The sequence below is a fragment of the Asticcacaulis sp. AC466 genome (assembly GCF_000495815.1).
GTDB lineage: Bacteria > Pseudomonadota > Alphaproteobacteria > Caulobacterales > Caulobacteraceae > Asticcacaulis.
On sequence record NZ_AWGE01000009.1, the window covers coordinates 57,672 to 144,254 of the forward strand.

84 protein-coding genes and 1 tRNA gene (1 of these 85 cut by a window edge) are annotated in these 86,583 nt (G+C 58.8%); 38 read left to right on the plus strand and 47 right to left on the minus strand.

Features of this window, described 5'->3' with window-relative positions; translation table 11 throughout:
* The 9 genes from AEAC466_RS33540 to purC form a co-directional block, all read right to left on the minus strand.
* Positions 1–1,576: the 5' portion of a hypothetical protein gene (locus AEAC466_RS33540; protein WP_023458219.1), read on the minus strand. It extends 59 nt beyond the left edge of the window; the window shows 1,576 of its 1,635 coding nt (coding positions 1–1,576); its start codon is at positions 1,574–1,576; the stop codon falls past the left edge of the window.
* Positions 1,577–1,646: 70 nt separating this feature from the next.
* Positions 1,647–1,982, minus strand: coding sequence for a Grx4 family monothiol glutaredoxin (grxD, locus tag AEAC466_RS33545; RefSeq protein WP_023458220.1), 336 nt, complete (start codon positions 1,980–1,982; stop codon positions 1,647–1,649).
* A 136-nt stretch (positions 1,983–2,118) separates the two neighbouring features.
* Positions 2,119–3,024: an aldo/keto reductase gene (locus AEAC466_RS33550; RefSeq protein ID WP_023458221.1), complete on the minus strand. Its 906-nt coding sequence runs from the start codon at positions 3,022–3,024 to the stop codon at positions 2,119–2,121.
* A gap of 266 nt (positions 3,025–3,290) precedes the next feature.
* Positions 3,291–5,510, minus strand: coding sequence for a phosphoribosylformylglycinamidine synthase subunit PurL (gene purL, locus AEAC466_RS33555; protein ID WP_031238756.1), 2,220 nt, complete (start codon positions 5,508–5,510; stop codon positions 3,291–3,293).
* A 47-nt stretch (positions 5,511–5,557) separates the two neighbouring features.
* The gene (locus AEAC466_RS33560) at positions 5,558–6,979 is read right to left on the minus strand and encodes an alpha/beta fold hydrolase (RefSeq protein WP_023458223.1); all 1,422 of its coding nucleotides are present in this window, start codon (positions 6,977–6,979) and stop codon (positions 5,558–5,560) included.
* A 63-nt stretch (positions 6,980–7,042) separates the two neighbouring features.
* Positions 7,043–8,116, minus strand: coding sequence for an alpha/beta fold hydrolase (locus tag AEAC466_RS33565; protein ID WP_023458224.1), 1,074 nt, complete (start codon positions 8,114–8,116; stop codon positions 7,043–7,045).
* Between the two features lie 70 nt (positions 8,117–8,186).
* Positions 8,187–8,864, minus strand: coding sequence for a phosphoribosylformylglycinamidine synthase subunit PurQ (gene purQ, locus AEAC466_RS33570; protein ID WP_023458225.1), 678 nt, complete (start codon positions 8,862–8,864; stop codon positions 8,187–8,189).
* Between the two features lies 1 nt (position 8,865).
* Complete coding sequence (purS, locus tag AEAC466_RS33575) at positions 8,866–9,105, minus strand: phosphoribosylformylglycinamidine synthase subunit PurS (RefSeq protein ID WP_023458226.1); 240 nt, start codon at positions 9,103–9,105, stop codon at positions 8,866–8,868.
* On the minus strand, positions 9,105–9,866 hold the full coding sequence (purC, locus tag AEAC466_RS33580) for a phosphoribosylaminoimidazolesuccinocarboxamide synthase (protein WP_023458227.1): 762 nt from the start codon (positions 9,864–9,866) through the stop codon (positions 9,105–9,107). Before purC ends, purS begins: the two co-directional genes overlap by 1 nt.
* A 341-nt stretch (positions 9,867–10,207) precedes the next feature.
* On the opposite strand from purC, the gene AEAC466_RS33585 reads away from it, so the two are divergent.
* From AEAC466_RS33585 to AEAC466_RS44455, 3 genes are read left to right on the plus strand one after another with little or no spacing between them, the layout of a single operon-like run.
* Positions 10,208–10,525 (plus strand): DUF1476 domain-containing protein, encoded by a 318-nt coding sequence (locus tag AEAC466_RS33585; protein WP_023458228.1) that lies wholly within the window; start codon positions 10,208–10,210, stop codon positions 10,523–10,525.
* Between the two features lie 30 nt (positions 10,526–10,555).
* Positions 10,556–10,930, plus strand: a complete 375-nt coding sequence (locus AEAC466_RS33590; protein WP_023458229.1) for a hypothetical protein — start codon at positions 10,556–10,558, stop codon at positions 10,928–10,930.
* A 10-nt stretch (positions 10,931–10,940) separates the two neighbouring features.
* Positions 10,941–11,132 carry a hypothetical protein gene (locus tag AEAC466_RS44455; RefSeq protein ID WP_155913614.1) on the plus strand — a complete coding sequence of 64 codons (192 nt, stop codon included), beginning with the start codon at positions 10,941–10,943 and terminating at the stop codon, positions 11,130–11,132.
* A 14-nt stretch (positions 11,133–11,146) separates the two neighbouring features.
* On the opposite strand, the gene AEAC466_RS33595 is transcribed toward AEAC466_RS44455, so the two are convergent.
* On the minus strand, positions 11,147–11,827 hold the full coding sequence (locus AEAC466_RS33595; protein WP_023458231.1) for a 2OG-Fe(II) oxygenase family protein: 681 nt from the start codon (positions 11,825–11,827) through the stop codon (positions 11,147–11,149).
* Positions 11,828–11,831: 4 nt separating this feature from the next.
* Entirely contained in the window at positions 11,832–13,133 is a 1,302-nt protein-coding gene (gene purB / locus AEAC466_RS33600) for an adenylosuccinate lyase (RefSeq protein ID WP_023458232.1), read from the minus strand.
* Between the two features lie 205 nt (positions 13,134–13,338).
* On the opposite strand from purB, the gene AEAC466_RS33605 reads away from it, so the two are divergent.
* Both AEAC466_RS33605 and galA read left to right on the plus strand, forming a co-directional pair.
* Complete coding sequence (locus tag AEAC466_RS33605; protein WP_023458233.1) at positions 13,339–14,670, plus strand: peptidoglycan-binding domain-containing protein; 1,332 nt, start codon at positions 13,339–13,341, stop codon at positions 14,668–14,670.
* Positions 14,671–14,775: 105 nt separating this feature from the next.
* A complete protein-coding gene (gene galA / locus AEAC466_RS33610) occupies positions 14,776–17,247 on the plus strand; it encodes a beta-galactosidase GalA (RefSeq protein WP_023458234.1) in 2,472 nt (823 codons plus the stop codon).
* A gap of 210 nt (positions 17,248–17,457) precedes the next feature.
* Here galA and AEAC466_RS33615 read toward each other — a convergent pair whose 3' ends face one another.
* From AEAC466_RS33615 to map, 3 genes are all read right to left on the minus strand, one after another.
* Positions 17,458–17,703 (minus strand): DUF2798 domain-containing protein, encoded by a 246-nt coding sequence (locus AEAC466_RS33615; RefSeq protein WP_031238758.1) that lies wholly within the window; start codon positions 17,701–17,703, stop codon positions 17,458–17,460.
* A 217-nt stretch (positions 17,704–17,920) separates the two neighbouring features.
* Complete coding sequence (gene radC, locus AEAC466_RS33620; RefSeq protein WP_023458236.1) at positions 17,921–18,652, minus strand: RadC family protein; 732 nt, start codon at positions 18,650–18,652, stop codon at positions 17,921–17,923.
* A gap of 1 nt (position 18,653) precedes the next feature.
* Complete coding sequence (gene map, locus AEAC466_RS33625) at positions 18,654–19,472, minus strand: type I methionyl aminopeptidase (RefSeq protein WP_031238759.1); 819 nt, start codon at positions 19,470–19,472, stop codon at positions 18,654–18,656.
* A 163-nt stretch (positions 19,473–19,635) separates the two neighbouring features.
* On the opposite strand from map, the gene AEAC466_RS33630 reads away from it, so the two are divergent.
* Both AEAC466_RS33630 and AEAC466_RS33635 read left to right on the plus strand, forming a co-directional pair.
* Positions 19,636–20,496, plus strand: coding sequence for a division plane positioning ATPase MipZ (locus tag AEAC466_RS33630; RefSeq protein WP_023458238.1), 861 nt, complete (start codon positions 19,636–19,638; stop codon positions 20,494–20,496).
* Positions 20,496–20,945, plus strand: a complete 450-nt coding sequence (locus AEAC466_RS33635; RefSeq protein ID WP_023458239.1) for a J domain-containing protein — start codon at positions 20,496–20,498, stop codon at positions 20,943–20,945. The genes AEAC466_RS33630 and AEAC466_RS33635 overlap by 1 nt, the downstream gene beginning before the upstream one ends.
* A 77-nt stretch (positions 20,946–21,022) precedes the next feature.
* Here AEAC466_RS33635 and AEAC466_RS33640 read toward each other — a convergent pair whose 3' ends face one another.
* Positions 21,023–22,576: a D-alanyl-D-alanine carboxypeptidase gene (locus tag AEAC466_RS33640; RefSeq protein WP_023458240.1), complete on the minus strand. Its 1,554-nt coding sequence runs from the start codon at positions 22,574–22,576 to the stop codon at positions 21,023–21,025.
* Positions 22,577–23,023: 447 nt separating this feature from the next.
* On the opposite strand from AEAC466_RS33640, the gene AEAC466_RS33645 reads away from it, so the two are divergent.
* The 4 genes from AEAC466_RS33645 (at position 23,024) to AEAC466_RS33660 (ending at position 27,755) form a co-directional block, all read left to right on the plus strand.
* On the plus strand, positions 23,024–23,461 hold the full coding sequence (locus tag AEAC466_RS33645) for a phasin family protein (protein ID WP_023458241.1): 438 nt from the start codon (positions 23,024–23,026) through the stop codon (positions 23,459–23,461).
* Positions 23,462–23,764: 303 nt separating this feature from the next.
* Positions 23,765–24,094, plus strand: a complete 330-nt coding sequence (clpS, locus tag AEAC466_RS33650) for an ATP-dependent Clp protease adapter ClpS (RefSeq protein WP_031238760.1) — start codon at positions 23,765–23,767, stop codon at positions 24,092–24,094.
* 205 nt (positions 24,095–24,299) lie between these two features.
* Complete coding sequence (gene clpA, locus AEAC466_RS33655; protein WP_023458243.1) at positions 24,300–26,615, plus strand: ATP-dependent Clp protease ATP-binding subunit ClpA; 2,316 nt, start codon at positions 24,300–24,302, stop codon at positions 26,613–26,615.
* A 141-nt stretch (positions 26,616–26,756) separates the two neighbouring features.
* Positions 26,757–27,755: an LLM class flavin-dependent oxidoreductase gene (locus AEAC466_RS33660; protein WP_023458244.1), complete on the plus strand. Its 999-nt coding sequence runs from the start codon at positions 26,757–26,759 to the stop codon at positions 27,753–27,755.
* Here AEAC466_RS33660 and AEAC466_RS33665 read toward each other — a convergent pair.
* The 3 genes from AEAC466_RS33665 to AEAC466_RS33675 all read right to left on the minus strand — a co-directional run bounded on the left by AEAC466_RS33665 (position 27,749) and on the right by AEAC466_RS33675 (position 30,647).
* Positions 27,749–29,509 (minus strand): DUF4153 domain-containing protein, encoded by a 1,761-nt coding sequence (locus tag AEAC466_RS33665; protein ID WP_023458245.1) that lies wholly within the window; start codon positions 29,507–29,509, stop codon positions 27,749–27,751. The genes AEAC466_RS33660 and AEAC466_RS33665 overlap by 7 nt on opposite strands.
* 68 nt (positions 29,510–29,577) lie before the next feature.
* Entirely contained in the window at positions 29,578–30,216 is a 639-nt protein-coding gene (locus AEAC466_RS33670; protein ID WP_023458246.1) for a histidine phosphatase family protein, read from the minus strand.
* Positions 30,213–30,647, minus strand: coding sequence for an HIT family protein (locus AEAC466_RS33675; protein WP_023458247.1), 435 nt, complete (start codon positions 30,645–30,647; stop codon positions 30,213–30,215). Before AEAC466_RS33675 ends, AEAC466_RS33670 begins: the two co-directional genes overlap by 4 nt.
* An 81-nt stretch (positions 30,648–30,728) precedes the next feature.
* On the opposite strand from AEAC466_RS33675, the gene AEAC466_RS33680 reads away from it, so the two are divergent.
* The 4 genes from AEAC466_RS33680 to AEAC466_RS33695 are packed head-to-tail and all read left to right on the plus strand — an operon-like array spanning position 30,729 to position 33,620.
* Positions 30,729–31,133, plus strand: coding sequence for a fluoride efflux transporter FluC (locus AEAC466_RS33680; RefSeq protein ID WP_023458248.1), 405 nt, complete (start codon positions 30,729–30,731; stop codon positions 31,131–31,133).
* The gene (locus AEAC466_RS33685; RefSeq protein WP_023458249.1) at positions 31,133–32,137 is read left to right on the plus strand and encodes an RluA family pseudouridine synthase; all 1,005 of its coding nucleotides are present in this window, start codon (positions 31,133–31,135) and stop codon (positions 32,135–32,137) included. Before AEAC466_RS33680 ends, AEAC466_RS33685 begins: the two co-directional genes overlap by 1 nt.
* Before the next feature lie 15 nt (positions 32,138–32,152).
* Positions 32,153–32,860, plus strand: a complete 708-nt coding sequence (locus tag AEAC466_RS33690; RefSeq protein ID WP_023458250.1) for an HAD-IA family hydrolase — start codon at positions 32,153–32,155, stop codon at positions 32,858–32,860.
* Position 32,861: 1 nt separating this feature from the next.
* Positions 32,862–33,620: an ATP12 family chaperone protein gene (locus tag AEAC466_RS33695; protein WP_023458251.1), complete on the plus strand. Its 759-nt coding sequence runs from the start codon at positions 32,862–32,864 to the stop codon at positions 33,618–33,620.
* A 15-nt stretch (positions 33,621–33,635) separates the two neighbouring features.
* On the opposite strand, the gene AEAC466_RS33700 is transcribed toward AEAC466_RS33695, so the two are convergent.
* The 4 genes from AEAC466_RS33700 to AEAC466_RS33715 all read right to left on the minus strand — a co-directional run bounded on the left by AEAC466_RS33700 (position 33,636) and on the right by AEAC466_RS33715 (position 37,187).
* Positions 33,636–33,968, minus strand: a complete 333-nt coding sequence (locus tag AEAC466_RS33700; RefSeq protein WP_023458252.1) for a DUF962 domain-containing protein — start codon at positions 33,966–33,968, stop codon at positions 33,636–33,638.
* A gap of 60 nt (positions 33,969–34,028) precedes the next feature.
* Complete coding sequence (locus tag AEAC466_RS33705; protein ID WP_023458253.1) at positions 34,029–35,177, minus strand: GNAT family N-acetyltransferase; 1,149 nt, start codon at positions 35,175–35,177, stop codon at positions 34,029–34,031.
* Between the two features lie 18 nt (positions 35,178–35,195).
* Positions 35,196–36,614 carry a M20/M25/M40 family metallo-hydrolase gene (locus AEAC466_RS33710; RefSeq protein WP_023458254.1) on the minus strand — a complete coding sequence of 473 codons (1,419 nt, stop codon included), beginning with the start codon at positions 36,612–36,614 and terminating at the stop codon, positions 35,196–35,198.
* A 102-nt stretch (positions 36,615–36,716) separates the two neighbouring features.
* Positions 36,717–37,187, minus strand: coding sequence for a RidA family protein (locus tag AEAC466_RS33715; RefSeq protein ID WP_023458255.1), 471 nt, complete (start codon positions 37,185–37,187; stop codon positions 36,717–36,719).
* Between the two features lie 243 nt (positions 37,188–37,430).
* Between AEAC466_RS33715 and AEAC466_RS33720 the strand changes: the two genes are divergently transcribed.
* Positions 37,431–37,796 (plus strand): response regulator, encoded by a 366-nt coding sequence (locus tag AEAC466_RS33720; RefSeq protein ID WP_031238763.1) that lies wholly within the window; start codon positions 37,431–37,433, stop codon positions 37,794–37,796.
* 12 nt (positions 37,797–37,808) lie between these two features.
* A complete protein-coding gene (locus AEAC466_RS33725) occupies positions 37,809–39,176 on the plus strand; it encodes a PleD family two-component system response regulator (protein WP_023458257.1) in 1,368 nt (455 codons plus the stop codon).
* A gap of 169 nt (positions 39,177–39,345) precedes the next feature.
* Here AEAC466_RS33725 and rpmG read toward each other — a convergent pair whose 3' ends face one another.
* Positions 39,346–39,513: a 50S ribosomal protein L33 gene (gene rpmG, locus AEAC466_RS33730; protein ID WP_018079812.1), complete on the minus strand. Its 168-nt coding sequence runs from the start codon at positions 39,511–39,513 to the stop codon at positions 39,346–39,348.
* 160 nt (positions 39,514–39,673) lie between these two features.
* On the opposite strand from rpmG, the gene AEAC466_RS33735 reads away from it, so the two are divergent.
* Genes AEAC466_RS33735 through AEAC466_RS33745 form a run of 3 tightly spaced genes read left to right on the plus strand, consistent with a single transcriptional unit; the run spans position 39,674 to position 41,651 of the window.
* Positions 39,674–40,489 carry a helix-turn-helix domain-containing protein gene (locus AEAC466_RS33735; RefSeq protein WP_023458258.1) on the plus strand — a complete coding sequence of 272 codons (816 nt, stop codon included), beginning with the start codon at positions 39,674–39,676 and terminating at the stop codon, positions 40,487–40,489.
* A 27-nt stretch (positions 40,490–40,516) separates the two neighbouring features.
* Positions 40,517–41,056, plus strand: a complete 540-nt coding sequence (locus tag AEAC466_RS33740) for a hypothetical protein (protein ID WP_023458259.1) — start codon at positions 40,517–40,519, stop codon at positions 41,054–41,056.
* A 31-nt stretch (positions 41,057–41,087) separates the two neighbouring features.
* A complete protein-coding gene (locus AEAC466_RS33745; protein WP_023458260.1) occupies positions 41,088–41,651 on the plus strand; it encodes a hypothetical protein in 564 nt (187 codons plus the stop codon).
* Between the two features lie 4 nt (positions 41,652–41,655).
* On the opposite strand, the gene rnr is transcribed toward AEAC466_RS33745, so the two are convergent.
* Together rnr and AEAC466_RS33755 are read right to left on the minus strand one after the other, a co-directional pair.
* Positions 41,656–44,022, minus strand: a complete 2,367-nt coding sequence (gene rnr, locus AEAC466_RS33750) for a ribonuclease R (RefSeq protein WP_023458261.1) — start codon at positions 44,020–44,022, stop codon at positions 41,656–41,658.
* Between the two features lie 59 nt (positions 44,023–44,081).
* Entirely contained in the window at positions 44,082–44,552 is a 471-nt protein-coding gene (locus tag AEAC466_RS33755; RefSeq protein WP_031238766.1) for a response regulator, read from the minus strand.
* 212 nt (positions 44,553–44,764) lie between these two features.
* On the opposite strand from AEAC466_RS33755, the gene AEAC466_RS33760 reads away from it, so the two are divergent.
* From AEAC466_RS33760 to AEAC466_RS33770, 3 genes are all read left to right on the plus strand, one after another.
* On the plus strand, positions 44,765–46,240 hold the full coding sequence (locus AEAC466_RS33760) for a sensor histidine kinase (protein ID WP_023458263.1): 1,476 nt from the start codon (positions 44,765–44,767) through the stop codon (positions 46,238–46,240).
* A gap of 9 nt (positions 46,241–46,249) precedes the next feature.
* On the plus strand, positions 46,250–46,705 hold the full coding sequence (locus AEAC466_RS33765) for a response regulator (RefSeq protein WP_023458264.1): 456 nt from the start codon (positions 46,250–46,252) through the stop codon (positions 46,703–46,705).
* 202 nt (positions 46,706–46,907) lie between these two features.
* On the plus strand, positions 46,908–48,770 hold the full coding sequence (locus AEAC466_RS33770) for an autotransporter domain-containing protein (protein WP_023458265.1): 1,863 nt from the start codon (positions 46,908–46,910) through the stop codon (positions 48,768–48,770).
* Between the two features lie 77 nt (positions 48,771–48,847).
* On the opposite strand, the gene AEAC466_RS33775 is transcribed toward AEAC466_RS33770, so the two are convergent.
* Positions 48,848–49,528 carry a DUF1345 domain-containing protein gene (locus tag AEAC466_RS33775; RefSeq protein ID WP_023458266.1) on the minus strand — a complete coding sequence of 227 codons (681 nt, stop codon included), beginning with the start codon at positions 49,526–49,528 and terminating at the stop codon, positions 48,848–48,850.
* Positions 49,529–49,633: 105 nt separating this feature from the next.
* Between AEAC466_RS33775 and AEAC466_RS33780 the strand changes: the two genes are divergently transcribed.
* From AEAC466_RS33780 to AEAC466_RS0122400, 5 genes are all read left to right on the plus strand, one after another.
* On the plus strand, positions 49,634–50,110 hold the full coding sequence (locus AEAC466_RS33780) for an SRPBCC family protein (RefSeq protein ID WP_023458267.1): 477 nt from the start codon (positions 49,634–49,636) through the stop codon (positions 50,108–50,110).
* A gap of 90 nt (positions 50,111–50,200) precedes the next feature.
* The gene (locus tag AEAC466_RS33785) at positions 50,201–52,294 is read left to right on the plus strand and encodes a dipeptidyl-peptidase 5 (RefSeq protein ID WP_023458268.1); all 2,094 of its coding nucleotides are present in this window, start codon (positions 50,201–50,203) and stop codon (positions 52,292–52,294) included.
* Complete coding sequence (gene bla, locus AEAC466_RS33790; RefSeq protein ID WP_023458269.1) at positions 52,294–53,244, plus strand: class A beta-lactamase; 951 nt, start codon at positions 52,294–52,296, stop codon at positions 53,242–53,244. The genes AEAC466_RS33785 and bla overlap by 1 nt, the downstream gene beginning before the upstream one ends.
* Complete coding sequence (locus AEAC466_RS33795) at positions 53,241–54,164, plus strand: glutaminase (protein ID WP_023458270.1); 924 nt, start codon at positions 53,241–53,243, stop codon at positions 54,162–54,164. The genes bla and AEAC466_RS33795 overlap by 4 nt, the downstream gene beginning before the upstream one ends.
* 101 nt (positions 54,165–54,265) lie before the next feature.
* Positions 54,266–55,207, plus strand: a complete 942-nt coding sequence (locus AEAC466_RS0122400) for a hypothetical protein (RefSeq protein WP_023458271.1) — start codon at positions 54,266–54,268, stop codon at positions 55,205–55,207.
* Between the two features lie 21 nt (positions 55,208–55,228).
* Here the strand turns inward: AEAC466_RS0122400 and AEAC466_RS33800 are convergent, their stop codons facing one another.
* Positions 55,229–56,614, minus strand: coding sequence for a protein adenylyltransferase SelO family protein (locus AEAC466_RS33800; protein ID WP_023458272.1), 1,386 nt, complete (start codon positions 56,612–56,614; stop codon positions 55,229–55,231).
* Positions 56,611–56,979, minus strand: a complete 369-nt coding sequence (locus tag AEAC466_RS33805) for a cystatin domain-containing protein (protein WP_023458273.1) — start codon at positions 56,977–56,979, stop codon at positions 56,611–56,613. The genes AEAC466_RS33800 and AEAC466_RS33805 overlap by 4 nt, the downstream gene beginning before the upstream one ends.
* A 575-nt stretch (positions 56,980–57,554) precedes the next feature.
* Between AEAC466_RS33805 and AEAC466_RS33810 the strand changes: the two genes are divergently transcribed.
* Positions 57,555–60,176, plus strand: coding sequence for a TonB-dependent receptor (locus AEAC466_RS33810; protein WP_023458274.1), 2,622 nt, complete (start codon positions 57,555–57,557; stop codon positions 60,174–60,176).
* Positions 60,177–60,272: 96 nt separating this feature from the next.
* On the opposite strand, the gene AEAC466_RS33815 is transcribed toward AEAC466_RS33810, so the two are convergent.
* From AEAC466_RS33815 to AEAC466_RS33830, 4 genes are all read right to left on the minus strand, one after another.
* Positions 60,273–62,078: a long-chain-acyl-CoA synthetase gene (locus tag AEAC466_RS33815; protein ID WP_023458275.1), complete on the minus strand. Its 1,806-nt coding sequence runs from the start codon at positions 62,076–62,078 to the stop codon at positions 60,273–60,275.
* A 133-nt stretch (positions 62,079–62,211) separates the two neighbouring features.
* Positions 62,212–62,814, minus strand: coding sequence for a DUF1989 domain-containing protein (locus tag AEAC466_RS33820; RefSeq protein WP_023458276.1), 603 nt, complete (start codon positions 62,812–62,814; stop codon positions 62,212–62,214).
* 10 nt (positions 62,815–62,824) lie between these two features.
* On the minus strand, positions 62,825–63,529 hold the full coding sequence (gene gntA, locus AEAC466_RS33825; RefSeq protein ID WP_023458277.1) for a guanitoxin biosynthesis heme-dependent pre-guanitoxin N-hydroxylase GntA: 705 nt from the start codon (positions 63,527–63,529) through the stop codon (positions 62,825–62,827).
* A 335-nt stretch (positions 63,530–63,864) separates the two neighbouring features.
* Positions 63,865–64,848 carry a hypothetical protein gene (locus tag AEAC466_RS33830; RefSeq protein ID WP_023458278.1) on the minus strand — a complete coding sequence of 328 codons (984 nt, stop codon included), beginning with the start codon at positions 64,846–64,848 and terminating at the stop codon, positions 63,865–63,867.
* A 197-nt stretch (positions 64,849–65,045) separates the two neighbouring features.
* Between AEAC466_RS33830 and AEAC466_RS33835 the strand changes: the two genes are divergently transcribed.
* Positions 65,046–65,498, plus strand: a complete 453-nt coding sequence (locus tag AEAC466_RS33835; protein WP_155913616.1) for a YMGG-like glycine zipper-containing protein — start codon at positions 65,046–65,048, stop codon at positions 65,496–65,498.
* Between the two features lie 152 nt (positions 65,499–65,650).
* On the plus strand, positions 65,651–67,171 hold the full coding sequence (gatB, locus tag AEAC466_RS33840; protein ID WP_023458280.1) for an Asp-tRNA(Asn)/Glu-tRNA(Gln) amidotransferase subunit GatB: 1,521 nt from the start codon (positions 65,651–65,653) through the stop codon (positions 67,169–67,171).
* A 66-nt stretch (positions 67,172–67,237) separates the two neighbouring features.
* Here gatB and AEAC466_RS33845 read toward each other — a convergent pair whose 3' ends face one another.
* Together AEAC466_RS33845 and AEAC466_RS33850 are read right to left on the minus strand one after the other, a co-directional pair.
* Complete coding sequence (locus AEAC466_RS33845) at positions 67,238–67,603, minus strand: hypothetical protein (RefSeq protein WP_023458281.1); 366 nt, start codon at positions 67,601–67,603, stop codon at positions 67,238–67,240.
* Positions 67,604–67,712: 109 nt separating this feature from the next.
* A complete protein-coding gene (locus AEAC466_RS33850) occupies positions 67,713–68,171 on the minus strand; it encodes a hypothetical protein (protein WP_023458282.1) in 459 nt (152 codons plus the stop codon).
* A 200-nt stretch (positions 68,172–68,371) separates the two neighbouring features.
* Between AEAC466_RS33850 and AEAC466_RS33855 the strand changes: the two genes are divergently transcribed.
* Positions 68,372–69,340: an ABC transporter ATP-binding protein gene (locus AEAC466_RS33855; RefSeq protein WP_023458283.1), complete on the plus strand. Its 969-nt coding sequence runs from the start codon at positions 68,372–68,374 to the stop codon at positions 69,338–69,340.
* The gene (locus AEAC466_RS33860; RefSeq protein WP_023458284.1) at positions 69,333–70,712 is read left to right on the plus strand and encodes an ABC transporter permease; all 1,380 of its coding nucleotides are present in this window, start codon (positions 69,333–69,335) and stop codon (positions 70,710–70,712) included. Before AEAC466_RS33855 ends, AEAC466_RS33860 begins: the two co-directional genes overlap by 8 nt.
* 69 nt (positions 70,713–70,781) lie before the next feature.
* On the opposite strand, the gene AEAC466_RS44460 is transcribed toward AEAC466_RS33860, so the two are convergent.
* The 4 genes from AEAC466_RS44460 to AEAC466_RS44470 all read right to left on the minus strand — a co-directional run bounded on the left by AEAC466_RS44460 (position 70,782) and on the right by AEAC466_RS44470 (position 73,503).
* Positions 70,782–71,066 carry a hypothetical protein gene (locus tag AEAC466_RS44460; RefSeq protein ID WP_155913618.1) on the minus strand — a complete coding sequence of 95 codons (285 nt, stop codon included), beginning with the start codon at positions 71,064–71,066 and terminating at the stop codon, positions 70,782–70,784.
* Between the two features lie 353 nt (positions 71,067–71,419).
* The gene (locus AEAC466_RS44465; RefSeq protein WP_155913620.1) at positions 71,420–71,857 is read right to left on the minus strand and encodes a hypothetical protein; all 438 of its coding nucleotides are present in this window, start codon (positions 71,855–71,857) and stop codon (positions 71,420–71,422) included.
* Positions 71,858–71,878: 21 nt separating this feature from the next.
* Positions 71,879–72,265, minus strand: a complete 387-nt coding sequence (locus tag AEAC466_RS33865; protein WP_155913622.1) for a hypothetical protein — start codon at positions 72,263–72,265, stop codon at positions 71,879–71,881.
* 266 nt (positions 72,266–72,531) lie between these two features.
* Positions 72,532–73,503, minus strand: coding sequence for an RcnB family protein (locus AEAC466_RS44470; RefSeq protein WP_155913624.1), 972 nt, complete (start codon positions 73,501–73,503; stop codon positions 72,532–72,534).
* Positions 73,504–73,986: 483 nt separating this feature from the next.
* Here AEAC466_RS44470 and AEAC466_RS33880 point away from each other — a divergent pair, with 483 nt between their 5' ends.
* The gene (locus tag AEAC466_RS33880; RefSeq protein ID WP_023458289.1) at positions 73,987–74,271 is read left to right on the plus strand and encodes a hypothetical protein; all 285 of its coding nucleotides are present in this window, start codon (positions 73,987–73,989) and stop codon (positions 74,269–74,271) included.
* 125 nt (positions 74,272–74,396) lie between these two features.
* On the opposite strand, the gene AEAC466_RS33885 is transcribed toward AEAC466_RS33880, so the two are convergent.
* On the minus strand, positions 74,397–75,119 hold the full coding sequence (locus AEAC466_RS33885; RefSeq protein WP_031238782.1) for a polysaccharide biosynthesis/export family protein: 723 nt from the start codon (positions 75,117–75,119) through the stop codon (positions 74,397–74,399).
* A gap of 183 nt (positions 75,120–75,302) precedes the next feature.
* Here AEAC466_RS33885 and AEAC466_RS33890 point away from each other — a divergent pair, with 183 nt between their 5' ends.
* From AEAC466_RS33890 to AEAC466_RS33900, 3 genes are all read left to right on the plus strand, one after another.
* Complete coding sequence (locus AEAC466_RS33890) at positions 75,303–76,868, plus strand: GumC family protein (RefSeq protein ID WP_235074264.1); 1,566 nt, start codon at positions 75,303–75,305, stop codon at positions 76,866–76,868.
* 95 nt (positions 76,869–76,963) lie between these two features.
* Positions 76,964–77,677: a hypothetical protein gene (locus AEAC466_RS33895; protein ID WP_023458292.1), complete on the plus strand. Its 714-nt coding sequence runs from the start codon at positions 76,964–76,966 to the stop codon at positions 77,675–77,677.
* A gap of 7 nt (positions 77,678–77,684) precedes the next feature.
* A complete protein-coding gene (locus AEAC466_RS33900) occupies positions 77,685–78,980 on the plus strand; it encodes an O-antigen ligase family protein (protein ID WP_023458293.1) in 1,296 nt (431 codons plus the stop codon).
* Here the strand turns inward: AEAC466_RS33900 and AEAC466_RS33905 are convergent.
* The 5 genes from AEAC466_RS33905 to AEAC466_RS45125 all read right to left on the minus strand — a co-directional run bounded on the left by AEAC466_RS33905 (position 78,964) and on the right by AEAC466_RS45125 (position 83,895).
* A complete protein-coding gene (locus AEAC466_RS33905) occupies positions 78,964–79,740 on the minus strand; it encodes a polysaccharide deacetylase family protein (protein WP_023458294.1) in 777 nt (258 codons plus the stop codon). The two genes, AEAC466_RS33900 and AEAC466_RS33905, sit on opposite strands and share 17 nt — an antisense overlap.
* On the minus strand, positions 79,741–80,664 hold the full coding sequence (locus tag AEAC466_RS33910; protein ID WP_023458295.1) for a glycosyltransferase family 2 protein: 924 nt from the start codon (positions 80,662–80,664) through the stop codon (positions 79,741–79,743).
* Positions 80,661–82,115 carry a lipopolysaccharide biosynthesis protein gene (locus tag AEAC466_RS33915; RefSeq protein ID WP_023458296.1) on the minus strand — a complete coding sequence of 485 codons (1,455 nt, stop codon included), beginning with the start codon at positions 82,113–82,115 and terminating at the stop codon, positions 80,661–80,663. The genes AEAC466_RS33910 and AEAC466_RS33915 overlap by 4 nt, the downstream gene beginning before the upstream one ends.
* 37 nt (positions 82,116–82,152) lie before the next feature.
* A complete protein-coding gene (locus AEAC466_RS33920) occupies positions 82,153–83,676 on the minus strand; it encodes an undecaprenyl-phosphate glucose phosphotransferase (RefSeq protein WP_023458297.1) in 1,524 nt (507 codons plus the stop codon).
* 93 nt (positions 83,677–83,769) lie between these two features.
* Positions 83,770–83,895, minus strand: coding sequence for a hypothetical protein (locus tag AEAC466_RS45125; RefSeq protein ID WP_023458298.1), 126 nt, complete (start codon positions 83,893–83,895; stop codon positions 83,770–83,772).
* A 138-nt stretch (positions 83,896–84,033) separates the two neighbouring features.
* Between AEAC466_RS45125 and AEAC466_RS33925 the strand changes: the two genes are divergently transcribed.
* Positions 84,034–84,125, plus strand: a tRNA-Ser gene (locus tag AEAC466_RS33925).
* A gap of 83 nt (positions 84,126–84,208) precedes the next feature.
* On the opposite strand, the gene AEAC466_RS33930 is transcribed toward AEAC466_RS33925, so the two are convergent.
* The 3 genes from AEAC466_RS33930 to AEAC466_RS33940 all read right to left on the minus strand — a co-directional run.
* Positions 84,209–84,634, minus strand: coding sequence for a hypothetical protein (locus AEAC466_RS33930; protein ID WP_023458299.1), 426 nt, complete (start codon positions 84,632–84,634; stop codon positions 84,209–84,211).
* Positions 84,635–84,713: 79 nt separating this feature from the next.
* The gene (locus AEAC466_RS33935) at positions 84,714–85,103 is read right to left on the minus strand and encodes a hypothetical protein (protein WP_023458300.1); all 390 of its coding nucleotides are present in this window, start codon (positions 85,101–85,103) and stop codon (positions 84,714–84,716) included.
* 132 nt (positions 85,104–85,235) lie between these two features.
* Positions 85,236–86,583: inorganic phosphate transporter (locus AEAC466_RS33940; RefSeq protein WP_023458301.1), on the minus strand; the 1,348-nt coding region annotated here is incomplete at its 5' end.

Consider the following 86,583-nt stretch of genomic DNA (forward strand, 5'->3'; position numbering starts at 1 on the left):
GGTCTTCGCTCTTGCGCTCGCCCCTTAGCAATCTCAGTAACTCTTCCTTTGAGGCGTGGCGATCGATGGCGGTCAGGATATTGCCCGCCCACTGCGACATATCCTGATTGTGCGGATTGTTCGCCAAGGGATAAAGCATCTCCTTGGCCTCTTCAGCACGATCGCGCGACACCAGAAGCCAGGCGGCGCGCACGGCATACTCGTCGACGGATGGCGCCAGATAGTGTGCCTGTACGGCGGCATTGATGGCATTGTCGGTCACGCCGTCATCGCCCAGGGTCCGAGAATAGTAGTAGAGGTTCGGCGCGTTCAGGGGATCGAGCTTATAGGCCTTGTACAAGGTTTGGCGTGCTTGTTTCATCTGGCTGGCGCGCGTCTCGCCCTTCTCGATTTGCCCGTGAACAGTCATCAGGAACAGGGTTTGGCCTAGCCGGTAATGGCTTTCGGCGTCATCTGGATGGGCCTGGGCGTAGGCGCGCAGATAGCCGAGCGCCTGACTTTCATCACCGACAATGATCTGGGCGCGTGCCAGAACCATACGGGCATAGTCTTCGCCGGGATATTTGGCTGCCTCGGTTTCGATAGACTTCAAAAGGACCTGACCGAAATCGCGCGACGGGCAAACGCGTACAGCGGCATCCGACAGCAACAGGCGGTTGGCGGAAACCGGCATGGGGGCAATTGTGATGTCCGAATCCGGCATATCCTTGATGCGATAAACCGTCGCCATCAGGTTCTTCAGCATATAGGTACGCAGGGTTTTCTGCAGGGTCTTGATCGGTATGCCGAACGCTTTTTCGAAGGCAGACACCGGGTCTTCCCCCTTGTCGAACGCTTCGAGATAGGTATCAAAAGCCTGTCTGCGCGCGGGATCGGACAGGATGTAGTGCGATAGCAGCCAGGACTGGGCGTAGAACCTATTTATGTCGGCCGGCGCCTTGTGGATATAAGGCTTGTCACGCAGAATGTCTTCGTAGGGCAAGGGAGCGGAATTGATCAGATCGCCGGCACGCATGGCCGATGCTGTACCCACTTCGGCCTTATCGCCCTCAAGGCGGATCGTGCTGTAAAATTCCGCGTAGCCCTCAATGAACCACTTTGGATACTTCACGTCGCTGTTCTGCATCATGAAGGTATGCGCATATTCGTGGAACAGAACGACCTGGCTCAGGTTTTCCTTCTGTTTCTCGACACTTGAGGCTTTTCGGGTCGTAAAATCATCCTGATAGATGGCGAAAGCGGCCGCCCCCTGGTCGCACGCCTTGTAATAGCCCATGACGCCTTGCTTGACGTCTGGCCAGGTTTTACGGATGTCGGCCAGGCCGTCGACGAAGTACACGGTCATGCGCGGCGTATTGGCATCGTCCTCCGCATCTCTATTGTGGAAAATGCCTAAAACGTAGCGGTATTGTTCAAGACGATGCAGGTAGGCGCGTGTGACGGTTTCACTATTGTCGCTGTAGACCGTGAAATGCGGGCTGTCTGCGCGCAGCCATTTGGCGGTTTCAGCGTGCGCGGCGCCTGAGGCAATCAGGCCGGCGGCAAAAACGGCAGTCGCTTTTCGCAAGACAAGCATAATATGGTCCCCCGAGCATATGTCGAGGTAACCATATACGATAGGTTATGTCGAGACGCTACAGGAGAGGTTAGGCCTCAATCAGGCCCTGTTCGGCCAGCGCGGTTTTCAATTCACCGGACTGGAACATTTCGCGCACGATATCGGCGCCGCCGATGAATTCGCCCTTGACGTACAGTTGGGGAATTGTCGGCCAGTCGCTATAGACTTTTACGCCTTCGCGAAGATCATTGTCTTGGAGGACATCGACGCCGATATATTCCGCGCCGAGATGGTCGAGTACCTGGACCACGAGGCTGGAGAACCCGCAACGCGGCTGATCGGGCGTGCCCTTCATGAACAGGACGACATTGTGACCCTTGATGGTGGTGTCGATAAAGGTTTGGACGTCGGTTTCCGCGCTCACGCTACGCTCTCCTGTCAATGAACTGACACAGCATATAGGCCCGGCAAGGCGTTAAATAAAGACCCGATGTACGATTTCACACCAAATGAAGCCGATGCCTGATATCGGTGCGCCCCACAAAGACAGACGTTTGCCATCAGCCAGTTCTCGGCTGCTCGTTGAAGCGGGCCATTTCGATCTGTGCTGGAACGGAAGAGGGGAGGTGGCGCTCCGGCACGCCCGCCAGGGATTCTAGGTGCTCCGGGCTTTCGGCATCAATCAGTATGCACGACATGCTGGGTTGCGACAAAGCATAGCCCAGGCACAGTTGTTCCGGCGTCCAATCGGCGGTCTGATGCAGGAAAGCGTGCGTTCCGGCGCCGGCGAGCGGATTTTTTGCCTTGCTGAATCCGAAGAAGCCGCGTCTGGCCTCCTTGGGGACAACATCCTCGGCGTTGCGGTACATTGACGGAAAAAAATCCGTAGCGATGACGTTCATATCCCGTGTCACAGCGAAATCGATCTGACGCCGTTTGTCCCAGCTTGAGTCGATATCGAAGCTGGTCTTTACGACGTCGAATTTGCCCGTCTTGATTACGGCGGCCAGGTCTTCGGTTTCGGCCATGGCGCCGAGATAGCGCAGCATCTTGGAGCGTTGCAGGCTTTTCAGGAAGTTGAGGCTGGCTTCGGGTAGGGCTCCCGCGCCCGGCTGCCCGAAAAACAGTAGGTCGATCCAGTGCAGGCCAGTTTCCTTAACCGCGCCGCGCAGACGATCTTTCAGTCCGGCGAGGGCATAGGTGTCTTCACTGGGAGACTGGTGCGGCTCATGGGCAGTCAGTGAAATGAACAGTAACTTGCGTTCCACCACCGAAAAGGCTTCGGCGGCGCATTTCAGGAAGCCGACATCGCAGGTATCGAAGGAATAGGTATTGATACCGTTTTCCATAGCGGAAACGATCAGCTTCTGCAGGAGCGCACGGTTCTTGTTGAGCTTGTCGAAGCTGAGGCGCAGACCTATCGTCGAAAGCGCCAGACCGGAGCGGCCGAACGGACGGTAGCGCATATTACAGCCCCTCGCCAAAAAGGCCGCAGCTGGCGAAAGGCACGCGCATCGTGGTCATGATCAGAATCGCCCCGATTGAAATCGTCAAAATGCACTGTGGAAGGCTGAGGGTCGAACGACACCGCGTTTAGACTAGGCCGTAATTCGGTTAAGAGAGGTTTAAATCGACCAGCAAAACGTGCAATTTCAGAGCAGCCTGCTAGGTATGGCACGCAAAGAAAACGGCCGCTGACGCGGCCGTAAACTGGACATCATATAGGTGGCGATTAAGCTTCATTGCCCGCCATATAGGCCGGGAGCCAGGCTTCGTGCGCCTGGCGCAGAGCTTCGATAGACAGGGAAAGCCCGGCATAGCTCAGGTCCGTTCCGCCGGCGACACCGATGACAGCCGCGGGAACTTCGGCCTCTGCGGCCTGGGCGACGACCAGATGCGCGGACGCCTCGTCGACGGCCACTAGGTAACGCGCCTGATCTTCGGCGAAACCGAAGACATGATCGCTCAGATCGGTTGGGTTCTTCAGGTTCAGACCGGTCTTTGACGACAAGACAATATCGACCGCACCCGACAGTAAACCGCCATCGCTGAGATCGTGAACGCCCTTGGCGACGCCTGACTTGATGAGGCGGCGCACCAGAGTGCCGTTGTTCTTTTCCGCTTCGAGGTCGACCTTCGGCGGTGCGCCCTTTTCGACGCCGCAGACTTCGCGCAGGTAAAGCGACGAGCCCATTTCGCCCTTGGTTTCGCCGATCAGGACAATGACCTGGCCCGGCTGGACCTTATTGAAGCCGACGCGCTGATCGTAATCCTTCAAAAGGCCGACAGCGCCGACAGTCGGCGTAGGCGGGATCGAAACGCCATTGGTTTCGTTGTAGAGCGACACATTCCCTGACACGACCGGGAAGCTGAGTACCCGGCAGGCCTCGGCCATGCCATCGATAGCGCGCACGATCTGGCCCATGGTTTCGGGCTTTTCGGGGCTGCCGAAATTGAGGTTGTCCGTGATGGCGATAGGTTCGGCGCCGACAGCCGTCAGGTTGCGCCAAGCTTCCGCCACGGCTTGCTTGCCGCCTTCGTAGGGGTTGGCCTTGACGTACCGCGGGGTGCAATCCGACGTGACGGCCAGCGCTTTGCGCGTACCATGGACGCGGACCATGCCGGCATCGTGTCCGGTCGAGGAATCGGCCAGGGTGTCGGCCATGACATGGCGGTCGTACTGTTCCCACAGCCAGCGCTTGGACGCCTCATCCGGACAGGAAATGACTTTGAGCAGGGCAGAATTCAGATCATGGGCGGGCACATCGGCTTCGGTCAGTTCCGGCTCAACGGTGGGTTCGACCCACGGACGGTCATAGAGGGGGGCATCGTCGGACAGAGGCGCCAAAGGCAGGTCGCAAACGACCTCGCCCTTGTGCTTGAGCACGATACGGCCCGACGTGTTGGTTTCGCCGATGACGGCGGCGTCCAGGCCCCACTTCTTGAAGATGCGATAGCCGTCTTGTTCGCGGCCCGGCTTCAGAATAGCCAGCATGCGCTCCTGGCTTTCCGACAGCATCATTTCATAGGCCGTCATGTTGGTTTCGCGTTGCGGCACCTGGTCGAGGTCGAGCGTGATGCCCAGGCCGCCCTTGCCGGCCATTTCGACGGACGAAGAGGTGAGGCCGGCCGCGCCCATATCCTGAATGGCGGCGACGGCGCCTGACGCCATCAGTTCCAGGGTGGCTTCGATCAGCAGCTTTTCGGCGAAGGGGTCGCCAACCTGCACGGTCGGGCGCTTTTCTTCTGAGTCTTCCGAAAATTCGACCGACGCCATAGTGGCGCCGTGGATTCCGTCGCGGCCAGTTTTCGAGCCGAAATAGACGACGGGCAGGCCCGGCTCAGGCGCAGCGGAATAGAAGATCTTGTCGGCATCGGCCAGGCCAACGCACATGGCGTTGACCAGAATGTTGCCGTTATAGCCCGCGTGGAAGTTGGTCTCGCCGGCCACCGTCGGCACGCCGACGCAGTTGCCATAGCCACCGATACCCGAAACGACGCCTTCGACCAGACGGCGGGTCTTGGGGTGGTCCGGTTCACCAAAACGCAAGGCATTGAGCAAAGCCACCGGGCGAGCACCCATAGTGAAGACGTCGCGCATGATCCCGCCCACGCCCGTCGCCGCGCCTTGATACGGCTCGATGAAGGACGGGTGGTTGTGCGATTCCATTTTGAAAATGCAGGCCTGGCCGTCGTCGATATCAATGACGCCGGCGTTTTCACCGGGACCGCAGATGACGCGCGGGCCGGTGACCGGGAATTTGCGCAGGTGCAGGCGGGACGATTTGTAGGAGCAGTGTTCCGACCACATCACCGAGAAGACCCCCAGTTCGACGTCGTTCGGTTCCCGGCCGAGACGGTCCAGTATGACCTGGTATTCGTCAGCCTTGAGGCCATATTCAGCGGCCTTTTCGGCCATGGTTTTTTGCGGGGCGGGGGCGTGTGTGCTCATGGCGCGGATATAGGGGATTCAATCCGCGCACTCAACGGTAAAACGCCTTATTTCTTTCCGAGATTGAATTGAAATTTCGGCTGGTCGGTCTTGATGCAGGTCGCATCGACATTGGCATCGGCGGTTTCGATGAATTGTGCAATCATCTTCTTGGCGCAAGTGCTGCCGGCGATGGTGTGGGTGCGGTTAGGGAAGAAGTAGTTCTTTCCCCGACTCAGGCGCTTGACCGCTTCATCGGACAGTTCGGATGGACACCCGGCGTCGATATCAGCCGACAGCATCAGGGTTGGAATGTCGCTGGTCAGGGGCTGGTTTTCGACCGGATCGGGCGCGCCGACCGGAAATGCCTTGCAGACCTCGAAGAACCGCCGGGTATCGTGGGCGGTTGCAACCGCGATAGGATCGTTCGGGTTTACCTTGTCGAGATCAGCGGGATTTTCGAACGCAAATTCCTCCTTGCACAGGGTGGTAAAGAACTGGCCCTCGGTATAGCCCGCCTGCGTTTTCTCAAAATTGGCAAGCGCGGTGTAGTCGCCCTTCATCAAGGTGTCGAGCGTCAGGGGCAGGCTTTGCGCACCCTCGCGGGAATAGATTTCATCGAGCAGGAAGGCGGCTAACAGATCGGCCGTGTAGGTGTGGCCTTTGACGGTGGCCGGTTTGACCAGCCAGGTGCGCAGCAGGTCGTCCAGCCGCTTTTCCATATTGGGGAATTTTGCATTACAGGCCGCGTCGGCGGCGCAATAGCCGAGAACCTGGCGGGTTTCTCGCGACACCAGGGCGGGCAGGGGCGCGGTCGCGTTGGCTTCCGGCGGCCATGTCGACGACAGGACGGCGGCGCGCAGACCGGCCGGGTCATGCTGCATCACGGCCATAGCGACGCGCGTACCGTATGAGCCGCCGTAGAGGTTATAGGCCTTGATGCCCAGCGCCATGCGCAGGTCATGGATATCCTTGGCGATGACGGCGCTGTTGTATTGCGACAGATCGAAGCCCTGGGCGGCATATTTCTGGCCGCAGGCCTGCAATTGTTTGACGCCGGCCTCGCTGGTCACGCCCGCGTCGGACAGCGGCGCCTGACCGCAATCCAGACTGGGGTTCGATTTACCCGTGCCGCGTTGGTCAAAGAAAATCCAGTCGCGATCCGCCGTGACGCGATCCGTTTTACGCAGGGCCAGCCATAGGTTATCGACCATGCCGCCGCCGGGGCCGCCGTGCAGCATGATAACCGGGTCCGGTTTGGCATTGGCAGCCGTGGCGCGTTGAATGACGACGGGCAGGGCAACCGTGCGCCCATTGTTCGCGCCGCGGGTTTCTTCGACGACAAGGGTTCCGCATTCGACCTTCTTGATGCCGAAATAGAGAATGGAGCAGGTCTGCTTGTGATAGCCCAGCTTGGTTGTATCGACCTTAGGGTTGCACCCCACCAAGACGAAGGCCGCTGCCAATACCAAACTCAATGACCGCCACATGACCGGACCCCTGTTACGCTTGAAACGAGGTTTACAGGTCGTGGCGGCTTTGTAAAGCGCCGCCTATTTGGCGGTGCGTTTCAGCAGGTCCGACAGGTCGTCCTTCCAGAATTTCGCCCAGGTATGGGTTCCGTGTCCGCGCGTATCGGGCGACGACGGTATTAGCCGGAACCGGACTGTTTTCAGGCGTTTGAGCGCCAGATCGGGCGCCCCAAGTTCCGGCGGATTTATGAAATCGTCAGCCGAATTTATCCAGGTCATGGGGGCGGTGATTTTTTCAAGGTCCGGCCAGGGATTGTAATTCCGCGATGCGTCGAACTGGTAGAGGAAATCGTTCGCGTCGCGTGAGGCGATATCCGCCTCGATCCGTGCGCGCCAATAGGTTTCGGCCTTTTCGCGGGTGGGGAAGTTGGCCTGTAGGTATTCCGGTGCACTGCCGGCGATCAGGGAGAGGCTGGCGGCGGTGCGCAGGCCCTGGACAGGCGGAGTCTTATAGTCACCGTTCTGCCAGGCGGGATCGGCACGGATTGCATCCATGGCGCCGACGCGCCACATGCGGTTGCGCCCGGCGATTTCTACCGGCTGGCAAGCCATTGGCATAAGGGCGTCGGCAAAATCCGGATGGGCTTCGGCCCAGACGAAAATATGCATGCACCCCATCGATGTGCCGAATATCAGGCGTAGATGCGTAATGCCAAGCCCGTCTTTCAACATTAGCCTTTGGGCTTCAACCATGTCGTCATAGTCATATTTGGGAAAGGCCATCTTCAAGCCGTCGCTCGGCTTGGACGAGCCGCCGTGACCGATGCTGTCGGGCAGGATGATAAAGTATTTTGTGGTGTCGAGCGGCTGGCCGGCCCCATAAAGCACATCGGCGAAATAGGGTGCCAGGAATTGAGCGCCGGACCCGCCTGTGCCGTGCAGGATCATCACGGCGTTGTCGATCCGGCCTTGGGCATCGCGGTGTGGCGTACCGAGCGTACGGTAATGCATCCGCAAGGCGGGCAAGGTTTCGCCCGAATGAAAATGGAAGTCGCGGAGAGTGACATCAGCGTCGCTGACGGACGGGGCGGCGTTCGCCGGGCCGAGCATGAGGGCGCTGAGAACCAGGCTTGCCAGAAGGGTGCGCATCGTCATCGGATCGTCTCCACGTGATAATCGTATACGATTATCACGTGGATCGCGATTAGCAAGCGACCTTAGCCTATCAGGCGGTTTGCAGGCTGTTGACGAGGCTTTGGAACAGGGGCGCGCCATCGGCAGACCCCAGCGAGGCTTCGAAGGCGCGGTCGGGGTGCGGCATCATGCCCAGAACATTGCCCTTGGCATTGACGATGCCAGCAATGTCGTTGACGGACCCATTGGGGTTTTCAGCATATCGGAAGACGACCTGATCGTTGTCTTCGATTGCGGCCAGGGTGGCGTCATCGGCAAAGAAGTTGCCGTCGCCATTGCCTTGCGTCATCCATACGCTCTGGGCGTTGCCATAGGCCGAGGTGAAACGCGTATTGCGGTTCTCGATCTTCAGCTCGATCGGCTTGCAGACATATTTGAGGCCGGAATTGCGCAGAAGGGCGCCGGGCAGCAGGCCGCTTTCACACAGAATCTGGAAGCCGTTGCAGATGCCAAGCACCGAAACGCCGCGTGCGGCCTCGGCCTTTACGGCCTGCATGATCGGTGACAGTGAGGCCATCGCGCCGCAACGCAGGTAGTCTCCGTAGGAAAAACCGCCTGGGATGACGATCAGGTCCAGACCGGACGGCAGGGCCGTTTCTTCGTGCCACACCATATCGACCTGGCCGCCAACCGTCGTTTCGACGGCGGTCTTGCAGTCGCGGTCACAGTTGGAACCGGGAAAAACGAGAACGGCGGCTTTGAATGCCATGTTACGCGACCTCAACCTTGTAGGATTCGATGACCGTGTTGGCGAGCAGCTTTTCGCACATGGCTTTCAACTCGCCCTTCGCGGCTTCGGCATCGGACCCGTCCAGGTCGAACTCGAGCAGCTTGCCGACGCGGACGTTTGACACGCCGTCCCAGCCAAGGCCATGCAGGGCGCCTTCGACGGCCTTACCCTGAACATCGAGCACGCCGGGTTTCAGATAGACGTGAACCTTGGCCTTCATTATTGGGCTCCCCCTTCGATCACGCGCGGCATATCGCCCATGATGCCGAGACGCTTGGCGACCTCGGTATAGCTTTCGATGACATTGCCCATGTCGCGACGGAAGCGGTCCTTATCGAGCTTTTCGCCACTGGCCGTATCCCACAGGCGACAGGAGTCGGGGCTGATCTCGTCAGCCAGGATGACGCGCGAGAACTCGCCTTCAAACAGGCGACCATACTCTATCTTGAAATCGACCAGGGTAATGCCGACGGCGGCGAACATACCGGACAGGAAATCGTTGACGCGCAGGGTCATGGCCAGGATGTCGTCGATCTCCTGGGTCTGGGCCCAGTTGAAAGCGGTGATGTGCTCTTCGGTGACCAGCGGATCGTTAAGCGCGTCATTCTTGTAATAGAATTCAATGATCGACCGTGGCAGGGCCTGGCCTTCGGGCAGGTCGAAGCGCTTGGCCATCGAGCCGGCAACCACATTGCGGCAGACGACTTCCAGCGGAATGATCTCGACTTCGCGGATCAATTGTTCGCGCAGATTGAGGCGCTTGATGAAATGGTTCTGAACGCCGATCTGCGTCAGCTTGGTCATCACGAACTCGCTGATGCGGTTATTGATGACGCCCTTGCCTTCCAGTTGTGCCTTCTTTTCACCATTGAAGGCGGTGGCGTCATCCTTGAAGTACTGGACGAGCGTGCCGGGCTCCGGCCCTTCGTACAGGATCTTGGCCTTGCCTTCGTAGATTTTCTTGCGGTTCTTGGTGGTCATTTCACTATGTCCAGGCTTGGAAAAATTTCCAAAAAATGGGTTCAGCCAAAAAGGCCGTGAGATGTGCGGCGCCCATGAGAAGCATCGGCTGACATCGGCCGCGCAATGGTTATGGGACCGGGCGCTTTGGCTGTGCATCATAAGGGATGCGCGTTGCCGCCGCAAATAAACAAAAACTTGTGTTCTGTACAGGGCGGGAACGGATGATTTCATCTCTTTTTTGCATCGGCTGCGGCGCGGCAGACCCAACCCGGAAGATTTTGGTCGATAACTGTTGGTTCCAGTTGCGTCGGGACGAAAGGAGAACTAAAACTTAATAAGCCTGAAAGGTTCTCCGTCACATGCCGCCTGCCAATCCTGATAAACTGCCTGTTGAACAACCGCTTGCCGGTAGCGATGCCTTTGAGTTTCAGGCGGCGGCGAACCGGAACCGTATGATGGCGCTATGGGCGGCGCAAAAGATGGGCCTTGCCGGGAAGTCGTCGGAAAGTTATGCCCAGGCTGTTGTGCGCGCCGACGGTGAGCAGCCGTCCGAAGAAGATGTGATTCGCAAGGTTCTGGGTGACTTGACTGCGTCCAACATCGCTATCCGTGAATCGGAGGTGCGCACCAAGGCGGCGGAGTTCCTGGCCCAGGCAAGAGAAGCGTTAAAAAGCTAAGCTTTAAAAATCGCAGAACCGGGGTCGGTAATGAAGGAAATGGCATTCGTTACAGGTTTGGTTCTCATGACGGCGGGCGGTGTTCAGGCGGCGTGCCCACAATATATGGGCGGCCGCGTCCTTGCCGACGACGGCACCTATCTGGGCAAGATCGCGGTGCCTCAGGACAAGGATTCGCTGTTTAATTCCTATGGCGTCTATGGCAGCCCGTATTCCAAGACGTCGATTTTCAACACCTATGGGGTTTATGGATCGGCATCGTCGCCGCAGTCCGCGTTTAACCCCTATGCGACCAAACCGCCCGTTATTCAGAAGGACGGCAAGGCCATAGCGACACTGACAGCCAACAAGACGTTGGATGGCGCCATCAGTGTCGGTAAACTCATATCCATCTGCCGAGGTTAGAGTGCATCCGATGAGAACAATAGACTCCATTCTGAAAGCCGTTTTGGCCGTCGCCGTGATTTCAGCCGTTGCCGGTTGCGCGGCCGTCCCTAAGCCGCATGCGCTGGACACCCAGCCTATTGGCGCGCCACCGCCGCCGCCGCCGTTGGAAACCCAGCCGGTCGATGCGCCGCCGCCGCCGCCGCCGGTCACGGGGTCTTAAACCCCGTAGCGGGTCTAGCCGAAACGCCCGGTGATCGAAAAGCGCGGGCCGCCGGCGTAGGGGGCCACCGATGCTATGGAGCGCGGTTGATCGCCAGCGAACAGCGACAGGTCGTTGAAGCGCGGCATGATGCCGCCTTCGATGTCGCCCGATGGCGAATGGAACAGCATCTGGCCGCCCCAGTCAGACCGCCAGCCCTGGGTGAAATTCCATTCGAAACCCAGGCGGACATGCTGGTCGGTATGTTGGGTGAAGAAGTCGCCATTGCGATAACAGACCGCGCTGAGACTGATCAGTTCCAGCCCGGACAGCCCAGTCAACCGTTCGCAGAAGCCGGCGAAATCCGCCGATTTGAGCACGGCGGTGAGCGATTCCAGGGCGATTGTCTCGCTATCCATCAGGTCCAGCCCGAGGCGTAGATAGGACAAGCCGTCCTGCGCCCGTTGCGCTGTATCTTGCAGGCGCGTCTGGATGATATCGGCAGACAGGGTGTTCAGTTCAGCGGCGGACAGGATATCCGGTTTGCCGTCGCGGTTGACCAGTTGCAATTCCCACGGGGTCTGCTGCTCCAGGGCATGGTGGACGCGCAGGGCGTCCTCCGCCGCCAGGGCGCCTTCGAGACGAATGCGCCCCTTGCCGGTGAAGCGGCTTTGGTAGCCGTCATAGTCGAAACTGTCGGTCAGCAGGCTGGCCATGGGATCAGCCGAAAACGCGGGTGAAGATCGTATCGACGTGCTTGGTATGGTAGTCCAGGTTGAAGAACGGCTCGAGCTGTTCGCGCGTAAAGAACTTGGACACGTCTTCATCGGCTGCCAGGAAGTCGAGGAAATTGCCTTCGCCGCGCCACACCTTCATGGCATTGCGCTGTACGGCGGCATAGGACTCTTCACGCGACATGCCTTTTTGCGTCATGGCCAGCATGACACGTTGGCTGTGCACCAGGCCGCCCAGGCGGTTCAGGTTCTTTTCCATGTTGGCCGGATAAATAAGAAGGTTATCAACCACATTGGCCAGGCGCCTCAAGGCAAAGTCGAGGTGGATGGTGGCGTCGGGGGCGATGCCGCGTTCGACCGATGAATGGCTGATATCGCGCTCATGCCACAGGGCGACATTTTCCATGGCGGGGACGACGGCCGATCGGACGAGACGGGCCAGGCCGGTCAGGTTTTCGGTCAGGACTGGGTTGCGCTTGTGCGGCATGGCCGAAGAGCCCTTTTGACCTGCCGAGAAAAACTCCTCGACTTCCAGCACTTCGGTGCGCTGCAAATGGCGGATTTCGGTGGCCAGGCGCTCGACCGAGGACGCCACGACGCCGAGCGCCGCGAAATAGGCGGCGTGACGGTCGCGCGGGATGACCTGGGTCGAGACCGGCTCCACCGCCAGGCCCATCTTTTCGGCGACATAGGCTTCTACCTCTGGCGACACGTTGGCGAAGGTGCCGACCGCGCCGGAGATGGCGCAAGTCGAGATTTCCTCCCGCGCGGTTTCCAGGCGTTTACGGGCGCGGCTGAACTCGGCGTAGTAGCCGGCCAGCTTGAGACCGAAGGTCACTGGTTCGGCGTGGATGCCATGCGAACGGCCGACAGTCGGGGTGAACTTGTGTTCCAGCGCGCGCTTTTTCAACGCTGCCAGCACCAGATCGACATCCTCGATGAGCAGGTCGGTCGATTTTTGCAGTTGTACGGCAAAACAGGTGTCCAGCACGTCCGAAGAGGTCATGCCCTGGTGCAGGAAGCGCGCTTCCGGCCCGACGATTTCCGACACGTGGGTCAGGAAGGCGATGACGTCATGCTTCACGGTGCGTTCGATCTCATCGATGCGGTCGGCGTCGAAATCTGCATCCTTTCCCTTTTCCCACAAGGTTTGCGCCGCTTCGGCCGGGATGACGCCAAGCTCGGCCATCTTGGTGGCCGCATGGGCTTCGATCTCGAACCAGATCTTGTACTTCATGGCCGCATCCCAGATGGCGGCGGCTTCCTTGCGGGCGTAACGAGAAATCATGGCGGGACCCTGTCTGTAAAAAGATGCGCTGGGAATGGGAACAGGGCGCTGCAATGTCAAGCCTAAAAGCGTTGCAGGCACGTTCAGGCGTCGGATTAAAATCGGGGTTAATTTACCCTAATAGAGTGTGCAGGCTTGGCGTTAAGGTTTACAAAGGGTTAATTTTGGGTTGTTTTTTAGATTCCTACTCCTGAGGGCCGTTGCTGTGCGCAAGCTTTTTCTGAAATCCGGCGCCGCCGTTATCGTTCTGGCCGGCCTGTCCCTGGCCGTGCCCGTTTTCGCCACGGTGGATGCTGTCGCATCAGCCAAGCCCGCCGTGCCGCCCGTCTCAAAGCAGTTCCGCAAAGAATCGCGCGACGTCGCGGTCAAAACGCTGGATGTGGTTCAAACCGGCGCCGGTGACGAAGCCTATGACGGGCAGGCGCAAGGCGATCGTCACGTCGAACAGGTCATCGCCATGACCGCGCAACAGGCGGCGGCTCAGCCCATCGCCTGTCCGAAGGGCGATATCAATTCGCCGGAGTGGCAACAGGTGCCGGAGGAATTGCGGCGCAATGCCATTCCGGGCCAGTGTTTTTCACGGCTGATGCGTGCACCGAAGGTGGAAACCTACCGCGAACACGTCATGGTTCAACCGGAACGCACGGAAACCCGCACCGTGCCGCCGGTCATCGAAATGGTCGAGGAAACCGTGGTCGTGGAACCGGAACGCGTCGAACGCCGCGTGGTGCCGGCCGTCACCCACACCGAAATGGTCGAGGAAGTCGTGAGTCCGGCCAGCTATCGCGAAGAGGTGGTGCCGCCGCGCTACGAGAAGCGGACCGAACACGTCATGGTCGATGCGCCGCGGCGGGAATGGGAGCGCCATGACGGTGTGCCGTTGGCAGCGCCTATGGTCACGCCGATAGATCACGCGCCCGTGCGGTATCGCGCCGATGGGACGTTGACCTGGCCCGGTAAAACGCCGCAAAGCGTGCCGGTCGACGACGAAGTGGCCGACTATATGGCCCATGGAGCGCCGCAAGACGTTTGGTCGCTTGAGCAAGTGCCGGGCGTCTATCAAAAGCGCACGACGCGTGTCGAAGTCACGCCCGAGCAGGTTCGTCGTGTCGATATTCCGGCCAGGACCCGCCGCGTCAAGCATACCGTCGTCGATGTTGCCGAACACTATGAAGACGTTGTGATACCGGCGGTGATAGAAAAGCGCCATGTCAAGAAGGTGGTGCGTGAAGGTCGTACGGAAGCCTACACGGTGCCCGCCGTTTACGATGAGGTCGAACGTGAGCGTGTCGCAGGCCAGCCAGAGTTGGTGTGGCGCGAAGTGATCTGCGGCAAGAACACGTCGACGCAAAAGATTATGGAAGTGCAGCGCGCCCTGGCCGCCCGGGGGTATCAGCCGGGACCGATCGATGGACACCTGGGTAAGCAGACCGTCGCGGCCATGCAGAAGTTCCAGGCCGACAACGACCTCCCGCAAGGACAGCCGTCCGTCGAAGCCGTCAGGTTGCTCGGTGTGCCACTGGTGCCGCTGAAGTAAGCGTTGGGTATAGCAAAAAAATAGTACAAATTGTGCAGGCGGCGCGTTTTGGGGTTCAAAGCGCGCCGTTTCCATGTCTAACTTCCGGAAAACAGGGAGACAGACATGAACCGCCGCGAATTGTTCAAAACCATCAGTGCTGCCGCTTTTGTGGCCGGTGTATCCGGCCCGGTATCAAGCCAGGCTTTCGCCCAGCCTGTGTCGCCCGTGCCCGACACTCACGCCACGACAGCCAATCCGCGTGAGGTCTTGTCGCTCAATACCGGATGGCGGTTCCATATGGGCGACATAGCTATGCCGCTTTTGGTAACCCATGAAGACACCTACAATTCTGCCAAGGCGGGCAGGGCGCGCGGCGCCGCCAGCCCCACCTATGACGATGCCGGCTGGGATCGGATAACCCTGCCGCATGATTTCGCCAGCTTCCAGCCGATCGTGGCGGACGCCAATGTCGATCAGGGCTATCGAAAGCGCGGCATCGCCTGGTATCGCAATCACCTGAAATTCACACCGGCCGACAAGGGGCGGCACATTGAATTACAACTCGATGGCATTGCGACCTTCGCCACGGTCTGGTTCAACGGGACGCTGGTGGCGCGAAACTGGAGCGGGTACAACTCGACCTATATCGACCTGACGCCCTATGCGACCTATGGCGATGCTTGGAACGTTCTGGTCGTGCGGGTGGATGCCGAGGCTATGGAGGGCTGGTGGTACGAAGGGGCCGGCATATATCGTGACGCCTGGATCGTAAAACGCGACGCCTTGCATATCGCAACTGACGGCGCGTTCGCTCATCCGGTTCCATCGCCCGATGGCCCCGCTGACTGGAAGATCCCGGTGGAGGTCACCCTAAATAACGCAGGACAGGCGACCGGTCAGGTCACCGTAGTCAGCGAGTTGTGGGACGATACCGTCGGGCTGCTGGTGCAGGACAAGGTGACGGCGACGGTATCGCCGCTTGGGCAGGCACTCGCGCACCTGACTTTGCACCATAACCGTCCGCGCCTATGGAGCCCGGCCGATCCCCAGCTCTACCGGGTCGAAACCTATATTCTGGATGGCGACAAAACGCTGGATAAGGTGACGACGACGTGTGGGTTCCGCACCGAACGTTTCGACGCGCAAAAGGGCTTTTTCCTCAATGACACACATATGAAGCTGAAAGGTGTCTGTCTGCACCAGGATCATGCCGGCGTCGGTACGGCGGTGCCGGACGGCGTGATCGATTTCCGTCTGCGCAAGCTGAAGGCATTGGGATGTAACGCCATCCGGTTTTCGCATAACGCCCAGAACAAGGCATTGATGGATGCCTGCGACCGACATGGCTTTTTGGTCATGGCGGAAAACCGCAATTTCAATGCCTCGCCCGACTACCTGGCGCAACTGGAATGGCTGGTCCGGCGCGATCGCAATCACCCCAGCATCATTCTGTGGTCCGTGTTCAACGAGGAACCGATGCAGGCAACCGAGCAGGGATATGAGATGGTTCGCCGCATGAGCGCGGTGGTGAAGGCGCTCGACACGACACGACCTGTGACGGCGGCAATGAATGGCGGTCTGGATGCACCTTTAAGCGTCGCGCACGCCGTCGATGTCGTCGGTATCAATTATCAGCAGGACAAGTACGACCTGTTCCATACGGCGCATCCTAATATTCCGGTCTCGTCGTCGGAAGATACGTCCGCCTTCATGACGCGTGGCGAATATATATCCAACAAAGACAAGCACATCATGGCGTCCTATGACGACGAAGCGGCGCCATGGGGTGAAACCCACCGGGCGGCGTGGAAGGCGGTCGCGGAACGGGATTACATTGCCGGTCAATTTGTCTGGACAGGCTTTGATTATCACGGCGAACCGACGCCATTCACCTTTCCGTCCAACAGTTCCTATTTCGGCATCATGGACCTGTGCGGCTTCGAAAAGGCCGCCTTCTATATTCACCAGGCGCAGTGGATCAACGACACGCCCGTCCTGGCGCTTGTGCCGCACTGGAACTGGAAGTCCGGCGATAAGGTGCGCGTGATGGCCTGCACCAATCTTGATGAGGTGGAGTTGCTTGTAAATGGCAAGTTGGCGGGGCGCCAGGCAGGTAACCGGTTTGAGATGAACTATTGGACAGTGCCCTATGCACCCGGCCACATCGAGGCGCGGGGCTATCGCAAAGGCAAGCTGGTCAAGGCCGTGCGCGTTGAGACAACGGGCCCAGCGATAGCTTTAAGGCTGATTGCGGATCGCAAGTCATTGTCCGCAACCGGCCTCGATGCCCAGCCGGTCCGCGTCGAAGCCGTGGATGCCAAGGGCCGTTCGGTGCCGCTGGCGCAGGACAGGGTGACCTTCGAAATCGATGACGGCGCGATTATCGGTCTGGGGAATGGCGACCCGACCAGCCTCGAACCCGAAAAAGGCAATGTCCGTTCTTTGTTCAATGGCCTGGCCCAAGTGATTGTTCAGGCGGGCGGCAAGGCTGGCACGCTTCGGCTGCGCGCCACCGCACCGGGGCTTAAGGCGGCGGACCTGATCATTCCCGTCACGGCTGCCCGGCCTTTGGCCTCTCAGGCGACAAAAGCCTGACAGGGCTGCGTAGTGCGGCGATGGACCCGGCAGGACCGGATGACGCTTAAGTCCTGGATACGGATAAGTTGCGATTGACTTGCAAAGGTGGTCTGCGCGGCTGCCCCGCCCGCGCTGGGAACGCGACAGACACCGATGGTGGGGCCGGCTTCAGCATCCAAAGGAAACGGTGCCTCATCCTCGTGGATGAGGCACCGCCTTCGTTTGCGTCTACCCGTGTGAGGGCGCGACAAGCATGGCGACGAGGCGTCTGACCAATGGCAGGGCCAACAACAGGGTCGGAAAGGCGATAACCCATGACATGCCCCATGCGGCCATCCAGCAGGCGGCAAAATTGTTGGCGAGCCCAATGTTTTTAAAGGTGGAAATAGCCGACACAACAAAAGTCATCATGACCGACAACAGCAGGGGCATGACAAGAGTGGCATATCTGGCAGGTAGTTTCGTAAGCTTCATCTCTATCTCACTTGATAAGATGGGATCGTCTTTTGCTAAACGTGCACCACTCCAGCCGGTTGTGGCCAGAGTAACCCGGATCAAGACGATCCCAAGGTTAGGGTGCGTTGCCTGACGTTAGACGCTTACGATCGTGTATAACTACGATATAACGCACTTATCATGAGACGAACACTTCGGCTATAGTCCACGCGAAATATTGGAGCGAGCGCAACGGCTAGAAGGCGCCAATTTGCTTCAGGCTGGTGACGCCTTCGCGGCCAACGATCAGGTGATCATGTATGGTGATCTTGAGCGGTTTACCCGCCGCCACGATCAGCTTCGTCATATCTATATCCCCCTGAGACGGCATGGGGTCGCCGGAAGGATGGTTATGGACCAGGATCACGTTGCTTGACGACAGTTCCAGCGCGCGCCGCATGATTTCGCGTGGATAGGCCGGCGCGTGATCGACCGTGCCGTGTCCCATGATTTCGTCGGCGATCAACTGGTTCTTCTTGTCGAGGAAGAGGATGCGGAACTGCTCACGCGGTTCATGCGCCAGGGTCACCTTCAGGTAGGCTATAAGGGCGGACCAGCTTGAGATGACGGTTGAACGTTTCAGAGGCTCGGCGATCATGCGCCGGGTCGCTTCGAACATCAGCGCCAGGTCGAGTGCGATGTCCGGCGTCATTTTCAACGCCTTGCCCTTGTTGTCGAGCGCGGAGACCTGCAACATGTCCTCCAGCGGGGCAGACAAGACGGCGGGCAGCGCGCCGAAACGCGCAATCAGTGCCTTGGCCAGGGGCTTCACATCACGTTGCGGAATGGAACGGAACAGACAGAGTTCGAGCAATTCGTAGTCGGGCAGGGCGGAAACGCCACCCGCCCGCGCACGCTGGCGCAGGCGATTGCGATGACCGCCGTGATCGGGCAGGGCCACATCGCCGCCATCCCCTCCGTCGGACATATCAGGCCAGGACAGGATGCGGACGGAATTGGTCGGTCGGTGAGGCGGTGAACAGTTCCACGCCATCGTCCGTGACGCCGCAACTGTGTTCGCATTGCGCGGTCAGGGTCTTGTCGCGTGTCACGGCGGTCCAGCCGTCGCTGAGCACCTTCACATCGGGCTTGCCGAGATTGATCATCGGCTCGACCGTGAAGAACATGCCCTTCTTCAATACCGGACCGGTGCCGGCCTTGCCGAAGTGCAGGACATTGGGATTGTCGTGGAACACACGCCCCACCCCGTGGCCGCAGAAGTCGCGGACGACCGAACAGCGTTGGGCCTCGGCATATTTTTGAATGGCGTGCGCTATATCGCCAAACGTGTTGCCGGGCTTGATCTGGGCCAGGCCGAGACGCATGGCTTCGTAGGTGACATCGATCAGACGCTTGGCCTTGGGAGCGACTTCGCCGACTTCATACATGCGCGAATGGTCGCCGTGCCAGCCATCAATAATGCAGGTGACATCGATATTGGCGATATCGCCTTCGCGCAGCGGCTTGTCGGAGGGGATGCCGTGGCACACCACATGATTGGGCGAAATGCAGACCGTATTCTGGTAGCCCCGATAGAACAGGCAGGCCGGCAAGCCGCCATTGTCCAGGATGAATTCGCGCGCCAGATCGTCGAGATAGGATGTCTTCACACCGGGCACCACATAGGGAATCAGCATGTCGAGGCATTCGGCGGCCACCCGGCCGGCCTTGCGCATACCTGCGAAATCTTCATCACTGTGGATGCGGATGGTGTCGGAGCGGAGCATGAAGTCTGAATCTGTTGTCATGGGCGCAATATAATCCGGTCGATGCCGCAAATCCAGTGGGCAGAGGGCTTAAGTTACCCACGCCAAATTTTAACACTTCGTTAACAGCCTCTGGCGGCGCGTCGCGGAAGCGCCTAAATGAGGAGGTCCCGCGAGTCAGTATGCGCAGGGACGGGAGTGGACTATGTCTAAAGAGCGTTCGGACGCGCGTATTCTAGTTTTCGGCAATGAAAAGGGCGGGGCGGGGAAATCGACCGTTGCCATGCACGTCGCCGTGCATCTGCTGCATCTTGGCAAACGCGTTGCCTTTATAGATCTCGACCTGCGCCAGCGTTCGCTGGCCCGTTTCTTTTCCAACCGCGCCAAATGGGCGGCGGCGAATGAAAAGGTCTTGCCGCAGGCGTTCGAACCGCACCTGCACGATAAGCCCGCTCAATTGCTGAGCCTGCCGGATGCCGAGGCGCGCGCCATCTTCGACCGCGCACTGGATGAGGCCATCGAGCAGGCCGACTATATTATCGTCGATACGCCGGGCGGCGATCACGTCCTGTCGCGTCGCGCCCATGCCGTGGCGCACCAGATTATTACGCCGATGAATGACAGCTTTATCGATTTCGACCTGCTCGGCGAAGTCGATCCCGTCACTCTGGAGGTCAAGCGGCCATCCATTTACGCCGAAACGGTTTGGAATTCGCGTAAGACGCGCGCCACCTGGGACGGCAAGTCCATTGACTGGATCGTGCTGCGTAACCGTCTGGCGGCCAACGAAGCACGCAACCGAAAGCGGGTCGATGAACGCGTTGCGGCCCTGGGCAAGCGGGTCGGTTTTCGTGTCCTGGCTGGCTTGCGCGACCGGGTTATCTATCGTGAATTGTTTCCGTTCGGCTTGACCGTCGCCGACCTGTCCGGTGATATCCGCCCTGTGGCGGTATCTCTATCGCACATAGCGGCGCGGACGGAACTCAGATCGTTGATGGCGTCGCTTGGCCTCGAAGCGGGCGATGAGATTCCCGCCGCCGAGGAATACGAGGGCGCGGACGTCTGATGATATGGGTTCTGGGGGCATTGGGGGTATTTTTCCTGCTGGTCTATGTTGGCCGGAACGCCCGTCCTGGACCATGGATTCGCCAGTTCCGCGCGGTACGCAGCCTGATCAGCATGGCCCTGCTGATGCTGGCCGTAACCCTTTTTCTCAGGGGGCAAATCGGGTTGGGATTTGGCGCCTTGCTGGGCGCCTTCGTCTTGGGCGGCAGTGTGCGCTATCAAACCTATTTCCGACGCGAAGCCGGCCCGCCGCCTGCTGCGGCGAGCTATTCCAGCGAGGAAATCAAGGCATATCAGACCCTGGGGCTTAGCATAGGCGCCGACCGCAAGGCGGTGAAGGAGGCGTGGAAGCGTCTCATGAAGACGGCACATCCGGACCAAGGAGGAGATGTCAATCGCGCCAGCGCGGTCAATGCGGCGCGGGACGTTTTACTTAAACGGCGTCGCTGAGAGTGCGTCTGACGCAAAAAAAAGCCCGGCGAAAACACCGGGCTTCTCTATAGTCATTCAGGCGACGCGCCAGGTGGCTATGCGTCAGGCTTGATAACCATGCAGTCGAGATGCTTGGCCGAAATGCTCTTGCACGCGGCGGAAGCTTCTTCCTTGGTCAGGGTCGCGAACCGCGTGCGGTACCAGCCATTATCATTCTTGGTGATTTGCGATGTCCCGTTGGACAGGTGTTCACCGAAGCGAGACTGCATCTTCTTGACCCAATCGGACGCCAGGGACTTGTCCTTGAAAGCGCCAACTTGAATGGAATAGACCGCTTTCGGGTTCTTCTTGCCTTTTTTGCCCTTGCTTGGCTTTTCGGCATCGGCCACGACAGTCGCCTTTTTGCCCTTGGCGGCCTTGGTTTCCGATTTAGTCGCCACCTCTGCCGCCGCAGCCTTGGCTGTTACCTTCGGCGCGGGCTTCAAAGCCGCGACGGTGGGGGTTGAATTCAAGGTCTGGACAACATCTGGCGCACGGACCGTGGAACTGGCGCGACGGACATCCACATCCGTCGCATTGGCTTGTTCACTGCCTTCCAGGGTCTCACGCAATTGCGCGTCGGTCAGGGGCGCGTTCTGGCCCCCGCTCACCGGCTGGCCATTGTCTGCCAGGATGGTGTAGGGCTGGGGTGCATCGGGCAACTTGGCCTCGACGTCCATGGCGCGGTTGAATTCGTTCTGGGCCACTGTAATGACTTCGCCACGGTTGCGGCGGTTTATGACGTCGAAACCGGTATTCATGAGCGCGGTCACGTGTTCGCGGCGTTGGGTTTTGTTTGAGCCGCCCAGCATGACGGCGATCAAACGGTGGCCGTTTTGCACACCGGACGCGACCAGATTATAACCGGCGGCGTTCGTGAAGCCCGTCTTCATGCCGTCGACGCCATCCATGCCACGCAACGGATTGTGGTTGACATAGGTCCGGCCACGAAACTCTTGCGAAGGCAGGTTGAAGTAGCTGTAATATTGCGGGTAGTCGCGCATCACGGCGCGTGCCAATATGGCCAGGTCGCGGGCCGAAGACAATTGGCGCGCGTCGGGCAGTCCGTTGGCATTGACGAACCGCGTCTGGGTCATGCCCAGGTCCTGTGCGCGAATGGTCATCATGGCGGCAAAACGTTCTTCCGAACCGCCGACCTTTTCGGCCAGGGCAACCGCCAGATCGTTTGCCGAATAGAGGGCAACCAGACGCATCGCGGTATCGACGTCGATGGTGTCGCCGGCCTTGAGATATACCTTGACCGGCGCCTGGCTGGCGGCGCGCGCCGAAATGGTGATCTGGTCGGTCGGCTTCAGTGTGCCCTGAGCCAGGGCATCAAACACCATGTACAGGGTCATGATCTTGGTGAGAGACGCCGGATAGCGGGCTGAGTCGGCGCGGCGGGCGTAAAAGACTTCGCCTGACTGTGCATCGACGACAATGGCCGCGTATTTGGTGTTGTCCGTGAGGTCCTGAGCATTGGCGTAGGTTGCGGGCGCCAGAATCGTCAGGGCGCTGGCAATCATCAGGAAAAAGGAACGTGCCCCCTTTGCCTTGGTCAGTTCTTGACCGGATTGAACTGGGGTAAACATCCGCCCGATTTTACGCATCAAAGCTGTCCTCAACTCGTTACAAAAACGCGATTGCACACATCATGATTTTCCGCCGGATGCTCACAGAATAAGAAAACAATGTGTTCTTATTTTGTGAGCTGTATCATCATAACGCGCTATGTTCAGTCTGTCGTGCGGTTTCCTTAATCAACCCTTAAGCTCACCGCTTCGTGACCGAAAGCCGTTTCCTTAATATCTCACTCAACTCGAACCAGTTCAGGCCCATTCGGTCCTGCCCACCATATCAGACAACCAGTAAGCATCTGAATATGCCAAGAATCTCTCATATATGGGGAATTTGTCTCTTCACTATCATGTTAGATTTTGTGCAGCGCAACATAAAGCTTGACCCCATGCTGCACTTGCGTTATACATATCTCCAATCGGGCTCCGGCGTTAACTACGGCGCGCGGTGCTCAAGCTCACATGAAAAAGGAGTTACCCATGTCGGAAGCTGCTGAAACCATCAAGTCGAACTTTGACAAATACACCACCGCCGGCAACCAAGCCTTCAAGGAGAGTGTCGAAAAGAGCCTCGGCGCGCTGAACGAAGTCAACGGCCTTGCCAAGGGCAATGTCGAAGCCGTCGTCGAATCGCTGACCGCGGCCACTAAGGGCGCGGAAACGGTTGGTGCCCAAGCCATCGCCTTCTCCAAGAAGAATTGGGAAGAAGCTGTCGCGGCTGCCAAGACACTGTCCGGCGCCAAGTCGGTCCAGGAAGTGATCGAGCTGCAATCGAAGTACGCCAAGTCTTCGATGGAAGCCTATGTCTCGGAAATGAACCTGCTGACCGAAACCCTGTCGGCGTCGTTCAAGGACACCTTCAAGCCGATCAACGCGCGCATGACTGCCGCTGTTGAAAAGTTCCAGTCCTACCGTTAAACCCCGACGTCGGTTAACGCCGACGCTGCGGCCAAATTTGAAGCTCCATGTCCGCCCGGGCATGGGGCTTTTATTTTTTGCGCCGCCTCCCATATGGACGGTGTCACCGTGTCCATCACAAATTGATATCACAGCGTTAAAACTGTGATCGTTTGTGGGCAGGTTCGTGCATTTACCCCTTAACACTCGGTCCTTTTGGTCTATCTTGTAATGAAGCGACTCCTGCATATCTATTAAGGCAGAGGTCTAACCTGACAGGACCCGAGACGTTTTGAGATGAAGTTGGTTTTAGAAGATACATTGATGGCCGCCGAAAAAGGCATGACCACCCGTCCGGGTCAGTCAACCGGTTTGCTGGTTGATACCAAGCCCAAGGCGCAAAAGCCGTCCCTGTATCGTGTTCTCATTCTGAATGACGATTACACGCCGATGGAATTCGTCGTCTATGTGCTGGAACGTTTTTTCAACAAGTCGCGTGAAGAAGCCACGCTGATCATGTTGCATGTGCACCAAACGGGGGTGGGGGTATGCGGTGTCTATACCTATGAGGTCGCGGAAACGAAGGTGGCTCAGGTCGTTGACATGGCCCGCCGTCATCAGCATCCGCTGCAATGCACGATGGAGAAGGACTGATCCAGGCGACACCGATCTCGGTATAACCTGGGCAAGGGTCGTATCCGCCGGAGACGCGAAAAGGGCCCCCGAAGTAACAGTTACGTGTGGCGTGGGTTCAGATAGGGTTCAGTTTGATTATGGTAAATCATCCTAAACCTTTTGGGTTTTGAGTTGAGTTAGTTGAGTAAGTTGAGTTGGGGTTTTAAGGTTTTAGGAGGTTGTCATGCCGTCTTTTTCAAGCGCTTTAGAGGAAACCCTGCATAGGGCCGTCGGTCATGCCAACGCGCATCACCACGAATATGCCACGCTTGAGCACCTCCTGTTGGCGCTGATCGATGATGTCGACGCTGCCGCCGTCATGAGTGCCTGCAATGTGGATCTCGCCAAGCTACGTACCGCTCTGGACGCCTATATCGAGACCGATCTGAAGTCACTGGTCGAGCCGCAATCGGAGGAAGCCAAGCCGACGGCCGGGTTCCAACGCGTTATCCAACGCGCGGTGATCCATGTCCAAAGCTCGGGCCGCGACGAAGTCACAGGCGCAAATGTCCTGGTCGCCATCTTCTCCGAGCGCGAATCGCATGCCGCCTTTTTCCTGCAAGAGCAGGAAATGACGCGCTATGATGCGGTCAACTATATCGCCCACGGCATTGCCAAGAAGCCGGGCGCGACGGAAGCCCGCGTCGTTCGCGGCGCTACCGAGGATAATGCCAACACCAGCGAGGAAAAAGGCAAGGGCGGTTCCACTGACGCGCTGGCCGCCTATTGCGTCGACCTCAATGAAAAATCGCGTCACGGCAAGGTCGATCCGCTGATTGGCCGGTCGGCGGAGGTTGAGCGCGCTATCCAGATCCTGTGCCGCCGTACCAAGAACAATCCGCTTCTGGTCGGTGATCCGGGCGTCGGCAAGACGGCCATCGCCGAAGGCCTGGCCAAGAAGATCGTCGACGGTGAGGTCCCCGATGTTCTGGCGGGCGCCACCATCTATTCCCTCGACATGGGTACGTTACTGGCCGGCACCCGCTATCGCGGTGACTTTGAAGAACGCGTCAAGCAGGTCGTCAAGGAATTGGAGGCGCATCCCAATGCCGTCCTGTTCATCGACGAAATTCATACGGTTATCGGCGCGGGTGCGACCTCCGGCGGGGCCATGGATGCCTCCAATTTGCTGAAGCCTGCCCTGGCCGCCGGTACCCTGCGCTGCATGGGATCGACCACCTATAAGGAATATCGTCAGCACTTCGAAAAGGATCGCGCCCTGGTTCGCCGCTTCCAGAAGATTGACGTCAATGAACCGACCCTGGACGATACCATCAAGATTCTGAAGGGCCTCAAGCCATACTACGAGACCTTCCACCATCTGAAATACACCGACGCCGCCATCAAGACCGCGGTCGAGCTGTCGGCGCGTTACATCACTGACCGCAAGCTGCCCGACAAAGCGATTGACGTGATCGACGAAGCGGGCGCCTTGCAAATGGTTCTGCCGGAACACAAGCGCCGCAAGGTGATCGGTCCGAAAGAAATCGAATATGTCGTCTCGAAGATCGCCCGCGTGCCGTCCAAGACGGTGTCGCGTGACGATACCCAGGCGCTGCGCGATCTGAAAACCGATCTCAACCGCGTTGTGTTCGGGCAGGATGAGGCCATCGAGCAGTTGTCAACCGCGATCAAGCTGTCCCGCGCCGGTCTGCGCGATCCGCAAAAGCCGATCGGTTGTTACCTGTTCTCCGGACCGACCGGTGTCGGCAAGACAGAAGTGGCGAAGCAATTGGCCGCGACCATGGGGATCGACCTGCTGCGTTTCGACATGTCGGAATATATGGAACGCCACACGGTTTCGCGTCTGATCGGCGCGCCTCCGGGCTATGTCGGACACGATCAGGGCGGCCTGCTGACCGATGCGGTCGATCAGCAACCGCACTCGATCGTCCTGCTCGACGAAATCGAAAAGGCGCATTCGGACATCTACAACATCCTGCTTCAGGTTATGGACCATGGCGTGCTGACGGATGCGGTGGGTAAGAAGGTCGATTTCCGCAATGTGATCCTGATCATGACCACCAATGCCGGGGCGTCTGATAACCAGAAGAACTCGATCGGCTTCGGCCGTGAAAAGGTCTCCGGCGAAGACGAAGCTGCGATCAAGCGTTTGTTTACGCCGGAATTCCGCAACCGCCTGGATGCCATCGTGACCTTCAAGCAACTGAAGCAGGACGTGATTGCGCAGGTTGTCCAGAAGTTCATTATGCAGTTGGAAATGCAACTGGCTGACCGCCACATCTCGATCGAACTGACCGACGAAGCGGCTGCCTGGCTGAGCGAAAACGGATATGATGAACTGTATGGCGCCCGTCCGCTGGCACGCGTCATACAGGAAAACATCAAGAAGCCGCTGGCCGACGAAATTCTCTTCGGCAAGCTGGTCAAGGGTGGACATATCTTGGTCAAGTTGACGGACGGCAAGATTGCCTTCGATATAACGCCGTCGCAAAAGGGCGCCGATAAGCCTGGCGCCAAGGCTGAAATCGTCGAGTAATTGACGGTCAAAGGAATAAAGCCCCTGAAACGCACGTTTCAGGGGCTTTTTTTGTGCCGATGGATCGGTGAAGCAAGCAGCGGGGGGCTCTTTAAATTGTAACCCGAGCACCTACATAAGCTTGACCTCACGGAGAGTACCATGATCCCATTTTCGATCCTCGACCTGTCGCAGATTTCAGACGGCAGCACGATTTCAGACGCGCTCGCCAGTTCGGCCAAAATGGCGCAGACGGCGGAAGAGAATGGCTATTCCCGCTATTGGCTGGCCGAACATCACGGTATGCCGGGCATCGCTTCGGCCGCGACCTCATTGGTCATTTCTCACGTCGGGGCGGCGACTCAGAAGATACGCATCGGCTCCGGCGGCATTATGTTGCCGAACCATTCGCCCTTGGTGATTGCGGAGCAATTTGGCACGCTCGAAGCCCTGTATCCCGGCCGGGTCGATCTCGGGATTGGCCGCGCTCCCGGCACGGACGTGGCGACGGCTCGCGCCCTGCGTCGTCATCAGGAAGCAGGGGTTGAAAGCTTTCCAAACGATATCATAGAGTTGCAGCGCCTTCTTGGGACGCCGGATGACAGCCAGAGGATTTTAGCCGTACCCGGCATGAATTCGCACGTGCCTATCTGGCTGCTGGGGTCATCACTCTACAGCGCGCAACTGGCGGCACAACTGGGGCTTCCCTACGCGTTTGCGTCGCATTTTGCACCGGAACTGTTGTTCGATGCGCTGCACCTGTACCGGACGCATTTTCGTCCGTCGGAGGCCTATGCCAAGCCGCACACAATGGTCGGTGTAATGGGCGTGGCCGCGGATACGGACGCCGAAGCCGACTATCTGTATACCTCGATGCAGCAATCCTTCGCCAATCTGCGCCGTAATGTCCGTAAGCCGTTTCCGCGTCCGGACTACGACGCCGTGGCCAACCTGACGCCGGATGAGCAGGCGATGATCGACCACATGTTGCGTTTCGCCATGGTTGGATCGCCGGCGACGATCGAAAAGCGCCTGGGGAGCTTTCTCGACCAGACTCAGGCAGACGAACTGATCATCTCCATGCCGATCCACAGCGTCGCGGCGCGTCTCAAGTCGGTTGAGTTGTTCGCTGGCTTGCCTTTCATGCAAAAGGTTCAGTAGGAGACCAGGTCTTCGCCTGTCTTGGTGTTGCGGTGGCTGTCGCGGATATCGATGATCTTATCGCCGATTTTCAGGTCGTCGAATATCGGGCGCTGGGCTAAAGCCTGGCCCTTTCGGAAGGCTTCGGCGTCGGTGGGCGTCAGGTAGACATTGCTCATCAGTCGCCATTGATTATTCGCCTGACTGTCCTTCAGGAAGATCGACATGGCCTTGCCATCCAGGATGGCGACCTCTGGGATATTGTCGTGATTGAGGTCGATTAAAGCGGCATAGCAGCCTGGCACCGCCGCCGAAGCCGTGGCGCAGTCGGGCAGGTCTTGCGCCGGATAGGCCTGGCTCAGAAAATCGGCGGGCAGCAGGGTGCCCTTAGGAGACACGACGAACTGTTTTACGTCCGGGGTGTGCGTGGACGGTTTGGCGGCATCGGCGAGAACCCAGCGGTCTTCATCCTTGAGAGCCAGGGCGGTGCGTGCGGCATCGCGGACGGCTTGCGTATGTCCGGCTTGGCCCAGGCGTTTAAGGGCATCACGTCCATAGGTGCCGGTTTCAAAGCGTAGGACGCGCCAGTCAAAGGCAGCGGGTGTTATCTTGCCGCCATCGATGCGCGCGGCCTGGGCCTCGGCGCTCAGGCGATACGGATCGGCGATGGGCGTCAGTACGGCCAGGAAAAGGCCAGCCATGACGAAGGCCAGGGCAATATTGGCCAACTCGATACCGCGCAGCCAACGGCCACGCCAAACAGCAGCAACGGTATAGGCGAGGCCGAACAGGCAGGCGATGATGACGCCAACCGCCGCCATGGCGCGTTCCGGGGTCAGGCCATATTGTTCGATGCGTAAATAAAGGCTGTAGGCCGCCAGCCCGGCGAACACCAGCGTCAGACCGCAGGCGATCCGGGACGACACTTTCAACACGATATGGACCGGACGTTCCGCGTCCCCTTGCTGATAGGCGGCATTGATCAGCAGGACGAGAGCCACGCACGCTGTGAGCAGGGAAGCTGTCGCGGCCTTTGTTTTCCATAGGGGCTCCAATCCGCTGAAACAAAGCGATACAGCAAACAGGACACCAATGAAGGCGATGACTGGCAGCAGCCAGGACAGAACGCCCAGCACAAGTGACCGGAAATTGCTCATCAGCCGGGTTTGCACGTCGCCAAGATTGACGGCCGAAGCGATGGCCAGGCCGCTTAGCGGCCAGGCGAAATAGGCATTGGCCAGCAGATCCTTGAACCAGGTAAAACCGATGAAGCCCAGGAGGGCGGCGCCAAGCCACAATATCCCCCAGAACAGGCCGGTGAATATCATGGCCAGGATGAGTTGCACGCCCCGTTTCCACGCCTCGTCGAAATAGAGCGGGTAGGGCGCGACAGGCTTTCCGGCCTGGTCGGCGGAAGACACCAGTTCATGACTGATGAACAGGAAGGGGTAGATAAGGAAGGACAGGTTGAAAAAGAACGGATTGAAGGACGCGTCGGTGTTGTGCGCCGCGCGGTTCCACGCGATGACGGCGATCACGGCCAGGGCGGCGGCACCCCATACCGCTAGGCTGATCCGGCGCATCGCGCCCGCACCGGCCCACAGCACGAATGCGCCAAGCATCAGGGTGCTGGCCAAAACCTGTTGCCACAGTACGGGGGCGCTGTCGTGGGCTTCGATCTGCTTGATCAGCCAGCCCAGAATTCCACCGAAGACCAATCCGACACCCAGCCGGACGATAAGCGTTTCGCGCGCGTTCAGTCCTGAATTGGTCATGCGATTTCCCTTTCCGGGAGGCTATCACATAAGCTTGGTCGGTCAAACCATGGGGGTTCGGCGTAACGCTATATGCGGCCCATGGTGGTTTGCGCGTTGTAGATCTGTTGGATGGGCGCATTATTCGGATCGAGCGGAATCATGCGCCATTTGCCGTCGCTTTCCTCAAAGCGGACCGGCGCGGCGTTCGGACTCGAATACATGTCGTTGAGGAACTTACGCGTGACAGCGCGGAACGGGATGCCATGGAAGACGAACAGACATGTTCCGCCGCTTAGTTGCTCGTCCGCCCTGTGGTCATTGATGCAGTCATAAACCCGATCAATGACCTGACCCAGCGGTTCGGCATTGTGCGGATAATGCTTACCATCCAGGTCGGCAGCAGGGTTCATATGCTCGCGCATGTCTTCGCGGTGCTGGCGAACCTCGTCTATGGTCATGCCTTCGAATAGGCCGAAATTGCGCTCTATCAGCCGGTCATCGATGATCGGTTCGAGCGCGCAGGCCGCGCCGACGATCCGCGCCGTTTCCAGCGCGCGCGACAACGGGCTGGCGACGATCCGGGTCAGGCCCTGAGTTTTGAGTATATCGGCCGCCACATGCGCCTGGGCGCGCCCGGTGTCGTTGAGCGGAATGTCGGTTGATCCCTGGAGGCGGGCCTGTACGTTCCAGTCGGTCTGGCCGTGGCGAAGGACGTAGAAGGTCATGACAGTTTGGCTTGGATTTGCGCAGCCACGTCTTTCAATTCAGCCATGTCCGCCATCTTGCCGGCGGCGTGGGGACGCTCCGCCGTGTCGTCCCAGACGGGAATGATGTGGAAGTGAATATGGAACACGGTCTGACCCGACGCCTCGCCGTTGAACTGCGCGATACGGATGCCGTCTGGCGTCAGGGCGTCGCGCACGGCGCGCCCGATGCGCTGGGTCTGGACGATCAGGTTTTGCAGGTCGTCCGCTGGAATATCGAATAGATTGCACGCCGCGACCTTCGGGATGACCAGCGTATGGCCCTTCGACTGCGGGAAAACATCCATGAAACTCAAGGTGCGATCGTCTTCATAGACCTTTACCGACGGGATGTCGCCCGCCAGAATCTTGGCGAAAATATTAGTGGGGTCGTAGTGTGCGGCCAGGCTCATGGATGGGTTTACCCTGTATTTTGTTCCGATTCCAAGCTTAAAGGACTATGAGGATCAGGTGAAGAGGGGTATTACGCGCCTATGTTCAATCTGTGTCTTGTCATGTTGGGGGGCGCCTTCGGCTCCGCAGCCCGCTATGGTCTGGGGCGGTTGACGGCGGGCTGGTGGGCGAGCGAAGCCTGGCCGCTGAACGTCTGGCCTCTCGGGACCTTCATGGCCAATGTCATTGGTGGCCTGCTTATGGGGCTGCTCATGGGGCTGCTGCTTGGCCCCTTGAAAGGCGTGCTGGATACTGAACGCGCCCGCTTGTTGCTGGGCGTCGGGGTATTGGGCGGCTTCACGACCTTTTCGTCTTTTTCGCTGGAAGCCGTTCAGATGCTTGAACGTCGCGCCTACGGGCTGGCGGCGGGATATATTACTCTGTCGCTTGTCCTGTCCATTGCCGCGCTGATGGCCGGCCTGTTCCTGATCCGAAAGTTTGCGTAATGAGCAAGGAAGTCAAAACCCTCTATATTACCGACGGCGAGGACGGTATCCGCGTTGATCGCTTTTTCAAGCGCCGCTGGCCGCATCTGAACCACGTGATGCTCAACAAACTGCTGCGCTCCGGTCAGGTGCGCGTCGATGGTGGCCGTGTAAAGGCCGATACTCGCCTGACCGCCGGCTCGACCATCCGCGTCCCGCCCTTGCCGGATGCCCCTGACGTCGATCAGCAAAAGCGCGAACGCGCCATGCTGAGTCCGCAGGAAATCCGTTTTGCGCATTCGATGGTCCTGTACGAGGACGAAGACGTGATCGCGCTGAATAAGCCGTCGGGCCTGGCTGTCCAGGGCGGCACCAAGACCAAGAACCACGTCGACCGGCTGCTGTCGGCTTGGGGCGAGGGGCTGGAACGTCCGCGCCTCGTCCACCGTCTCGATCGTGACACATCGGGCGTCCTGCTGCTGGGCAAGTCTCCGCAGGCGGCGGCGCGTCTGTCGGGCGCCTTCGCCAAGCGTCGGGCGCAGAAAACCTATTGGGCCTTGGTGGTCGGCAACCCGAAGCCGGAAGAAGGCTATATCGATACGCCCCTGATCAAGAAGGGCTTTCACGACCGGGAAATCGTCCAGCCGGCCGAGCCCAACGAACCGGGTGCCGAGGCGGCGGAAACCGAATATGTCACCATCTCGCGCGCCGGTCCGCGCGTATCGTGGATGGCGTTGCGTCCGCACACCGGCCGAACGCACCAGTTGCGCGCCCACATGCAGGCCATCGGTCATTCGATCCTGGGCGACCCGAAATACGGCAATGAGGCCAGCCAGTCCCTGTCCGAAGGGCTGAACCTGCAACTGCATCACCGCCGCATCGAACTGCCGCATCCGACGCAAGGCACGCTGATTGTCGAGGCGCCGCTCGATCCGGTCATTCAGGCTGGTTTCGACCGCTTTGGCTTCGATGAGCACGAGGCGGAGAACGATCCCTTCGCCAATATGAAGAAGAAAAAGCGGTAGGTCCGGAGTAGTCTCGTGTTGAGTGACGGTTTGAAACTGGCGGTCTGGGATGTGGACGGCACACTGATCGACAGCCGGTCGAGTATTTTTCGCGCGGCGGTCGAGGCCGCGCACGCGATCAATATTGATCCGCCAAGCTACGATCAGGTCAGGGCCATTGTCGGGGTATCGCTTTTCGACGCTCTGGCCATGATGCGTCCAGACCTCGATCCGGAAACCATCGCCGCCTACACGCATGAGTTCCAACAGGCCTTTCTGCGCTTTCATGCCGACCCCGCATTCACGGAATCGCTTTATCTCGGCGCCGAAGAGGCCTTGCAGGCCCTCAAAAGGGAAGGCTGGCTTTTGGGGATGGCCACCGGTAATTCGCGCCGTGGCGTTCGCAGGACTTTGGAAAAGCACGGTTGGGACGACCTGTTCGATGTCACCTTCTGCGCCGACGACGGTCCCTCAAAGCCCCATCCGCATATGCTTCAATGCAATCTCAATGCCCTGGGCGTCGGCACGCATGAGGCAGTGATGATCGGTGATGCCAGCCATGACATGAAGATGGCGCGTCAGGCCCAGGTCCACGCCATCGGGGTGTCGTGGGGCTTTCATACGGTCGAAGAACTGCAACTGGCCGGCGCGCACGATATCGTCCACGATTTCACGGAGTTGAAAGCGGCGTTGGACGCGTTCACGCCGGAGGTTCGTTCTGAGCAAAAGATGGCAAGCTATTGATATGACATACGAAGCCAAAGCCCCGGACAAGACATCCGATTCCCTCGGGTTCCGCCCTAAGCGGTTCTGGAAGACCGTGGCTGTGACTGAAATCACCGGCGGATATACAGTCAGTCTGGATGGCCGGGCGGTAAAGACACCCAAGGGGGAGGCGCTGGTTCTGCCCAATGACACCGTTGCCCGCCGGGTCGAAGCCGAGTGGGCCGCCGTCGGCGACCATGTCGAGTTCAGCGAGATGCCGATGACGCGCCTGGGCTTTGCCGCGGTCGACCGCATGGGCGAGGTGCTGGACGACACTTTGGTCGAAGTCACGCGATATTCGGAAACAGACCTGGTGTGTTATCCAGCCGAATATCCTCAGGCACTGGTGACCCGCGAAGACGCGGCGTGGAAGCCGATTCTCGTATGGGCCGACACAGAGTTGGATCTCCAGTTTCATCAGAACAAGAGCATTATCCATCAGCCTCAGCCGGCGGAAACGATCCACCGGATTCAGTCCCTGATCGCCAACGCAAGCGTGTATGAACAAGCCGGCATTATGCAGGCCATACCTTTACTAGGCTCCGTTGTGCTGGCCCTGGCGCTGTGGCGGGGGCATCTCACGGGCGCGCAGGCCTTTGCGGCGTCGCGCATCGGTGAGGACTTCCAGAGTGAGACCTGGGGGCATGACGAAGAGGCTGCCAAGCGGGCGGAGCATATGAAGCGTCAGGCCGAAAATCTGGAAATCTGGTTCAAGTCTCTGGCTCCCACCGACACTTGACAGCGAAATCGGACGTTACATTCTTGATGCGGCCAGGGCGCGGCGCTTCGACAATTGCCCGGTCAGCCACAGACCAAACATGTGATAGTCGCCGATAAGCGACCACAACGGATATTTGAATGTGGCGGGGCGGTTATGTTCGATGAAGAAGTGTCCGACCCAGGCGCAGCCATATCCCGCGACCAGGCCCGCCGCGATCCACCACAAATGCCCGGTCGACACGGTCAGAGCAAGCGCGGAAAGCCCGCAAACAGAACCGAGATAGTGGACGGCGCGCGTGGCCGGGCGGCTGTGCTCGCTCAGGTAAAAATCGAAAAAGGCGGAATAGGTTTTGTAGCGTTCGGCCATGGCTTCATCCCCTTTTGACCAAGTGTAGCACGGTTTATCGCCGGCCGCACACCCGCAGGATCACCCCTCCTTTTTGAACGGTGACGCTTCCTCAGCCAGGATCTGCATCTGCTCGACCACCGCATCACGTTCGCGGTTGAGATAGTCTTCGATCGGGCCGCGCAGGCGTTGGTCGCGGATATAGTGAGCCGAATAGACGCTGTGCGGCAGGTAGCCGCGTGACAGCTTGTGCTCGCCCTGGGTGCCGGCCTCGACCCTTTGCAGGCCATGCGCGATAGCGTAATCGATGGCCTGGTAATAGCAGACTTCAAAGTGCAGGAAGGGCAGGTCGATATGCGTGCCCCATTGCCGACCATAAAGCGTATCACCGCCGATGAAATTGATGGCGCCAGCCACAGCCTGTTCGCCTTGATAAGCGAAGATCAGGACGACCTTGTCGCGCATGGTTTCGGCCACTCGGCTGAAAAAGGCACGGGTCAGATAGGGCGCGCCCCACTTACGGTCATAGGTGCTTTCAATAAACGCGTACATCAGGTTAAGATGATTTTCGGTTATATCTCGACCAGTTATATGACGCAGCTCAACAGCCGACTGAACATCTCGGCGTTCGCGGCGGATAACCTTGCGCCGGTTTGACGACAGGGCTGCCAGAAAGTCGTCGAACGCAGAATAACCGGCATTGTCCCACCAGAACTGCTGATCGCGCCGTTGAAGCAGGCCCATTTCCCCCATCATCCGCCATTCGTCTTCGCGTAGAAAGGTGATGTGAAGCGACGACAGCCGGTTGCTGTCGCACAGGGAGATGGCGGCCTCGACAAGGGCGCGCCGCACGCCTGGATTGCGCGAGATCAGACGCGCCCCTGTTACCGGCGTGAACGGCACGGCCCCTTGCAGCTTCGGATAATAGGCGCCGCCCGCCTGTTCATAGGCGCGCGCCCAGGATTGGTCGAAGACATATTCGCCCATGGAATGATATTTGACATAGAGGGGCATGACGCCGACCGCGGCGTCTTCCTCATCGCGCAACGCGATATGTACCGGTTGCCAGCCGCTGGCCTCATCGACGCAACCTGTATCTTCAAGCGCATGCAAATAGGCAAACGATGTAAAGGGGTTGTCGTCCTCCCTTAAACCATCCCATGTGCTTTGGCCGATATCGGCGATTGTGTTGTGCAGCGTTAGCTTCAGGGGACGTGTTGCGGTGGTCATGGGCGGTATATGGGGAGCCTATTGCGCCGCGTAAAGCTTGACCAACCTGTACATGAAGCGCCGGGCGTCCATCAGGGACTGAACGCCCACCCGTTCGTTGAGGCCATGAATATGGCCTTCGTCAGGATCGACAAACAGGCCCTCCACCCCATAGGTCGGGATGCCGGCGGCGGAGGTGTAGATGCCGTCCGTTGCCCCCGTGGTCATGGTGGGCACGACCGGGACGCCTGGCCAGAGCTCAGCGGATACTTTTTCGATGGGGCCCAGAATATCTGGACCAAGCGCGGGTGCAGGCGTGGCCAGGCTGCGCGGTTCGACGACCGACACCTTGACAGCCGGATCGGCGACGGCCCGGACCAGGGCGGCCTGCACGTCATCCACGCTGACGCCCGGGAAGATACGGCAATTGACGTTGGCCGAAACATGCTGAGGCAGGGCGTTCAACGCGTGTCCGCCTTCGATCAAGGTGGCGACGCAGGTCGTGCGCAGCATCGAATGCCATTGCGGGTTCTTCGACAGTATGGCGTTGGCAGCGCTGTCCATCGGGTTCTTGACGATGGCCAGCATGGCTGCACCCGATTCGCCGCCGACGATCGGCGCCATGCGCGTAAAATAGGCTCGCGTCGCGTCATTGAGCATCACCGGAAATTCAAGTGCGCCGATCTTCGGCAAGGCCGTCGACATCTGGTAGATGGCGTTTTCGGGCACGGGACGCGACGAATGGCCGCCCGGATTGGTAGTTTCCAGCTTGAAGTCCTGATAGACCTTTTCCGCCGCCTCGATATTGAGGGCGATCTTTCGACCGGTCTCATCCAATTGTCCGTTGGCGCCTTCATTGAGCGCGAAATCGGCGTCGATCCAGTCCTTGTGCTCGGTGGACAGCCAGTGGGCGCCGTTGAATACGCCCTCGGTTTCCTCTCCGCAGGTCAGGGCCATCTTTATGTCGCGTTTGGGGCGATAGCCTTCCTGCTTCAGTCGGATGAGCAAATCGGTCCAAATAGCGGCCTGGGCCTTGTCGTCCGATGTGCCGCGGCCGTAGAAATAGCCGCCTTCCTCGATCAGGGTGAATGGATCGCGCGTCCAGTCCGAGCGCTTGGCGGCGACCACGTCGATGTGCGCCAGAAGCAGGATGGCCTTCTTCTTTGAGCCGGTCCCACGCAGAACGGCGACGATACCGCCGTCCTTCGGCGCGCTGTCGGGAATAAAGAGGTGGATGTCTGCGTCCGTATAGCCGGCGGCTTTCAGACGCGCTTGCATGCGCTGGGCCGCCAGGGTGCAACTGCCTTCGCCCGGCGCGGTATTGGTTTCGACCAGTTCTTTATAGAGGGCGCGAAAGGCCGGTTCGCCCGTGCCGGAAGTGTCGGCCGCTATAGCGGGGAGCGCCAAAACAGTGGAGGCCAGTACGGCAAGGGCTGGGAGCAGGGGCTTCAGGCGCATAGGGGCCTCCGTAAAAGAACGAGGCTAACACCCCTGTCGCCGTTGCACAATCGGCGCGCCGCATGTACCGGCGCGCCGCAACCTTAAAATTAAGGCCTAAAATCAACGGCGATCGATGACTTCGATCAGGGCGTCGATTTCCACGGCAAAGCCGAGAGGGATCTTATACATGCCGACGGCTGACCGGGCATGCTTTCCGGCATCGCCAAGGGCGGCGACCATCAGGTCGGAACAGCCATTGATGACCTGCGGGATATTATAGAAGTCAGGACCGGCCTGGACGAACGCGTTCAGCTTGATCACCCGCACGACGTCGTCAAGATCGCCGCCCGCCGCCGCCTTCATCTGAGCCAGCAGATTGATGCCGCACAGGCGCGCCGCCTCGACGGCGTCTTCAAGCGAGACGTCGACGCCTACCGTGCCTTTGATGCCGCCATTGGCATCGTTCGACAACTGGCCGGAGATGTGAGCGTGATTCCCGGTGCGGACAAACGGGACGTAATTGGCTACGGGCGCGTTGGGGACGGGCAGGGTGATGCCGAGCGCCCGCAGGCGGTCTTCGCATGTCGACATGTAAAATCCTTGATCAGATAAGAGATAGGCCCCCAATGGGGAAAGGGACTTTAATCTCTATAGCCGATTTGCATACCGCCCCTCCATCCCCATTTTTACCATTTGTTACCTTTGCCTTCACCTGAGCTTAAGAGAGTCCCTGTAGATTGACCCTCATCAAAAGCCGGCGGCGCGGTGGTGACCGATTCGGCAAAAACACAAGATAGAGTGGGTAGGCTTTCGGGCTTATAGGTTTCGGGAATGATGCAAAAGAAGGTCCTCATTGTCGAGGACAACGAACTCAACATGAAGCTCTTTCATGACCTGCTCGATGCACAGGGCTATGAAACCTTCCAGACGGGCGAGGGCCTGTCTGCCCTGACTCTTGCCCGCCAGCATCGCCCCGACCTGATCCTGATGGATATCCAGTTGCCAGAGATTTCGGGCCTGGAAGTGACCAAGTGGCTTAAGGAAGACGATGAGTTGTCGCATATTCCGGTTGTGGCTGTAACGGCCTTCGCCATGAAGGGCGACGAGGAACGCATTCGCGAAGGTGGTTGCGAAGCCTACATTTCGAAGCCTATTTCGGTCACGCATTTTCTCGACACGGTGCGCAAGTATCTGGGCTAACGGAGACAGTCCATGACCGCGCGCGTCCTTATCGTCGATGACATACCGGCCAATGTCCGCTTGCTCCAGGCCAAGCTGGAGGCGGATTATTACGAGGTACTGACGGCAAATGACGGCCAGGTGGCTATAGACATGGCCGTTGCCGAACAGCCTGACATTATTCTCCTCGATGTCATGATGCCGGGAATCGACGGCTATGAAGTATGCCGCCAGATCAAGGACCATCCCGAAACCCGTCACATCCCCATCATCCTCATCACCGCCCTGGATGGCCGCGACGATCGCCTGTTCGGCCTTGAAGCCGGCGCCGATGATTTCCTGACCAAGCCTATCGATGACATGATGCTCATGGCGCGTTTGCAGGCGCTTGTCAGGCTGAAGCAGATGGTCGATGACCTGCGCCGGCGCGAAGCCTCATCGCGCCGCGTTGGCCTGATAGATAACGAACAATACCTGCGTCAGTTGTCGGCGACGGGGAACGTACTGATTCTCGATGACAATGTCCGCCAGGCCGAGCGCCTGATGATGCAATTGGGCGAAGATCACCGTTGTGCCTTCGAAACGGATCCGGCGCGCGCCATGAAGATTGCCGGCGGGCGCGTCGATCTGATTGTGCTCAACCTGACGGCCAAGTCCTTCGACGCCCTGCGCTGGGTCGCCCATCTGAGAACGAGCGAAGTCACACGCAACCGGCCGGTCCTGGCCATCGTCAATGCCGATGAACGCCAGCAGGTGTTCAAGGCGCTGGACCTCGGTGTTAACGATGTTGTGCCGCGTCCCGTTGACATGCTCGAACTGCGCGCCCGCGCAAAAACCCAGATCAAGCGCAAGCGGTATGGCGACTTCCTGCGCAATACGCTCGACCGCTCCCTGGAATTGGCGGTCACCGACCCCCTGACCGGACTCAATAACCGTCGCTTCCTTGATCACCACCTGAGCCTGGCCATGGCGCGTCATGTGAAGGGCGGTCCTGAACTGTCGGTGCTGCTGCTGGATATCGACCATTTCAAGCGCGTCAATGACACCTATGGCCATGATGCCGGTGATGAAGTGATTCGCGAATTTGCTCGCCGCCTGGGTTTGAATGTGCGGGCCATCGACATGGCGTGCCGGTTTGGCGGGGAAGAGTTTGTCGTGCTGATGCCGGAAACCGGCTCGTCGGACGCCGTCCATATCGCCGAACGCGTCCGGTCCCAGGTCGCAGACATCCCCTTCATGTTGGCTGACGGGCGTAAGCTCGACGTTACGATCTCCATCGGCGTGGCCACCTCGCAAGGCGTTGGCGATACGCCGGAAACCCTTTTGAAGCGAGCTGACGAAGGGGTTTATGAAGCCAAGCAGGCCGGTCGCAACCGTGTGATCGTCCGCAACGCCGCTTAGCGCGGTCACCCTTCAACTGCTTATAGCGCATAGGTTCACGGCGCGAAGCGCATGGGCCCATTAGGACGCAAAAAAGCCGCGCCGAGTATAGGGGGAACTCAGGCGCGGCTTCCTTTAAGGTCCTTCGGCGAGGGGGGGATGCCGAAGGACAAACCTTAATATGGCAAGATTACTTAATCTTGCCTTCCTTGAATTCGACGTGCTTGCGCACGACCGGATCATACTTCTTCAGCACCATCTTTTCAGTCTTGGTGCGGGCGTTCTTCTTGGTAACGTAGAAGAAGCCGGTGTCAGCCGTCGAGTTCAGGCGGATCTTGATGGAGGCTGGCTTAGCCATGACGTAAATCCTTACGGTTCGGGTGCGCCAGACGACGCGAATAAACGAGAGGGGCGGAAAATACTCAGGAACAGCGGGAAGTCAATGGCCAATTGCCCGAAAGGCGGCTTTTTTCGCGCAATCGTCTTTACACGACGGTGTTTCCAGGCAGGATCCGCACATGCGATACGAAGAATTGGCGCCCCAAGCAAGCTTCTCGTCCTGTGTCGAACGATTCTGGAGCTTTGGCCTGGAACCGCAGGATCCATCGCAGTTGACTCATATCATCGTGCCCGACGGCACGATTGGACTGTCCATGACCGCCGTACCCGGTCAGCCGCCGAATTTCAACCTGATCGGCCCCTCAATAACGGCGCGACGAATCGAGGTGTTCGCGGGCGTCGTCTATCACGGTGTGCGTTTCCGCGCAGGCGCCGCCCGGTCATTCCTTGGCATCGAGCCGTTGGACCTAGTGGCGCGTATCGTACCGCTACGGGACCGGCTGCCTGATCTGGCCGACCAGTTGGCGTCTGCCTGCCGCCCTGGGGGCGATCTGAAAGCCTTTGCAGGCGCTTTCCAGGCGGTATCCGTCGGTCGACTGGAACAGCCGCCGGACCGCCTCGTATGCCGCCTTGCGCAGCGCCTGATCGAAAGCGGTGGCACAACGGCTATCGAAGCGGCTGGCGTCGATATGGGAATAGGGGTTCGCCAATTGCGGCGGCGTTTCCTGCGTGAGACGGGCCTGCCCCCTAAAGCGTTCTCGCGCCTGCGCCGAGTGCGCAGGGCCTGTGTGGATCTAATCCACAAGGCGGGCGACCGGGTAGCCGATATTTCCTTCGATCACGGTTACGCCGATCAGCCGCACCTCAGCCGTGAGGTGCGGGCGGTGTTCGATATGTCGCCCCACCTTCTGGTCGGCTACCTGCGGCAGATCAGTCACCACAATATGTCCGAGCATGATGACCGATTTGTTCAAAACGCCGCGTCCAAGACATGATAGCGTGACAGCATAAGGAGAGCCCACATGTTGAAATTGCCTGTGATCCTGACGTTTGCCACTCTTGCGTTCGCCGGTGGTGTCCATGCTGAACCGCCAAAGGGTATGGCGGCGCTGACGATGATGACCGGTGTGTGGAGAGGGGAAGCCAAGGGCGTCGGACGGGACGGCAAGCCTTTTACCATTGTCCAGACCGAACGGGTGGGGCCTATGCTCGACGGCCAGCTTCTGGTGGTGGAGGGCCGGGGCTACGGTGACGGTGGTAAGCTCGCGTTCAACGCCTTTGGTGTCATTTCTTACGACGCGCAAAGCGGTGGTTATGAATTCCGCGCTTACACGGGTGGTCATGGCGGGACATTTCCGCTCAAATTGACGGAGACGGGCGCCGTATGGGAAATGCCGGCCGGGCCGGATGCCATTATGCGCTTCACCATAGATTTCAGCAAAGGCGAATGGCATGAGACGGGCGAATACATTGCCGGTGGTCAAGCGCACAAAACCATAGAATTGACTCTCAAGCGCATGGCCGATACCGACTGGCCGGCGGCGGGCGCGGTGATGCCGTAAACCTGACGTAATCTGGCGATAGGACAGGCATATGATCAAAACGACTTCGCTTCTTGTCGGCCTCCTGGCTGCGTCCGCCGCTCCGGCTTTTGCCGCTGATCCGGTCGCCCCCTATCAATCCATCGCGCCCCTTAGCCTCAAGGCGGAGGCGGGTAAGCAGAACACCGCGCAATCGGACCCGCTGACCGATGTGACGCAGATGGATCTGGCCCTGAAGTTTACCTGCGCTACGGCCAATTGCGATCAGGCGGCCTTTCAGCTTCTGCTGGAAGGAGAAGGCAACGACGTCGCCCAGATTGGCTTTACGGCCCAGGACGGCCTGCTCAAGGGCGCGGTCAGCAAGAATATCGGCGATGTCGCGGGCAAACCAGACGCCTTCCAATTGGCGCCGTCACCGGGCGAAGCCTTCGATGTCCGGGTTCATTGGACACCGGGCAACCGCGTCAGCTTTGACCTGTATCGCAAGGATGCGACCGGACGCGAAGTCATGGAAAGCCATGACGTGCAATTGTCCGCCCGCGTCCATCATCTGTTCTTGCGCGTATCCAGCGGAGACCTTGTCCTCCTGAAGCAGACTTACAAGTTCCGGCACTAATTACTTACCGCTTCTTCTTTTTCTTCACGTTCTTGACGCCGTGCTTCGCGCCGGCGGTCTTGTCGCGAAAGCCGGCTTTTTTCGGCGCGCCTTTCGAACCAGGGCCACGGGGCGGAAAACCCGAACCCCGCGCACGGACGCCCAGACGCGCGCGCGGCGCGTTCGGATCGGCGGCTTCGGGTTCCGACAGCATCTTGAACACCAGCCCGCCGGTGATAGGCATGGCTTCGGCCAGTTCAACTTCGACCGTAGCGCCCAGCCGCCATCTTTGCCCGGTGCGTTCGCCGATCAGCGCGTGTTGGACATCGTCGTGTACGAAATAGTCGTTACCAAGCGACGATACGGGGACGATGCCATCGGCGCCGGTGTCCGTCAGCTTGACGAACAGGCCAAAGCGCGTGACCCCGACGATACGCCCGGTAAAGGCCGCGCCGATCTTGTCATGCAGGAAGGCGGCGATATAGCGCTCTATGGCTTCCCGTTCGGCCTGCATCGACCGGCGCTCGGTGGCGGTGATGTGTTCGGCGGTGTCGCCAAGGGTTTTGATTTCGTAATCGGTCAGCCCGTCATCACCCAGCTTGAGCGCGCGGATCAAGCCGCGGTGAACGATCAGGTCGGCATAGCGACGGATCGGTGAGGTAAAGTGAGCGTAGTGGTCGAGATTAAGTCCGAAGTGGCCGTAATTTTCCGGTGAGTAGTGCGCCTGCATCTGGGTGCGCAGAACCACTTCGTTGATAATTTCATTATTGGGACCGTCTTTTTGTCCGTCAAGCAGGGCATTGAAGCGGTCGGTGCGCGGCGGTTCGCCCTTGTTCCAGGGAATCCCCAGTGTCGCTAGGAAGTCGGCGAGGTTGCCGATCTTTTCCAGCGAAGGGGCTTCGTGGACGCGATAGATCAAAGGTGTCTTGTGCTTTTCCAGTTCTTCGGCGGCCGAGACATTGGCCTGGATCATCATCTCCTCGATCAATTGCATGGCATCCAGCGATACGCGTTGTTCGATGGAGACGACATTGCCTTCGGCGTCCAGCTTTACGCGGCGCTCAGGAGAGTTGATATGCAGGGGTTGCCGGATGTTGCGGCCCTTGGTCAGGCAGGCGTGCGCGGCCCAGAGCGGTTTGAGCAGGGCATCGAGGATCGGCCCGGTGGTGTCGTCGGGCATGCCGTCGATCGCGGCCTGCGCCTGTTCGTAGGATAGCTTGGCAGCGGATCGCATCAGGCCACGCACGAATTTGTGGCTAAGCTTCTTGCCGGCGGCATTGAACACCATGCGCACTGCCAGGGTGGCGCGGTTCTGGCCCTCCTGCAACGAACACAGGCCTGACGACAGAACGTGCGGCAACATGGGTTCGACGCGATCGGGGAAATAGGTGGAATTGCCCTTTTCACGCGCATCGCGGTCAAGCGACGAGCCGGGTGTGACATAGGCGGCGACGTCAGCGATGGCGACCCATACGACCCAGCCGCCCGGATTGGATTCGCTGTCGTCGGCGTGGGCGTAGACGGCGTCGTCATGGTCCTTGGCGTCAACCGGATCAATGGTGACAAAGGGCAGGTCGCGCAGATCTGTCCGCTTGCCCAGGCTGGGCGGCTGGGCGGATTTGGCTTCGTCCTCGGTGCTGCTTTGAAAACCGAGCGGCAGGCCGTGACTGTGGATCGCCATGACCGAGGCAATCTTGGGACTGTCTTCCTTGCCGATGACTTCCAGAACCCGGGCGGGTTTGGGCCCGTAGCGATGCACGCCACCGACGGGTGCGGCGACCACGACATCGCCGTCTTCCAATGTCTCGAGATTCTGGCCCGTGAGGGTCCAGGCGGTTTTTTCCTTGCGGTTGACGCTTTCCAGTCGGATCTCGCGGCGTCCCTTTCGTACCACGCCGACGATCTTAGGCGCGCCTTGGTCCAAAACCTTGATCAGGTGCGCCACCCAGCCATCGGCCGTGTTTTCAAAGCGGGCATAGATCCGATCGCCCATACCGGGCGGTGTCTGGGCGGCAGCCTTTTTGAGCGGCGCCAGCCGGGCGAGCGGCGAAGCGGAGTCGGCCTTGCTCCATTTGACCCACAACTCGCCGTCGATATCGCGTTCGACGACATCGCACACGCCGGTATCGGGCAAGGCGCCCACCGCGCCGAATGTCTTTCGGCCGCTTTTATGAAGCTTGCCGGACTCGGATAGCGTCTTCAGCCGTTGGCGCAGGGCGCGACGCTCGTCGCCTTTCAGCCCAAATTGGCGGGCCAGGTCGCCTATATCAACTTCGCGCGCGGCGGCCAGCGCGTCCAGAAGGGTCTGGTCGTCGGGAAGGCCCTGATGCGCTTTTTGCGGTTGGGGTTTGAGCGGTTTGGGGACGCGCGGCACGCGGGGAAGTTTGGTCATAACGCCAATGTAGGCGAGACTCAGGCGTCAAACCACCCCGAAATCAAGAAAACAGCCTGTCAGGAAAACGGGGCAGGCGTCTGGTCCGGCGGTAATTGCATCAGGCCAAACCAATATTGTTCGATGCGCGCGACGATATCGTCATAGGTTGCGTTGTTGATGGGTTTGGTAATGTAGCCATTGGCATGGTGATCGTAGCTGGTGATGATGTCACTGTCGGCGGCAGAACTCGACAAAACGATTACGGGGATGCGTTTTAGGGTGGGATCTTCCTTTACTCTGTAAAGGAAATCCTGCCCGTGCATGGCGGGCAGGTTAAGGTCGAGCAGTATCAGGTCGGGTCGCGGTGCATCGGCATGTTCACCTTCGCGACGCAGGATGCTGAGCCCTTCTTCACCGGTTTCAGCCACGACGATATCGCTTTGCATCTCCGCTCGCTTGAAGGCCATACGTGCCAGAATCGCATCACCGCGATTGTCTTCGACCAGCATAACTCGCGCGATCCGTGCTCTATCGATCAGCTTCGTCATTGCGGCCGTCCGTCCCGTCAGTTTCGTCTTCTATCGGTTTGTCCGACGAATCTACGCGTATCGCAAGCGCTTTCCGTCATGGTGACACATTTCGCCAATCTGCCACGCTGATTATGTTGAGTTGAAAACAGGTTGAAAATACATGCAACGGGTGAACTGAGGGGTGATATAACCGTTTGCGTATAGGCGGGAATACGTGAGAGGATGGGCTTGTGAATAAGACGGGGGATCTTGCCAGTATTTTGCCGCCGCCCGTTCTGTGGCTGCATAGCTTTACAGATATTGTCATTACGCTCTCTTGTTTCGGCATGGCGGGGGCTCTGTTCTTCGTAAGGTTCCGGCGACCCGACCTGACCATGCGGTCGCTTTTCACGGTATTTGGCGTATTGATGCTGCTGGCGGGTCTGACCGCCCTGATGGATATTGGGACGCTATGGCGTTCGCATGGTCTGGCCGATTGTGTTCTTCGGCTGATCTATGCAATGACGGTATTCTTCAGTTGCATTGCCTTGATCGCCATGGTGCCGCGTGCGCTCAAAATTCACAGCGCCCGTCAATTGGCCGACGCCAATCGCAAACTTGAGCAGCTCTACCGTGCGACCGAAGAGCAAGGCAGGATGATGCTGGGCGCCGTTGTCGACAATATTATCGACGGCATCATCACCATAGACGATCATAATCGCATTCAGAGTTTCAACCCGGCTTGCGAGACCCTGTTTGGCTATACCTCCGACGAAGTGGTGGGACAGCCTGTATCCTTGCTAATGCCCGATCCAAACTACGCCGAACACGACCGCTACGTTCTTCAATACGTAGGCACCGCAGCTGGTGGCCGGGAGGTCATGGCCAGGCGGCGAGACGGTTCTGAGTTTTCCGCCGATCTGTCCGTCAGCGCCTTTGAAATATCCGGACGCCGGCATTATACCGGTATAATTCGTGATATTACCAAGGCGAAACAGGCAGAGGACGCGCGCCAGAAGCTTCTGAAACGCTTGACCGACTCGAATACTGAACTGGAACGGTTCGCTTATGTGGCCTCGCACGACATGCAGGAGCCATTACGCATGGTCATTAATTTCAGTCAGGTCATCCGTAACGACTATGCCGACAAACTGGACGACGATGGCAAGGAGTACTTAAAAATCATCGGCGATGCAGCGGCCCGTATGCGTGACATGGTACAGGACCTGCTTGAATATGCCCGACTTGACAAGGAGGTCGCTCGTTTCGCACCGGTGGACCTTCGCGCGGAATTGGCGCACGTGCTGAAAAACCTGCGAGCACTGACACGCGAAAGCCAGGCTGTCATCACTTATGACGATCTGCCCATCGTGGAAGGCAGCGGCGTTCAGTTGATGCGGTTGATGCAAAACCTGATCAGCAATGCCGTCAAATACCAGCGACCAAAGCGGTTGCCCGTCGTCCATGTCGGCTGTCAGGATCGGGGCGATCATTGGGAAATCAGTGTGCAGGATAATGGTATCGGCGTGGATCAGGTTTTTATAAATCAGATTTTTGAACCGTTTCGCCGACTGCATAGTTGGGATAATATTCCCGGTACCGGACTGGGACTTTCTGTGTGCCGCAAAATCGCCGAAAATCACGGCGGTCACATCTGGGCCATATCAGAACTGGATGTCGGTTCGACTTTCTTTTTTACGCTCCCAAAGATTTCGCAGACGGCATAGGAGGCAATATTGAAAAATCTGCTTATTCGTGAAGGCCGCGCGGCCGAAATCATGCTGGTAGAAGACAATCGCGGCGACGCACTCCTGGCCTCGCGGGCCTTCAAGCAGGCGGAAATCGACAACAATGTCACCGTCGCGGAAACAGGAGAAAAGGCGCTGGCCATGCTGAGGCGGGAAGGGGCGTATGCGACCATGCGGCTTCCCGACCTGATCCTGCTTGACCTGAACCTGCCGATGATGAGCGGCCATGATGTCCTGGCGGCGATCAAGGGGGACGAGGCATTGCGACATATCCCGGTCATTATCATGTCGAGTTCGTCGGCTGAGGCGGACATTGCCGGCGGCTATGCTAATCACGCCAGCGCCTATGTCGTAAAACCCATCAGTCTCGACAACTTCACCGAAGTGGTCCGCAATATCGAGCAGTTCTTTTTCATGTTGGCCGTCCTGCCGTCGTCTGACTGAGCCAAGGAAAATAAAGCAGGCCCGCTCCGCGAAAACATGAAAGCGCCATGTAGTCGTGCGTCTTTATTGTTACAGGGGCGCGAAATAAGATGATGATTGACGCTGCGTAAGTATTGCCAATTCTGGTTTCTGGTCGGATGCTTGCTCACAAGGCCTGTCCGCATGGTCAGATCATAATCAAAAAGATACGCAGCAGGGATACATGAAAAAAACGCTCACTCTGGCGCTTCTGGCGTCCATGGTGTCCGCAGCGCCGTTCGCTGCCCACGCCCAGTCCTATACCCGTCTCGTCAGTTTCGGCGACTCGCTCAGCGACAATGGAAACCTCTACACCGCAACGGGAAACCCGCCGCCGCCCTACAACAAGCGCTTTACCAATGATCTCGTGTGGAACGAATATCTGGCCGGCAGCGGTCAGGGCTTCTTCACTCCGCCCGCCACCATAAACACGGGCAATGTCTATTACGGATGGGGCGGTGCGCGCTCCGATTCTGCGGCAAATTCCAGCGGCCCTATTCCAGGCACGCCGACTCAGATCGGGGCGTTCCTGTCGCGCGGTGGCACCTTCGGTGCCAATGATGTGGTTGCCATGTGGGCCGGCGCCAATGATATTTTCCAGGCGCTGCCGACCGCCGCGGCCAATCCAGCGACAGCATCGACCTATATGACTGGTATCGCCGCGACGGCCGCAGGCAATGTGGCGACCCAGGTCGGTCAGTTGTCGACGGCAGGCGCCAAGACGATCGTCGTCATGAATTTGCCGGATCTGGGATCGACGCCGAATTTCAACGTAGATCCATCCACGTCCGCGCTGACATCATTGACCAGCGGTGTATTCAATACCGCGCTCGATGCCGGCCTCAAAACGCAGGCGGCCTCCCACACAGGCACCAATATCATAGAAGTCGATATCAAATCGGCCTTCACCGCTATTGTCGCCAACCCCTCCGCCTTCGGCTTCAGCAATGTCACGCAGGCCTGCATCAATGTGACGGCGTGCGTGACGGGCAGCCAGGACACGCGCAACACCTATCTGTTCTGGGATGGCGTGCACCCGACGGCCGGGGGGCACCGCGTGGTCGCGGCCCTGACGGCGCAGTATATTTATACGCCGACCCTGACTCAGGGCGTCGGTATGCTGGCGGACGGCAGTTACAATATGCGCCGTTCGGTGCAGTCGGAAATGAGCGGCCTGTTCCATGCGAACGGTAGTAAGGGCGGCTACTTCCTTCAGGTCGTCGGCTCCCAGGCGGAGCGCCATATGAACGTGGCCATGCAATCGACAATTGGCGGCGCCACAAGCACCAGCGACCAATCGGCCTACGACTACAGTCTGGGCGGTATCCGCGCCGGCGCGGTCCAGCCTGTCAACGATCGCCTGAGTTTCGCTATCGGCGTGACCGCGATGACCGGCGATGCCAAGGCGATGATGGTTCAGGCCAAGCCGACCGATCTGAGTGTCGACGTCGGTCTCGACTGGCGTCCGGGCGCCTACTTCGTTACCGGCACTTTGGGCGCCGGTATTACCTCGTACAGCAATTACGAGCGTCATACCCTGATTGACGGCTTCCGCGAAACCGCCAACCATGTCGATACCACGGCCTATTCGGCGTCCGTGCAAACCGGCTTTGATAAGGATATGGGCGGCTGGACGGTTACGCCCGTGGCGCGGTTGTCCTACGCCGCCGCAAAGATGGGCAGCTTCAACGAGCAGGGGGTTGTCGCTGCAGTCGCGTTCGAAGACCGTCAGGTATCGGCGTTTTCCGGCGCTGTCGAGCTTCAGGCCAGTGGTCAGTTGAGCGCAAATACGCGGCTTAGCGGCGTCATAGGCTATGAAGGGGTCTTCAGCGGGGATGCCGGCGATCTGCGCGGCCAGCTCATCGGCAATACCGCCCAGGCCTATATGGTTTCAATGGGTGATGTCGGCAGTCCCGGCGCGCTGGTCGGTGTCGGCGTTGAAACGCGGTTCAGCGGATTTTCGCTTAAGGCGCAATATCGCGGCACGTTTGGGTCAGATAATCAGAAGGACCAAACCGCGCTGATTTCCCTGAACAAGGCGTTCTAGTAACAACGCGTTCTGGCACCGCTTTTGAAATCCTGAAAACCGCGTCCGTTTTCCGGGCGCGGTTTTTGATGCGACGCTTAGGAAATCAGCGAGGCGGCAATATTGATGGTCAGGGCCAAGACGGTGGCGTTGAACAGGTAAGCGGCGACACAGTGCAAAAGGCCGACGCGGCGCATCTCCATTGTGGCGAAATCGACGTCGGCCGTTTGGCCCGAAGTGCCGATGACAAATGAAAAATACAGAAAATCCGTATAATAGGGCGCCTTCTCACCTGGAAATATCAGGCAGGGTTTGCCATTGTTACGGGGGAGTTCGGCATAGTAACCATGTGCGTAATGAAACGCGAAGGCGACATGGATAAAGGTCCATGAGGTAAGCAGGGTGAGGCCAGACAGCGCAACATGCAGGGTTTTAAGCTCGGTCGGCAGTCCCTTGGTCGTGGCCAGTTCCCCGACAATGGCGACGAAACTCAAAATTGCCGCCAGCAGTGACAGGAGCAGAATCATGCCTTCGCCGTCGTCGTAGAGATGGGCGTGGTTTTTCAGCGTTTCGCGCGTAGCGCTCAACATGACCCGCAAGCCCCAGGCTATATAAAGCAGCGTGAAGCTGTTCCAGCCGATCAAGGCATTGGTTATCGGGCTCATACGGGTCAGGAGGGTGCAGGCGACGATCACGCCGACACCGACGGCCAGGGAGACAACGAGCTGCGGTTTTTGTCGCAGGTATCGGATGCCGTGCAGATCCAGAATGCCCGCCATGTCTGTCCTTGGTGGTAGGTTCTTGTAAGTTCGCGGCCCTATGTTAGGCTCTTCGATCTGCCGCTTGTCAAATGGGATTCGGGCAGTAGAAAGAGGTTTCGCGTTATGGCTATCACTTTCGAACACGGTATCGACCTGCCGCACTCGCCGCATGAGGTTTTCACTCTGCTGGATGACTATTCGAAAGTTCCTTTGTGGCTGAAGCGCTGTGAAGGCGTTGCCAAACAAGGCACCGGCCCGAACAAGGTCGGCGACAAGCTGCGCTACGCCTACAATGAAGCGGGCAGGCACGGACTCATGGATGGGGTGATTACGGCCTATGAGACGGACCGTCATATGGCGTATCGCTATTTCGACAAGATGATGGCGGTAGCCGTCGAGTTCCGCATGGCGCCGAATGGCGAGGGGACGCGGCTGACACATCGCATTGAAATCACGCCGCATTCCTTCATGGCGAAGCTGATGACACCGATGTTTCGCATGAAATTGCCGCGACAAACGGTTCAGACGATGGAAAACGTCCGCGCCTTGCTTGCCAGGAGCAGCGTCGTGGCACTTAGCGAGGCTGAACGCCAACATTAAAATTCAGCAATGTTTTTGCCTCCGCGCTCGACTCCGGAGGCAAAGAGGGTTTTAAACGTACCAATCGTAACAACTGACACAGGTTGGTCCATGTCTGTCTCTCGTAAATTCTCGGCCCTTCTGCTGGCCGGTTCCGTTTCGCTCGCGGCACTTGCCGGGGCGGCCTTCGCCGCGCCACTTACCTATACGGACATGATTAAGATGGACCGTATCAACGGCTTCAAGCTTGATCCGACCGGCCGTTATGCTGTTCTCAACATCCGCGTCACGGACATGGAAAAGAACAAGGGCATCCAGTCGATCTGGCTCAAGGACCTGAGCAAGCCCGAAGCGCCGGAAATCAAGCTGGCCGTTTCCGATGGCGGGGCGTCCAACGCTCAGTTCGGACCTGACGGTACGATATATTTCATCTCCGGTCGCGGCGAAGGCGGCACAGATCAGGTCTGGAAAACGGATATCACCGGCGCCACTGCGACCCAGGTGACCCGCCTGCCGCTCGACGTTCAGGCCTACCAGATCACGCCCGATGGCAAGGGCGTGGTTGTTGGGCTGGCCGTCTTCCCCGAATGCAAGGGGGACGAAGTCAATTGCACGGTCAAGCGTCAGGCGGATCGCAAGGCCGACAAGTCGTCCGGCATGGTCTATGACAAGATTTTCGTCCGCCACTGGGACACCTGGGCCGACGGGACGCGCAATCATCTGTTCTACGTTCCGCTGGCTGGCGGCGTACCGATCGCCCTGACCGACGGCTATGACGGCGACGTTCCGTCCAAGCCCTTTGGCGATGAAGCCGACTACACCATATCGCCGGACAGCAAGACGGTCGTCTTCTCGGCGCGCGAAGCCGGCAAATCCGAGCCGTGGAGCACCAATTTCGACATCTACACCGTGCCCATCGATGGTTCCGCCGCGCCGGTCAACCGCACGGCGTCGAACAAGGCCTGGGACGGCAGTCCGCGCGTGTCGCCGGACGGCAAGACCATTGCCTATGTCGCCATGAAGCGTCCCGGTTTCGAAGCCGACCGCTTTGGCATCATGCTGATGGATGAGCAGGGCAAGACGCGCGAGCTGGCGCCGGATTGGGACCGGTCGGTCGGCGGCATACAGTGGTCAAAGGACGGCAAGAGCCTGCTGGTCGATGCCGACGATGTCGGCAAGCATATCGTCTTCCGCGTCGATGCCAAGACTGGCAAGGTCACGCCGCTGACCCGGACCGGGCATACCAATGTCTATGCCGAAACGCCACGCGGCATGGTCTTCCTCAAGGACGATCTGACCCACCCGAGCGCCTTATATCAGGCCAAGGCGAAATCCGCCTTCATCGACGAGGGCGCGACGAACCTGACCAAATTCAACGCCTCCGCCGGCGCCTTGACCACGGGCGCCTACGAGCAATTCGTCTTCAAAGGGTGGAATAACGAAGACGTCCATGGCTATGTCATCAAGCCGGCGGGCTATGTCGAAGGCAAGTCCTATCCGGTCGCCTTCCTGATCCACGGCGGACCGCAAGGCTCGTTCGGCGATGGCTGGTCATATCGCTGGAATCCGGAAACCTATTCGGGCGCCGGTTATGCGGTGGTGATGATCGATTTCCACGGTTCGACCGGTTACGGCCAGGCCTTTACCGACGCCATCTCGCAGCACTGGGGCGACCGTCCACTGGAGGACCTGCAAAAGGGCTGGGCTTTCGCTCTGGACAAGTACAAGTTCTTGGACGGCGACCGCGCCTGCGCTTTGGGTGCGTCCTATGGCGGGTTCATGGTCAACTGGATCGCCGGCAACTGGAAGCAGCCCTGGAAGTGCCTAGTGTCGCATGACGGCGTATTCGACGCACGCAATATGGGCTATTCGACCGAGGAACTGTGGTTCGAGGAATGGGAACAGGGTGCGGTGGTCTATGACGATCCCGCCAAGTACGATACTTTCAATCCGGCGCTTCATGCCAAGGACTGGTCCAAGCCGATGCTCGTCATCCACTCGGACAAGGATTACCGTATTCCCGTCGAGCAGGGCATAGGCGCCTTCACCGCCCTTCAGCGGCAGGGCGTGGAGTCCGCCTTCCTGCGCTTCCCCGATGAAAACCATTGGGTGCTGAAGCCTGCCAACTCGGTCAAGTGGCACGATACGGTCTTCAACTGGCTGGATACCCATATCGGCGCCAAATCGACCCAGGGTGCGAAGTGATGCTGTCGCGACGCGGTATGGTGGCAGGGGGTGTTGCCCTGGCTGGCGTCGCCTTGGCGGTGCCCTTGGCCGGCTGTTCTGAAAAGGTGCAGAAGGTCATGGGCTTTGCTCAGCGTATGTTGGAAATTCAAAAGCGCCATGGCGGGCGGGTCGGGGTATCGGCCCTGACTGGGGCAGCGACGGCTAATACCGAGGCCAATGGGTCATTGAGCATCAGTGCCAGTGAACGGTTCGCCATGGCATCGACCTTTAAATGGGTGTTGGCGGCTGCCATCCTTCAGCAGGTCGATCTGGGCAAGCTGAAGCTGGCGCAGGAAATCACCTATGGTAAAAAGGACTTGCTCGATTACGCGCCGGTGACGACTGCGCAGGTGGCCAAGGGGCGTATGACTATTGGCGATCTGTGTTCGGCGGCGGTGTCGCTATCCGACAATACAGCGGCCAATCTGCTCTTGCCTCTGATTGGCGGACCGGCAGGGCTGACTGCCTTTGTGCGCGCTATCGGCGATGAGACCACGCGTTTCGATCGCACGGAACCCTCGCTCAACAGCAACATCGATGGCGACCCGCAGGATACGACCACGCCTGAGGCCATGAGCACCCTTCTGCGCAAGGTCTATAGCGGTGACGTTCTGAAACCGGACAGCCTGAACCGGCTAAAGGAGTGGATGATCGCCACGACGACGGGCAAGGGGCGCATTTCGGCAGGTGTTCCGGCCGGGGCGACGGTGGCACATAAGACCGGTTCTGGCGCCAATGGCGCGGTCAACGATGTCGGTGTTGTCTGGCTGCCGGGCAAGGCGCCAGTCTGTCTGTCCATCTATACCTCTGGCGGTAATCTCGATGACGCCGGGCGCGACAAGATCATCGCCGACGTGACGAAGCTGGTCTTCGACACCCTGGCCTTCGTCGAAACCCTCGACGCCAATTCATCGAGCGCGAGCGTTTGAAATCAGGCATTTCCATAGATGAGGTTCTGGCTGAAGTTGTCGCCATGGTGCGGCCGCACTTTGGCAAGGGCCGCCCGGCAGACTATATCCCGCAACTGGCCGGGGTTGATCCCCGCCAATTCGGCATGGCCGTCTGTACCGTAAAGGGCGATGAAGCCTATGTGGGTGACGCCGACGTGCCGTTTTCGGCGCAGTCGATCACCAAGCTGTTTGCCCTGGGGCTGGCGCTCAACCAGATTGGCGACGAGGTCTGGACGCGGGTGGGTAAGGAACCGTCCGGCACGCCGTTCAACTATCTGTCCCAGCTCGAGCACGAGCAGGGCGTGCCGCGCAATCCGTTCATCAACGCCGGGGCCCTGGCGATTACCGATATCCTGCTCGATACGGTGCCGTCGCCGGACGCGCTCGTGCGGGATTTTTTGGGCATGTTGTCCGACAGCCAGCTTGAAATCGACGAAGCGGTAGCCCAATCGGAGATTGAAACTGCGCACAAGAACCGCGCCATCGCCAATCTGATGCTCGGCTTCGGCACCCTGTCTCACGACCCAGAGGCGGTGATATCGGCCTATTGCCGCCAGTGCGCGATCACCATCTCCTGTCGGCAATTGGCGCGTGCGGCCTTGCCGTTGGCGGCCGACGGCTTTTCCCCTATCGCCCAAGAAACCATATTTCCGTCGCGCCTGACCCGCCGGCTGAATGCCCTCCTGCTGACTTGCGGCACCTATGACAGTGTCGGCTCATTCGCCTACCGCGTCGGACTGCCGGCCAAAAGTGGCGTCGGGGGCGGCATCCTGGCGGTGGTCCCCGGACAGGCAACCATCGCCGTATGGTCGCCGGAACTCGATCGTTTTGGTACCAGCGTCGTGGGGACAGCGGCGCTGGAACACTTCAGCCAATTGACCAACTGCTCCGTGTTGTAGGGTCTTTAGGCGTGGCCGGTCTATTCGAACAGGCTACGGTTCCAAGAAACCTGAAATTAAGGCCTGTCGGTTAGACTCACGGCGAAATTTGGGAAAACCTCATGTCCGCACTCGCTCTATTCGCTCAGGCCCTGAGGGCCAAATCCGCCATCGCGGCCGAAGATGTTCTGGCCTTGCGCCAACTCGTCTGGGGTAACGACGCCACTATCAGCACGGATGAGGCAAACGCCATCATGGCCCTCAATTCGGCCTGTCACGTTCGGTCGAAAGAGTGGATCGACTATTTCGTCGAGGTCATGGTAGATTATGTCGTCAAGCAGCAGGCGCCGGTCGACTATGTGGACGATGCCAAGGCCGATTGGCTAATGGGCTGGATCAATCGCGACGGCCGCGTCGATTCCTTGGGCGAGCTGGAGCTGTTGATAAAAATTATCGAGGTGGCAGCCGCAGTGCCCGAAGCCTTGCGCAGCTATGTCCTGCTTCAGATCGAGTTGGCCGTCCTGACCGGAGACGGGCCCACCCGGACACAGCGTAATGACGGCGACGGCCATTTGGATCCCCGCTACGTCAATGACACCGAAGTCGGCCTTCTGCGTCGGGCGGTCTTCGCCGTTGCCGGTGACGGCGCCTATATCGTCAGCCAGGCCGAAGCGGAGATGTTGTTCCGTATCAAGGACGCCACTATCGGCGCGAAGAATGCGCCTGGCTGGGCGGACCTGTTCGTTAAGGCGGTAGGTAACCACCTGATGGGCCACGCCAGTTACCAACCCCTGACCAATCATCAGCAACGCGAATTGGACGCCTATGTCGCCGATACCTCGTTATCGATGGCGCGTTTCGCCAAGCGGGCCTTTGGGCGTCGTACGACCGATCCACGGGCGGGCGCCGTCATTGAAAACGATCGCCGCGCGCGGGTCACCGACGCACAGATTACACCCAATGAAAAAAGCTGGCTGACGGCGCGCATTCAGGCGGATGGTGCGCGCGATCCGTTGGAAACAGAGCTTTTGAACTTCATTCGCCGCGAACGCGCTGGGGTTTAAAGGCCCGAACGGCAAGTTCGTTCAAAGCGCCAAGGCTTGGCGATAGGTTTCTATCTGGTCCAGCTTGGCGTGGAACAACGACCAGTCGTCTTCAAAGGCAATCTGCGCCCAGATGGCTTCGATCTCGTCATAGAGCAGGGTTTCGGGTTCAGACTCCGCGAACCTGGGATGATCGATCCTGTCCGGCGCTGCGGGCCTGTATCTATTCAGGCAGTCATGAAATGCCGCGAAGGCGCCACCGGTATAGGTGTGGCCGCGCGGGCCCGACAGGGCGCGAGGTTCGGCAGATATCCCGCCGAACCAGTCATAGAACAGCCCTTCGAAACTGCCGTCGTCGCGAAGATCCGCCAGCAGGTCGTAAAGCGTCCTGACCAGCGCGCTGTCATCTGCGGTCGGCACCACATTCAAACGGGCGCAAACGGCCAACTGCAATTCACGGTCATAGCGTTCGGAAAAGGCGTTGAAACTGGCCACCAGGGTCGTCTGATCGCCGATCAAGGTCAGGCAGCGGCCCAGCTGACCGAGGTTCCACAACACGGCGTCCGGCTGGCGGCCATAGGCGTACAGACCGGTTTCGTCGAAATAGGCCGCCGTAAAGGCGGGATCGTAGTGCGGCAGGAATCGGTAGGGGCCGTAATCGAAGCTTTCGCCCGTGACGTTCATATTGTCGGTATTGAGAACGCCATGCACGAACCCCGCGGTCATCCACCGCGCCGCCAGGGTGGCCGTGGCCGAAACGACCGCATCGAAAAAGTCTTCGGCGTTTGTGCAGGCGGGATAATAGTTGGCGATCAAAAACGCTACGAGGTCGCGCATGGTTGCGACGTCATTATGGTAGGCCAGGCGCTCGAACGTGCCAAAGCGGATATGGCTATGGCTCAGGCGCACGAGGACGCTGGAGCGGGTAGGCGAGGGCTCGTCGCCGCGCATCAAGGCTTCGCCGGTTTCGATAAGCGAAAAGGATTTTGACGTTGGCACGCCGAGCGCTTCCAGCATGGCGGTGGCCAGCACTTCGCGGACGCCACCCTTCAAGGTTAGCTTGCCGTCGCCGCCACGCGAATAGGGCGTCTTGCCCGAGCCCTTGGTCCCCAGATCGAGCAGGCGTCCCTTATCGTCGTACATCTGGGCGAACAGAAAGCCGCGTCCATCGCCAAGATCGGGATTGTAATAGCGAAATTGATGGCCGTGGTAACGTAGGGCGAGCGGCACAGGTTGATTGTCGGGCAAGGGGGCGAAACGGCCGAAATGCTTGATCCAGTCGGCATCGCTCAGGCCTTCAAGGCCAATGGACTGCGCGGCGCGGTCGTTGCGGTAGCGCAAGGTGGCTTGCGGAAAGTCGGCTGCCATAACCGGATCGTGAACCGCCAGGGGACTGAGGCTTAGCAGGGGGGCCGGGCGGTAGGTCAATCGCAAGCCTCGACATCGGTCCAGGCGGTCAGGCTGTACTGGGCGTTCAGATCTTTGAACACCTTGGCCGAGACGAGGTGACCGCGCGCAAACAAGCCAGGCTTAGGCGACTTGATCCGAAGGCATAGACTGTAATTCATACCGGCGACCACCTGTTGCCGGGCTGACAGTATGTGTTTAAGGCTGACGGGCTTGGGCGCGTTATGAACGGCGAAATCCGCCGCCGCCTGCACGTCGGTGTCCTTGACGTCTACCGCTTGAAAACCGCCGACAATCGGCGGGGCGGGTTGTGCGGGCGTTTGGGTCGCGCCCGCTGTGGCGCTGGTCAGGAACAGAAAGAAAAGCGACGAGAATACCGATGTCATGGTGCATATGCCTGTTTTGACTGTCTTAGCCTGCAAGCCTATCAGAAATCTATCCCGAATCGCGGGCGTAGTGGCGTGTCGCCCGCTAGGCGATGTAAAAACAACCGCCCTTCCGGCCGCCCTTAGGGAGCTCGCGCTGTAGAGGTGTGTCTTTTATGCGGCATAGGCATCACAATACGTCGCAACAGCGGAGGCTTCTTACGGCCCAAGAGGGGGTTGGAGGGCAAATTGCGGTGAAATTGGCGGTTGTTTCAGGTCTGATACTCTTGTCTTGCGCAGGTGCAGCAATTTAAGGGTGAAAAAGAGCCCTAGCGGAAACTTAACGTTTACGTCAACTGCGACAATGGTTTGCTATACTTTCCACAACAATTCTCGTCAAATTCTCAGGCTTAATTAAGACCTCACGGCGTAATATTTTGTGCGCTGCAGTAATGGTGTATTCGATATTTGTTTCCGTGCGCGTAATGTGTTAGGAATTATGAGTAATCATAGCGCTGTTTTTCACAGGCTGTGCTTCGCCACAAAGACAAAAATAAAATACTTAAGCAGAGATGAAATTTACCTAAGGGAAAGAAATGCAACAGGCCATTCGTTTACTTAAAACCCGTGCCTTGATGGCGGGCGTTGCCGGCGTCGCGCTTATGACCGCCGTCCCCGTGGCCGCCTTCGCCCAGCCTGCCGCGCCAGCTCCCGCGCCGGCCGCTCAGGACGACACTGTCACGGTTGTTGTCACGGCCCAGAAGCGCGAGCAACGTCTGCAGGACGTGCCTATCGTCGTGACCACCTTGTCCGCCAAGTTGTTGCAGGACGCCGGTGTCAAGGACATCAAGGATATGCAGATCCTGACGCCCGGCCTGACTGTTACCTCGACCCAGAACGAAACCCTGACAACGGCTCGTATCCGCGGCGTCGGCACGGTTGGCGACAACCCCGGCCTGGAATCCTCGGTCGGTGTCGTGATCGACGGTGTCTATCGTCCCCGCAACGGTGTCGGGTTTGGCGACCTGGGCGAGATGGAGCGCATCGAAGTCCTGAAAGGCCCTCAAGGCACGCTGTTCGGTAAGAACACGTCGGCGGGCGTCATCAACATCATCACCAAAAAGCCGTCCTTTACCTTTGGCGCCGATGGCGAAGCCACGTTCGGTAATTACGGTGCGCAAGGCTATGCCGCATCCGTTACGGGCCCGATCGTCGATGATCTGGTTGCCGGGCGTCTCTACATCGCCAAGCGCTCGCACGACGGTTACACCGACGTCGATACGGGTGTAGGCCCGCGTACCTTGAAGTCCGACCAGGATCAGGATTTCACCACGGTCCGCGGCCAGTTGCTGTTCACACCGAATTCCGATTCAGAAATCCGGGTTATCGGCGATTTCAGCCATCGCGATGAGTATTGCTGTGTTGCCGTCCAGACGCTCTCCGGCCCGACCGGGGCTGCGATCAACGCGCTGGCTGGCGGGCACGGCATCGCGGCTACGGCCAATCCTGATGCGCGCCTGGCCTATTCGAACCGCGACACGCACCAGGTCGTTCGCGACGGCGGCGTCTCGGTCGAAGGCAATTTCAAGATTGGCGCGTTTGGCGGCTCGACCTTCACCACCATCACCGGTATTCGGGATTGGAAGGCGACCAACGGTCAGGATCTCGACTATTCCGGTGCCGATATCCTGTACCGTAAGGACAACGGCGACTTCAATGTCCGCTTCAAGACATTCAGCCAGGAATTACGCCTGGCCGGCGCTACCGACAAGCTCAACTGGCTGGTCGGCGCCTTCTACGTCAAGGAAGACATGACGCGCGCCGACTCATATGTCTACGGCTCCGCCTATGAACCCTATCTCGGCCTCTTGCTGTCTAGCCAGGTGACCGGCACCCAAGACCCAACCTTCGTTTCCAAGCTGACCGGGCGCCCCTACGGCACCAACTTCGCTGCCGGTGCCCAGGCCCGCGATCACTACACGCAATCCGATGAAAGCTACGCGCTCTTCACCAATAATTCGTGGAAGGTGACCGAAGCCATCGAACTGACCATGGGCTTGCGCTACACTCACGAGAAGAAGGACATGACGGCGCTGTACACCAACAGCGACAGCGGCGCAGGCTGCGCAGCCGGACTACAGAAGTACGGCCAGGCCGCCGCCATTATGCAAGCCAAGGGTGGCAACGTCACGCAGTCGGTCATCGCGGGCGCTAACCCGTACTGGGCGGGTGCGATTGCCGCCGGAAAGGCACCGACCCTGGTGGGCGCGCTATGTCCGTTCTGGGGCAATCCGGCCTTCAACAACCGCCGTGTGTCCGACAGCAAAGCCAACAGCAATCTGTCCGGAACCTTGAAAGCCGCCTGGCACCTGAATCCCACCGCCATGCTGTACGTATCCTACGCCCGGGGGTATAAGGCCGGCGGCTTTAACCTGGACCGCGCCCAGACTGGCATTACACCAGACACAGACCTGACCTTCGCACCGGAGACCGTCGATTCCTACGAAGTCGGTTTGAAAACGTCGCTGTTCAACGATGCCCTGGCTGTCAATGTCACGGCGTTCGATCAGCGTTATCAGAACTTCCAGCTCAATACCTTCCTCGGTACGGCCTTTGTGGTTGAATCCATACCGTCACTGACGTCCAAAGGCTTTGATGCCGACATGTACTGGCGCACCCCGGTGCCTGGCCTGAGCTTCCAGGGCGGCATCTCTTACGCCGACACCAAGTATGGCAACTTCACCGCCGCCGACCTGGACAATCCGGCCCACTTCCCCGGCCTGTCGTTGTTGCCGGGCGCCCAGGTGTCCTTCGCGCCTAAATGGACCTCCTCGGCGGCCCTGACCTGGGGGCATACCTTCGGAAATCTGCGCACCTCGGCCAACCTAACGGCAAAGTATACCTCGGATTACAATACGGGCTCCGACCTGGTCCCGTACAAATCCCAGGACAGCTACACCCTGGTCAATGGCCGTCTGTCGATCGGCGCTGCCGACCGCTCATGGACGGTCGAAATCTGGGGGCAGAACCTGACCGACGTGAACTATCGTCAGGTGGTCATCAACGCACCGCTGCAAGGGACGGGCTTCCAGTCTACGGTGCAGACGGCCGGATCCAATCCGGGCACCTACTACAACAAATCGCTCGACTCCAACACCTATGACGCCTTCATTGGCGCACCTAAGACCTACGGTGTGACCCTGCGCGTCAAGTATTGATCGACGAAATATCCGGTAAAAAAGAACCCCGCGGAGCGATCCGCGGGGTTTTTTGTTATTCGTATAAGGCGCTATTTTTTGGGCATTGAAACGGGGCTAAAGCCTTAGCTTGCCGTTGGCGATGTCGCTTATCATGTCTGCCGTGACCGGCACGTAATCATCGCCGTGACAGACAAAGATGGGATCGCGGGTCTGGGCGATGTCATATCCCACCTTGATCAAATCCATCTTCTTATACTTGAAGGTGCCGGTTGTTTCGACTTCCTGCAACATGCGAACAAATTTGGGCCTCGCCCAGGAGGGCAGCTTGGCATCGACATGGTTCTTGAAGGTTTTCAAATCGAAGCCGTCGCGGGCGACGATGGCGGCCATACCGGCCTTGCCGTCATGGTTCGGGACGGGGACGCCGTAGATGATGGCCTCCTCTACCCCGGGTGCCGAGGCCGAATATTCCGCCACTTCCGAGGTCGACACGTTTTCTCCCTTCCAGCGGAAAGTATCGCCAATACGATCGACGAAATAGAGGTAACCCGCCTTGTCCTGGCGCATAAGGTCGCCGGTGCGGAACCATTGGTCACCTTTCTTGAAGACGTCGTTCAGGACCTTCTTCTGGCTGGCGGCCTTGTCCGCGTAGCCGGAATAGGCGTGTCGTGCGTCGTGCGCGATCATGCCGATGGCTTCGCCGATTTCGCCTGGCTTGCATTCGTAGCACAGACCGTCTGGGCGGCGATCAGGCAGTTCGCTTTCGACGTCAAAGCGGACCAGGCGGACATTGAAACTCTTCTTCAGGATTTTGGGTACACGGGCAATGGCGCCGGAGTGACCGTCCAGATTGAACAGCGACACATTCCCTTCGGTAGAGCCGTAAAACTCGAGAATTTCCTTGATGTGGAAACGCGCCTTGAAATGATCCCATACTTCCGGCCGCATTCCATTGCCAAAGGCCATGCGCACCTTATGCTTGGTTTCGTCCTCAGGATTGGGGGCAGGGGGCGAATTGACCAGATAGCGGCACAATTCCCCGATGTAGACAATATGGGTGATGCCTTCGCCGCGCACATCGCTCCAGAAGGCCGAAGCTGAGAACCGGCGCTTCAGCACCAAGGTCGCACCGTTCATGAGTGCTGCGCCGACGGCGCACAGGCCGGCTGTGGCGTGGTACAGCGGCAGGACGCAGTAGAGGCGGTCGTCCGGCTTCATGTTGGTGAGACCAGCGAACGCCTTCATGTAGAGTTGCGCGCGGGCATTGGAAATCTTGGCGGCCTTCGGTAGGCCGGTCGTGCCGGATGTGTAGATGTACAGCGCGGTGCTGTGGGCGGTCAGGTTGGCGCGAATTTGGCGGTCAGGCCGGACGGTCGACACGCCTTTCAGCGCGGCGTCCAGGCTTCGGCAATTTTCGGTCTCATCTTCGCGCGGCAGATCCAGAACCCATAGAGCCTGGTGGCGTTCAACCTGACTTTCAATCTCCTGGAAGCAGGGGCGAGTTGTCTGATCGACAATGGTCAGGCTGGCCACCGAAATATTGATGCAATGCGCCAGACCATTGCCGGTCAAAGAGTTGTTGATAAGAGCGGTGACGACGCCAATCTTGTTGAAGCCGATCCAGATCGCCAGATATTCCAGCCGGTTGGGCATGAACAAGGCGACCGTATCGCCGGCTTTCAGGCCACGCTGACGCCCCCAATGGGCGTAGCGATTGGCCATGGTGTCAAGTTGTTGGTAGGTGAGGGACTTGCCTTCGAACTTGATTGCCGTCTGGGCGGGGAAACGGGTAGCGGCCGCTTCGAAATCGTCGCACACCAGATTGGGGGAATCCGGACTGACGGGGCGTATGCGGCGCAAGATGCGGATCAAGCGCTTCATGAACACGAAATCACGCTTCATATTGGCGACAAGACGCATACGCTTTCCGCTCCCCGGAGATATCGGCCGATGCCTGAACTATGCCAACAAGGTATAGCCGAATCGTTATCGGTAAAGCCAAAAATCGCGCGGTCGGCGCATTTTCTGTAACGCAGCCGTAGGGGAAACGGCCTTAACCGACCGGTACGCCTACTGTTTCGACCACGTAATGGATCGGCTTGAAGGCGTAGTTATTTGACTGCAAAGCCGAACAGGCCGTGAGCGCCACGATCAGGTCCATCTCCGCTTCGAACAGGATGTGATCTCCCGCCTTGCTCAACGGCGGGTCGACACGCAATTCGCCAGTCTCCCCGTCTATCTGTACGTTCATGAAAATGTTGAAGGCTACCGGAATTTGATCCGGTTTGATTCCGTACGATTGCAGGGCGTGCGACAAATTGCCGAAACAACCGTGGTGGGGATGTTCATCGCCATAGATGATGCGGAACGTGTCTTTTGAGCATGGCGTCAGCAGGAAATCATGCCGCCCAACCGTGTCTTCCAGGATACGCAGCATGACATTGCTGCGGTTGGAGTAGAGCGGGTCGCCCGTCGTAAGGAAGAGTTTGGAGGCATAATCGAGGCTTCGCCCGGACGAAATCACTTCATCCGTATCATTGGCGTTGAAGGCCAGCATGTCGGACACTTGTTCGCCCTGCGGATCTATGACCCTCAGTCTCTGGCCCGCGTTAAGGCGAAACGCCACACCGGTACGGGGCGAAATGATATGTTCCATGGGCTTCCCTCTACGGTCTGAACGGGCATTTCCAGTCATCACCTACCGGCCGGCCGCTGTACTGCGCGGCTTCTGACCTATCACCATGCCTGGCCAGCATTGGGTTTGGGCTGCCTGCCAGGGCGACGTCGCGATCGATGATGTTGGCCCGCAACGTCTCGTAGCGGCCATCTGCGCGCAATTGTTCGAACTGGTCGTGCGCGTTAAAAACCAATGTGGGAACGCGGAAACGTCTGGCCGGCCGGCTGGCGCCCGGATGAAGGCCGACAAGATAAAACGCTTCGCTGGCGAAGCTCAGGGAAAAGGCCGGACTCGCCGGGTCGGCCGAAACGCGCGGATCGTAAGCATTGCCGCGCGCGACGTCTATGTCGTGAAGCGCCTGAATGCGTGTCCACAAGGCCTCTTCGAAGACGACTTCACTCAAGATGGCCTGAGTGTCGAAAATGACGACAAAGGTCTGGAACAAGTCAGGCGCCGATTTGAAGTTGGCGGCGAATTCGCTGAGTTGATCGTAAATGCGGGCGTCGTCACGTGGGCAACGGATATCTCCCATTTCGACGATGGTCATCTGACCACGGGCCAGTGCCGACTTGGCGCCGACGCACGGAAATTGTTTTTCTTTCACAAAGGCCCGAAAGGCGTCGCTAAGACTTTCTTGCGGGTTTTTGGGCCTGCTATTTGGCCGACTATCTGGCCGGGTCTCCAACTCGAGCATGGTCTATCCTGCACCTGTTTACTTGGCCTCGAAGGCGATGTCGTAAACTAGCCGAACGCGGATAAGGAGGATGTCGGTAAGGCGCGGCCCGCCCGCAAGCGGAGAATAAGACAATGTCTTTATGGGATTCAGGACTCTTTACGGCACAAAAGTTTGATGAAAGCCGTGTTGCCGGTCCCAATATGCCGAGATGGGATTTACACTGAGCATATCGACGAACAGCCTAGTCCTTTACTCAACAACGGGAGGAGGCACTGATTTTGCGCGTAAATTTTATTTGTCTGATTTAATCTATTTTGTCAGACAAAATGAGCGTTGCGATTTTTTGGGCCTCTTCAAGCGGCTTCTACCAGCCGTTTCAGCGCACGCGACAATCGGTTCATGGATCTTATCTTGTCGCGCCAGGACAAGGCTATGACGGGGCCCAGATCGGTCTTGTTAACATCAACGATATAGATTCGTCCCGAATTACGGTCGCGCAGGATATCAAGGCCGCCCCAGTCCAAACCGATGCGTAGCGAAAACGCGCGGATCAGCCGGCGTTCTTCGGCGGAATAGATGTCGGCCGGATCGGCCAGGATGGCCCGGCGGTTATTGATCGAAAACCGGCCCTCTGGCGTCTTGATCTTGATCCATACCACTACGGCATCGCCCCCGGCGCAAGGCGTGCGCAGATCATGGCAGCACCCGTCATCACCACGTGTATCGACGACGCGCTGGTAAGCGCAGCCGGGGGTCGGCGCCAGAGGGGCCATGACGATCCGCCCGTCATGAACGCCATTTTTTTCCGATTTCTCGACGATTTCACCGTGTGTGGTTGTTGGGTCGACGATAAGAGGATAGCCAAAGACCTCTTCGAACACGCGTGCCACGTGGCTTTTGGAAATATCGGTGCAGCCGTGATTGAACCGCATGGTGCCAACGGCGGGGGGCGCGTCGCCGTGGGTTGCGTCGTCGAAATAGAACGCTGCCACCGCATCCATGGGCGAGGATGCGGTGTCGAAGCCCGCCCAGATGGCGGTGCCTCTCAGCAGATACCAGGGGCGCGGCACATCCGGCGCGAACCACAGTTTAGGGCGCGGCCGGGACGACAGGCGTGTCCGCAAGGACGCAACCGCGAGCAAGGCGAGATATCCGGCCCATAGGATAATCTCATTGATAAGGGCAAGGGTGATTTCGAGCCGTATGCCGGTCTTGCGGATGCCTAACCGGCCCTCACGCCATTCGAAATCCCTGAGCCAGTCGGTTAGCGGGTTCCGCGCCCGACGTGTAGGGGCTACGGGCGAAAGGGTGAGCGCCGCCGGCTTGCTCATGCGCATGTCTGGTGTCCTCGGATGAATGGGGACGCTAGACGGTTTCATATAAGCGGGAGGTCTGCTTCGTCTGCTGCGGTCACAAGAAAGGCGTAAGCCGCCCCTCTATCCAAAACACGAAAGAGGCGTAGAATGCGGCCTTGCAAATACCGCATTTATTGTCGAAATCCTTGCGTCAGACCAATCCTGTTCTGGAGAACACCATGATTCGCCTTGCTTCCCTGAAAGCGCCCGCCCTGGCTTTGGGCGCTGTCGCACTCACCTTGTCCGCCATCGCGCCGATCGCCGTTTCGGCGCAGACCCAGTATGATGGATATTGCTACGCCAAGAAAGAAGACATCACCGGTAAGAATGCCCTGATCGGCGCTGGTGTCGGTGCGGTTGCCGGTAGCTTGCTCGGCAAAAAGGGTAAGAAGGGCGAGAGCGCCGCTATCGGCGCTGCGGCCGGTGCGGGCGTAGGTTACATCGTCGCCAAGAATTCCAAGGAAAAGGTCCGTTGCAGCAAGGGCCGCTACTATGTCTACAGCAAGGGCTATTATGAGCCGCGTGAGGCGGCAGAAGGCTTCCGTCTGGTGTTCTTCGAAGAACGCCCCGCCAATGTCGATCTCTATACCCGTGGCCGCGACGGCCGGGATTATCCTTACAAAGGCCGCTAAGCCCTGAGAGGCACTATCGTAAAGACCCCGGACGGTCAGGCCGTCCGGGGTCTTTCCATTTCGGTCATCCGACACGCTTTGGCTATAAATATTGCAATCTAAGCCGTTTGCGCCTCTTCCCCCGCAAACGCCTTCCCGCTATATCCACCCTTATGACAAACCCTGCTTCTCCTCTCGATTCCGGCCGGCCGGCCGATCCGTCCAAATTCATTCAGGGCCGTACCGGTCCCTGGGAAGTCGTCATGGGCCTGGAAGTCCACGCTCAGGTCGCTTCCAACACCAAGCTGTTTTCCGGCGCCAAGGTCGGTTTCGGCGCGGGGCCGAATGAACAGGTCAGCCTGGTTGACGCGGCCATGCCTGGCATGTTGCCTGTGCTTAATAAATACTGCGTCGAGCAGGCGGTGAAGACGGGGCTGGGTCTGAAGGCGCAGATCAACCGCTTCTCGCGCTTCGACCGCAAAAACTATTTCTATCCCGACCTGCCGCAAGGCTATCAGATTTCACAGCTCTTCCACCCGATCGTGGGCGAGGGCGAGGTGCTGGTTGAACGCGACGACGGCACCAGCTTTACTGTGCGCATCGAGCGCCTGCATCTGGAACAGGATGCGGGTAAGTCGATTCACGATCTCGACCCCAACGCGACCTATGTCGATCTCAACCGTGCCGGTACTGCGCTGATGGAAATTGTCTCCAAGCCGGATCTGCGGTCGTCCGACGAAGCGGTGGCCTATTTCAAAAAGCTGCGGACTATCCTGGTGTATCTGGGCACCTGCGACGGCGATATGGAAAAAGGCAATATGCGCGCCGACTGTAACGTCTCAGTCCGCCGTCCGGGTGAAGCCTTCGGCACGCGCTGCGAAATCAAGAATGTCAATTCGTTCCGCTTCATGCAGCAGGCAATCGAGTTCGAGGCCCGCCGTCAGATCGAAATTCTGGAAGACGGCGGTAAGATCGATCAGGAAACCCGTCTGTTCGATTCGGTAAAGGTCGAGACCCGCTCCATGCGCTCCAAGGAAGAAGCGCACGACTATCGCTACTTCCCCGACCCTGACCTTCTGCCGGTCGAACTGGAAGAGGCTTGGATCGAGGATATCCGTCGCCATCTGGTCGAATTGCCCGACGACAAGAAGGCGCGCTTCATTTCGCAATATGGTCTGTCGGGTTATGACGCGCAGGTGTTGATTTCGGAGCAGTCGCGTGCCGACTATTACGAGGCCGCTGTCCTGAAACTTAAAGAGCTTGGGGGCGGTGACGCCAAGTTGGTTGCGAACTGGACGACGAACGAGCTTCTGGCGCGCCTGGCCAAGGATGGCAAGGAGATCGCTGAATCGCCGCTGCCGCCGGAACAGATTGCGGGTTTGGTCGAGCTCATCGAAACCAATGTGATTTCGTCTAAAATCGCCAAGACGGTTTTCGAACACATGTGGGAAGGCAAGGGATCGATCACCCCGGCGGAAATCGTCGAAAAGCATGGCCTCAAGCAGGTGACCGATACCGGCGCCATCGAAAAGGCCATCGATGAAATCATTGCCGCCAACGCGGATAAGGCCGCCGAAGTGGCCGCCAAGCCTCAGGCGCTGGGCTGGTTCGTCGGTCAGGTTATGAAAGCGACGCAGGGCAAGGCCAATCCGGCCGCTGTCAACGAATTGCTTAAGGCGAAACTCGGCCTGTAATCTTGTTGAACATCTAAATAAAAAGCCCTGTTCGGATGAGCAGGGCTTTTTCTTATTTTTTGGTTCTTATTTTTGGGTCGGAACAACCGTCACATATGGTGTATCGACCATGGCGGTGCCCGTCGATTGTGGGTTGGTATCCGGTCCGCGGACCGCGTCGGTCGACGTGCGCGCGGCGCCCGCGACGTACACTTCGGTCGGCGCGTTTTCGGCCAGCGTCTGCGTCTGGACCTCAGGCTTGGTGCCGTAGGCTTCATTTGCAGCGGGGCGCGCCATGGGATGCGCCATGACGGACCCATCTGGCGCATTCATCGCCTGCTGCTGGTTTAAGCGCTTAGTCGTCTGATTGGCCGCTTCCTTGGCAAGAGCGGCCGAAGTGAAGCTTGCAAACGCAATAGCGATGGCCGCGGCGGATATCAGGATTTTGGACATGGACAACTCCTTGCAGATCGCCTCCGTTATGGATGGCGGGCCGGCCTGATCAAGTTGAGCTCAGGGCGGTTCAGAAAAGCCCCGGTCCCGTGACCGGGGTTATCGGGCACTATTGGACGGGCAAGGTTGGTGTGACGGGCGTCGGCGCCGGGGGCACGGACGGTGTCGGTACTGTAACCGATCCGGTTGTGTCGGTGGTGGCGTCCATGCCCGCCTTGGTATTGGTGTTAGCCGTACCGGTGCTGTTTACAGTGCCGTCGGTGGCGACCGAATTGTCCAGCGTTGTGCTTGCTGTCGAATCCATATTACCCGTCGCAGGCGTTGCGCCGCCCGTCGCCGCATTGACACCAGATGTAGTATTAAGTTGCGTGTCAGTTTGGCCGTTGACGGTGCCACTGACGCCTTGAGCTTGCTGCTTGTTCAGGTCGGCGGTGATGGTGTTTGCCTGTTTGGTGGTTGTCTTGCCGGTGACCTTCGCGGTTGCGTCGACCGTGGTTTGGGCGATGGCGGGTGTCAGGCATGTGGCGCCCATGATCAGGGCCGCGGCAGGAATCAGAATGCGTTTCATATGTTCGTTCCTTGATCGAGTCTCTGCATTTAATTCAACGGCTGAATTCTGCATCCAGTCGGTGATAAGCTATCGATAGGGCTGTAAATTAGACAGCCGGATGACGGCGTTCTTTCATCTGGGTTTTGCAAGGATGCTTTAATCTTTTGACCACCAGCGATCCGTATGAATATGCTGTGCCACTATAGCGGAGGGCTTGAATGGACGATTTGGCCTTGAGCCTGACGGGGGTGTCGAAGACGTACGGCAACTTCCGCGCGGTGAACAATCTCAGTTTTGCGGTAAAGCGGGGCACGATCTGTGGCTTCTTGGGGCCTAACGGCGCCGGGAAGACATCGACCGTGCGGATGATCTTAGGGTTGTCGGAGCCTACGTCAGGGGAGATTCGCGTCCTGGGGGGCGCCTCGGACAAGGTGCTGGACCGGATTGGCTTCATGCCGGAGGAACGCGGGCTCTACCGCAAGATGACGCCGATCGACGTGATCGTTTTCCTGGCGGGTCTCAAAGGGGTGCCGGCGGGTGTGGCGCGCCGACGCGGCGCGGAGATGCTCGAAGCGCAGGGCCTCGGGCCGTTCATGAACAAGCAGATTCGCTCCCTGTCCAAAGGCATGTCGCAGAAGGTGCAACTCATTTCATGTCTGGTGCATGAACCGGAACTGGTCATCTTGGACGAACCTTTTTCAGGTCTCGACCCGGTCAACCAGCAGGGGCTTGAAGAGGTTATTCGCGAATTGGCCAGGCGCGGTGCGACCGTGCTGTTTTCTACCCACGTCATGCAGCACGCCGAGCGGCTGTGTGAAAAAGTTGTCCTGCTGGCCAAGGGGCAAAAGGTGTTTGAGGGTACGTTGAAGGAAGCGAGGTCGGCCGCGCCTCGCCACCTCGATCTCGAGGGGGACCTGGCCGAATCTGATCTGCGTACCCTGCCGGGCATCGTCTCCGTCATCGATCTGGGGGAGGCTGAGGAGGGGGCGCACCTGTGGCGATGCGGACTGGAAAAAGGTCGGGCGCCGAACGAGGCCCTGAAGGCCGCTTTTCTGAAAGGCCTGGATGTCCGGCGGTTCGAGGCGCGCGAGCCCACCCTACATGACGCCTTTATTGTCCTGACCGGCGGTGATGCCCGCCAGGCCGATGCCACCCCGTCCGAGCCCATGAGGCCGGAACATGCGTAATACGTTTTTGATCGCCAGGCGCGAATATCTTGCCTTCGTCCGTACGGTTGGTTTCTGGCTGTCCCTGGTCACCTTGCCGCTGCTGATTACCGGTATCATTCTGGTGCCGCTGCTGCTGCGTCAGACATCGCCGGTGCAGACCCTGTCCGTGGCGGTCCTCGACCTGACGGGGGAGGGCCTGGAAGGCGATCTGCGGTCTATCATTCGGGCAAAAGCGCCGCCGCCGAAAGCTGAGCCTCAGACAGATGGTATGCGCAAGATTGCCGCCAGCATTGCCCGTCCGGATATTGTGCGGCTGGTAGATTTGCCGACTGGGCTCACGCCTGCCATGCCCCGCGCCGAGGCGGAGGCCAGAATTCCAGCCCTGCTGGACAAGACATCAGTCGGGGCATCGAACATTCTGGTGGCCTATACCGAGGCCGGCGTGCTGCATTTCGATATCTGGTCGATCAAGTCGCAAAAGAATAGTCTTGCCGGCAGCATTGGAGAGGAACTGCAGGATCTGAACTACTACAGACGGGCCCGCGCCCACGGTGTCGATGCAAAGCTGGCTGAGGATTTGCGTAAGGCTGCCGTGGTCAACAGTCTGACGCACCGCGAAGTGCCGTCGAAGGGGGCAGGTGGCGGTTTGGGCAATTTCATGGGAGATCAGGGGCCGGGTGTTGTTGGTTTCCTGATTGGCTTCGGGACTTGGATGACGATCTTCTCGTCCTCGATGATTCTGCTGGGGGGCGTCATCGAGGAAAAATCGAGCAAGGTCCTGGAAGTCCTGCTGGCCTCAACATCGACCGAAAGCCTGCTCATCGGCAAGGTGCTGGGCGTGGCCGGCGTATTGCTGACGGTCGGCATGATCTGGAGCGGGCTCAGTTTGATTCTCGGCTCGTACGGCCTTTCTCTTGCCCCGCCCGGGGTGGCGGCCGGTATCAAGGCGGCTTTCAGCGGGCTTTTCTCGCCCTTGCATCTGGTGCTGCTGGCCGTCTACTTTGTCTGTGGCTATCTGATGTATGGCGTCAGCTTCGCGGCGATCGGCGCTTTCTGCGAAACCCAGAAGGATGCCCAGGCGATTATGGGGCCGGTTATGATGGTTTTAATGATCCCGATGCTGTGTATGCAGGCGGCCCTGTCGGCGCCCAATTCACCCATCATACAATACCTGTCCTACGTCCCTATATTTACGCCTTTCCTGATGCCGTTGCGGCTGTTGAATCCGTTGCCATGGTGGGAAATCGTCCTCACCCTCGGCGGAATGCTGCTGGTCGGCGGATTTATGATCATGGTGGGGCGTAAGGCCTTCCGCCAAGGCGCGCTTACCGGGGGTAAACTGACCTGGGGGACCTTGTTCCGTATCGCGACGGAAAAGCCTTCGGCCTGACCCGGCGGATGGTAGAGAAAAACCCCCGATGCCTAGCATCGGGGGTTTTGAACATTAGATAGCCGGTCTTTAATGAGCGGGTGCGGCGGGCGGTGTCGTACCGTCCGGAGTGGTCGGCGCGGGCACAGTCGTGGTGTCCGGAACCGTGGCTTCTGTGCTTACCGATGCGCTGGCCGAATCGGAACTAGCGGAGGCGTCAGCAGACACGCTGGCACTTGAAGAACTGCTGGAAGACGATGCAGCTTCGTCGGCGGTCTTTGCAGGCGGTGCTTCTTGAGCGACCGACAGAAGCGGCGCCAGGCCGAGAGCAGCGACGAAACCAGCGGCGGCAACAATGCGTACGGAAGTTTTCATAGTAAAGTCTTTCTCTGTTTGGGAGTCGTTACTGTGTAACTCTTGGAACTACACTATTGTAATTCAAATTATACGTGCCGAAGCTGAGATTTGCCTAGTTGCGCTTTCGACAAGTGTTAATTTTTCGTAGGAATGGGGCGCAAATTTGTCTCTGAAGGGGTGTATTTGTGTTAAATGTATCAAATATACTTATATTTATTATTTTTTTATTTTAAATAAGGGGCGCCTTATAGAGTCTTAATTAGATCTCCGCGCCATATTAGGACGCGGAGCTTTTTGATGATTTGAAGTAGCCGACGGCACAGGGGAGACAGGTTTTAGTGGATACCTGGCGGGCGCGGGTGATGTATTCTTTACGACGCTGGCTTTACGACGCTGGGGTCAGGATCAGCTGGTAGTGTGCCAGACGTAATGCCGCTTGGATCCTGGATATTGGGGCGTGGCATTTCCGTTCCACCGGTTTCAGTTGGGTAAACCGGCCCATCGCCGAGGGCGCGTGCCTTAGCGAGTTGCCGACTGTTTAACGTGTCGCTGCTGGTCGAATTGTTCGGGTCATTGGCAAGGTCGCCGGCCGCTAGTGCGCGATCGTGTTCGCGCTTTAGTTGAGCCTCTTCGGCCGGACTACCTTTCGGTGGTGGGGCGGCAAGCAATAGCGTCGGCCCTGTTGGTGTTTCCACCACCTTCTGAGGGGGCTGGGGCAGGTTTGGGGGTGTATTTTGCGCCAGGGCGGGAAGGGCCAGAAGGCTTCCGCAGAGGAGGGCGGTGGGCAGGGTTAGTGATAGCTTTCTCATGACAGGACTCCGAAAATGGTCTCAGCGGTTATCGTCGTTGGTTTGGGCTTCTACATCCGCAGACAAGGTAGTAGGTTGCGATCTCTTTGCCTCCAGGTCGATCATGGCGCGAAGATTATCCACCCGCGCCTCAGAAGGTGTGCCTGACGGCCTAAGGGAGTTTGCGCTAAAGCCATCTGCGGTTTGACGGCGTGCCTGGCGCAGATGGCCTCGGCCAGCATCTGCCGGGTTGCCCCGAGCTTCGCTTGCGCCCGCAAGATCGGCGTTGGTGGAGGCGGCTGTTCCGCTTTGTAATTCCCCGACCGTACCGGCCATATGGCCGTTACCAAAAAGCTGGGCATGCGAGACGGTCGGAAGTGCCATGCCGGCGCTGACTGCCAAGGCGGCGAATAGGTGTGTCGAAATCATAGTACCCTCCATGATCATTTGCGATCGGTGAAGACATCTCGGGTCTCACGTGGTGCAGAAATTCTTTGGGGCATTTTCCGCGCATCGGTCGGCGCAAATTGGGCGGAAAAGTAATGATTGGATTGGGATCTACGGGCTGAAAAATAGAGCCTCGGCCAAGCGTGATTAGTCCCGTATGGGGGCGCCGCGACTGACTTATGCCAATCCTATAAATGACAAAAGCCCCGGCGTGGACGCCGGGGCTTCATCCTTGGCATAGGACGGTCTTAATAAACGTCGTAGAAGACGTCTATAATCTCGCCGGTGCTCATGTCGACAAGAACGATATCCTGGCCGACGAAGAAGTAACCGCAATCGTACGGTGGGCGTGGCAGGCCGTAGGACATATAATCGTAGATGCGGTAGCGGAAGAAGTAGTCGGGAAGGTATTCTCCCATGCCCCAGCGGTGGCCGTACCACTGGCTCGGGACGCGATAATAGCCGTAGGTCGGGGCGAAGTAGAAGCCCATACGCAATCCTGTATAGCCACGGAAACGGTGATCGTTGCGATAATCAAAATGATAGTTACCGTGACCGCGGTCCCAGTTACGGCCACTGTGCCCGCGATCGCGGTCGCGGTCTCTATCGCGATTGCCGTTCCAGCCGCCATTGCCGTCGCCGCCGTGCCAGCCGCTGTTATTATTGTGGTCGTTGTGGTCGCGTCCCCCGCCGCCATTGTTCGGGTCGCGTCCACCATTACCGCTTGGTTGGTCGGGCCGACTTCCGCCGGTCCAGTGTCCCGCATTGTCGCGTCCACCATTGGGTTGGCCGTCATTGCCACGGTGCCAGTTACGACCGCCGCCGGGTTGTCCGTCGTTGCCACGGTTCCAATCACGACCGCCGCTGGGTTGGCCATCGTTGCCGCGGTTCCAGTCGCGTCCACCATTGTGCCCGCCGTTTGGGCCGCCACGCGGTTGGCCATCATTTCCACCGCGGGCGCGATCTCCGCCGGATGCTCTTGGCTGCACAACGGGCGCAGGCTGGGCAGGATTCGGTCGGGATTGGGCTCGGTCGCCGCCTCCACGGTTTTCGCCTCCACGGTTTCCGCCGTCGCCACCACCACGGTTGCCGCGATTACCGCCGTGTTGTCCGATATCGTCCTTGGTGGGGGGGATGGCGTAGGAAGGTGTGGCGGTTATGCCTATTAAAAATCCAAGCGCCAAGCCGGAAGCGGCCATTTTTGCAAACTTGCTGTTCATTCTCGTCCTCGCTGACTAGGCAGATCATCCCCGATACTCAGGATATGCGGATCTGAGACGCGCGGCGATAAAAATTATCGCGTTGACATGTTTATGACAGATGCTCTCTGAACTGAAGCTGAACAAACCATGACAGCTGTAGGGGGACGTGAGTCAAGATTCCAGTCTTAAGAATTGTTTTATATGGGCGCGTTTGCTTCGGCGCCCGTCATTCATCTGGAACTTATTTTATGTTGTTAACTGTGTAATTTCCCTGTATCTAAAGTATAGATTTAATTTTCATAACTTATAATCAAATAATTCTATATTTTTCTTAAATAATTAACTAAGTTGCACAAAATAATTAACGAAAAAATTAACATTAATGTATGATTTACGAAAAATATTCAACGTAAATATCGTCATTAACTTTAATTTTATTAGACGGTGAAAAAATCGACTTATCAACAGTCATGGAGACGCGCAAAAAGCGCGGCATCAAAGATGATCAACCAAGTCGAAAGCCAGTTCATTCCCCTGCCTACCGCTGAAATGGGCGGTGACGAGCTGTTCAAGCTGGGCCTGATGTATTCCACCGGTCAGGGCGGCGCCCCGATCGATCTCATATCGGCGCACATGATGTTCAATCTGGCCGCTATGCGCGGCTCGGTCGAGGCCCAGGTTTACCGTCGCGAACTGTCACGCGAAATGGATCGCGAAGATATCGCCGAAGCCCAGAAGGCCGCCCGTCAATGGCTGGATCAAGGTCGTATCGGCTGCGCCGCCTAAGCGTTCGAGGTCCGGCGTAACATTCGCTACGTACGGTGCAGGTGCAGCTATTGCATTCATAGCGCGTCCGCCTGTCTGTCAGCATTCGGGCTGTCAACAGTCAGAAATGCACTGTGGCGATGCCATCACTTTCCGAATGACTTGTAAGTAAAATAGTTAAGTATGCCGCCGGGGATCAAATTATTGACCCACTGCTCCATAAAGACGCCGGCTTCGGCGACATTGGTACGCGGCACGAAAACGATATCGAAACGGCGCAGAGCCGTCATACGGCTGTCATGGCCTTTCAGCGGCGTTTTAAGGTCAACGATCCGCAACATGGCCTGACCGTCTCGGCCGCGCCTGATAATCATAACATTTTGGCTTTTCGCGCCATGGGTGAGGCCGCCGGCGGCCATAGTGGCCTGAAGCACGTCCATGTCGGCCAGCATATCGACCCAACCGGGGTTGCGTACCTCTCCGCCAACCAGTACCCGCATCGGCGCCGTGTCGCCCGGATACACCGTGACCTGCGGGTCGCGCAGCACGCCGTGATAGGCAGCCTGAATTTCCTGTTGCAACTGTGGCACGCTTTTGTAGGCCGCCATGACCTGTCCAACCAAACCCAGCGTAATGCGACCGTCGGGGCCGACCTGCGTCTGGCGACTCAATTCCGGTGCGCCAGGGACGCTTATTTCCAGCTTGTCGCCAGGGTAGAGCAGGTAATAGGGCTCGTCGTCCGTCCATTGCGCAAAGCCAATCAACGGCGCTTCGGGCATTCTATCCCTAGCTGCGGCGTGGGTCGCGCGCGTAGCGGCAACCAGACCTAAGCCCAGACCGGCAGTTAGCAGGGAGCGGCGATTCAGCATGGGCCGGGATAATCCGTGATGAGGGGGTGTCGGAAGATTAATAAGGTGTGAAATGGTAAACATTCGTTAACGGCGCAGGGTTAGTTTGAGCGCTTCTGAGGTTCGACGCCTGGGTAGTGGTGCGAAGGCGGGGCGGGTACCTTGAAAACTCTGGGAAAATTCTGGCACGGAACGAGAGACTCAATGCACACTTACGACGTGCGGGATGACGAGGACGACAAGGTGGTGCGGTTGCGCCGTCCGGGCGGTGCCCGCACAGGTCAGCAAAGGGCACGTATGGCCGCAAGTACAGGCGCGACGGGGACGGGCGGAATTATGCATATCGGTTTGGGAGATATGGTTGCCCTGCTGTTCCGCGAGCTATGGCTGATGCTTGTCGTTTTCGGCGTTATATTCGGCGTCGGCCTGGCCGCGGCCTTGTCCATGCCGTCGAGTTATACTGCCGGCGCCAGTCTGTTGATGCAATTGGGCAAGAACTATGTTTATGAGCCGATCGCAGGTGATGCGGCGCGCGGCGCGACGGCCACTATCGATCAGGTCGTCCAGTCGGAGGTCGAAATCCTCAATTCCACCGAACTGAAGCGCCGGGTAATCGCCAAGCTTGGCTATAAGGTCATTTTGCCGTCCAGTCCAAGCCTTTGGCATCCGGCGACGGACGGTCAGCGCGCCGATGCCGAGCAGGCGTCGCTTAAGGTGATTCAGGGCGGATTTCAGACGGCGACATCGCCTGCCAATAATGTCGTGCGTCTGACCTTCAAGCATGAAAATGCCCAATCGGCGTCCCTGATCCTCAACACCTTGATCGATGAATACCAGGTCTATCGTCAGCAGGTATATAACGATGCGACCGGGCCCTTGCTGCAAAAGCAGAAGGACGCATTCGACCGCCGTCTGGCAGAGGCGGATGCCAGTTATCAGGCCTTTTTGGCACGCAACGGCGTTGGCGACTACGAAACGGCGAAGACGACCTACGCCAAGATCTACGATCAGGTCACCACGGATATGTATGCCGCCCAGACGCAACTGGCGACAGATCGCGCTAAGCTGACCGAGGTAAGCAGCAATCTGCGCAGCATGAGCCCGGAGATGAGCATCGAGCGGGATTTGGACCTGTCGGTTCCCAACAAGATCTTCGCCCTTCAGCAGCAGCGTCAGGACCTTCTGTCGCGTTATCTACCGGGCGCGCAGCCGGTCAAGGACATCGAGGCGCAGATCGCGTCGCTTCAGACGTTGATGAATTCCGGACGCGGTGTCAGCGAAGCTACGCACAAGATGGGCGTCAACACCGTCTATCAGGGATTGCTGACCCAGAAAATGGACCTAGAGGCGGATATCGCTTCGGTAACGGGGCGTCTCAATCTGCTTCAGCAACAGGCAGGGCAGGTCATGGCGAAGTTGCAGGCTCTGACCGGTTTGGAAGCGCAGTACAATATGCTGTCGACCGAACGCAACGCCTTGCAAGACAACATAAAGATTTTTACCCAGCGCATTCAGGAAAACGAAGCCGCGCAACAGATGACCAAGGGCTCAGATGATACCGTCCGCGTGGTGGAAAAGGCGTCTATGCCGGACAAACCGAAAAGCCTAAAGCGAATTATCCTCATTCTTTCCTTCCTGTTCGCCGGCTTCACCGCCCTGTGTGCCGGGCTATTGCGCGTCTATACGCGTAAGGGCTTCGTCAATGCGGAAATGGCGGCCCGGACCCTGGATCTGCCGATCCTGGCTCAGGCGACACGAAAGGCCGCCTGACGCAGTAACAATCGTGTTGCGGGCAACCGACGGCTTTGCGACACTTCACATACCGATTCGGTGCAAGGGTCACCGTGCGGCTTACAGTGGCTTATATGGTTGATCTGACACGCGAAATGGCCGATGTGATGTCGGCACTCGGCCGCCCGCAATCTGCGCGGGGGCGTGCGTTGATGTTTGTGTCAGCCTATGGCGGCGAGGGTGTGTCGACGGTGGCGCGCGAATATGCTCGTTGCGAAGCGGCCTTTACCAAGAAGCCCGTCTGGCTGGTAGATGCTGACCTTGCATCACAAGGTCAGATGCAAGCCCTGACCGAGGACCCTGAGCGATTTGGCCAGCCCGGGCCGCTCAGCCAGGCCTCGCCCGACGGGTCCGCTTTTTTCGCGTTATCGCCGCCAGGGCGCGACGATCGTGGCGCGCCCATTCATGACTCACAGTACCTTGTGGCGCGCGCCTTTCTCGGTAAACGCCTTTGGGTGACGCGTTTTCGACAAAATAACATGGCGCCTGGGCAACGCGTAAAGCTGTTCGAACAGACGACATACTGGAAGGCGTTGCGTCAGCATGCCCAGACGATTGTCGTGGATGTCCCCGCACTCGACCGGTCGACCGCAGCGCTGCAACTGGCGCCCCAAATGGACGGCGTGATCCTTGTGGTCAGCGAAGGCGAGGGCGACGTACAGGCACGTGTCAACCTCAAGGCTGATATCGAACAAGCCGGCGGCACGCTGCTTGGCATGGTCTATAATCGCGCTCGCCGCGTGACCGGCGGAACGCGGCGGCCGCTGGGGCGGTTCGCGGCCCTGTGAGGGGGCGGTGAGCGCCGGCGGCCTGAAGGCCGAATTACGCGACTTCTGGCCCCGTCTTATTGACGACTGGCGCGACGACTGGCTGTCGCTCATCATGGGCGTGGCCCTGCTATTTGCCTTTTCCCAAGCCTGGTTGTGCCCCTTGTTCGGCTACGGCGATCAATCGCCCGCCGTTGGGGGGCTGATTAGAAATTTCTATTATCCCTTTTATCTTATGGCCGTAACAGTAGCGGTCGTCTGCTGGCGTGGCCTTTTGAGCGCTGTCTGGCGCACCCCGCTACTGCTATGCCTTTGCGGGCTGTGCGCCGCTTCATACCTGTGGTCGATAGACCCCAGCGGGACATTTCGCCGCGTCATTGCCCTGTTCATGACCATGCTCGGCGGCTACGTTCTTGCGGTACGTTTTCAGTGGGCGCGACTGCTTGAGGTGATCGCTGCGGCCTTTGTCATTATGATGATCGGGTCCTATGTCTTCGCCCTGTTTCTGCCGCGCCTGGGCCTCATGCAGGATTTGTTTCCCGGTGCCTGGCGGGGCCTGTGGGCGGAAAAAAATAATCTCGGCTCGTTTATGTCCATCGGCGCCGTCGCGGCCGCAGCGGCAGCCCTCCACAATCCACAAAGGCGGACATTCTGGTGGGGGATGACGGCGGGCATGGTCCTCCTGACCTTGCTCTCCACATCCAAGACCTCTCTGGTTTGCCTAGTGCTTGGCATGGGTGGGATCGGTTTCATCTATCTGGCCCGAAAAGGGCCTATCCTTGGCATACTGCTGAGCTGGCTGGCCTTGACGGTGCTCTTGGGCCTGGGCGCGCTGATCCTGTACGCGCCCGATAAGTTGTATCTATTGCTTGGCAAGGATGCGACCCTGACCGGCCGCACCTTTATATGGGACGGCATTACTCGCGTCATGCAGGACAGGCCGCTATTGGGCTACGGCTACGGTGTGGTGTGGAGTGACGAAAGCGATTACGCCCCGCTGGCCAAAATTACGCATGTCGCCGGTTTTCGCGCATTTCACGCCCATTCATGCTGGTACGAGGTTTGGCTTGGTCTTGGCCTCGTAGGGCTGGTCAACTGGGCGCTGGTTTTTGCCGAGGCCTGGCTAAAGGGCTTTTATCGGATGCTCCGCGGGACGGGCGGCTATTTTGCCTTACCCATGCTGGGCATCTACGGACTGTCCAGCCTGACCGAGAGCATGGCGCTCAGTTGGAACGACCTGCGCTGGTGTTTGTTTGTTATTGTCGCGGTCAAGGTGTCCTTGCCGCGTGACGAAGACAGTAAGAATTTTACGCTGCGCGCTTAACCGCCGCCGGAGCCGCGAGGCGCGCCCCTTCGGCGAAGGTCACGATGTCGAAACCCATTTCTACCGCTTCAGTAACCAGTCGGTCGAGAACGGCGGGGGTGCAGCCCCAGCTGGACGGCGTGTCGCGGACATCGTGGGTGTAGAGGACCAGCCAGGCGGTCTGTTCGGCGGTCCGCTGTAGCCAGGTTCGCGCCACATCTTCGCCGTCAGCACCTTCGATCCCGACAGCGGGGGCTTGGTTGAGGTCGGTGCCGGTGGTGATCAGGCCGTGGTGCAGGGCGCGTGAAGCAGTGAAACGCTCCTTGAGAATTGCCTTGGCTTGCGGAGATACGTCGCCGTAAGGATAGGCGAAGGTTACCGCTTCTGGGAACCCTTCGCGTCTAAAAGCTGCTGCATTTAGATCTAGGTCGCTGGTGATCTGCGGGCTGGAGCCCTTGCCGCAGTCGATATGGTTATGGGTGTGGCAGGCGATTTCGTGACCGGCGGCGGCGAGGGCGCGAATCTCATCTGTGCCGGCCATGGTGCCGAGATGATTGTCATGGCCCATCAGTCCGGCGGAAATGAACCAAGTGCCGCGCGCGCCGTGACGTTCCAGTATGGCCGCGCCGGTATCGGCCGCTGACGATGGGGCGTCGTCGAACGACACGGTCAGCAACGGGCGCGTCAGGTTGAGTTGCGCCGGCCGCGCATGGACGACACGCGCCAGGCGGCGGCGCAGTTTACCGTAGAGTGAGCGATCGGCGGTGTAGGGCGTATCCATTCAGACCACCTGGGCGTAGAGCGCGGCGCGATATAGCCGCAGAGAAAAGGCGCGTAGTTTCAAAGGCGCCAACGACGACAGGCCGACGGCCTTGATCAACGGACGCAACACATTAAGTCCGGGAATTTTCTTCAACAGTTTCGCGACTTTGTAGCTTGGATATTGAGTTATCACGTGCGGATGGCGGTCGATGACGCGGGCAAAGTTCGCCACCGATTGTTCGTATTTGCGTGCGAGGGTTTCCGGTGTATCCAGCCCCATATGTGTCGCAGTATTGTCGATATGACCAACACCGTATCGGGCGGCCACACGCATGCCCCACTCTGTATCTTCCCACCCCCAGCCGGTGAAGGCGCCGTCGAAGGCTTCCGCGGCGAACACGTCGCGACGGACCAGAAGGTTTGACGTGAAGACGTACTTTTCCGGCTGTTCGGCGCGCTCGGCCGCCGACAGGCAGTCGCTGTGGCCAGCCATCAGCTTATGGATAGCGAAGGCGGGCGTATCCGGCGCCTGGCGAAGGGAAAAGCCGCCGAAGACGACGGCATTGTGGCCGTCGGCCTGGGCTAGCCAGCGGTCGAGGAAGGCTGTGTCGTCGGGCAGCATGTCGGAATCGAGAAACAAGTAATAGTCGCCGCGCGCCGCCGTGGTCAGGCGGTTACGCCCGCGCGCGCGGCCTTCGTTGACCGTAAGCGTGATCAGTTCGCAAGCCAGCGGGCTTTGGGCGATAAACGTGCTGACGGCATGGGTCAGGTCCGCCATGGCCGAGCCGTCGTCGATCAGTATGATTTCCAGGGCGGACGGATCGCGGCTTTGCAAGGCGCGTAACAGGTCGAGCGGTGATTCCCGATAAAACGGGATCAACACCGACAGGCGGGGCATGACGGCGGCGAAGGCGGCGTTTCTGAACGGAGACGGCAAGCTCATGCGGCCACCCGTTGGCGCAGGCGTGCGAAAACCTTTTGCGCGGGTTCGCGGATATCGTTGAGGTCAAGCAGCCAGGCCAGGATGCCATAGACCAATATGCCGGTTATTCCCTTCAGGATCAGTTCGACGACGGCTATGTCGAAATGCGGGATCAGGGCGACCACCGCCATCATCACGGCAACGCAGCCGGCTGTCTTCGCCAGATCGGCAGCCGGAACGGGCAGGGCCAGGGTGTCGAGACCGAGCAGCCAGGCACCGATCATGCCCAGGCCAAAGCTGAGGCAAGACGCCAGCGCCGCTCCGATCAGGCCAAACATCGGAATGAGCAGGACATTCAGGGCGATATTGCTCACGGCAGGAATGGCCATGGCGACGACCAACAAGCGGGTGCGCTTCGACAGGGTGAAGGCCTGAAGGAAGTAATAGGTATTCAGGCCGGAAAACAGGGCGCCCAGGCTAATCAACGGCGTGACGAGCAAGGCCTGCTGGCGCAGGCCTTCGCCAATCAGGAGGGTGCCCAGGGCCGGGGCCACCATGATCAGACCGCCGACGGCCGGAAACAGGACAAAGGCCATGGTGCGGATCTGGAGGCGGGCATTGGCGCGAAGGCCCGCTTCGCCTTCATGTTCCAAGGCGTTCACCATGGCCGGCCCGCCTGCGGCGCCGAACCAGATGAACAGGACGTCGAGTATGCGTGAGGCCAGGGAGAAGCCGGCATGGTAGGCGCCGGCCTCGGCATCATTGAGGAAGTAGGCGATCAGAAACCGGTCGACCGTATAGAGCGCAAGGGTCAGGATCAGGCTGGCTGAAACCGGAAAGCCATAATGGGCGTACTGTTTGGTTTTTTCGACGCTGAACGTGCCTTTAAGGGCGCGGCCCCAGTCTTCGCGAACGATGAATGGCAGGCACATCAGCGCGATCAATCCGCCGCCGACAATGGGAGACGCGCCCCCCAGGCCCAGCACGGCGCACAGCACCCCAAGTCCAAAACCGCCGGCCGTCTGAACCATGTCGAGGATCGAGGCGGCGCCGACCCGACCTTCGGATCGGCGTTGTTCCTGGACCAGTTTGACTAGCGAGCGAAAGACGACGCAGCCGAGGCTCAGGCCCATGGCCATTTTTAGCGTGCCTTCCATCGGCCACAGCCAGAGGCCGAGTGCGCAGACAATGGCGAAAACGGCCATCGCCGCGGCAAACAGGCAATAGACTGTGCCATAGAGTTGCGGGGCCGTGACGTCGGTGCGGGCTTCCGACGGATAGAAGCGCGCCATTGCGGCTTCGATCCAGGTAAAGAAGATGGTCTGGGCCAAGCTGGAAATCCCGAAAGCCATGGCGTACTGGCCATATTCGGCGGGCGTTAGCACGCGCGTGAACACCATGAGGGTCGCAAAGCCGATCAGGCCTTGCAGAATATTGGCAGGCAGGTAGCCGAGCAGGCCGCGAACGAACATGTTTACGATCCCCGCGTCGTCGGTATGGTTTCAGGCATCATCTGACGGTCTTCGCGTCACCGGCCAGGCACGGAATGGTCATGGCCATGATATAGAGGTCGAACCACAGCGAATGGCGTTCGATATATTCGACGTCGAGCGCGATGCGGCGGCGCACATCGTCGGCATTGTCGAGCGGACCGCGCGACCCCTTGATGGCGGCCCATCCGGTAACGCCGGGCTTCATGCGGTGACGCCAGGCGTATTCGGCGACCAGGCGCGCGCTTTCGTCGGGACCGGTCTTCATGCCGATGGCGTGGGGACGTGGGCCGACCAGCGACATTTCCCCGGCCAGGACGTTGAACAGTTGCGGCAATTCGTCGATGCTCGTCTTGCGAATAAACCGGCCAATGCGGGTGACTCTCGGGTCGCCCTTGGTCACCTGCTGGGCGGCCGTATGATCGGTCAGATGCGTGTACATGGAGCGGAATTTCCACACCATGATGGCTTCGTTGTTGAAGCCGTGCCGCCGTTGCCGAAAGAAGACGGGGCCGGGGCTGTCCAGTTTGATCAGGGCGGCAACCACCAGCATCAGCGGCGCGAAGATGAACAGGGCCAGGGTGCCGATAATCAGGTCCTGTGCGCGCTTGAGCATGGCCCTGCGGTCGTCTTCGGAGATGCCGGAAACGCGGGCGAGGGGAATGTCGGCGACACGCGACCATGCGGCCTGGCGGGCGGTGGGGCTGTCCATATCGACATCGATGAACAGAGACACTTCGTTTGGCAGGCTGCGCAGCTTTTCGACGGTAGACTTGACGCGTGCCTTGGCGGAGGTGTCCAGCGCCACGACGATCTGATCGACATAGGGTGTGATCTTGTGGCTGAGCAGCGATTGCACGTCGCCCAGCACAGGCACGCCGGCGATGGCGGACGGGTTGCGCGCCAGCCGGTCGTCGAATATGCCCAGAATATTGACGTGGCGTTCCGCGATTGCCGCCTCGACCAGCTTTTCGGCGTGTCGTGTCGCCCCGACAATCACGATCGACGGAATAAGCTTACCCTGGCGCCGCCAGCGATCGATGAGGCTCCACCACAATAGGTGTAGCAGCATGAAAAAGCATAGACTGACCATTGCCCATATACGTATGGCCGTGTCCACGGCATAGTCGTTGACCGAGAATTGCGCAAAAAAGGCAGCAATGACGTAAGCGGCGGTGAAAACGCACACCAGCTTCAGCAGTTGCTTCCACACCCGGCCCCTGCGGCCAAATCGGTACAATCCGCCGGCTTCGAGCATCCAGTAAAGCGCGCCGGTCGCCGCGATGAACGGAAAGATGTTGCCAAGCGGGGCAATAGAGAAACCGAATGGCGCGACGGATTTGGCCGACAAAAGGGCGAAAGCGACGAGGGCGATCAGGTCGATGGAGCGGAACAGACGTACGAACATCTCACCGCTGCGCCGTTCGCGTGCCGAAATCAGCCGTTCCGGACGGAAAGGACCGCGCCGATCCTCGGGCCGTGCGGCCTTGGGGTCGACATAGACGACGTCAGTCAGCGTGGAGCGGGACAGGGGGGCGTTCATGACCTTGTGGCTTTTTCTAAACCTGGAAGGGCAAACTAGTCGATTGCGCTTAGGCTACCGTTAACGGCGGGCGGTTTTGCTGAATTTTTGAGCCTACAGGTATTCTCGGATCGCCATCCCCGCCAGGATAACCAGGGCGACCGGCAGCAGGACAACGCTCAGGGCGGTTTCGGTCCAGGTCCGGCGCTGGGCGCGGACATCGTAGGCTAGCTCGCTCATTTCGGCACCTCTCCTTGTTTTGGAAAGGGGTGTTGCAAGAGCCGGGCCACGCGCCGTCGCAGGCATGCCGTCAAAACCTGTGCAATTTTCGCCTAAACCGTTGCCTTTTAAAAATGAATACGCTAACTCACCCATAACGGAGACGTGGCCGAGAGGCTGAAGGCACTCGTTTGCTAAATGAGCGTACCCCTAAAAGGGTACCCAGGGTTCGAATCCCTGCGTCTCCGCCATCAAATTAAAAGGCTCGCCCGACGGGGCGGGCCTTTTGTTTTGCGAAGGAATACCGCGTGGGTAGTCCGATCAACTGCCGCGTCTATGTCCTGGCCGCGATGCGGCGGGCCTGGACAGCGGCGATGGTGCCGACCAGAAGCGCCAGAAGCACAGCCCAGCCGCCGATGGTTTCGATGGTCCAGAAGGTCTTGATGCCAATGCCCAGCCCGGACAGGTGGGCGAGGGCGGCCGCCATGCAGATGACTTGTCCGGCCAGCGCCCAGCGCGGCCAGGGATGCGGGGATTTCCAGCCGACAACGACAAATCCCTGAACGCACAGCAGATCAACCAGAAGCAGATAAAGCGGGCGGTCTTGCTGGGAAATCAGGCCGAACCCCAGGGTCAGAGCATAGGCTGACAGATAGAAGAAGGAGGCGTATTTTTCACGCCAAGCGCCGAAAATCAGCGCAGACAGGCATACAATCAGAATGGCGGCCGCGCCGACCTGAGTAGCCACCGACTGTAACATATCGTCCCGTTCCCCAGATCCGTGCGATTTCGCCCAGAAATACACTAATACAGGGAACGGGAAGCGCCGCAAGAAAAAGCTAGGGGGCGGCCAGACCCAGGGAGTTGGCGGGCAGCAAACGCCCTGCCGGCTTGGGTTTGGTCTTGTCGTCCTCCGGTTTGTCATAGGGTGGAATGATGGCATCGGGTGCCAGTCCGACCCGTTTCTGGACACGGGTAAGGGAAGAATGGGCGGCGGCCATGTGGTGTTGTGCCTGGTTCAGCGCCGTCATGGCTTTCAGCGTGTGGTCATGCACGTCAATAGTGATCGCCGTAGATACCTGAACGGCGCGGCGTGACGCGACATAGGCTTCGATCAGATGTGCCGCTTCGCTGAGGGCGGTATCGATCGCTTCTTCGGTAACATGAAGCTGGGCCGTCAGGGCCTGGGCAACATTAATGGTCTTTTCGAGTGACTGGGCAGGGGACATGGAGTGACTCCTATCATCTGGTACGACCGTCCGGAAAACGCTGGACCACAACCGATGTTAGAGTCTTAAGGATTTCAAAACGTGAAGGCTTATCCTTAAACTGTCATTAGCTATATGTTTTTTATGGATTAATTAAAGCACCTGACGCAGCACGAAGTAGAGTGCGCCGGCGATAACAATGGTGGCGGGCAAGGTCAGTACCCACGCCATGGCGATGCCGCGGATCGTGCTCCATTGCAGGCCTGATCGGTTGGCCGTCATCGTGCCGGCTATGCCGCCGGACAGGATATGGGTGGTGGAGACGGGTAGGCCCAGACGTTCGGCGGCGAAGATGGTGACGGCCGCCACGATACCGGCTGCCGCGCCCTGGCCGTAGGTCATCTTTGAATTGCCGATCTTTTCGCCTACCGTGACGACAATCCGCCGCCAACCGACCATGGTGCCGAGACCAAGCGCCAGGGCCGTGGCCACCTTAACCCAATCGGGAATATAGCGCGTCATGTCGTTGAGCGTCTTTTGCAGGCCGTCAATCGCCTTGGCTTCGGCTTCGGAGGCGCTGGTCTTGGCCGATTTCAGGATGCCGACCGCGCCATTGACCAGATACATGTCGTTGCGAAGCTGGGACATGTCGGCAGCCGGGACATTGCGGATCGCGCCGTGGGCCGTGATCTCGGTTTCGATGCGGTTCGTCATCATGGCCAGAGCGGCATACAGGTCCGGGGTATCAATCTTTCGGGCGCGCACGGCGGCATTTACGGCGCTACGGGCAATGTCGAGGGTCGGGACCGTGGCGTCGTTGGCATGGGCCGCAAAGGCGGCTTCACCGGCCTGAAGGGTGGCGATATAGGCCGGTTGATGCGCGTCTGGCAGGGCGCGGTTCAGCGCATAGGTGGCGGGCGCGACGCCGATCAGGATAATCATGATCAGGCCCATGCCTTTTTGGCCGTCATTGCCACCGTGTGCGAAGGACACGCCCGTGCAGGCCGCGATAAGCGTAGCGCGAATCCACAGGGGCGGCGGGGCTTCGCCAACCGGCGCTTCGTATAGTTTCGGATTGCGGATCAGAAGCTTCATGGCGAACAGCAGCAGGCCGGCGGCGACAAAGCCGATCAGGGGCGAAAAGATCAAGGCCTTACCGATCTTGGCCGCCTGGGTCCAGTCAATCCCGGACGTGGCGTTGACCGCCGAGGTCATGAGCTGGTTGGCGATGCCCACCCCCATGATCGAGCCGATCAGGGCGTGGGACGACGAATTGGGGATACCCAGCAACCAGGTGCCAAGGTTCCAGATGATGGCGGAGATCAAAAGGGCGAAGATCATGGCGTAACCGGCGCCCGTGCCGACCTGAAGGATCAGCTCGACGGGCAGCAGCAGGACGATGCCATAGGCCACCGCGCCTGTGGAGGCCAGGACGCCCAGGAAGTTGAATACGCCCGACCAGATCACCGCCGTCAGCGGTTTCATCGAATGGGTGTAGATC

Coding starts and splice junctions, on each gene's coding strand:
- AEAC466_RS33550 (WP_023458221.1), bottom strand. CDS start 3,024: ATGCGCTACCGTCCGTTCGGCCGCTCCGGTCTGGCGCTTTCGACGATA.
- purL (WP_031238756.1), bottom strand. CDS start 5,510: ATGAGCACACACGCCCCCGCCCCGCAAAAAACCATGGCCGAAAAGGCC.
- AEAC466_RS33560 (WP_023458223.1), bottom strand. CDS start 6,979: ATGTGGCGGTCATTGAGTTTGGTATTGGCAGCGGCCTTCGTCTTGGTG.
- AEAC466_RS33565 (WP_023458224.1), bottom strand. CDS start 8,116: ATGACGATGCGCACCCTTCTGGCAAGCCTGGTTCTCAGCGCCCTCATG.
- purQ (WP_023458225.1), bottom strand. CDS start 8,864: ATGGCATTCAAAGCCGCCGTTCTCGTTTTTCCCGGTTCCAACTGTGAC.
- purS (WP_023458226.1), bottom strand. CDS start 9,105: ATGAAGGCCAAGGTTCACGTCTATCTGAAACCCGGCGTGCTCGATGTT.
- purC (WP_023458227.1), bottom strand. CDS start 9,866: ATGACCACCAAGAACCGCAAGAAAATCTACGAAGGCAAGGCCAAGATC.
- AEAC466_RS33585 (WP_023458228.1), top strand. CDS start 10,208: ATGCCGCCTGCCAATCCTGATAAACTGCCTGTTGAACAACCGCTTGCC.
- AEAC466_RS33590 (WP_023458229.1), top strand. CDS start 10,556: ATGAAGGAAATGGCATTCGTTACAGGTTTGGTTCTCATGACGGCGGGC.
- AEAC466_RS44455 (WP_155913614.1), top strand. CDS start 10,941: ATGAGAACAATAGACTCCATTCTGAAAGCCGTTTTGGCCGTCGCCGTG.
- AEAC466_RS33595 (WP_023458231.1), bottom strand. CDS start 11,827: ATGGCCAGCCTGCTGACCGACAGTTTCGACTATGACGGCTACCAAAGC.
- purB (WP_023458232.1), bottom strand. CDS start 13,133: ATGATTTCTCGTTACGCCCGCAAGGAAGCCGCCGCCATCTGGGATGCG.
- galA (WP_023458234.1), top strand. CDS start 14,776: ATGAACCGCCGCGAATTGTTCAAAACCATCAGTGCTGCCGCTTTTGTG.
- AEAC466_RS33615 (WP_031238758.1), bottom strand. CDS start 17,703: ATGAAGCTTACGAAACTACCTGCCAGATATGCCACTCTTGTCATGCCC.
- radC (WP_023458236.1), bottom strand. CDS start 18,652: ATGTCCGACGGAGGGGATGGCGGCGATGTGGCCCTGCCCGATCACGGC.
- map (WP_031238759.1), bottom strand. CDS start 19,472: ATGACAACAGATTCAGACTTCATGCTCCGCTCCGACACCATCCGCATC.
- AEAC466_RS33630 (WP_023458238.1), top strand. CDS start 19,636: ATGTCTAAAGAGCGTTCGGACGCGCGTATTCTAGTTTTCGGCAATGAA.
- AEAC466_RS33635 (WP_023458239.1), top strand. CDS start 20,496: ATGATATGGGTTCTGGGGGCATTGGGGGTATTTTTCCTGCTGGTCTAT.
- AEAC466_RS33640 (WP_023458240.1), bottom strand. CDS start 22,576: ATGCGTAAAATCGGGCGGATGTTTACCCCAGTTCAATCCGGTCAAGAA.
- AEAC466_RS33645 (WP_023458241.1), top strand. CDS start 23,024: ATGTCGGAAGCTGCTGAAACCATCAAGTCGAACTTTGACAAATACACC.
- clpS (WP_031238760.1), top strand. CDS start 23,765: ATGGCCGCCGAAAAAGGCATGACCACCCGTCCGGGTCAGTCAACCGGT.
- clpA (WP_023458243.1), top strand. CDS start 24,300: ATGCCGTCTTTTTCAAGCGCTTTAGAGGAAACCCTGCATAGGGCCGTC.
- AEAC466_RS33660 (WP_023458244.1), top strand. CDS start 26,757: ATGATCCCATTTTCGATCCTCGACCTGTCGCAGATTTCAGACGGCAGC.
- AEAC466_RS33665 (WP_023458245.1), bottom strand. CDS start 29,509: ATGACCAATTCAGGACTGAACGCGCGCGAAACGCTTATCGTCCGGCTG.
- AEAC466_RS33670 (WP_023458246.1), bottom strand. CDS start 30,216: ATGACCTTCTACGTCCTTCGCCACGGCCAGACCGACTGGAACGTACAG.
- AEAC466_RS33675 (WP_023458247.1), bottom strand. CDS start 30,647: ATGAGCCTGGCCGCACACTACGACCCCACTAATATTTTCGCCAAGATT.
- AEAC466_RS33680 (WP_023458248.1), top strand. CDS start 30,729: ATGTTCAATCTGTGTCTTGTCATGTTGGGGGGCGCCTTCGGCTCCGCA.
- AEAC466_RS33685 (WP_023458249.1), top strand. CDS start 31,133: ATGAGCAAGGAAGTCAAAACCCTCTATATTACCGACGGCGAGGACGGT.
- AEAC466_RS33695 (WP_023458251.1), top strand. CDS start 32,862: ATGACATACGAAGCCAAAGCCCCGGACAAGACATCCGATTCCCTCGGG.
- AEAC466_RS33700 (WP_023458252.1), bottom strand. CDS start 33,968: ATGGCCGAACGCTACAAAACCTATTCCGCCTTTTTCGATTTTTACCTG.
- AEAC466_RS33705 (WP_023458253.1), bottom strand. CDS start 35,177: ATGACCACCGCAACACGTCCCCTGAAGCTAACGCTGCACAACACAATC.
- AEAC466_RS33710 (WP_023458254.1), bottom strand. CDS start 36,614: ATGCGCCTGAAGCCCCTGCTCCCAGCCCTTGCCGTACTGGCCTCCACT.
- AEAC466_RS33715 (WP_023458255.1), bottom strand. CDS start 37,187: ATGTCGACATGCGAAGACCGCCTGCGGGCGCTCGGCATCACCCTGCCC.
- AEAC466_RS33720 (WP_031238763.1), top strand. CDS start 37,431: ATGCAAAAGAAGGTCCTCATTGTCGAGGACAACGAACTCAACATGAAG.
- AEAC466_RS33725 (WP_023458257.1), top strand. CDS start 37,809: ATGACCGCGCGCGTCCTTATCGTCGATGACATACCGGCCAATGTCCGC.
- rpmG (WP_018079812.1), bottom strand. CDS start 39,513: ATGGCTAAGCCAGCCTCCATCAAGATCCGCCTGAACTCGACGGCTGAC.
- AEAC466_RS33735 (WP_023458258.1), top strand. CDS start 39,674: ATGCGATACGAAGAATTGGCGCCCCAAGCAAGCTTCTCGTCCTGTGTC.
- AEAC466_RS33740 (WP_023458259.1), top strand. CDS start 40,517: ATGTTGAAATTGCCTGTGATCCTGACGTTTGCCACTCTTGCGTTCGCC.
- AEAC466_RS33745 (WP_023458260.1), top strand. CDS start 41,088: ATGATCAAAACGACTTCGCTTCTTGTCGGCCTCCTGGCTGCGTCCGCC.
- rnr (WP_023458261.1), bottom strand. CDS start 44,022: ATGACCAAACTTCCCCGCGTGCCGCGCGTCCCCAAACCGCTCAAACCC.
- AEAC466_RS33755 (WP_031238766.1), bottom strand. CDS start 44,552: ATGACGAAGCTGATCGATAGAGCACGGATCGCGCGAGTTATGCTGGTC.
- AEAC466_RS33770 (WP_023458265.1), top strand. CDS start 46,908: ATGAAAAAAACGCTCACTCTGGCGCTTCTGGCGTCCATGGTGTCCGCA.
- AEAC466_RS33775 (WP_023458266.1), bottom strand. CDS start 49,528: ATGGCGGGCATTCTGGATCTGCACGGCATCCGATACCTGCGACAAAAA.
- AEAC466_RS33780 (WP_023458267.1), top strand. CDS start 49,634: ATGGCTATCACTTTCGAACACGGTATCGACCTGCCGCACTCGCCGCAT.
- AEAC466_RS33785 (WP_023458268.1), top strand. CDS start 50,201: ATGTCTGTCTCTCGTAAATTCTCGGCCCTTCTGCTGGCCGGTTCCGTT.
- bla (WP_023458269.1), top strand. CDS start 52,294: ATGCTGTCGCGACGCGGTATGGTGGCAGGGGGTGTTGCCCTGGCTGGC.
- AEAC466_RS0122400 (WP_023458271.1), top strand. CDS start 54,266: ATGTCCGCACTCGCTCTATTCGCTCAGGCCCTGAGGGCCAAATCCGCC.
- AEAC466_RS33805 (WP_023458273.1), bottom strand. CDS start 56,979: ATGACATCGGTATTCTCGTCGCTTTTCTTTCTGTTCCTGACCAGCGCC.
- AEAC466_RS33810 (WP_023458274.1), top strand. CDS start 57,555: ATGCAACAGGCCATTCGTTTACTTAAAACCCGTGCCTTGATGGCGGGC.
- AEAC466_RS33815 (WP_023458275.1), bottom strand. CDS start 62,078: ATGCGTCTTGTCGCCAATATGAAGCGTGATTTCGTGTTCATGAAGCGC.
- AEAC466_RS33820 (WP_023458276.1), bottom strand. CDS start 62,814: ATGGAACATATCATTTCGCCCCGTACCGGTGTGGCGTTTCGCCTTAAC.
- gntA (WP_023458277.1), bottom strand. CDS start 63,529: ATGCTCGAGTTGGAGACCCGGCCAGATAGTCGGCCAAATAGCAGGCCC.
- AEAC466_RS33830 (WP_023458278.1), bottom strand. CDS start 64,848: ATGCGCATGAGCAAGCCGGCGGCGCTCACCCTTTCGCCCGTAGCCCCT.
- AEAC466_RS33835 (WP_155913616.1), top strand. CDS start 65,046: ATGATTCGCCTTGCTTCCCTGAAAGCGCCCGCCCTGGCTTTGGGCGCT.
- gatB (WP_023458280.1), top strand. CDS start 65,651: ATGACAAACCCTGCTTCTCCTCTCGATTCCGGCCGGCCGGCCGATCCG.
- AEAC466_RS33845 (WP_023458281.1), bottom strand. CDS start 67,603: ATGTCCAAAATCCTGATATCCGCCGCGGCCATCGCTATTGCGTTTGCA.
- AEAC466_RS33850 (WP_023458282.1), bottom strand. CDS start 68,171: ATGAAACGCATTCTGATTCCTGCCGCGGCCCTGATCATGGGCGCCACA.
- AEAC466_RS33855 (WP_023458283.1), top strand. CDS start 68,372: ATGGACGATTTGGCCTTGAGCCTGACGGGGGTGTCGAAGACGTACGGC.
- AEAC466_RS33860 (WP_023458284.1), top strand. CDS start 69,333: ATGCGTAATACGTTTTTGATCGCCAGGCGCGAATATCTTGCCTTCGTC.
- AEAC466_RS44460 (WP_155913618.1), bottom strand. CDS start 71,066: ATGAAAACTTCCGTACGCATTGTTGCCGCCGCTGGTTTCGTCGCTGCT.
- AEAC466_RS44465 (WP_155913620.1), bottom strand. CDS start 71,857: ATGAGAAAGCTATCACTAACCCTGCCCACCGCCCTCCTCTGCGGAAGC.
- AEAC466_RS33865 (WP_155913622.1), bottom strand. CDS start 72,265: ATGATTTCGACACACCTATTCGCCGCCTTGGCAGTCAGCGCCGGCATG.
- AEAC466_RS44470 (WP_155913624.1), bottom strand. CDS start 73,503: ATGAACAGCAAGTTTGCAAAAATGGCCGCTTCCGGCTTGGCGCTTGGA.
- AEAC466_RS33880 (WP_023458289.1), top strand. CDS start 73,987: ATGATCAACCAAGTCGAAAGCCAGTTCATTCCCCTGCCTACCGCTGAA.
- AEAC466_RS33885 (WP_031238782.1), bottom strand. CDS start 75,119: ATGCTGAATCGCCGCTCCCTGCTAACTGCCGGTCTGGGCTTAGGTCTG.
- AEAC466_RS33890 (WP_235074264.1), top strand. CDS start 75,303: ATGCACACTTACGACGTGCGGGATGACGAGGACGACAAGGTGGTGCGG.
- AEAC466_RS33895 (WP_023458292.1), top strand. CDS start 76,964: ATGGTTGATCTGACACGCGAAATGGCCGATGTGATGTCGGCACTCGGC.
- AEAC466_RS33905 (WP_023458294.1), bottom strand. CDS start 79,740: ATGGATACGCCCTACACCGCCGATCGCTCACTCTACGGTAAACTGCGC.
- AEAC466_RS33910 (WP_023458295.1), bottom strand. CDS start 80,664: ATGAGCTTGCCGTCTCCGTTCAGAAACGCCGCCTTCGCCGCCGTCATG.
- AEAC466_RS33915 (WP_023458296.1), bottom strand. CDS start 82,115: ATGTTCGTTCGCGGCCTGCTCGGCTACCTGCCTGCCAATATTCTGCAA.
- AEAC466_RS33920 (WP_023458297.1), bottom strand. CDS start 83,676: ATGAACGCCCCCCTGTCCCGCTCCACGCTGACTGACGTCGTCTATGTC.
- AEAC466_RS45125 (WP_023458298.1), bottom strand. CDS start 83,895: ATGAGCGAGCTAGCCTACGATGTCCGCGCCCAGCGCCGGACCTGGACC.
- AEAC466_RS33930 (WP_023458299.1), bottom strand. CDS start 84,634: ATGTTACAGTCGGTGGCTACTCAGGTCGGCGCGGCCGCCATTCTGATT.
- AEAC466_RS33935 (WP_023458300.1), bottom strand. CDS start 85,103: ATGTCCCCTGCCCAGTCACTCGAAAAGACCATTAATGTTGCCCAGGCC.